At 36.9% G+C, this 115343-nt stretch carries 101 protein-coding genes, 2 tRNA genes and 2 other annotated features (2 of these 105 cut by a window edge); of the genes, 86 read left to right on the top strand and 17 right to left on the bottom strand.

Features of this window, described 5'->3' with window-relative positions; genetic code table 11:
• Positions 1-856: the 3' portion of a DHH family phosphoesterase gene (locus ACM26V_RS11120; RefSeq protein ID WP_416151487.1), read on the top strand. The gene continues 77 nt to the left of window position 1, outside the view; the window shows 856 of its 933 coding nt (coding positions 78-933); its start codon lies off the left edge, out of view; the stop codon is at positions 854-856.
• A 118-nt stretch (positions 857-974) separates the two neighbouring features.
• Here the strand turns inward: ACM26V_RS11120 and ACM26V_RS11115 are convergent, their stop codons facing one another.
• From ACM26V_RS11115 to ACM26V_RS11105, 3 genes are all read right to left on the bottom strand, one after another.
• On the bottom strand, positions 975-1157 hold the full coding sequence (locus ACM26V_RS11115) for a hypothetical protein (RefSeq protein ID WP_416151486.1): 183 nt from the start codon (positions 1155-1157) through the stop codon (positions 975-977).
• A gap of 245 nt (positions 1158-1402) precedes the next feature.
• Positions 1403-1906, bottom strand: a complete 504-nt coding sequence (ytrI, locus tag ACM26V_RS11110; RefSeq protein WP_416151485.1) for a sporulation membrane protein YtrI — start codon at positions 1904-1906, stop codon at positions 1403-1405.
• On the bottom strand, positions 1903-2235 hold the full coding sequence (locus ACM26V_RS11105; protein ID WP_110609776.1) for a YtrH family sporulation protein: 333 nt from the start codon (positions 2233-2235) through the stop codon (positions 1903-1905). Before ACM26V_RS11105 ends, ytrI begins: the two co-directional genes overlap by 4 nt.
• Before the next feature lie 189 nt (positions 2236-2424).
• Between ACM26V_RS11105 and dnaE the strand changes: the two genes are divergently transcribed.
• The 8 genes from dnaE to ACM26V_RS11065 all read left to right on the top strand — a co-directional run bounded on the left by dnaE (position 2425) and on the right by ACM26V_RS11065 (position 13629).
• Entirely contained in the window at positions 2425-5823 is a 3399-nt protein-coding gene (gene dnaE, locus ACM26V_RS11100; protein WP_416151484.1) for a DNA polymerase III subunit alpha, read from the top strand.
• Between the two features lie 112 nt (positions 5824-5935).
• The gene (locus tag ACM26V_RS11095; protein WP_416151850.1) at positions 5936-7138 is read left to right on the top strand and encodes an NAD(P)-dependent malic enzyme; all 1203 of its coding nucleotides are present in this window, start codon (positions 5936-5938) and stop codon (positions 7136-7138) included.
• A 100-nt stretch (positions 7139-7238) separates the two neighbouring features.
• Positions 7239-7901 carry a FadR/GntR family transcriptional regulator gene (locus ACM26V_RS11090; protein ID WP_416151483.1) on the top strand — a complete coding sequence of 221 codons (663 nt, stop codon included), beginning with the start codon at positions 7239-7241 and terminating at the stop codon, positions 7899-7901.
• 413 nt (positions 7902-8314) lie between these two features.
• Positions 8315-9184: an acetyl-CoA carboxylase, carboxyltransferase subunit beta gene (gene accD, locus ACM26V_RS11085; protein ID WP_416151482.1), complete on the top strand. Its 870-nt coding sequence runs from the start codon at positions 8315-8317 to the stop codon at positions 9182-9184.
• Between the two features lie 4 nt (positions 9185-9188).
• The gene (gene accA, locus ACM26V_RS11080; protein ID WP_416151481.1) at positions 9189-10166 is read left to right on the top strand and encodes an acetyl-CoA carboxylase carboxyl transferase subunit alpha; all 978 of its coding nucleotides are present in this window, start codon (positions 9189-9191) and stop codon (positions 10164-10166) included.
• Between the two features lie 130 nt (positions 10167-10296).
• A complete protein-coding gene (pfkA, locus tag ACM26V_RS11075; protein ID WP_416151480.1) occupies positions 10297-11256 on the top strand; it encodes a 6-phosphofructokinase in 960 nt (319 codons plus the stop codon).
• A gap of 128 nt (positions 11257-11384) precedes the next feature.
• Positions 11385-13139, top strand: a complete 1755-nt coding sequence (gene pyk / locus ACM26V_RS11070) for a pyruvate kinase (RefSeq protein ID WP_416151479.1) — start codon at positions 11385-11387, stop codon at positions 13137-13139.
• A gap of 76 nt (positions 13140-13215) precedes the next feature.
• A complete protein-coding gene (locus ACM26V_RS11065; RefSeq protein ID WP_416151478.1) occupies positions 13216-13629 on the top strand; it encodes an FxsA family protein in 414 nt (137 codons plus the stop codon).
• A gap of 284 nt (positions 13630-13913) precedes the next feature.
• On the opposite strand, the gene ytvI is transcribed toward ACM26V_RS11065, so the two are convergent.
• Positions 13914-15020 carry a sporulation integral membrane protein YtvI gene (gene ytvI / locus ACM26V_RS11060; RefSeq protein ID WP_416151477.1) on the bottom strand — a complete coding sequence of 369 codons (1107 nt, stop codon included), beginning with the start codon at positions 15018-15020 and terminating at the stop codon, positions 13914-13916.
• A 143-nt stretch (positions 15021-15163) separates the two neighbouring features.
• Between ytvI and ACM26V_RS11055 the strand changes: the two genes are divergently transcribed.
• From ACM26V_RS11055 to ACM26V_RS10950, 22 genes are all read left to right on the top strand, one after another.
• The gene (locus tag ACM26V_RS11055; RefSeq protein WP_416151476.1) at positions 15164-15634 is read left to right on the top strand and encodes a DUF441 domain-containing protein; all 471 of its coding nucleotides are present in this window, start codon (positions 15164-15166) and stop codon (positions 15632-15634) included.
• A 376-nt stretch (positions 15635-16010) separates the two neighbouring features.
• The gene (gene citZ / locus ACM26V_RS11050) at positions 16011-17126 is read left to right on the top strand and encodes a citrate synthase (protein ID WP_416151475.1); all 1116 of its coding nucleotides are present in this window, start codon (positions 16011-16013) and stop codon (positions 17124-17126) included.
• A 173-nt stretch (positions 17127-17299) separates the two neighbouring features.
• The gene (gene icd / locus ACM26V_RS11045; RefSeq protein ID WP_416151474.1) at positions 17300-18565 is read left to right on the top strand and encodes an NADP-dependent isocitrate dehydrogenase; all 1266 of its coding nucleotides are present in this window, start codon (positions 17300-17302) and stop codon (positions 18563-18565) included.
• Between the two features lie 233 nt (positions 18566-18798).
• Complete coding sequence (mdh, locus tag ACM26V_RS11040; protein WP_416151473.1) at positions 18799-19737, top strand: malate dehydrogenase; 939 nt, start codon at positions 18799-18801, stop codon at positions 19735-19737.
• Between the two features lie 207 nt (positions 19738-19944).
• A complete protein-coding gene (locus ACM26V_RS11035; protein WP_416151472.1) occupies positions 19945-20661 on the top strand; it encodes a response regulator transcription factor in 717 nt (238 codons plus the stop codon).
• Positions 20651-22450, top strand: a complete 1800-nt coding sequence (pnpS, locus tag ACM26V_RS11030) for a two-component system histidine kinase PnpS (protein ID WP_416151471.1) — start codon at positions 20651-20653, stop codon at positions 22448-22450. Before ACM26V_RS11035 ends, pnpS begins: the two co-directional genes overlap by 11 nt.
• A 193-nt stretch (positions 22451-22643) precedes the next feature.
• Positions 22644-25271, top strand: a complete 2628-nt coding sequence (gene polA, locus ACM26V_RS11025; protein ID WP_416151470.1) for a DNA polymerase I — start codon at positions 22644-22646, stop codon at positions 25269-25271.
• 74 nt (positions 25272-25345) lie between these two features.
• Positions 25346-26182, top strand: a complete 837-nt coding sequence (gene mutM / locus ACM26V_RS11020) for a DNA-formamidopyrimidine glycosylase (protein ID WP_416151469.1) — start codon at positions 25346-25348, stop codon at positions 26180-26182.
• A 103-nt stretch (positions 26183-26285) separates the two neighbouring features.
• Positions 26286-26924 (top strand): sporulation membrane protein YtaF, encoded by a 639-nt coding sequence (gene ytaF / locus ACM26V_RS11015; RefSeq protein ID WP_416151468.1) that lies wholly within the window; start codon positions 26286-26288, stop codon positions 26922-26924.
• 36 nt (positions 26925-26960) lie between these two features.
• The gene (gene coaE, locus ACM26V_RS11010) at positions 26961-27554 is read left to right on the top strand and encodes a dephospho-CoA kinase (RefSeq protein WP_416151467.1); all 594 of its coding nucleotides are present in this window, start codon (positions 26961-26963) and stop codon (positions 27552-27554) included.
• A gap of 340 nt (positions 27555-27894) precedes the next feature.
• Positions 27895-28299 (top strand): DUF1499 domain-containing protein, encoded by a 405-nt coding sequence (locus tag ACM26V_RS11005; protein ID WP_416151466.1) that lies wholly within the window; start codon positions 27895-27897, stop codon positions 28297-28299.
• Positions 28300-28342: 43 nt separating this feature from the next.
• Positions 28343-28807: a transcriptional regulator NrdR gene (gene nrdR / locus ACM26V_RS11000; protein ID WP_416151465.1), complete on the top strand. Its 465-nt coding sequence runs from the start codon at positions 28343-28345 to the stop codon at positions 28805-28807.
• Positions 28808-28912: 105 nt separating this feature from the next.
• A complete protein-coding gene (locus tag ACM26V_RS10995) occupies positions 28913-30331 on the top strand; it encodes a replication initiation and membrane attachment family protein (RefSeq protein ID WP_416151464.1) in 1419 nt (472 codons plus the stop codon).
• Complete coding sequence (dnaI, locus tag ACM26V_RS10990) at positions 30332-31273, top strand: primosomal protein DnaI (protein ID WP_416151463.1); 942 nt, start codon at positions 30332-30334, stop codon at positions 31271-31273.
• Between the two features lie 96 nt (positions 31274-31369).
• A complete protein-coding gene (mqnC, locus tag ACM26V_RS10985; protein ID WP_416151462.1) occupies positions 31370-32476 on the top strand; it encodes a cyclic dehypoxanthinyl futalosine synthase in 1107 nt (368 codons plus the stop codon).
• A gap of 203 nt (positions 32477-32679) precedes the next feature.
• Positions 32680-33564 (top strand): sporulation protein YtxC, encoded by an 885-nt coding sequence (gene ytxC, locus ACM26V_RS10980; RefSeq protein WP_416151461.1) that lies wholly within the window; start codon positions 32680-32682, stop codon positions 33562-33564.
• A 419-nt stretch (positions 33565-33983) separates the two neighbouring features.
• A complete protein-coding gene (gene thrS, locus ACM26V_RS10975) occupies positions 33984-35933 on the top strand; it encodes a threonine--tRNA ligase (protein WP_416151460.1) in 1950 nt (649 codons plus the stop codon).
• Between the two features lie 72 nt (positions 35934-36005).
• Positions 36006-36124: a sequence feature (ribosomal protein L20 leader region), on the top strand.
• A 101-nt stretch (positions 36125-36225) separates the two neighbouring features.
• Positions 36226-36729: a translation initiation factor IF-3 gene (infC, locus tag ACM26V_RS10970; RefSeq protein WP_416151459.1), complete on the top strand. Its 504-nt coding sequence runs from the start codon at positions 36226-36228 to the stop codon at positions 36727-36729.
• 108 nt (positions 36730-36837) lie between these two features.
• Positions 36838-37026: a 50S ribosomal protein L35 gene (rpmI, locus tag ACM26V_RS10965; protein ID WP_416151458.1), complete on the top strand. Its 189-nt coding sequence runs from the start codon at positions 36838-36840 to the stop codon at positions 37024-37026.
• Positions 37027-37111: 85 nt separating this feature from the next.
• Complete coding sequence (gene rplT, locus ACM26V_RS10960; RefSeq protein WP_416151457.1) at positions 37112-37468, top strand: 50S ribosomal protein L20; 357 nt, start codon at positions 37112-37114, stop codon at positions 37466-37468.
• Between the two features lie 143 nt (positions 37469-37611).
• Positions 37612-37887, top strand: a complete 276-nt coding sequence (locus ACM26V_RS10955; RefSeq protein WP_416151456.1) for a DUF1294 domain-containing protein — start codon at positions 37612-37614, stop codon at positions 37885-37887.
• Positions 37888-37963: 76 nt separating this feature from the next.
• Positions 37964-38542, top strand: coding sequence for a TVP38/TMEM64 family protein (locus ACM26V_RS10950; RefSeq protein WP_416151455.1), 579 nt, complete (start codon positions 37964-37966; stop codon positions 38540-38542).
• A gap of 226 nt (positions 38543-38768) precedes the next feature.
• Here the strand turns inward: ACM26V_RS10950 and ACM26V_RS10945 are convergent, their stop codons facing one another.
• Positions 38769-39173, bottom strand: a complete 405-nt coding sequence (locus ACM26V_RS10945) for a sigma-w pathway protein ysdB (protein WP_416151454.1) — start codon at positions 39171-39173, stop codon at positions 38769-38771.
• Between the two features lie 248 nt (positions 39174-39421).
• Here ACM26V_RS10945 and ACM26V_RS10940 point away from each other — a divergent pair, with 248 nt between their 5' ends.
• The 3 genes from ACM26V_RS10940 to ACM26V_RS10930 all read left to right on the top strand — a co-directional run bounded on the left by ACM26V_RS10940 (position 39422) and on the right by ACM26V_RS10930 (position 42313).
• Complete coding sequence (locus tag ACM26V_RS10940; protein WP_416151453.1) at positions 39422-39898, top strand: dUTP diphosphatase; 477 nt, start codon at positions 39422-39424, stop codon at positions 39896-39898.
• Positions 39899-40076: 178 nt separating this feature from the next.
• Positions 40077-41156, top strand: coding sequence for a M42 family metallopeptidase (locus ACM26V_RS10935; RefSeq protein WP_416151452.1), 1080 nt, complete (start codon positions 40077-40079; stop codon positions 41154-41156).
• Positions 41157-41494: 338 nt separating this feature from the next.
• On the top strand, positions 41495-42313 hold the full coding sequence (locus ACM26V_RS10930) for a YitT family protein (protein ID WP_416151451.1): 819 nt from the start codon (positions 41495-41497) through the stop codon (positions 42311-42313).
• Between the two features lie 64 nt (positions 42314-42377).
• Here ACM26V_RS10930 and sspI read toward each other — a convergent pair whose 3' ends face one another.
• On the bottom strand, positions 42378-42587 hold the full coding sequence (gene sspI, locus ACM26V_RS10925; protein WP_416151450.1) for a small acid-soluble spore protein SspI: 210 nt from the start codon (positions 42585-42587) through the stop codon (positions 42378-42380).
• Positions 42588-42785: 198 nt separating this feature from the next.
• Here sspI and ACM26V_RS10920 point away from each other — a divergent pair, with 198 nt between their 5' ends.
• The 3 genes from ACM26V_RS10920 to pheT all read left to right on the top strand — a co-directional run bounded on the left by ACM26V_RS10920 (position 42786) and on the right by pheT (position 47466).
• Complete coding sequence (locus ACM26V_RS10920) at positions 42786-43541, top strand: TrmH family RNA methyltransferase (protein WP_416151449.1); 756 nt, start codon at positions 42786-42788, stop codon at positions 43539-43541.
• Positions 43542-43650: 109 nt separating this feature from the next.
• Positions 43651-43877, top strand: a binding site (T-box leader).
• Positions 43878-43962: 85 nt separating this feature from the next.
• Positions 43963-44997: a phenylalanine--tRNA ligase subunit alpha gene (pheS, locus tag ACM26V_RS10915; RefSeq protein WP_416151448.1), complete on the top strand. Its 1035-nt coding sequence runs from the start codon at positions 43963-43965 to the stop codon at positions 44995-44997.
• Between the two features lie 48 nt (positions 44998-45045).
• Positions 45046-47466: a phenylalanine--tRNA ligase subunit beta gene (pheT, locus tag ACM26V_RS10910; RefSeq protein ID WP_416151447.1), complete on the top strand. Its 2421-nt coding sequence runs from the start codon at positions 45046-45048 to the stop codon at positions 47464-47466.
• 166 nt (positions 47467-47632) lie between these two features.
• On the opposite strand, the gene rnhC is transcribed toward pheT, so the two are convergent.
• A complete protein-coding gene (rnhC, locus tag ACM26V_RS10905; RefSeq protein ID WP_416151446.1) occupies positions 47633-48592 on the bottom strand; it encodes a ribonuclease HIII in 960 nt (319 codons plus the stop codon).
• A 166-nt stretch (positions 48593-48758) separates the two neighbouring features.
• On the opposite strand from rnhC, the gene zapA reads away from it, so the two are divergent.
• From zapA to ACM26V_RS10880, 5 genes are all read left to right on the top strand, one after another.
• Complete coding sequence (zapA, locus tag ACM26V_RS10900; protein WP_416151445.1) at positions 48759-49025, top strand: cell division protein ZapA; 267 nt, start codon at positions 48759-48761, stop codon at positions 49023-49025.
• On the top strand, positions 49018-49560 hold the full coding sequence (locus tag ACM26V_RS10895) for a CvpA family protein (RefSeq protein ID WP_416151444.1): 543 nt from the start codon (positions 49018-49020) through the stop codon (positions 49558-49560). Before zapA ends, ACM26V_RS10895 begins: the two co-directional genes overlap by 8 nt.
• A gap of 198 nt (positions 49561-49758) precedes the next feature.
• Positions 49759-51477, top strand: coding sequence for a DNA polymerase/3'-5' exonuclease PolX (gene polX, locus ACM26V_RS10890; RefSeq protein WP_416151443.1), 1719 nt, complete (start codon positions 49759-49761; stop codon positions 51475-51477).
• A 21-nt stretch (positions 51478-51498) separates the two neighbouring features.
• Positions 51499-53862 carry an endonuclease MutS2 gene (locus tag ACM26V_RS10885; RefSeq protein ID WP_416151442.1) on the top strand — a complete coding sequence of 788 codons (2364 nt, stop codon included), beginning with the start codon at positions 51499-51501 and terminating at the stop codon, positions 53860-53862.
• A 17-nt stretch (positions 53863-53879) separates the two neighbouring features.
• Positions 53880-54287, top strand: a complete 408-nt coding sequence (locus ACM26V_RS10880; RefSeq protein WP_416151441.1) for a DUF350 domain-containing protein — start codon at positions 53880-53882, stop codon at positions 54285-54287.
• A 225-nt stretch (positions 54288-54512) separates the two neighbouring features.
• On the opposite strand, the gene ACM26V_RS10875 is transcribed toward ACM26V_RS10880, so the two are convergent.
• From ACM26V_RS10875 to ACM26V_RS10845, 7 genes are all read right to left on the bottom strand, one after another.
• Entirely contained in the window at positions 54513-55085 is a 573-nt protein-coding gene (locus ACM26V_RS10875; RefSeq protein ID WP_416151440.1) for a hypothetical protein, read from the bottom strand.
• A 132-nt stretch (positions 55086-55217) separates the two neighbouring features.
• Positions 55218-55301 carry a hypothetical protein gene (locus ACM26V_RS10870; protein WP_416151849.1) on the bottom strand — a complete coding sequence of 28 codons (84 nt, stop codon included), beginning with the start codon at positions 55299-55301 and terminating at the stop codon, positions 55218-55220.
• Positions 55302-55519: 218 nt separating this feature from the next.
• Positions 55520-55738 (bottom strand): GrpB family protein, encoded by a 219-nt coding sequence (locus ACM26V_RS10865; protein WP_416151438.1) that lies wholly within the window; start codon positions 55736-55738, stop codon positions 55520-55522.
• Positions 55739-55832: 94 nt separating this feature from the next.
• Positions 55833-56243: a hypothetical protein gene (locus ACM26V_RS10860; protein ID WP_416151437.1), complete on the bottom strand. Its 411-nt coding sequence runs from the start codon at positions 56241-56243 to the stop codon at positions 55833-55835.
• Between the two features lie 235 nt (positions 56244-56478).
• Positions 56479-57846 (bottom strand): transposase, encoded by a 1368-nt coding sequence (locus ACM26V_RS10855; RefSeq protein WP_416151436.1) that lies wholly within the window; start codon positions 57844-57846, stop codon positions 56479-56481.
• 247 nt (positions 57847-58093) lie between these two features.
• A complete protein-coding gene (locus ACM26V_RS10850) occupies positions 58094-58348 on the bottom strand; it encodes a hypothetical protein (protein ID WP_416151435.1) in 255 nt (84 codons plus the stop codon).
• A gap of 194 nt (positions 58349-58542) precedes the next feature.
• Positions 58543-58851, bottom strand: coding sequence for a 3-isopropylmalate dehydrogenase (locus ACM26V_RS10845; RefSeq protein WP_416151434.1), 309 nt, complete (start codon positions 58849-58851; stop codon positions 58543-58545).
• 1059 nt (positions 58852-59910) lie between these two features.
• Between ACM26V_RS10845 and ACM26V_RS10840 the strand changes: the two genes are divergently transcribed.
• From ACM26V_RS10840 to ACM26V_RS10805, 8 genes are all read left to right on the top strand, one after another.
• On the top strand, positions 59911-61605 hold the full coding sequence (locus tag ACM26V_RS10840; RefSeq protein ID WP_416151433.1) for a long-chain-fatty-acid--CoA ligase: 1695 nt from the start codon (positions 59911-59913) through the stop codon (positions 61603-61605).
• 200 nt (positions 61606-61805) lie between these two features.
• The gene (locus ACM26V_RS10835) at positions 61806-63506 is read left to right on the top strand and encodes an AMP-binding protein (protein WP_416151432.1); all 1701 of its coding nucleotides are present in this window, start codon (positions 61806-61808) and stop codon (positions 63504-63506) included.
• A 265-nt stretch (positions 63507-63771) separates the two neighbouring features.
• Positions 63772-64368 carry a TetR/AcrR family transcriptional regulator gene (locus ACM26V_RS10830; protein WP_416151431.1) on the top strand — a complete coding sequence of 199 codons (597 nt, stop codon included), beginning with the start codon at positions 63772-63774 and terminating at the stop codon, positions 64366-64368.
• Positions 64369-64516: 148 nt separating this feature from the next.
• A complete protein-coding gene (locus ACM26V_RS10825; protein WP_416151430.1) occupies positions 64517-65287 on the top strand; it encodes an electron transfer flavoprotein subunit beta/FixA family protein in 771 nt (256 codons plus the stop codon).
• 19 nt (positions 65288-65306) lie between these two features.
• Positions 65307-66278 carry an electron transfer flavoprotein subunit alpha/FixB family protein gene (locus tag ACM26V_RS10820; RefSeq protein ID WP_416151429.1) on the top strand — a complete coding sequence of 324 codons (972 nt, stop codon included), beginning with the start codon at positions 65307-65309 and terminating at the stop codon, positions 66276-66278.
• A 389-nt stretch (positions 66279-66667) separates the two neighbouring features.
• Positions 66668-66982, top strand: a complete 315-nt coding sequence (gene trxA, locus ACM26V_RS10815; protein ID WP_416151428.1) for a thioredoxin — start codon at positions 66668-66670, stop codon at positions 66980-66982.
• Between the two features lie 137 nt (positions 66983-67119).
• On the top strand, positions 67120-68901 hold the full coding sequence (uvrC, locus tag ACM26V_RS10810; protein WP_416151427.1) for an excinuclease ABC subunit UvrC: 1782 nt from the start codon (positions 67120-67122) through the stop codon (positions 68899-68901).
• 535 nt (positions 68902-69436) lie between these two features.
• The gene (locus ACM26V_RS10805; RefSeq protein ID WP_416151426.1) at positions 69437-70690 is read left to right on the top strand and encodes an aspartate kinase; all 1254 of its coding nucleotides are present in this window, start codon (positions 69437-69439) and stop codon (positions 70688-70690) included.
• A 192-nt stretch (positions 70691-70882) separates the two neighbouring features.
• On the opposite strand, the gene ACM26V_RS10800 is transcribed toward ACM26V_RS10805, so the two are convergent.
• Positions 70883-71335, bottom strand: a complete 453-nt coding sequence (locus tag ACM26V_RS10800; protein WP_416151425.1) for a YslB family protein — start codon at positions 71333-71335, stop codon at positions 70883-70885.
• Between the two features lie 329 nt (positions 71336-71664).
• Here ACM26V_RS10800 and ACM26V_RS10795 point away from each other — a divergent pair, with 329 nt between their 5' ends.
• From ACM26V_RS10795 to yihA, 23 genes are all read left to right on the top strand, one after another.
• A complete protein-coding gene (locus ACM26V_RS10795) occupies positions 71665-73014 on the top strand; it encodes a TrkH family potassium uptake protein (protein WP_416151424.1) in 1350 nt (449 codons plus the stop codon).
• 366 nt (positions 73015-73380) lie between these two features.
• The gene (locus tag ACM26V_RS10790) at positions 73381-73992 is read left to right on the top strand and encodes a succinate dehydrogenase cytochrome b558 subunit (RefSeq protein ID WP_416151423.1); all 612 of its coding nucleotides are present in this window, start codon (positions 73381-73383) and stop codon (positions 73990-73992) included.
• A 22-nt stretch (positions 73993-74014) separates the two neighbouring features.
• Positions 74015-75787: a succinate dehydrogenase flavoprotein subunit gene (sdhA, locus tag ACM26V_RS10785; RefSeq protein WP_416151848.1), complete on the top strand. Its 1773-nt coding sequence runs from the start codon at positions 74015-74017 to the stop codon at positions 75785-75787.
• Positions 75784-76548, top strand: coding sequence for a succinate dehydrogenase iron-sulfur subunit (gene sdhB / locus ACM26V_RS10780; protein ID WP_416151422.1), 765 nt, complete (start codon positions 75784-75786; stop codon positions 76546-76548). The genes sdhA and sdhB overlap by 4 nt, the downstream gene beginning before the upstream one ends.
• Before the next feature lie 77 nt (positions 76549-76625).
• Complete coding sequence (locus ACM26V_RS10775) at positions 76626-77078, top strand: acyl-CoA thioesterase (protein ID WP_416151421.1); 453 nt, start codon at positions 76626-76628, stop codon at positions 77076-77078.
• 113 nt (positions 77079-77191) lie between these two features.
• On the top strand, positions 77192-77416 hold the full coding sequence (locus tag ACM26V_RS10770) for a helix-turn-helix domain-containing protein (protein ID WP_416151420.1): 225 nt from the start codon (positions 77192-77194) through the stop codon (positions 77414-77416).
• Between the two features lie 111 nt (positions 77417-77527).
• A complete protein-coding gene (locus tag ACM26V_RS10765) occupies positions 77528-78379 on the top strand; it encodes a PRD domain-containing protein (protein WP_416151418.1) in 852 nt (283 codons plus the stop codon).
• Positions 78380-78698: 319 nt separating this feature from the next.
• Positions 78699-78962 (top strand): phosphocarrier protein HPr, encoded by a 264-nt coding sequence (locus tag ACM26V_RS10760; protein ID WP_416151416.1) that lies wholly within the window; start codon positions 78699-78701, stop codon positions 78960-78962.
• Positions 78962-80683 carry a phosphoenolpyruvate--protein phosphotransferase gene (gene ptsP, locus ACM26V_RS10755; protein WP_416151415.1) on the top strand — a complete coding sequence of 574 codons (1722 nt, stop codon included), beginning with the start codon at positions 78962-78964 and terminating at the stop codon, positions 80681-80683. The genes ACM26V_RS10760 and ptsP overlap by 1 nt, the downstream gene beginning before the upstream one ends.
• Positions 80684-80956: 273 nt before the next feature.
• Positions 80957-81436 (top strand): MarR family winged helix-turn-helix transcriptional regulator, encoded by a 480-nt coding sequence (locus ACM26V_RS10750; RefSeq protein ID WP_416151414.1) that lies wholly within the window; start codon positions 80957-80959, stop codon positions 81434-81436.
• Between the two features lie 20 nt (positions 81437-81456).
• A complete protein-coding gene (gene racE / locus ACM26V_RS10745) occupies positions 81457-82305 on the top strand; it encodes a glutamate racemase (protein ID WP_416151413.1) in 849 nt (282 codons plus the stop codon).
• Positions 82306-82774: 469 nt separating this feature from the next.
• Positions 82775-83917, top strand: coding sequence for a GerMN domain-containing protein (locus ACM26V_RS10740; RefSeq protein WP_416151412.1), 1143 nt, complete (start codon positions 82775-82777; stop codon positions 83915-83917).
• Between the two features lie 260 nt (positions 83918-84177).
• Entirely contained in the window at positions 84178-84927 is a 750-nt protein-coding gene (rph, locus tag ACM26V_RS10735; protein ID WP_416151411.1) for a ribonuclease PH, read from the top strand.
• Between the two features lie 47 nt (positions 84928-84974).
• Entirely contained in the window at positions 84975-85577 is a 603-nt protein-coding gene (locus tag ACM26V_RS10730; protein ID WP_416151410.1) for an XTP/dITP diphosphatase, read from the top strand.
• 24 nt (positions 85578-85601) lie between these two features.
• The gene (locus ACM26V_RS10725; RefSeq protein ID WP_416151409.1) at positions 85602-86117 is read left to right on the top strand and encodes a metallophosphoesterase family protein; all 516 of its coding nucleotides are present in this window, start codon (positions 85602-85604) and stop codon (positions 86115-86117) included.
• Between the two features lie 241 nt (positions 86118-86358).
• Positions 86359-86432, top strand: a tRNA-Gly gene (locus ACM26V_RS10720).
• Positions 86433-86438: 6 nt separating this feature from the next.
• Positions 86439-86515: transfer RNA gene (locus ACM26V_RS10715), tRNA-Arg, on the top strand.
• Positions 86516-86926: 411 nt separating this feature from the next.
• The gene (locus ACM26V_RS10710; protein ID WP_416151408.1) at positions 86927-87982 is read left to right on the top strand and encodes a hypothetical protein; all 1056 of its coding nucleotides are present in this window, start codon (positions 86927-86929) and stop codon (positions 87980-87982) included.
• Positions 87983-88129: 147 nt separating this feature from the next.
• Complete coding sequence (gene tig, locus ACM26V_RS10705) at positions 88130-89422, top strand: trigger factor (protein WP_416151407.1); 1293 nt, start codon at positions 88130-88132, stop codon at positions 89420-89422.
• Positions 89423-89789: 367 nt separating this feature from the next.
• A complete protein-coding gene (clpX, locus tag ACM26V_RS10700) occupies positions 89790-91061 on the top strand; it encodes an ATP-dependent protease ATP-binding subunit ClpX (RefSeq protein ID WP_416151406.1) in 1272 nt (423 codons plus the stop codon).
• A gap of 195 nt (positions 91062-91256) precedes the next feature.
• Complete coding sequence (gene lonB / locus ACM26V_RS10695) at positions 91257-92942, top strand: ATP-dependent protease LonB (protein ID WP_416151405.1); 1686 nt, start codon at positions 91257-91259, stop codon at positions 92940-92942.
• Positions 92943-93133: 191 nt separating this feature from the next.
• The gene (gene lon, locus ACM26V_RS10690; RefSeq protein ID WP_416151404.1) at positions 93134-95455 is read left to right on the top strand and encodes an endopeptidase La; all 2322 of its coding nucleotides are present in this window, start codon (positions 93134-93136) and stop codon (positions 95453-95455) included.
• Positions 95455-96087: a ribosome biogenesis GTP-binding protein YihA/YsxC gene (gene yihA, locus ACM26V_RS10685; protein ID WP_416151403.1), complete on the top strand. Its 633-nt coding sequence runs from the start codon at positions 95455-95457 to the stop codon at positions 96085-96087. Before lon ends, yihA begins: the two co-directional genes overlap by 1 nt.
• Positions 96088-96664: 577 nt before the next feature.
• On the opposite strand, the gene ACM26V_RS10680 is transcribed toward yihA, so the two are convergent.
• Positions 96665-97150 carry a LiaI-LiaF-like domain-containing protein gene (locus ACM26V_RS10680; protein WP_416151402.1) on the bottom strand — a complete coding sequence of 162 codons (486 nt, stop codon included), beginning with the start codon at positions 97148-97150 and terminating at the stop codon, positions 96665-96667.
• Between the two features lie 267 nt (positions 97151-97417).
• Between ACM26V_RS10680 and hemA the strand changes: the two genes are divergently transcribed.
• The 7 genes from hemA (at position 97418) to ACM26V_RS10645 (ending at position 105876) form a co-directional block, all read left to right on the top strand.
• Positions 97418-98803 (top strand): glutamyl-tRNA reductase, encoded by a 1386-nt coding sequence (gene hemA / locus ACM26V_RS10675; protein ID WP_416151401.1) that lies wholly within the window; start codon positions 97418-97420, stop codon positions 98801-98803.
• Positions 98804-98819: 16 nt separating this feature from the next.
• Positions 98820-99641 (top strand): cytochrome C assembly family protein, encoded by an 822-nt coding sequence (locus tag ACM26V_RS10670; RefSeq protein WP_416151400.1) that lies wholly within the window; start codon positions 98820-98822, stop codon positions 99639-99641.
• 155 nt (positions 99642-99796) lie between these two features.
• On the top strand, positions 99797-100732 hold the full coding sequence (hemC, locus tag ACM26V_RS10665) for a hydroxymethylbilane synthase (protein WP_416151399.1): 936 nt from the start codon (positions 99797-99799) through the stop codon (positions 100730-100732).
• 15 nt (positions 100733-100747) lie between these two features.
• Entirely contained in the window at positions 100748-101521 is a 774-nt protein-coding gene (locus tag ACM26V_RS10660) for a uroporphyrinogen-III synthase (protein ID WP_416151398.1), read from the top strand.
• 24 nt (positions 101522-101545) lie between these two features.
• Positions 101546-102529 carry a porphobilinogen synthase gene (hemB, locus tag ACM26V_RS10655; protein WP_416151397.1) on the top strand — a complete coding sequence of 328 codons (984 nt, stop codon included), beginning with the start codon at positions 101546-101548 and terminating at the stop codon, positions 102527-102529.
• Positions 102530-102545: 16 nt separating this feature from the next.
• Positions 102546-103832: a glutamate-1-semialdehyde 2,1-aminomutase gene (gene hemL / locus ACM26V_RS10650; RefSeq protein ID WP_416151396.1), complete on the top strand. Its 1287-nt coding sequence runs from the start codon at positions 102546-102548 to the stop codon at positions 103830-103832.
• Positions 103833-104328: 496 nt separating this feature from the next.
• The gene (locus ACM26V_RS10645; RefSeq protein ID WP_416151395.1) at positions 104329-105876 is read left to right on the top strand and encodes a glycoside hydrolase family 43 protein; all 1548 of its coding nucleotides are present in this window, start codon (positions 104329-104331) and stop codon (positions 105874-105876) included.
• A gap of 196 nt (positions 105877-106072) precedes the next feature.
• On the opposite strand, the gene ACM26V_RS10640 is transcribed toward ACM26V_RS10645, so the two are convergent.
• The gene (locus ACM26V_RS10640; RefSeq protein WP_416151394.1) at positions 106073-107224 is read right to left on the bottom strand and encodes a glycosyl hydrolase family 8; all 1152 of its coding nucleotides are present in this window, start codon (positions 107222-107224) and stop codon (positions 106073-106075) included.
• Positions 107225-107720: 496 nt separating this feature from the next.
• On the opposite strand from ACM26V_RS10640, the gene ACM26V_RS10635 reads away from it, so the two are divergent.
• From ACM26V_RS10635 to ACM26V_RS10610, 6 genes are all read left to right on the top strand, one after another.
• Positions 107721-108263, top strand: a complete 543-nt coding sequence (locus ACM26V_RS10635) for a hypothetical protein (RefSeq protein ID WP_416151393.1) — start codon at positions 107721-107723, stop codon at positions 108261-108263.
• 131 nt (positions 108264-108394) lie between these two features.
• Positions 108395-109039 (top strand): YesL family protein, encoded by a 645-nt coding sequence (locus ACM26V_RS10630; RefSeq protein ID WP_416151392.1) that lies wholly within the window; start codon positions 108395-108397, stop codon positions 109037-109039.
• 411 nt (positions 109040-109450) lie between these two features.
• On the top strand, positions 109451-111037 hold the full coding sequence (locus tag ACM26V_RS10625; protein ID WP_416151391.1) for a response regulator transcription factor: 1587 nt from the start codon (positions 109451-109453) through the stop codon (positions 111035-111037).
• A 14-nt stretch (positions 111038-111051) separates the two neighbouring features.
• Positions 111052-112782 carry a sensor histidine kinase gene (locus ACM26V_RS10620; protein WP_416151390.1) on the top strand — a complete coding sequence of 577 codons (1731 nt, stop codon included), beginning with the start codon at positions 111052-111054 and terminating at the stop codon, positions 112780-112782.
• 366 nt (positions 112783-113148) lie between these two features.
• Positions 113149-114867 carry an ABC transporter substrate-binding protein gene (locus ACM26V_RS10615; protein ID WP_416151389.1) on the top strand — a complete coding sequence of 573 codons (1719 nt, stop codon included), beginning with the start codon at positions 113149-113151 and terminating at the stop codon, positions 114865-114867.
• 108 nt (positions 114868-114975) lie between these two features.
• Positions 114976-115343, top strand: the beginning of a protein-coding gene (locus tag ACM26V_RS10610; RefSeq protein ID WP_416151388.1) for an ABC transporter permease. Its footprint extends 613 nt past the window's final position; only the first 368 of its 981 coding nucleotides appear in the window; the start codon lies at positions 114976-114978; the stop codon falls past the right edge of the window.

The raw sequence follows: 115343 nt of genomic DNA, 5'->3' as shown, positions 1-115343 counted from the left end.
TGCAGTCGGTTCACAAGCAGGATTAAAAGCAATGATTCAAGATTTTTTCCCTGAAAAAACTATTCTTTTAGCAGGAGTGGAAGAGCCATCGCTAACGTTCATGGCTCACATGGACAAGATTACGGATGAACAGTTCAAACGATCTTTAGCGATTGTTTGTGATACAGCGAATACGGATCGTGTCGATGATCAGCGTTATAGTCAGGCTGCTGATTTAATAAAAATAGATCATCATCCTAATAATGATCCTTTTGGTGAGACAGTGTGGGTGAATACAGACGCAAGTTCAACGAGCGAGATGATTTTTGAATTATTTCTAGAAATGGAAAAAGACGGGGCTAAAATGAATGACAATATGGCTCGTTTGTTATATGCAGGGATTGTTGCAGATACAGGGCGTTTTCAATTTCCAAATACAACAGAAAAGACGTTTTATTATGCCGGCAGACTTGTAGAAGCAGACTTTTCTAGACCAGACCTGTATAATTACCTTTACGAAACGAGCTTACCAATTCTCAGATTAGAAGGGTATGTATTAAGCGAACTAAATATTTTACCTTCAGGTGCTGCATATGTGAATTTACCGAAAGATATATTGTCACGATTTAACGTAACTTCGAAAGAAGCTGCATCAATTGTGAATTGTTTTTCGACGTTAAAAGGTTTGAAAGCTTGGGTGTTTTTTGTAGAGGAAGAAGATATTATTCGTGTGAGACTGCGCTCCAAAGGTCCTGAAATTCACAAGTTAGCTGCACGTTTCAATGGTGGAGGACACCCTATGGCATCTGGGGCATCTGCGAAAGATTGGAGTGAAACAGATCAAGTAATTAAAGAATTAGATGAGCTTTGTAAATAGAATTGCAGAGAGACTTGAAGACGGACTTAGACGTATCGAAGGAAGTTTTCCTAGTCGGTTGGGGCATAAACAATGAATTTCTTATTTCTTTCACAAAAAAATGAGCGTAATATTACGCTCATTTTTGAGGAATAAACCATGACCCAAGTTCCGTTTTTTCTTCTATATATTTAATTTCTAAATAGTTGAGTTCCTGTTTGATCCGGTCAGATACTTCTTTCGTCTCAGTGAATGCGGTGTAACCAGATTGAATCGTTTTCACTTTTTCGTGCGCGATTTTTCTCCTGCTCATCACTTTCATTTCAGATAACCCCCCTTGACGTTTTAAGAATGTTTAACTTCGCTAAAGGATTATAGTGTAAGATAAACTAAGGCTTTTGACATGAAGGACTTGGCGAAAAGCCAAGTTTTTCTAAACTAGTCGATACTTTTTATGATTTAAGATTAGTGGATTTAGTCAACATACGTAGGAATAATTATAGTATATAATAGGTGTGTCAGGATGGGAACGAATTGACTGAATAATTCACAAAAAAGCTAAATTCGTCATTCAGCAGGAACGATCATGACATCCATTTTCAATGTTGTGAACAAAAATAACTGCTCAACTTTAAGTTGATACCTTTTATCATTAATAATAAATACTTTGTTTTCTACCGTTTTGTAGATGAAATTACTTGAGTTGGCAACGGTTTCGATATCTTTGTTGCGAACCTCTTCAAGTTCACTTTCAACAGCAGCTCTAAGGTCATGTAATGTTAACTCGCTCAATTTGATGTCTCCTTCATTGATGAAATCGATTCGAATATCTTGCACTGTTAACATTTTTTGATTTTCTTCATTTTGTTCATCTTGGTCTTCTCTTAAAATTTCAATTGTATTTTCGTGTTTCTCAATTTCTGTTTGCTGATCACCAATTTTTAGTACAAGTTTTTCATGAACGGTACCGAAATGATACAAAAAAAACATCCATCCAAATAATAAACCTATAAAAAAGCCGGCAAAAAAACGTTGCCAGCTCTTATCGCGGTAAAGCGTAGGAATTCTCATTTTACCCCCTCTTGCGTGATCCATTGAATAAGAACTGTACCACTATGCGCGCCTGATAATGCCGCAAAAATCATTACTAATGTTTTAAATATATCTGCGTGTGTCCCTTCGAAAATCCCTCTCTCTAGTGTTGAAATGGCATCAAATGTTCCTCCAATTGCTGCTACAAGAGCCCAAATCTTTAAACTAGAAGCTAAATCATACATAATAGATAAAGGGGGTTTGCCGATGAGGTACGCACCGATTCCCCCTACAATCGTCCCGCCGATTATTACTCCAAATGCTACGAAAAAATCAATGACGAGCGTGGCGATAAAATCCTTGTCCATAACGAGTCCTCCTTTAATAACAGGCTCATAATCATAAATATGGACATTGGTGGACGAGTATGACTGAAATTATTTTTTGTGTAACGAACATAAGTTCGTGATATACTAAATTAGAGAAAATGATGAGAATGTTGTTTGATTTTAAGCTGAAATAATATAGATAAAAACTAAAAAGAAAGGGGAAAAATAATGGGATTTGTTCATCTTCATGTACATAGTGAATTCAGTCTGTTACAAAGTGCAGTAAAAATAGAAAAACTTGTGAAGGAAGCGGTAAATAAAAACTTCAAAGCACTTGCAATAACTGATATAGATGCGATGCACGGTGTTATTCCATTTTATAAAGAATGTATAAAACATGGAATTAAACCATTGATCGGAGTTGAACTAGGAATTGCTAAATCGATTTTGACGGAGAGAGAAAAACCTGAACATCGATTGCTTTTCTTAGCGAAAAACAATCAAGGATATCGTGCGTTGTTAACCATGACGAGCAAAGCTCAAACGAGACAAAATACCCTGGAACCGTACTTAACATATGATGAGCTAAGTACGCATTTAACAGATGTAATTGTGATAAGTCCGTTTGAACAAGGTGAAATGCAACAGTTAGTTGAAAAAGGTTTCGAAGCGGATGCTGATAAATTATACAATCAATTGACTTCATATGCAGGAAAAGAAGATGTTTACTTAGAAATACAAAACCATTGGAGGAGGATCGAACGAGAACGACTTCTTGCGCTACGAGAATGGGTCAAGGTGAAACAAGTTCCTGTTGTTGCTAGTAATCACGTTCATTTTATAAAAAGAGAGCAAGTAGATGCTCATCGCGTTTTACATGCTATTCGATTAGGAGAACGTCTTTCTTTGATTCCAGAGACAATTACTTCTGAAGAATACACACTGAAAAGTGAAGCAGAAATGAAAGAAGTTTTCCCGACATGGGGATCAGCACTTGAAGAATCAGAACGAATCGCCGACCGCTGTCATGTGGAGATATCTTTAGGGAATCCTGTATTACCTCAGTTTCCGGTTCCTAATGGTGGCACTTCGCACACTTTTTTAAGAATGTTGTGTGAAAGAGGTCTTAAGGAAAGATACACTATTTTAACGACAGAAGTATCAGAGCGGTTGGAATATGAACTTAAGGTCATATCTGACATGAACTATGAGGACTACTTTTTAATCGTGGCTGATTTTATGAATTATGCGCACAAACAGCATATATTGACAGGTCCTGGCAGGGGATCTGCTGCAGGTTCACTCGTAGCATATGTTCTTAAAATTACTAATGTAGACCCTATTAAATATGGGTTATTATTTGAACGGTTTTTGAATCCAGAACGAGTGTCGATGCCTGATATTGATATTGATTTTTCAGATCAACAGCGTGACGAGGTTATTCAATATGTTGCCAAAAAATATGGTAAAAACCACGTTGCACAGATTGTCACTTTTGGAACACTGGCCGCAAAAGCGGCACTCAGAGATTCAGGAAGAGTACTGGATATTGATTCGAAAAAAATTGATCGTGTAGCAAAGCAAATACCTAGTCGCCCTAATATTCAATTGCGTGATGCGGTCCAAGAGAGTTCAGTATTGAGAGAAATCGTTGAAAAGGATCAAGAGCTAACGGAACTATTTCGAATTGCTCAGCATATCGAAGGATTACCAAGGCATACATCTATCCATGCCGCAGGAATAGTAATTAGTAAGGACCCTTTGACGAATGTTGTTCCACTTCAAAAAGGTCACGATGGATTGTATTTAACGCAGTTTCCTATGGGAGACTTAGAAAATATCGGGTTGCTGAAGATGGATTTTTTAGGGTTGAGAAATTTAAGTTTTATTGAACGAGTTCTTAAACTGATTTATAAATCGACTGGAAACGTCGTCGATATTAATGATCTACCACCTTCAGATGAACGCACATTTAAAATGTTAGGAGAGGGAGATACAAGCGGGATTTTTCAATTGGAATCTTCAGGAATGAAAAGTGTTCTTCGACGTTTGAAACCATCACATTTTGAAGACGTCGTCGCTGTTAACGCCTTGTATCGCCCTGGACCAATGGAAAATATCCCTTCATATATCGCTAGAAAGCATGGTACGGAAGCTATTTCCTATCCGCATGATGATTTGCAAGTGATTTTGAAACAAACTTACGGTGTGTTAATTTATCAGGAACAAATTATGCAAGTCGCATCAATAATGGCTGGGTTTAGTTTAGGTGAAGCTGATGTACTTAGAAGAGCTGTAGGTAAGAAAAAAAGAGAAACCCTTGAGAAAACTAGAATGCAATTTGTGCAAGGTTCTTTGAAGAAGGGATACTCATCAGAAGAAGCTGAAGGAGTGTATGATCTGATTGTGCGGTTTGCAGATTATGGATTCAACAGGAGTCATGCTGTTGCCTATAGTATGATTTCGTATCAACTAGCTTATTTAAAAGCTAATTATCCTCTTGAGTTTTCTTGTGGTCTTATGGATATGTCGATTCATCATCAAGATAAGATAGGAGAATATATTTCTGACGCTAGGAGAAAAAATATTTCCATAGAAGGTCCTTCCATTATGAACAGTGAGGCTTTGTTTACTGTAAAGGAGCAGGCAATTTGGATTGGTCTTGCGTCATTAAAGAATGTCGGTCTTCAAACGGTTCAACAACTAATTGAACAGAGAAACGAGTCTCCTTTTGAAAATTTATTTGATGTATGTGCGAAGGTTCCTAGTAAATTTTTGCCGAGAAAAGCTCTAGAAGCATTAGTATTTGCAGGCGCATTGGATGATTTCAATATTGATCGTGCAAGTTTATTAGCCTCTATAGATGAAGCGATGGAATACGGAGCGAAAGAACAGGAAAAGCGAGATCGTGGACAAGCTCCTTTGTTCTATGAAGAAGAATTAAATCCCCAATATACTGATGTAGCTCCAATGTCAGATAAAGATCGGTTGCGGTTTGAAAAAGAGGTTCTCGGCTTCTACGCTTCAGGGCACCCTATAGAAGGAGAGAGGCAATTATTACGTTCATTCGATCGTAAATTGATTGCGGAAGTGAATGAGTTAATTGTAGACCGCACATTGGTGCGAGTGGCTGGAATGATTGAAGCTCACCGAATTATCCAAACAAAAAAGAATGAACAAATGTCTTTTTTACGGTTATCAGACGAAACAGGTGAAATTGAAGTTACGGTATTCCCGAAACCCTTTCGCAAGTTTCAATCAAAGTTACAAAAAGAAGAATTAGTCTTTATTGAAGGAAGAGTACAAGAGCATAAAGGAGACAAAAAAATTCTTCTTGATCAATGTACAACAATTGATGCATTAAACAGAAAGCAAGAGGAACAAAACCAAACGATTTTATATTTATATATAACAACTCTACATGAACGTCAGGGGAAATTAGAAGAACTTAAGATGGTCCTGCAAAATACACCTGGGGAAGTGCCAGTCGTGCTTAAATACCAATCGAATCAACAAGCGATTCGATTGTCGGAAATGTGGAATGTTGCAGATGATGATGCATTTATTATAAAACTTAAAGGGATATTAGGTAATAAGAATGTCTATTTAAAAAAACGAAGGGTGTAACAGACTTCGTTTTTTGTTATAATAGTAAAGTCTATGGGGTGGTCAGACCACTCCGATTTTATAATTAGGGAGCGTGAGATAAGTGACGACTTTAAGAGAAGAAGCATTACATATGCATAGAATAAATAAAGGGAAAATTGAAACGAAATCAAAAGTAGCCGTTCGTAATGCGAATGATTTGTCCTTAGCTTATTCGCCTGGAGTTGCTGAACCTTGTAAGGAGATCTTTGAGGATCCACAAACTGTATATGATTATACAGTTAAGGGAAATATGGTCGGTGTAGTTACTGATGGTAGTGCGGTTTTAGGGTTGGGAAATATTGGACCTGAAGCTGCGATGCCAGTAATGGAAGGGAAAGCCGTTTTATTTAAATCTTTTGCTGGTGTAGACGCGTTTCCGATTTGTTTGGATACCAATGATGTAGATAAAATTGTTGAAACTGTAAAATTAATGGAACCAACATTCGGTGGGATAAATTTAGAGGATATCGCAGCGCCCCGTTGTTTTGAAATAGAAAAAAAATTGAAAAAAGAAATGAACATTCCTGTATTTCATGATGATCAGCATGGAACAGCGATTGTCACAGCCGCAGGCCTGCTTAATGCATTAAAGCTTTCAGGGAAATCAATGACTGAAATTAAAGTTGTTGTTAATGGTGCAGGAGCAGCAGGAATAGCAATTATGAAATTATTAATGAGTATGGGGTGTAAGCATTTTATTTTATGTGACTCTAAAGGCGCGATATATGAAGGACGCCCTTATGGAATGAATAATTTAAAGCATGAATTATCACTTTTGACTAATTTAGAGAAATTAGAAGGGTCGTTAAAAGAGGTAATTCAAGGAACGGACGTTTTTGTAGGCGTGTCGGTTGCAGGTGCCTTAACGAAAGAAATGGTAGAAAGTATGAATAGTGAACCGGTTATATTTGCTATGGCCAATCCAGTTCCAGAGATCATGCCAGATGATGCGAAAGCGGCTGGGGCAAGTGTGATAGGGACGGGTAGATCCGACTTTCCAAATCAAGTTAATAATGTTTTGGCATTTCCTGGTATTTTCAGAGGGGCATTAGATGTGAGAGCAACTCACATTAACGAAGAAATGAAAGTTGCTGCAGTAAAAGCAATTGCCGAGTTAGTAAGTGAGAGTGACCTACATTCGGATTATGTTATCCCGGCACCATTTGACCCAAGGGTAGCCCCAGCAGTAGCAAAAAGTGTCGCGATTGCCGCGATGGAAACAGGTGTAGCAAGGAAGCAAGTTAACCCAGAAGACATTGAAAGAAAAACAAGAGAATTAACTATTATTGATTAATAAAATGATTCCCTTGATTGTCTGCAGAGTTAAAATATTTAATAACTATGAAACGATTTTTCTTATGTGACACAATAGTTGAGGAGGTTTTATTGCTAGAATGGCTGAAGACGGGAAAGTTTATCTTAATGTCCTAAAAAAAATAGAAGAAATAATTCAAATTGATCAATTGTATGCTGGAGATAAACTACCGTCAGAACGTGACTTGGCCGAGCGACTTCAAGCAAGTAGATCTTCTGTAAGAGAGGCTTTGCGTGCGCTAGAATTACTGGACCTAATTGAAACAAGAAAAGGAGAAGGGACATTTATTCAGGAACCAGGCAGTTACCGGTTGGCTGAGATTTTAGCAAGTTTTTTCCTTAAAGATGAGCAAGCAAGACAAGATGTAACAGAGACTCGGAGAATCATTGAAATTGAGGCTGTTCGACTGGGCTGTAAGCGGGCATCTGAAGGACAACTTGCTTCGTTACGAAGGTTGATAATTGAATCTCGTACAAGCTGGTCTAAAGGAGTAGTCCCAGTTGAAGAAGATTATTTATTCCATAAAACACTAATGGAATGTAGTCATAACAATCTCATGTTGAATATTTGGAGACCATTGGTAGAGTATAGCAAAATCGTTTTAAGAGACTCCTTAGCAAGGGAAGGTAGGACAGATGATTCTATTATTGAACATCAAAAAATCTATGAAGCGATGTTAGCTAGGGATGAAGAAATGGTCATTCATACGTTAAAATGTCATCTGAAAAATAGTCAATTCTAAAGGTCTTATTTTAGTATTTTTCCAAAAACGATAAGTAACAATTGCTAATAGCAACCTTGAACTAGACGGTGGAAAAGTGTATGATAGAACAAATTTCTGCTTGTCAGTTAGTAGACTGTTTCTTTTAAGAAATCTGCCAAAATGGTTTATTTTAATTAGTTACTAATAACGAACTTTAACTTGAAGAAAGTATAACAGCGACTAAGGTTTACTTGCACAGGATGTGGTGACTTCGGTGTTTCCGCAGGACGCGGAGAACTTAGCCGAAGATCCTCTATTACTGGCGAAAAGCTAAGTCTTGTTTATACCTTTCCGAGTAAATTGGAAGAGAAAAGGAAGAAAGTATAACAGCGACTAAGGCTTTCGCCTTTCTGGGCGAAAAGCCAAGTCTTGTTTATAAACGAGGTGAGATTGTGATAAGAGATTTATTTTCAAAGAAGAGAAGAAAGTATGCAACTATCCCATCGGAACAAGCAAAACAAGAGGTTCCTGAAGGGTTAATGAGCAAATGTCCGTCTTGTAAATCAATAATCTATATTAAAGAATTAAGAAAAAATCAAATGGTCTGTGACCAATGTCAATTTCATCACCGCCTTTCGTCATCGGAAAGAATTGAATATACTTTAGATGAAGGCAGTTTTGAAGAATTCGATTCTAATATGATTGCAAAAGATCCATTAAATTTTCCTGATTATAAAGAAAAGTCAGAAAGTGATCGTAAGAAAACAGGATTAAATGAAGCGGTTGTGACTGGACGAGGGACAATTGACGACATAGGAGTCATTATTGGTGTAATGGATGCTAGGTTCAGAATGGGGAGTATGGGATCAGTCGTTGGTGAAAAAATGTCAAGAGCGATTCAACATGCGATTGACGAAGAAAAACCGTTTATTATGTTTGCTGCATCTGGTGGAGCAAGGATGCAAGAAGGTGTATTTAGTCTTATGCAGATGGCAAAAACTAGTACTGCGTTAAACAGACTTCATGAATCAGGTTTACTTTTCATTAGCATAATGACGCACCCAACAACCGGAGGGGTGTCAGCTAGCTTTGCTTCTCTTGGTGATATTAATTTAGCTGAACCAAACGCCTTGATTGGTTTTGCTGGAAGACGTATTATCGAACAAACGATAAGACAAAAATTGCCGGATGATTTTCAAACATCTGAATTTCTTCTAGACCACGGACAATTAGATCAAGTGGTCCACCGGAAAGAATTAAAGAAAACATTGGGAAATATCTTATCAATTCATCAACCTTATCCGGTGATAAAGGAGGACTAAATTTATGGCAGAACAGTTACTATTTGAAAAACCAATTATTGAACTTAGAAACAAAATATCTGAACTGAAAGCATTTACGATTGAAAAAGAAATTGATCTTTCTGGCGAAATCGAAAAATTAGAGGTTCGGTTAGAGCAATTAGAAGAAGATATATATGGAAATATGTCTGCTTGGGATCGAGTACAATTGGCTCGACATAGTCACCGTCCCACCACACTAGACTACATTGAGAAATTATTTACTAACTTCATGGAATTGTATGGCGACCGTTATTATGGAGATGATGCAGCAATTGTTGGTGGTATAGCTAAATTTGAAGGGGCACCTGTCACAGTTATTGGTCATCAACGTGGTAGAGATACAAAAGAAAATGTAAAAAGAAATTTTGGTATGCCTCACCCAGAAGGATTTAGAAAAGCTTTACGCTTAATGAAGCAAGCAGAAAAGTTTAAACGTCCTGTGATCTGCTTTATTGATACAAAAGGAGCTTATCCAGGAAAATCAGCGGAGGAAAGAGGACAGAGCGAAGCTATTGCTAGAAACTTAATCGAAATGGCTGGTCTTCGAGTACCGATAATATGCATCGTGATTGGTGAAGGTGGAAGTGGCGGAGCTCTTGCACTAGGTGTTGGGGACCGTATTTTTATGTTGGAAAACTCGACATATTCTGTTATTTCTCCTGAAGGTGCTGCTGCTTTATTATGGAAAGATTCTGCTGAAGCTAAAAGAGCAGCGGAAACCATGAAAATAACTGCAACAGATTTAAATGATTTGGCTTTAATTGATGATGTTATTCGCGAGGTTCGTGGAGGTGCTCATCGAAACGTGGAGGTTCAGGCTGATTATATTCGTCAAACTTTGAAATACGCGCTTGCAGAGTTAATGAAATATGACTTTAATGAACTTGTGAACAAACGTTACGAAAAATTTAACAAAATCGGAGAATACGACTGTGTAAACGATGTCATGGTTGGGGAATAAGACTTTATGCTTTTTCTTAAGTGAGAAAGCCTATTTGTCTGATGTCTGATCTCTATTGTGTTTCATAAATGAAAGTGTTATTTTTAACACATAATATAAAAAGAAATGAAAATTGAGGTGAAGAGATCGAATGAAACGTATTGGAGTTCTAACAAGTGGAGGAGATTCACCAGGTATGAATGCAGCAATTCGAGCAGTTGTTCGGAAAGCTATCTTTCATGATCTTGAAGTTTATGGAATTTATTCTGGTTTCGCAGGTTTAATTAACGGAGACATAGAAAAACTTGATATTGGTTCTGTAGGTGACATTATTCAACGCGGAGGTACGAAACTTTACACGGCTCGTTGTGAAGAGTTTAAAACGCTTGAAGGTCAAGAAAAGGGAATTGAACAATTAAAAAAATTCGGGATCGAAGGTTTAGTTGTTATCGGTGGAGATGGATCTTTCCGAGGTGCACAAAAACTTGTTGAACATGGTTACCCTACTATTGGCGTACCTGGAACAATAGATAATGATATTCCAGGGACCGATTTTACAATTGGTTTTGATACAGCGCTCAATACAATAATTGATGCAATTGATAAAATTCGTGATACCGCAACATCTCATGAACGTACATATGTTATTGAAGTTATGGGACGTAATGCTGGTGACTTAGCACTTTGGTCTGGTTTGGCTAATGGTGCTGAAACGATTATGGTGCCTGAAGTAAAAGATGACATGAAAGATATTGTTAGCCGTTTAAAACGCGGAACTGACCGTGGTAAGAAGCACAGTATTATTATTGTTGCTGAAGGTGTTGGATCTGGCGTAGAAATAGGAAAAGAGATTCAAGATAAAACGGATTTGGAAACAAGAGTAACTATACTCGGTCATATACAGCGTGGAGGATCTCCAACTGCACAAGATCGAGTTTTGGCTAGTAGATTGGGAGCCAAAGCTGTAGAAGTACTTCTTGCAGGAGATGCCGGTAAGATGGTAGGGATTGAAAATAATCAACTCGTAGTACACGATATTGATGACGCTTTATCAAGAAAGCATAGTTTAGATGAAAAGATGTACAACCTATCTAAAGAGTTGTCCATATAAAAGGCAAGATTTACCTAGTTACGCCGATAGATAAGTGCTAGGACAAAATGTTTGTCCTAGTTTTCTTGTGGGGAAGATTGAGATATTATATTTATGTCATTGTTTTACTATTTTAAGGAGGATGAAGAATGAGAAAAACAAAGATTGTATGTACAATAGGACCAGTAAGTGAATCAAAAGAGACTTTAACAAGTATTATTGAAGCAGGAATGAATGTCGCTCGGTTGAATTTTTCACACGGTGATTTTGCGGAACATGGAGCACGAATTAAAAATATTCGAGAGGCTTCAGCTGAAACTGGAAAAAATGTTGCAATTCTTCTTGATACAAAAGGACCAGAAATTCGTACTCAAACATTAGAAGGTGGCGAAGTAGCATTAGAGCGAGGTGGTACAGTACGAGTGTCAATGACTGAAGTTGTCGGGAACAAAGAGTTGATTTCTGTATCTTACCCTGGATTAATTAATGATGTACATGTTGGCTCGACGTTACTTCTTGACGATGGACTTATTGAGTTAAGGGTAACGGAAATTAAAGATGGTGAACTAGTTACAGAAGTAGTTAATAGTGGCGTCTTGAAAAATAAAAAAGGTGTTAATGTTCCTAATGTCAGTGTAAACCTTCCAGGTATTACAGAGAAAGATGCGAAAGATATTGAGTTCGGAATCGAGCAAGATGTTGATTTTGTCGCAGCTTCTTTTGTTCGCCGCGCTTCTGACGTACTTGATATTCGAAAACTATTAGAAAAGCATGGTGCAGGTCACATTCAAATTATTCCTAAGATTGAGAATCAAGAAGGTGTGGATAACATCGATGAAATTCTTGAAGTGTCAGATGGATTAATGGTTGCTCGCGGAGACTTAGGTGTGGAAATACCTCCAGAAGATGTTCCTCTTGTCCAAAAGGAATTAATAAAGAAATGTAATAAAATGGGTAAGCCTGTTATTACTGCTACTCAAATGCTTGATTCCATGCAGCGTAACCCTCGTCCAACACGCGCAGAAGCAAGTGACGTAGCTAACGCTATCTTTGATGGAACGGATGCGATCATGCTTTCAGGTGAAACGGCAGCCGGAACATATCCTGTAGAGTCGGTTGAAACAATGAGAAATATCGCTCTTAAAACAGAAACTGCTTTAAAGTATGAAGATATTCTTCGTAAACGTTCGAAAGAGAGTGAACATAGTGTGACAAATGCGATTAGTCAATCGGTAACTCATACAGCCCAAAATCTACGAGCAGCTGCAATACTAACATCTACTGAAAGTGGTCATACTGCAAGAATGATTTCCAAGTATCGTCCTAAATCACCAATTGTAGCGATTACTAGTAATGAGCGTGTTTCTAGAGCACTATCGCTTGTTTGGGGAGTATATCCTCAAGTTGGACCGAAAGCAGATTCTACCGATGAAATGCTTCAGTCAGCTGTTGATGAATCGTTGAAAACTAATTTAGTTAAAAAAGGCGACCTCGTTGTAATTACAGCCGGAGTTCCTATTGGTGAAAAAGGAACAACAAACTTGATGAAGGTTCATGTTATTGGTGAAATTGCTGCAAAAGGTCAAGGCATTGGGCGCAAATCTGCCACTGGTGAAGTTGTCGTTGCCAAGAATGCTAGTGAAGCAATATCTAAAACAAAACAGGGTGACATTCTTGTCATCACTAATACAGACCGCGATATGATGGAAGCTTTTGAAAAAGCTTCTGCAGTGATAACAGAAGAAGGTGGACTTACTTCACATGCTGCTGTCGTAGGTTTAAATTTAGCTATTCCAGTAGTCGTTGGAGTGGAAGATGCTACGTCCATATTTAGTGATGGTGACGAAGTAACTGTCGATAGCCAACACGGAAAGATTTACAAAGGTCAAGCTAGTATAATATAATAGATGGAGAAAATGAGAAGGGACTTGGTCCCTTCTTTTTTTCTCAACTTGATTGAAAATGAGAGGAAGATAGTGTATGGGAAAGATATTGTTGTTATTGCTAATTGTTGTCCCAGCATTAGAAGTGTGGGTGTTAATATTGTCTGGGGGCTGGATTGGCTTTCCTGTAACGATTTTATTAATAATTTTAACAGGAGTATTGGGGGCGGCCCTCGCTAAAAAAGAAGGTTTAAATGCGATCAGGACTGCACAAATGCAAACGTCGCAAGGACAAGTGCCTGGAGGGATTTTGTTAGATGGCATTTGTATTTTAGTTGGAGGAGTTGTTTTGTTAACTCCTGGTTTTATTACAGATGCATTAGGATTCTTTTTATTGATTCCTCAGACGAGAGCTATTTTTAAGGGATTTCTTCAGAAAATTCTACAAAATGCTGTTAAATCAGGAAATTTTGTTTACGTATCAAATAATCCAGGTAATCGAAAACGATAATAATAAACGGAATTGCTGGAAAAGCGATTCCGCTTTTTTCATTTAGGAAATGATAAATTTTTGAGTTGTGGGTATCATGCATAAAAAGGGAGGGAGCGAACACACTGCGAATTTAGTCGGAATGTGTTTTGTGTCGGAACGGTTGATTTATATGTGCGAATTGGCTGTCTATATGTAGCAATGTAACGTTTATCTGTCGGAATCAAAAAAACTAGCATTATGAAACGTGACAGATGAATCCACCTGCTTTCGCAGGTGGTCGTTTAACAAGGCTTTATCCTTTTCTATTTTAAAAATGCTTTAATTTCATCAACAATACCTGCTCGAGCAAAAGATTGCGTTAAGATTAGAATTAAAGGTCCGAAAAGAACGCCAATAAATCCGAAAAATTGATAGCAAGCAAAAATAGTGAATAATAAAACTATCGTGGGTGCACCAATATGGTGAGCAACGATTCTAGGTTCTGATATTTGACGCTGAAGGACGACTACGCTATACAATACCGCTAATCCAATAGTCATGAACCAGTTGCTGTTAAAAATTGAATAGATAATCCATGGCATGAAAATAGCACCTGTACCTAAATAAGGTAAAATATCAACTGCAGCGATAAGAAGTGCAGCAGTAAATGCGTAATCTACTTGCAGGATAAGTAGCCCAATAAAGACTATCACTCCTGTGATGCATACCAATGTTAATTGAGCTTTTAAATAATTCCCGAGAGCGGATTTCCATTCTGTGATAATTCGACTCACCAATTGGAATAACCTGACGGGGATGTATTTGTTAAACCAGTACATGATTAAAGGCCAATCTTTCGTAATGAAAAAAGATGCAAGCAACGAGAAAAAAATCATCGTCATTGCGTGAGGGATCCCCATTAAAAAATCACGTAACTGATTTAATACAAGTTGCAACCAATGTATTAGCTGAGTTCCTACTTGGCTTAACAGTTGATCAATTGTCTGATCTATATTTAAGTTTGATTCATGATCTAACCCCGAAGTATAATTGGTAATGTTATTTATAAATGGGAAGAAAGTGTTGTCGAGTAGAATTTGAAAATTGTATAAAATATCATCAATATAATTAGGCAATACTCTTACTAAGTAGGATAGACCTTGGACAAGTTCAGCAATGATAAAAGTAACGAGGGTTAGTAGTAAAATAACAAACGTTCCACATGTGAATAAGGTTGCCAATGTTCGATTCCAATTCCAATGATTTTCTAAAAAATTTACAAAAGGTAAAAACATAAGCGAAAATAAAAATGCGAGTATAAAAGGGTAAAAATAAACAAAAGACACAATAGAAAAAAATATTACTGCAAGTATTATAAGTGATAATAGTAACACCTGTTGCCAAGTTGTTGATGAATGATTCATTTTCATAGGCTTTCATCTCCTAGAAGGTAACCTATAAATAATCTATGCATGTCCAATAAATTTATGAAAAGAGAAAAATTATAGGCATAGAAATGGGAGAATATTCTCAGCTATGCTAAAATACATTTATCGGATAGAAAGGAAAACACATGAGTCAAGCAACCATATTTATGCTAATTCTATTAGGGGTTGGAATTTTCGCGAAGAACCAATCATTAATCATTGCGGTAGCATTTTTACTAATTGTTAAATGGTCGGGATTCGGCGATAAAATCTTGCCGATAGCACAACAAAAAGGTATTAATATCGGTGTAACGATTATAACAATTGCTGTATTAGTCCCTATTGTTACAGGTGAAATTGGTTTCAAAGATCTTCAACACGCATTAAAGTCTTATTACGCTTGGATTGCACTAGCTTCCGGTATTTTAGTTGCAATTATTGCAGCTAATGGAATTGAATTGTTAGAAACAGATCCTCATATTACGGTGGCACTTGTTTTTGGTACGATATTGGCAGTAGCAGTCTTCAATGGTGTGGCTGTTGGACCTTTAATTGGAGCTGGAATTGCCTATATGGCAATGAAGATTGCGGAATTTTTTTCTACTATAGGGGGTTAATATGAAATACAAATACTCTATAATAATCTGATAAATTAGAATTCAAAGGCAAGTCTGAATATTGGTTTGTTTTAAAATTTTACGTTCACAAAAATGTTAAAAATGGTATAATAGAAAATGAATGATACCAAATACATACTTAATTTGTTTGGTTCCCATTACTGAGGGTCACGTAACCGCTTACCAGTATTTAGACTGTTTTCACTTGTTAAACAGGGAATAAGTTTAGAAAAAAGTATTTTAGGAAAATAAAATAAGGGGACTATTTTTTGAGGAATCCTCATTTGATCTTAAAGCGGTTATAATCATTATCAGAATCCCTGGTGATAAGGTGTAATAAAAAGAAGACCCATATTTTTATAAAAGGAGAGGTAGCATGAGTACAACTAAAGGATTAGAAGGTGTTGTTGCGACAACATCAGGTGTCAGTTCAATTATTGATGGTGTGTTAACGTATCACGGCTATGGTATTGATGACTTGGCTGATTATGCTAGCTTTGAAGAAGTAGTTTATTTACTTTGGAATCATAAGCTTCCAAATAAAGAGGAACTTTCGACTTTCAATAAGCAACTTGCTTCAGCTGCAAAAGTGCCAGACGAAGTACTTGACCAAATGAAAATGTATCCAATCGATAAGGTACATCCTATGGCAGCATTAAGAACTGCTGTGTCTGCATTAGCGCTTTATGATGAGGATGCTGATGAGCAAGATGAAACAGCTAATTACCAAAAGGCATTGAAACTTCAAGCACAACTACCAACAATCGTAACCTCGTTTTCAAGAATTAGGCAAGGAAAAGATCCAATTGCGCCTAAAGAAGACCTCAGTTTTGCTGCTAACTTTCTTTATATGCTAAACGGTGAAATTCCGGATGAAGTATCTGAAAAAGCAATAAATAAAGCATTGGTTTTGCATGCAGATCACGAATTAAATGCTTCAACTTTTACAGCAAGAGTGTGTGTTGCAACGTTATCTGATATGTATTCAGGGGTAACAGCGGCAATTGGAGCATTAAAAGGCCCTCTTCACGGGGGAGCAAATGAGCGAGTTATGGCAATGCTCTCAGAAATTGGCCAAGTTGAAAAGGCTGAATCATATATCAAAGATGCGTTAGAGCGAAAAGTAAAAATTATGGGCTTTGGCCATCGAGTTTATAAAGATGGAGATCCACGAGCGAAACATTTGAGAGAAATGTCAAGACAATTAACAAATATAACTGGAGAGACAAAATGGTATGACATGAGTGTGAAGATTGATGAAATTGTTACAAATGAAAAAGGTCTTCTTCCGAACGTTGATTTTTACTCTGCGTCTGTCTATCATAGCTTAGGAATCGAACATGATTTATTCACACCACTTTTTGCGGTGAGTCGCGTTTCAGGTTGGATTGCTCATATTCTTGAACAGTTTGAAAACAATCGTCTGATTCGTCCACGAGCAGAATATACAGGTCCAGATCACCAAAATTGGGTCCCAATGGAAAAAAGATAATAAATATAAATGTTCAAAAGAAGAAGAAAGTAAGTAATGGCCTTTCTTCTTCTTAAAATGAACAGTTAATTAGATTGCTGTTTATTTTGCATTGAGGTATTTCTAAGGTACAATTAATAATGGAAAACGCATAGCGTTTTTCTTATTACATAGAATTTATAGGAGGTTTTTTTATGTCAGCAGAAAAAATTAGTGTTAATAACGGAGTACTTAATGTACCAAATGAGCCAGTCATCCCTTATATTGAAGGAGATGGAATAGGACCAGATATCTGGAAGGCAGCATCGAAAGTAATTGAGGCAGCAGTTGATAAAGCATACAGTGGAGAGAAAAAAATTCATTGGAAAGAAGTTTATGCTGGTGGGAAAGCTCATGAAAAAACAGGTGAGTGGTTACCAGAAGAAACATTGGATACAATTCGTGAATACATGATTGCAATCAAAGGTCCTTTAATGACACCAATTGGTGGAGGATTCCGTTCATTAAATGTGGCGCTTCGACAAGAACTTGATCTTTATACTTGTCTCCGTCCGGTTAGATGGTTCGAAGGTGTTCCTTCACCAGTTAAACGGCCGCAAGATACGGATATGGTTATCTTCCGTGAAAATACAGAGGATATTTATGCAGGGATTGAGTATCAAGAAGGTACACCTGAAGTGAAAAAACTCATCACCTTCTTACAAGATGAAATGGGAGTTAAGAACATCCGTTTCCCTGAAACATCAGGTATTGGTATTAAACCTGTATCTGAAGAAGGTACAACTCGTTTAGTACGAGCAGCTATTCAATATGCACTTGATGAAGGACGAAAAAGTGTCACGCTTGTACACAAAGGTAATATTATGAAATTTACTGAAGGTGCATTTAAAAACTGGGGTTACCAAGTAGCTGAAAAAGAGTTTGGTGACAAAGTATTTACATGGGCAGAGTATGATCGAATTGAAGAAGCTAATGGTAAAGACGCAGCTAATGAAGCACAGTCAAAAGCAGAAGCTGAAGGAAAAATTATCGTGAAAGACTCTATTGCAGATATTTTCTTGCAACAGATCTTAACTCGTCCAAAAGAGTTTGATGTTGTAGCAACAATGAACTTGAATGGTGATTATTGCTCCGATGCTTTGGCGGCACAAGTTGGAGGAATTGGTATTGCACCTGGTGCGAACATTAACTACGACAGTGGGCATGCGATCTTTGAAGCAACTCATGGTACTGCACCAAAATATGCTGGATTAGACAAAGTAAACCCATCATCTGTTCTTCTTTCAGGTGTGTTGATGCTTCGCCATTTAGGCTGGGTAGAAGCGGCAGATATGATTGAAAATTCTATGGATAAGACAATCGGTAGCAAAACGGTAACGTATGATTTTGCTCGATTAATGGATGGTGCAACAGAAGTGAAATGTTCTGAATTTGGAGATGCGCTAATTAAAAACTTGTAAAATATCACCCCTTTTCATATTGCTGTTAAAGCTCCATGTTGATTTTGAAGAATCTATACCTTTTCGACAGGCGAACCAGGAGGCCTCTTTGAGCTTTGCTCTGAGGTGTCTCGTCTGGTTCTTCTTTCGGAAAAGTGTCACCGATTTTCAAATATGCATCATATCAACAAAGAAGTATAACAAAACCTTCATATTTTAGGAAATGTACTAAAAATAGAGGAGTGCGATAGAAAATGGCAATAAAAAGAAGAAAGATCAGTGTCATCGGTGGTGGTTTCACAGGAACAACAACAGCGTTAATGGTTGCACAGAAAGAACTTGGTGATGTCGTTTTAGTTGATATTCCACAAGCGGAAGGTCCGACTAAAGGGAAAGCTCTTGACATGTTGGAAGCAAGTCCCGTTCAAGGATTCGATGCTAAGATTGTTGGCACATCTGATTACAAGGACACAGAAGAATCTGATATTGTGGTCATCACAGCGGGAATTCCTAGAAAGCCGGGGATGAGTCGGGATGATCTGGTAAGTACGAATGCTGGAATTATGGAAAGCGTCACAAAAGAAGTTGTGAAGTATTCTCCGGATTGTTTCATTGTTGTGTTAACAAATCCAGTTGATGCGATGACATATTCTGTATTCAAACAATCAGGATTCCCAAAAAATCGTGTAATTGGTCAATCAGGTGTGTTAGATACAGCTCGTTTCAACACGTTTATTGCAGAAGAATTAAATGTTTCCGTTGAAGATGTCACTGGATTTGTTCTAGGTGGACATGGGGATGATATGGTTCCTATGCTTCGCTATAGTTTCGTCGGTGGCATACCAGTGGAGAAACTTATCTCAAAAGAACGGTTAGATGAAATTGTAAATCGAACTCGCAAAGGTGGGGGAGAAATCGTTAATCTATTAGGCACAGGAAGCGCATATTATGCTCCAGCAGCTGCTATTGTTCAAATGGTAGAAGCAATTATTAAGGATAAAAAACGTGTCCTACCTTCAATTGCTTATCTTGAAGGAGAGTATGGATATAACGACATCTATCTTGGGGTACCTACTATTCTTGGCGGAAATGGAATCGAAAAAATCTTTGAATTAGACTTAAATGATGAGGAAAAAGCTGGGCTTGATAAATCAGTTGCATCAGTTAAAGAAGTAATGAAAATATTGAAATAAACGTCAGAGGGGGCCCTAATAGGGTTCCCCTTTTTTAATGATTGAAAAGACTTCTTTTAAAAAAGAGAATTTGTTCATGAAGTAAATACTTTCTTTGTTAAAAAATAAAAATGTAGTAAGATAAAACTAGACAGTCACAAAATTAAAGAATGATAGCTTTGATTAGTTATAGCTCAGGGGATCAAAGCGGATCAGGGGGAAAAACAGATGTCGCAAAAGGTATTAATTGTCGATGATGAAGAATCTATTCTAACATTGCTTCAATTTAATTTGGAAAAATCAGGATTCCTTGTTACCACGGCAATGGATGGGAAAACAGGATTGGAAAAAGGATTAAATGGAGAATTTGATATGATTGTTCTTGACTTAATGTTACCTGAAATGGAAGGGCTAGAAGTCTGTAAAGAATTGAGACAAAATAAAGTTCTTACTCCAATTCTTATGTTAACAGCCAAAGACGATGAATTTGATAAGGTACTTGGTTTAGAGCTTGGAGCGGATGATTACTTAACGAAGCCGTTCAGTCCGAGAGAAGTTGTAGCTCGGGTGCGAGCAATTTTAAGAAGATCTCAAGTGTTAAATCAAACTGAAAAAGTTGATAAAAAGATCGATTCAATAAGCTTTGGAGACGTTGAAATTTTCCCGGATAATTATGAAGTATATCTTCGAGGTGAAGCGTTGGAATTAACTCCAAAAGAATTTGAGTTACTTGTATATTTGACTAGAAATCGAGGCAGAGTTTTGACGAGAGATCAGCTCTTAAATGCCGTTTGGAATTATGAATTTGTCGGTGATACTCGTATTGTTGATGTGCACATCAGTCATCTGAGAGAGAAAATTGAACCGAATACGAAGAAGCCTATGTATATTAAAACAATTCGAGGATTAGGTTATAAAATGGAAACTATTAAAAATGATGAGTAGTTATCGATTTCGATTAATTTTTCCCTTGTCGCTTATTGTTTTGCTTGTTTTGGCTAGTTTAGGAGCGATCTTAGGACCATTTTTTAAAGAATTTTACCTAGAACGAATGAGTGACCGGATTGAAAAAGAGTCTGCAGCTGTGGTCTACCATCTTCAAGATATCAACCTGAATGACGAGGAATTTTTGCAAAATACAATTGTGGAATTGGCAGATAGATTAGATGTAAGGATTACGATTATTGCTGGAAACGGAGAGGTTTTGGCTGAATCGACAACTGATCCCAAAGAATTAGATAATCATATAAACCGAAGTGAGATACAATCAGTTATTCATGGAGAAAACGAAAATGGTAGGGAAACCCGTTATAGTGCGACAGTAGGCAAAGAATTGTTGTACTTCGCAATTCCTCTAGAAAATGAAGAGGGAGATGGAGGATTTCTTCGATTAGGTTTGGAAATGGAAGAATTAAATTCCATTTACCAAAATATTTGGACGTTGTTATTTGTTTCTTTTTTTATCGCATTTTTGATTATTTTAATCTTGGCATCGAAACTGACCAATCAAATGGTTAAACCAATTGAAGATGCAAGAAGAGTGGCTACGGAATTAGCGAAGGGCAATTTTAATGCAAGAACATTTGAAGGCGCGAACTTGGAAACAGGAGAGTTAAATCGATCAATAAATGTCCTTGCAGAAAACTTGGAGCAAATTACTCAAACATATGAAAATCAGCAAGAACGTCTCGAAACTTTAATTGAAAATATGGGCAGTGGTCTTATTTTAATCAATACAAAAGGAGACATCACGCTTGTAAATCGCAAGTGTAATGATATTTTTGAAGAAGATACGGAAGAGTGGAAAAACAAACTTTACTATAAAGTTATTAAACATAAAAAAATCATAAAATTTATCCAAGAATTATTCTTAACTGAGAAACCTACGAGGAAACAACTAAAACTAGATGTTGGCATTCATTTTAGACACTTTGATGTTCATGGTGCTCCTATCATTGGTTATGATGAAAAGTTAAAGGGAATTGTTATCGTTTTTCTAAATATTACGGAGTTGAAGAAACTTGAACAGGCAAGGAAAGATTTTGTTGCCAATGTATCTCACGAGTTAAAAACACCCGTTACATCGCTTAAAGGGTTTACAGAAACGTTGTTAGACGGAGCGATGGATGATGAGAAGTTAAGAAAACAATTTTTAACGATTATCGCAAATGAGTCTGAACGTTTAGAAGGCCTAATTTACGATTTATTAGAGCTATCGAAAATTGAAGGTGCTCATTTTCAACTTGATTGGCAAAATATAAGTTTGGACTCTATCGTTGATGAAGTGTTTTTTATGTTAAATGACAAAGCTAAAGTAAAAAACATGAAACTATCTAAAAAAGTTGTCGGTTCAACAAATATCGTTGGAGATCCACACAGAATAAAACAAATCATTATAAACTTAATAAATAATGCAATTGCTTATACGCCTGAAGACGGCAGTATTACTGTTAGGATTAAGGAACAGAACGAAGCAGTATTATTTGAAGTGGAAGATACTGGAATTGGTATGAGCAAAAAAGAAATACCTAGAGTGTTTGAAAGGTTTTATCGTGTTGATCGAGCACGTAGTAGGAATTCAGGGGGAACAGGTCTAGGTTTAGCGATTGTAAAACACTTGGCAGAAGCACATCACGCCAAACTATCTGTAGACAGTATTGTAGGGAAAGGGACGACATTTCGATTAATGTTCTATAAACAACAACGAGAAGCAGGAAATGACAAGGAAGGATAACTTTAGAATAATTTTACATATCCTTCATATTTGATTAATAGTTGTCTTGTAAAGTGAGGATGTGAACTGTTGTATTTCACAAGGTTTTTATCCTTATTTGGAACGGAAACTCCCCCTGAGTTTCCGTTCTTTTTCGTAATTAGGGTGATTCATGATAAACTAACGATATCATAATAATAATGAGGTGCTGAGTATGAAGAAACTTGTTTTAGTAGATGGAAATAGTATTGCTTACCGTGCATTTTTTGCTTTACCCTTACTAAATAACGATAAAGGGGTTTACACAAATGCCGTGTACGGATTCACAACGATGATATTAAAAATATTAGAGGACGATGCCCCGACACATATGCTTGTCGCTTTTGATGCGGGTAAAACAACGTTTCGACATGATACGTATAAAGAGTATAAAGGTAAACGGGAGAAGACGCCTCCGGAACTCGCAGAGCAACTTCCATTGATGAGGGATTTACTAAAAGCTTTTAACATCCCATATTTTGAAGTGGAAAACTATGAAGCAGATGACATTATTGGAACCCTCTCAGAAAAAGTAGCTAATAAAGAAGAATATGATGTTAAAGTTTATACGGGTGATAAAGATTTATTACAATTGGTAACGAAAAACGTCAAAGTTGCTCTTACGAGAAAGGGAATATCCAATGTAGATACATATGATTTAGCCACGGTTGATGAGAAATATGGTATAACTCCGATACAAATCATTGATATGAAAGGTCTAATGGGTGATAGTTCTGATAATATCCCCGGAGTTCCTGGTGTAGGTGAAAAAACAGCACTCAAATTATTGAAACAATATGGAACTGTTGAAGGTGTATTTGAAGCCATTGATGATATCTCTGGTAAATTGAAGGAAAAGCTTGAAGCAAATCATCAGCAAGCATTAATGAGTAAGCAATTGGCGACAATTATGCTTGATGCTCCTGTTGCTTTGACTTTAGAGGACTTGACGCTTGGTGAACCTCATCAGGAAGAATTAACGGGATTATTTCGTGAACTAGAATTTGCTTCTTTATTGGAGCGAATAGGAACAGATGAAGAATCAATAGAAGAGGAAATAGAAGACCTTGATATTCATATAGCGGATGAAGTAACCGAATCTATGCTCGAGACTCCAGCAGCACTTGTTGTTGAAGCGATAGATGAAAATTATCATCAAGCAGAAATAGTTGGATTATCTATTGCAAATAGCAACGGTCTTTTTTTTATCCCTACTGAAGTCGCGGTAAAGAGTGATATGTTTAAACAATGGGCAGCAGATACATCGAAACAGAAATATATTTTCAATGCAAAAAGAGCTGTAGTGTCTTTAGGATGGCAAGATGTGATTCTCGATGGGGTTTCATTTGATATCCAAATTGCCTCTTACTTAATTGATCCAGCAGCAAATTCGCACGAAATGGCAGATATCGCCAAACGGAAACTTAGTCTCAAGGTACAAGCTGATGAGGTTATGTACGGAAAAGGAAAGAAACGGCATATACCAGAGGAACATGTGTTAGCTCAGCATATAGCTAGAAAAGCTGCAGCTATTTTAGATTTAAAAGATGAATTAGACAAAGAATTAACAGAGAATCGCCAACAGGAATTATTTGAAAATCTAGAAATGCCTCTGTCTATTATTCTTGGACGTATGGAGATGAATGGTGTATCGATTGATCAAGCTGAATTGAAAGATATGGGTGAAAGTTTAGTACAACGCTTGGAAGAAATGGAACAAAAAATACATGACCTTGCAGGAATTGAGTTTAATATCAATTCCCCGAAACAACTAGGGGAAGTACTGTTTGAAAAATTGCATTTACCTGTGATTAAAAAAACTAAAACAGGCTATTCGACCTCTGCTGATATATTAGAAAAACTGAAAGATGAACACGAAATGATCCCAATGATATTGCATTATCGACAACTTGGGAAGTTAAATTCGACTTATATTGAAGGACTTCTAAAAGTTGTTCATAAAAAAACTGGTAAAATCCATACAATATTTAATCAAGCACTTACGCAAACAGGAAGATTAAGTTCAACGGAACCTAATTTGCAAAATATCCCAATAAGACTTGAGGAAGGGCGTAAAATTCGCCATGCTTTTAGAGCAGAGGAAAAAAATTCTGTCATTTTTGCAGCTGATTATTCACAAATTGAATTAAGAGTTTTGGCTCATATTTCTCAAGATGATAATTTGAAACAAGCGTTTATTGATGATATGGATGTTCATAAAAAAACGGCGATGGATGTTTTTGGTGTGGAAGAGGATGATGTCACAGATCAAATGAGAAGAACGGCTAAGGCGGTTAACTTTGGGATTGTTTATGGAATTAGTGATTACGGATTGTCGCAAAACCTAGGGATTTCTCGTAAAAAAGCGAAAACGTTTATTGAAAGGTACTTTGAAAGTTACCCTGGAGTAAAAGATTACATGGAAAATGTTGTGGATGAAGCCCGGGAAAAAGGCTATGTAACGACGATGTTGAATCGCAGACGCTATTTACCCGAATTAACAAGTAGGAATTTCAATCTGAGAAGTTTCGCAGAACGTACGGCAATGAATACACCAATTCAAGGAAGTGCGGCAGATATTATCAAAAAAGCAATGGTTGATATGGCAACTGCTCTAGAGACAGAAAAAATGGATTCTAAGTTAATACTCCAAGTACACGATGAATTAATTTTAGAAGTTCCTGAAAATGAACTCGAAAAGATCAAAGAATTAGTACCGAGAGTGATGCAAGATGCCGTTAAGCTAGATGTCCCTCTCATTGCAGATGCGGCATTCGGGGATACTTGGTATGATGCAAAATAATATTTAGCACTAGTGTAATTCATTAGATACGCTTAAATTTCTAATAAAATGACGAAAACAAAAAGGTGAAGATAATGCCAGAATTACCAGAAGTTGAAACGGTTAGAACGACCCTTTCGAAATTAATTATTGGTGAAAAAATTGAGCGTGTGATCGTTACTTGGCCGAAAATGATTAAATACCCAGACGATGTTGACCAGTTTACTTATGCTCTTGAAGGTCAAACGTTTCGTTCCGTGTCGAGAAGAGGGAAATTCCTGATTTTTTATCTTGACGATTATGCTCTTATTTCTCATTTGCGGATGGAAGGGCGCTATGGTGTTTCTCATAAGGAAGTCGAGGAGCATCCGCATATCCATGTTCGCTTCAGGTTTGAGAGTGCTCAGGAGCTTAGATATGGTGATGTGCGTAAATTTGGAACGATGCACTTATTTCCAATAGGAGAAGAATTGACGAGGCTACCACTTTCCCAACTTGGTCCAGAACCATTAGATAATAGTTTTCGAGTAGAAGAGTTAGCACAGAGACTGAAACGAACAACGCGAGCTGTAAAAGGAGCATTATTAGACCAGACAGTGATCGTCGGACTAGGGAATATTTACGTAGATGAGGCGTTATTTAAAGCAAAGATTCATCCTGAAAAACCAGCAAATTTGTTGAAGGATGAAGAAGTCGTAAAATTATTTGATGCGATTATAAAAACACTGAGTGAAGCGGTAAAACTCGGTGGGTCTTCTGTAAAATCTTACGTGAACGGACAAGGTGAGATGGGGATGTTCCAGCAACAGCTGAACGTATATGGGCGTAAAGGACAGTCTTGCCATACTTGTGGAATGGAAATACAAAGAACTGTGGTTAGTGGAAGAGGAACGCACACGTGTCCTTCATGTCAACCAATTTTCGCTCCGTGAATAGTAGTTTATTGATTTTTAAAAAATTTTAACAGATTTATACGTACATTGGATGGGCTCCTACCATATACTACCGTAGCAGAAAGAAAGGAGTTCATTCCCAATGACTGATTATCTTTCTTTATTTGTGTTGGCCTTTGCAGTTAGCTTAGACAGTTTTGGAGTGGGAGTTACTTACGGTTTACGCAAGATGAGGATGCCGTTACTGTCGATTGCGTTTATTATGAGTTGTTCTGCTGTGGCTATTTTAATGTCAATGTGGATAGGCGGAGGAATAAGCGAATGGATGCCGCCAGGAACAGCAGAATCAATCGGTGGAATTATTTTAATTAGTATTGGAGCATTTGCCCTCATACAAGTGTACCGAGAGCCTAAAAAAACACATAACGGACTGATCCAAGAACGCATGTTAATGAATGTTGAATTGAAACGTCTTGGGATTGTTGTTCATGTATTAAAAAAGCCAATGGAAGCCGATTTAGATGATTCTGGCTCAATTAACGGAAGTGAGGCACTTCTTTTAGGTATTGCTTTATCATTAGATGCATTTGGAGCGGGAATGGGCGCAGCTTTTTTAGGAGTATCAGCTTGGTTGTTGGCAGTTAGTGTCGCTATCATGTGTGGTTTGTTTTTAACATTAGGAAAAATAAGTGGAGAAAAATTATTACGTTCTGAAAAATTTAAGAAATTGTCATTTTTACCGGGCATGCTTTTAATTTTGATTGGTTTATTTCAACTTTAGCCTTTAAGAATAGTTATTGGAAGGGGGTCACTTAAGTTGATTATAGGTTTAACAGGCGGTATAGCCACAGGTAAAAGTACTGTTTCAGACATTCTTAAAAAAGAAGGTATTCCGGTTATTGATGCAGATATTGTTGCCAGGGAAGTAGTAGAGCCAGGGGAAGGACCTTACCATCAAATTATTGATCATTTTGGATTGAAAATCCTTCTTCCAAATGGAGAGATCGACAGAGAAAAGTTGGGAACGATCGTTTTTGGCGATGAGACAGAAAGATTGAAATTAAACGAGATTGTTCACCCTGCTGTTCGTAAGGAGATGGTTCGACAAAGTCATAGTTGGCAGACGAAAGGCCATCAGTTAGTTGTCATGGATATTCCACTTTTAATTGAGAGCGATTTGCTCCACATGGTCGATGAGGTCGTTCTTGTCTATGTACCGGAAGCGATTCAACTAGATAGGTTATCGAAAAGAAATAAATTTTCATTGGAAGAAGCGAAAAAACGAATAAATTCGCAATTGCCAATAGATGAGAAAAAGCAGTATGCCTCATACATTATTGATAATGCTGGAACACGAGATGAAACGAGACATCAAGTAATGCAGTTGTTAAACAACTGGAAAAAAAAGTGAGTGCTTTTAAATATAAGCGCTCACTTTTTTATACTTTAAGAATGTTTAACTTCGCTAAAGCGTTAAAGTGTATTATAATTAAATCTACGATCTCCGCAAACCTTCATCTGTAAGAGATGTTTACATCAAAAAACAATTGCAATAACATAGCAAACAAAGTATACTTTGTGACGGTTATCAATCAGAGAGACCAAGTCTATTTGTATTGTAGCAAGTTAAATGATGGAAGTATATACCAACTGATTGAAGAAAACGTTTTACACCTTATTCTCGAAGCGTTTTTCAATTGAACAATTTATCATTTATTGCTATCATTAGAATAGACGAGGTGGGATAATATATGGGAATAAAACAAACATTAAAAAAAATCTTTAGTACTAGTACCGAATCAAGTGAAAACCATTATGAGGAACAATTACAAACACATTATTACAAAGTGATGAAAGATAAAGCTCTTCAAGAAGTAGAAGCTATGCTAAAAAACCGCCAAGGCTATAAGGTTGTTTCTATTTCAGAAGCGCATGGAGAGATTATTGTAAATGTAAAAAAAGGAAAGAAAGCTTTTCTAGTTGCAACAGTGATAATGATTCGTCCGCTCCGTACTGCAGTTGATTTTTCAGTTTCAACTGATACGATTTTTTTCAGTGACTTTGGACACAGTAAAAAAATAGTCGAAGGATTGTATAAAGAGTTAGATTCGAGGCTTCAATTTGTTGGTACTGGATTAGGCAACGAATTATCTTAGTAACCTGCAAAAAACGGCAACCTGAGAATGGAGTGAATTCCGAATGATATGTCCTAGTTGTCAACATAATGGAACGAAAGTATTAGATTCCAGACCAAGTGACGAAGGTCGTTCAATTAGGCGGAGGCGTGAATGTGAAGCCTGTGGGTACCGTTATACAACCTTTGAGCGGATAGAAAAAACTCCGTTAGTTGTTGTTAAAAAAGATGGAAATCGTGAAGAGTTTAGTCGTGAAAAATTACTTAGAGGTTTAATTCGTGCCTGCGAAAAGCGGCCTGTGCCATTAGAAAAACTGGAAAACATAACCGAAGATGTCGAAAAAGACATTCGTAATCAAGGTCTGTCAGAAGTTAGTAGCGACCAAATTGGAGAAAAAGTAATGGAGTTTCTCGTTTTAGTGGATGATGTTGCTTATGTAAGATTTGCGTCTGTTTACAGACAATTCAAAGACTTAAATGTATTTGTTGATGAATTAAAAGAATTACTAGAGCGTGAAAATAAAAAATAATGAATGAAGGAATGGGGCCTAAGGTGCTCCATTTTTCTCTTAATTTTATAAATTTTTTGCGTAGCACAAGGAGATACAACGCAAAGAAAGCTCAGGTGAAATAATATGCATTGGAAAGAAGTGTTGCCATCTAATCGATACATTGCTTATATGGATGACTATGCAAGTGCTTCCGATAGTGATGTGTTGACGATGCTTTATCAACCTTTAATAGGTGCATTAGCTTACAGTTTGTATATGACGCTATGTACCGATGTACAGAAGCAGTCAACAAAGAGAATTGAGCGCACTCATAAGGCGTTAATGACATTGACTGGTCAACATTTGGATGATATTTTTTCTGAACGAAAAAAACTGGAAGCAATAGGATTATTGTCTGTCTATCGAAAAAAAGAAGATGAAGAGTATATATACTACTATCATCTTCAATCACCTCTTAGCGCAGCTGATTTTTTTCGAGACGACTTATTAAGCGTTTTCCTCTATAACAAATTGGGGAGTAAAGACCATTATCGTGAACTGCGCCAGTCATTTACTATTGGAAAAATTGAAACAGGAGATTTAGAAAATGTGACTCAGGGGTTTAATCAGGTGTTTACATCTATTCACCCATCAGAACTAAAAAGTACCAATCCTGATTTACTTGAAATGCTTTCTTCTTCCGCCCCAATGGTTGGTCGTTCTCAGTCAAATACTCAATATAAAATGGAAGAGGTAGAATTTGATGTGCAACAATTAATAGCTTATCTACCCTCATTCATTCCAAAAGATGAAATTGAAAACTCAAAAAATCAACGTCTTATTTACCAGCTTGCTTTTATTTACAAATTGAATGCTGAGGAAATGGCCAATGTGATCCAGGATGCAATGCTTCATGAGGATAAACTCGATCTGGATCAATTGAGATTACAAGCGAAAAGGCGTTACAGGATGAATGAAAAAGATCAACCGCCTAGATTAGGACTTCGCAAACAACCAGATGATTTGAAAACGATAACGACAACACCAAAAACAAATGAAGAAAAAACGATTCATTATTTTGAAACAACAGCACCAATTGAATATTTGGAAGAACTTAGTGACGGAGCAAAAGTTTACGAAGGAGATATGGACATTATTGAACGACTCATCTTTGAGTACAAGCTTCCTCCAGGTGTTGTTAATGTTCTACTTGATTATATTTTTATGGTCAATGATAATAAACTGGCAAAAGGTTTAGCTTATAAGATTGCCGGTCACTGGAAAAGAAATAAAATAGCAACTGTAAAAGAAGCAATGGCATTGGCAAAGAAGGAAAATCAAAAGAGCCAAGAGTTTAAAGCTACTAATAATCAAACAACGTCCAAAAATACTAGACCATACTCAGGTGCTGTAAAAAAAGAACCACTTCCTAAATGGATGACTGATGATAAGTGGCAAAAAGATAAAGGTAGCGAAGAAGAGCTTGAAAAAGCAAAGAAAGAAGCCGCGAAATACAGAGAAATGTTAAGGAAAAAGAAGCAAGACCAAAAAGGGGGATCATAAATGGATTCCATCAAGCAATCGTTAAACCAGTTTTCAAATGACGGATTTAATAAACGATTTGAGGAACTAAAACAGAATACACTAGAGGATGAGAGAATTCGAAAGTTTATACTAAACCATCCAGAGTTGTCAGAAAAACAATTGGATAACGGCATAAATGAATTCTATCAATATAAACAACAGTGGGAAAATTGTGATAAATGTCCTGGACTTGATAATTGTCCGAACTTAATGAAAGGATTTCAGCCTAAATTAAAAATGTACCGAAATGAAATCCATCTTGAATACCAACCTTGTTCATTGAAGAGAAAAGACGATGAACGAAAGAGACAAGCGTCGTTTGTGCAAAGCCTTTATATTCCGAAAGAAATGACAGCAGTCAACTTTGAAGATTTCCATGAAGATAATCCTTCACGAATGAAAGCTTACACAAAGGCGATGGCTTTTTGTGCAGATGTGAAACCAGGCGAAGACGGGCAAGGTCTTTATATACATGGACCTTTTGGTGTTGGGAAAACCTTTCTAGTCGGAGCAATTGCAAACTATCTAGCTGATGGAGAAACGTCGACAATGATTGTTTATGCACCAGATTTCTTCAGAGAATTAAAAAATGGCATATCAGATGGTTCCTATCAAGGGAAAATGGACATGGTAAAGAAAGCTCCTGTCCTCATTTTGGATGATATTGGAGCAGAAACAATGTCAAATTGGATTCGTGATGACATATTAGGTGGATTGCTTCAGTTTCGCATGATGGAAAAGCTCCCGACTATTTTCACTTCTAATTTTGACTTAAACGAATTAGAAATTCACCTCTCATCTACGCAGCGTGGCGGCGTGGAAAGAATCGACCAACTAAAAGCAAAACGTATTTTAGAAAGAATAAAATATCTAAATGAAGTGATTGATATGAAGGGTGAAAATAAACGAGGAAAGTCTTAACTAATGACTTATCGGTTTAATAACAAGCGAAAAGTTTGGTATATATGTTAGTATAATAGGTAGAGATTACAAGCTTTTGAGAATGGGGGAGACATAATGAGTATTGATCATATTCTCGATCGTGCCCGAAATGGAGAACGCATCTCGGTCGACGATGCAATGGAACTGTATAAAAGTGACGAAGTAGAAAAAATGGGTGAGGTGGCCAACGAAAAAATGTTGAAATGGCACCCAGAGCCTAAAACTACTTTTGTCATTGGACGGAATGTCAACTACACAAACTTATGTGACACATTTTGCCGCTTCTGTGCCTTTTACCGTCCGCCGAATTCGAAGGATGGTTATGTGTTAGAGAACGAAGAAATTTTTGAAAAAATACAAAAGACCAAAGATGTAGACGGTACGGAAATTCTAATGCAGGGTGGAACAAATCCGAATCTACCATTCAGTTACTATACAGACTTGCTAAAAGAGATTAAGAAGCGTTTTGATATTACGATGCACTCTTTTTCTCCGGCAGAAATTTATAAAATGGTTGATGTGTCCGGTCTATCATTAGAAGAAGTGTTGATAGAGCTACGCGATGCTGGATTGGATTCCGTTCCAGGTGGTGGTGCAGAGATTCTTGATAACCGGACTCGCAGACGAATTAGTCGTCTAAAAGGTACGTGGGAAGAATGGATCGAATGCATGAAGATGGTTAAAAAAGTTGGTATGCACGGAACGGCAACAATGGTGATCGGTTTTGGCGAGACTTACGAAGAGCGTGCTTTACACCTTCAGCGAGTGCGAGATGCTCAGGATGAAGCTGATTGCTTCCTAGCTTTTATTTCTTGGACATTCCAACCTGAAAACACGAATATGAAAGGTGAAAAAGTCACTCCTAGAGATTATCTTAAAAACTTAGCTATTTCTCGTATTTTCTTAGATAACGTTGCTAATTTTCAATCTTCTTGGGTCACGATGGGTCCTGAAGTAGGAAAGAAATCTCTTTCATACGGTTGTAACGACTTTGGCAGCACGATGATGGAGGAAAATGTGGTATCGGCAGCAGGTGCAACGTATAAAGTTGATACGAAATTAATTATTCGTTTGATTCGTGAAGCTGGTAAAATACCTGTGCAACGTGATACGAAATACAACACGGTACGTGAATTTTCCGAGGGCGAGACTGTGGAAAAAGATTTTGTTATGGAAAATTAAAATTGTTAAAGAAACCGCGTTCTCCTTGTATAAGGGGACGCGGTTTTTTCATGTATTTTATAATTTTCTCGCTTGTTTGGAAACTTCGATTCATAATTCAAGAGCCTATCCATATATATGTATTAGCGCAAAGAGTTGAAAATCAGCTTGGAAATTGACGCCAAGACCCTCAACTCGAAATGGACGATTGGGAGGGGCTGCTGTTGTTAACGATCGAATTTAAGGATTCATTTCTAGGTGAAACCTTTTACGAACAACTTCGACATTCATTATCTATATTAACAGGGCAAAAATGTGATCATATTCAGTTTAGTGTCGCTAAAACAGAAAAGAGATTTTTTTTATCGATTGATGTTTTTTCTCAAGGAGGTCAAGATAAAGAGCAAGCTATTATAACAGTGCTTACGAATACAACGGCAAGAATTTTTTTTGTTAGGTGGGTGGAAGAATATTTGAGAAAGACTTTCCACTATGAAGATGATCATGAAATTCAAGCAATCATGGAAACGGCAAAAATGTTATTTTTCCCTACTTCATCAGAAAAGCAACAGATCATCTCGATGAGTTTTATCGAGTGGCAACAAGAGGTTTATAATCAGCTAGCTCCTTTTGTCAATGAAAGGATCTCGTTCTCATTTGACTCATTCATCTCATTTAGATTACAGTCATGCAAAGAAAAGCTTCTGGAACTTGTGGAAAAAGCGATTGATGAGTATCGAATGGAAATGGACTATCAAATGATGTTGCAAAAGTGTCGAGACTTTTTAGAGCAAAATCCACCGAAAGTCGAAACTGTTTATGTGTACATGAAAAATGGTATTAAATTTTATGATGGAAAAAAAAGAGAAATCACATTTGAACAAGTGTGTAAATGGCTTGAAACAGTCACACCGTTCGAAAAATTTTTACCTTTACATGAAAGAATGATTGGACCGTTAGTTAGCATGGCACCAAAGAAAATTGTGATTAAATCAGAGGAATGTGATGATGATTTATTTCATACACTCAAAAACATCTTTGAGGAACGAATTGTCCTAGATGAAGACGAAAAAGAGGTTCAATATCGCAGTGTTCGATACGGAATCTAATTTCTGTCTTGATTTTTTTGCAAGAGGTGATTATAATACTATCCATAGATGGTTATCAATGTAATAGAAGATCCAGGTACAATGTAAGTGAATTTTTTAGTTAAATATGATTAGCGTAGACGAGGATATGAATCATTTAAGTTGTCATTTTAGAGAAGGAAACCAAGGCTGGAAGTTTCTTATGTATAACGGATGATTTACCACCTCTGAGCTTCAATGTGGAACGGGCGGTCCCCTAGTATATATTGACGAATTTCCTCGATACGGAACGAATGAAGCTAAATTCTTTGAAAGAAAAAGTATTTAGAAAAAAGGGTGGAACCACGTTCTCACACTCGTCCCTTGTTATAGGGACGGGTGTTTTTTGTCTATATAAAAGTGTGGATAGGAAGCAAATGAATATTTGAGGAGTGTTTCGGATGACAGAAGAAGTGAAAAGTAACGTTTTATTAACGTTTCCAGATGGAGCGAAAAAGGAGTTTGACAAAGGCATCACGATAGAAGAAGTTGCTACTTCTATTTCACCAGGGTTGAAGAAAAATGCCTTGGCAGGGAAATTGAATGGCGAACATATTGATTTGAGAGAGCCTATCGAAGTAGATGGAGAAATCGCCATCTTAACTTATGATTCTGACGATGGATTAGATATTCTTCGTCATAGTACAGCTCATTTAATGGGACAAGCGGTGAAACGTCTTTATAAGGACGTGAAATTAGGAGTTGGACCTGTCATCGAAGAAGGTTTTTATTACGATATTGATATGCCTGAAACATTGACACCAGAAGATCTTCCGAAAATCGAAAAAGAAATGAAACGTATTATTGAAGAAAATCTGGAAGTTAATCGCGTTGAAGTAACGCGAGAAGAAGCAATAAGTCGCTTTAAAGAAATTGGTGACGATTTGAAATTAGAACTTCTAGAAGACATACCAGAAGGGGATAAGATTAGCATCTATGAACAAGGGGAGTTTTTCGATCTTTGCAGAGGTGTTCACGTTCCACAAACTAGTAAATTAAAGAAATTCAAACTCTTAACGATTAATGGTGCGTATTGGCGTGGGGATAGTGATAATAAAATGCTCCAACGGATTTATGGGACGGCATTTCCGAAACAATCTCAAGTGGATGATTATCTAGTTCTATTGGAAGAAAGAAAAGAGCGTGATCATCGGAAATTAGGGAAAGAGCTAGGCATTTTCACAGTTAATCAAAAAGTAGGACAAGGCCTTCCACTTTGGCTGCCTAAAGGAGCTACGATCCGACGCACAGTGGAGCGTTACATTGTTGATATTGAAGAACGTCTTGGTTATGACCATGTTTACACACCTGTATTAGGTAGTGTCGATCTTTATAAAACGTCAGGTCATTGGGATCACTATCAAGATGACATGTTTCCTGTCATGAAAATGGATAATGAAGACTTGGTTCTCCGACCGATGAATTGTCCGCACCATATGATGATTTATAAAAATGACAAGCATAGCTATCGAAACTTACCGCTTAGAATTGCTGAGTTAGGGACAATGCACCGTCATGAAATGTCAGGAGCATTAGCAGGTTTGCAACGAGTTCGTGCGATGACTTTAAACGATGCCCATATTTTCTGTCGGCCTGATCAATTAAAAGATGAATTTATTCGTGTCGTCGAACTTGTTCAAGCTGTATACAAAGATTTCGGTATTAACGATTACTACTTCCGCTTATCTTATCGAGATCCTGAAGATACAGAGAAGTATGTTGACAACGATGAAATGTGGGATAAGGCACAGGCGATGCTGAAAGAAGCCGTAGACGACATGGGAGTCGACTATGTGGAAGCGGACGGAGAAGCTGCTTTTTACGGTCCTAAGCTAGATGTCCAAGTGAAAACAGCTCTTGGGAAAGATGAAACGCTCTCTACTGTTCAGTTGGACTTCCATTTACCGGATCGTTTTGATCTCACGTATGTTGGAGAAGATGGCAAAGATCATCGTCCAGTCGTTATTCATCGAGGCGTCGTTTCTACAATGGAGCGGTTCGTTGCTTTCTTAATTGAAGAATACAAAGGAGCTTTTCCGACTTGGCTTGCACCTGTTCAAGTACAGGCGATCCCTGTTAGTGATGTTCACATGGATTACGTAAAAAAGGTAGAAGATGAATTGAAGAAAGCAGGAATCCGTGTGCATGTCGATGTTCGTAGCGAAAAGCTAGGTTATAAAATTCGCGAAGCGCAAATGCAAAAAATTCCTTATCTCCTTGTATTAGGTGATAAAGAAATTGAAGCAAACGGTGTGAACGTTCGTCGATACGGACAGAAAGATACGGAAGAAGTGAGTCTTGAACAATTTATTGCCAATATAAAAAAAGATATTCAAGAGTTCTCTAGGTAAAGATCTTATGAAATAGAGTTGACATGCTTATCTCAGTATGGTAAATTAGTTCAAGTGAACAATAACTGGAAACAAAGCAAGAAGGAGCGCCCGCTTCTCACCTGATTGACGATGTAGTTGACAGGTTACGATTTTACTAACACTTATTTAGAAGTGTGGGCGCAAACTTGCACCCACACTTTTTTCTGTGTGTCATCATCCCTTATATTATGAACTTATAGGTGATTGATGTAGAGGAACATCTTGCTTTGATCCGCAATTATCATGGAGGTGGCTCAATATTAGTAAGGACATGTTCGTAAACGAAAACATTCGCGCTCGCGAAGTACGTTTAATCGGCGCAAATGGAGACCAAATTGGTGTAAAGTCAAAACAAGAAGCTCTTGAAATGGCAAGAACCGCTGATTTAGATTTAGTGATGGTCGCGCCAAATGCAAAACCGCCAGTGTGTCGCGTTATGGATTACGGGAAACATCGTTTCGAGCTACAAAAGAAAGAAAAAGAAGCTCGTAAAAAGCAAAAAATCATTAACTTGAAAGAAGTGCGTTTAAGCCCAAATATTGATGAGCATGACTTCAATACGAAGCTTCGCAATGCTCGCAAGTTTTTGACTAAGGGTGATAAAGTCAAAGCAGCGATCCGTTTTCGTGGACGTGCGATTACTCATTCAGAGCTAGGAAGAAATGTTCTTGTAAAGCTAGCAAAAGAATGTGAAGATATTTCAACGATAGAATCGAGACCTAAAATGGAAGGCCGGAGTATGTTTCTCATATTAGCTCCAACGGCTGAAAAATAGATCGAAATTATCTTTGATACGATTCGTTAAGCAAAACAACAACCGACTGAAGGTTCACCCACCGACAACAACAACGAACAACGAATACTCGGACAGGAGGAATTTAGAATGCCAAAAATGAAGACCCATAGTGGTGCTGCCAAACGATTTAAGAAGACAGGTACTGGTAAACTTAAACGTGGACATGCGTACACAAGTCATTTAGCTGCAAACAAATCTCAGAAGCAAAAGCGAAAGCTACGTAAATCAGGACTTGTTAGTAAAGGTGACCAAAGACGCATCGGAGAAATGATATAGTATCTAGTTCAATGAAATAATTGAGCGAAATTTTTACCTTTCGTATTACAACTACGAATAATTTGACTTAAAAGGAGGGATTACGATGGCTAGAGTAAAAGGCGGGTATGTTGCCCGTCGTCGTCGTAAAAAAGTTTTAAAGCTTGCAAAAGGGTATGTAGGTTCTAAGCATAGATTATTTAAGACAGCACAAGGACAGGTAATGAAGTCATTCCTATACGCTTACCGTGACCGTCGCCAAAAGAAGCGCGACTTCCGTAAGTTATGGATAGCTCGAATCAATGCAGCTGCTCGTATTAATGGTCTTTCATATAGCCGTTTCATGCACGGTCTTAAGCAATCAGGTATTGAAATGAATCGTAAAATGCTTGCTGACTTAGCTGTTCATGATGAAAAAGCTTTTTCGGATCTTGCTGAAAAAGCAAAATCAAGCTTAAAGTAATTAAATTGTAACCGGGTGGCGCAAAGGGATTTATTCTTTTGATGCCACCCTTTTATCTTGAAAAAAGAAATGGGTTTGTGGTCAGTTAAGGTAACGAGTTTCTCAGATTTCTTATTGGTATAATTTGAAGGAGACAAGGATTCATGGATTTATTCGTAATAATTGGACTTATAAGCTATTTTTTTATTATAAACCTTGTTGGCGCAATACTGATGGCTTCAGATAAACGGAAATCTCAAAAGCGGAGAACGTGGCGCATTTCTGAAAATACACTAATGATGACTGCTTTACTTGGTGGCGCTACAAGTATGTTTGTTGCTTCGAAATCTCTTCGACATAAAACAAAAAAGTGGAAATTTCGACTAGGCTTACCTTTATTCATGGCATGCCATCTTCTATTCGTGTTATATTGGATTTAAGGTGGAGGCTTGTTTATCAAAGCATGACAACCTATTTTTTTTCATAGATTATAAGTGAGAGGAGGATGACTACAACATGGAATCATTCAACGAAGCCATTCCTCGATTCATTGAAGAAGCAGGCTGGCTTGCACCAGTCTTGTTTATAATATTACATTTGATTAGGCCGTTATTATTTATACCTGTGATTGTTGTTTGTATTGCTGGTGGATTTTTGTTTGGATTTGTTTATGGAACGATCTATTCAATTATAGGATTGTCACTAATGAGTTTATATTTCTATAAACTTGTAGATATCTTTCCGAAGTTTCGAGAAAGAGTTCTCAAGCTAAAGAAAAAAGTGTTTAAAGATCGAGTGATTTCTGTCGGTCAAGTGATGATTTTACGAATGATGCCGTTTGTTCACTTTCATTTATTATCACTATATTTAATGGAAATGACGTCATCTTTCAAGGAATACATGCGTTACTCCGTTGTTGGTGTTATATTACCAGCAATGTTATATACGGCTTTTGGTCAGGCAATCACTGAAATGCCTTGGTACTTATCGATTATATTCTTCGGAAGTCTTGCCATAGTATTTTCATATCTAGGCAAACGAGGTACAGCTGTTTACAAATGGGATCGTTTTTTTCCCAAGAAAGCAATAGAATGAAGGCTAATAAAAAAACCTGTACTTCAGATTAATGAGTACAGGTTTTTATACTTTAAGAATGCTTAACTTCGCTAAAGGGTTAAAGTATAAGATAAACTAAGGCTTTCGTCATGAAGGACTTGGCGACAAAAAGTTGTTCTGATAATTTTAAAAGGTGGACTTATTGACAGTAGATAGAAAAAAACTCGTAACTGTGATAAATATTCGTTACGAGTTAGTATATGAACTATTTTTTTTGTCTTTCTAATCTTTTAAGCAATTCGTGAATAGGGCTTCTCCATTCAATTTCTGCTTTTGGATAGCGCAACAACAATTCTTTTTCAATAAATTGAAAGTCACGTCTACTTAATCCTTGTAATTGATCACTCTCTTCTGTCCAAACCATAATTGATGTAACTTCAAATGTGTCGTCAGAGGCACCAAGGAATTTTTCGCCTTCAAACATAGCGCTGCGAAATGTGAACACAACATTCTTACGAATATTATCGGGCTCGTCTAATAAATAGAAATTACCTTGTTGATGGGCACTTTCCAGTTTTCGACGCGGGTCTAACAAATACTTGGCGATACTAAATAAAATGATTCCAACAGCAAGTAGAAGGAATACTCGAAACAAGATCACGGTTATCATGATCATCTCTCCTTCATCAGGGAAGCTTATAAAGAATCCCGATTTATTTGGGCTAAATAATAATTCATTTCTAATTAAAGATGCCTTGATATATGCTACGATTGACGACGGGATAAGTTTCAAAAATATAGTAACTTTTATTTATTGTTTGTTTGAAAATAATTATCTTCTAGTTTAAAGTATAATGAATGAATGTAGGATAAATCAAGGGGAAGGTGTTTAAAATGAATTTTTCTAAGCTATTTAACATGCAAAAGGATTTGGACAAATATATTGAGACTAAGCAACAGCTTAAAGGAGAGCCTTTATTAGAAAGGAAGTTATTGGCATTTCAAGTTGAATTAGCAGAATTAGCTAATGAAACGAGGTGTTTTAAGTTTTGGAGTGAAAAAGAGCCATCTGCCTGTGAAGTTATTCTTGAGGAATATGTGGACGGAATTCATTTTCTTCTTTCAGTAGGAATTGAATTTGGGTTTGATAATCAGCCTGTAATTGTTTATCCAATTCCAGCTGAAGCAACAAAAAATGAACTTGTTGAAACATTTTTTAATTCGATGGAAGCGATTGTTCACTTGCGCGAAGAAAAAACACGGCTTAGCTATGAAAATCTATTCCGAGTCTATCTTTCCTTGGGCGCTAAATTAGGATTTTCATCAGATGATGTTGAGGAAGCGTACTTGAAAAAAAATGAAGTTAACCATCAAAGACAAGATCAAGGGTATTAATTCATTTAATATTTCGGTTATCGAAAAGAATTGAGAAATTACTTTGAAATCGTTATAATAAGGGGAGTACATAATTATTTTTCTTTAGAAAAGTTTAACTTCGCTAAAGGAAAAGCGTGATAATAATTTAGTTGAAAAAATACTGACGTTTTATTTAAACCAAAGGAGGCTTTAATTCATGGAAGACATGTTAAAAATGCTTAAAGAATTAACTGATGCAAACGGAATTCCTGGAAATGAGAGAGAACCGCGCGAAGTGATGAAAAAGTATATTTCACCTTTTGCGGAATCGGTAGAAACCGATCACTTGGGAAGCTTGATCGCTAAAAAAACGGGTTCTGTTCAGGACGGACCGAAAATAATGGTGGCAGGCCACCTCGATGAAATTGGTTTTATGATTACAAACATTGATGACCGTGGATTTTTAAAGTTCCAATGTGTCGGTGGATGGTGGGAGCAAGTAATGCTTGCTCAGCGAGTGACTGTGATGACTCGTAATGGAAATATACCTGGAGTAATTGGTTCTAAACCGCCACATATCTTAGCTCCAGATGCTCGAAAAAAATCGGTCGATAAAAAGGAAATGTTTATTGATGTTGGGGCAACAAGCAAAGAAGAAGCAGCTGAATTTGGTATTCGCCCAGGCGATTCAGTAGTTCCTGTTTGTGACTTTACCGTGATGAAAAATGAAAAAATGTTAATGGCTAAAGCATGGGATAATCGAATCGGTTGTGCTATTGCGATTGAAGTCCTTCGTCGTCTAAAGGATGAAGATCATCCAAATACGGTTTACGGAGTTGGGACGGTTCAAGAAGAAGTTGGTCTTCGCGGCGCGAGAACTTCGGCGCATCATATCCAACCAGACATTGGTTTTGGCGTCGATGTAGGTATTGCAGGAGACACACCAGGCATTACTGAGAAGGATGCTTTGGCTAAGATGGGAAAAGGGCCGCAAGTGATTATGTTTGATGCGTCAATGGTCTCTCATAAAGGCTTACGCGACTTTGTAACAGTTACTGCGGATGAGAAGAAGATTCCATACCAATTTGATGCTGTTCCTGGTGGTGGGACGGATTCAGGTGCGATCCACTTAACAGCAAACGGTGTTCCAGCGCTATCAATTACAATTGCGACTCGTTACATTCACACACATGCGGCGATCCTCCACCGTGATGATTTTGATAATGCTGTTCAATTAATTGTAGAAGTGATCAAGAAAATGGATCGAAAAACTGTCGATCAAATAACGTTTAATTAATTTTTTGAAAAAGCCTGTCCCAAAGTATTGGTGACAGCCTTTTTTGTATTTATCGGAGTTTTTTTGGCAAAGAATTGTTCAAGTGGAGGGGGACTTGAGCAGTTAGTGAGATGGATAGGGCAAAAATACAGTTGAAGGGCATTTGATAAACTGTTACTCTTTTTTATTTTCAACCGATCAAGAAGATTTTAATTGCCAAAATTTAAGCAATAAATCAAAATGACTCGAACAATATTAGTCTGGTTTTTTAAATTGTCGAATTAGCTCTTGACGGACACAACGACTATTATTATACTTCATTAAGTGATTTTCGAATTGATTTAGATTGGAGTGTCCATATGCAGAAAGTATTTAGTGTTCTTATTATTTTTATCTCGTCCGTCGTATTAGCTTTTGCATTTAATCTATTTTTGTTGCCACATGAAGTATTAACAGGAGGGGTAACTGGTCTTGCAATGGTGTTTGGTTTGTTAACACCAATTAATGCAGGTTACTGGATGGCGCTACTTAACGTTCCTATATTCATTTTAGGATGGATGAAATTAGGAAAGCAATTTATTGTGAATAGTCTCTTCTCTGTATTAGTTACATCTGTGGCTATGATATACATTCCGATTGTACAAGTGACGGATGACGCCTTACTCTCATCTGTATTTGGTGGCGTTATTGCGGGTGCCACGATTGGTATAATTATTCGTTTTTATAGTTCTACAGGAGGTTTTGATATTGTTAGTTTAGTACTAATTAAGAAGTGGGATGTGCCTCTTGGTGGACTTTTTTTTGCATTAAATAGCATTGTAGTAGTTATTTCAGGCTTCTTCTTTGCTTGGGATCTTGCGATGTATACAATGCTCTCGATATACATAACTGGAATAGTGATTGATCGTATTCATACGCGTCATATTAAATTAAGTCTGATGGTTGTCACAAGTAAAGGCGATGATCTGAAGAAAGAACTTCTGGCGAATTTAGTAAGAGGAATTACAGTTATTGAAGGTCAAGGTGCTTATTCAGGCGAAAATAAAAAAGTATTGTATACCGTAATCACACGTTATGAATTGGCGGTTCTTAAACCAATCATAAAAGAAATTGATCCGACCGCTTTTGTTAGTGTAAGTGAAAGTATGGAAGTGATGGGCAATTTCAGGAGAGATTAAAAGAGAGCTTGAAAAATGAGGTTTATCCTTATTTTTCAAGCTACACATCTTTAATCATTCAACTTTACTGAAGTTCTTTTGAAATGCTTTCTGTGAGAGATTGCTTTTCTTCTTCACTGGCTTGGTTCCAAAAAATTTCCATTAATACACCTAAACCTGGGAGCATTTTTTCTTCACCGCTTTGAATCGCGTCAACAATCGTTGCTTCGACATCATCTTGAGTACTGCCGGACACATTTTCTAAAATGGCCCCACGTAAATTAAAACCACTCATGTTTTCCACCCTTTCTTTAAGTCACTCAACTTATTTTGAATATTTTAATGAACAAACCTAAACATAAAGATTAGAATCGTTTTACTTTGATAATTCTGTTATAGTATGGATAAAACTGTTTATAATTATGTAAAATTTATAGTTAGAGGGCCGTTATTGTGATAAGTATTGTCAAAAAATTTACGTATAGGAGAGACTATGGAAACGATTGAATCTATCCAAAATACAAAGATTAAAGCATGGAAAAAACTTCACACGAAAAAAGAACGTGATCAATCAGGGCTCTTTTTTATTGAGGGTATGCATTTAATAGAAGAGGCGTTAAAATCTTCAATAATAATTAAACATTTGGTAATTGTAGAAGGGAAAGAGATCCCAAAGGAGTGGGATGTCAAAGAGCTGTCTAGTGTCTATGTAACGGAGCGAGTGATGAAGGAGTTATCTGAAACCGAGGCACCTCAAGGTATTGCAGCAATTTGTGAAAAGCCATTGAATGTAAATCTTCCTTTGGAGAACGGGAGGTACTTATTTATCGATGGCGTTCAAGATCCAGGTAATTTAGGAGCGATGATTCGGACGGCTGATGCGGCGGGGATGTCAGGAGTGGTCTTAAGTGACCTTACAGCAGATCCCTATAATGGCAAAGTGATCCGTTCAACACAAGGTTCACTGTTCCATTTGCCTATTCAAAAAATGGATCTCGAAGAAGCGGTTGAGCTATGCAAGGAAAGTAATGTTCCTGTATTTGGATCAAGTCTTCAAGGAAGTACATTTACAGCTATTGAGCCACAGAAGAATTTTGCGCTTATCGTAGGAAATGAAGGGAATGGTGTGAAAGAACGACTGTTGAAAATGAGTGATCAAAATCTGTACATTCCTATTTTTGGAGAAGCGGAATCACTAAATGTCGCGATTGCTACAGGCATTCTTCTTTATCACTTAAGAGGAGCGTAGCATAGCTTAGTTATTAAAAGATAAAAAAGAAAAGTTTATTTGACTAAACGATTTGCGAAATCTTCGTAAAACTTATATAATATTCAACAGAAATAGACAAACAGAATGATTTATGACGAAGAAGGAAAATAGTACGCTGATACGTTCCTATTCAGGGAGGAAATGCCTTAGACTGAAAGCATTTCTATGTGGGACCCAGCCGAATTCACTCTGGAGTCGATCCAAGGAAAATAATTTTTCCTGATGATCCGGCAGGAAGACCGTTATCTTCTTCATTGAGTGAATACGAGTAGTATCGTATTAACAAGGGTGGTACCGCGAGTCTTCGTCCCTTCATAGGGATGAGGGCTTTTTCTGTATTATTTTAGTTTCAATAGTGGATGGGTCATTCTTAGGAGTTGACAAAAAAGGAGGAACTTTCATGTTAGATCGTTTACAAGAGCTTCACGATGAAGCGATGAAAAAAGTTGCAAATGCATCAAATTTGCAAGATTTAAAAGAAGTTCGAATCGCGTATTTAGGAAAAAAAGGTCCAATTACTGAAGTAATGAAAGGAATGGGAAAACTATCCGCTGAAGAGCGACCAAAAGTAGGTCAAAAAGCGAATGAGGTTCGCCAATCCGTCGCGAGTTACATTGAAGAAAAGGAACAAGCTTTTGAAGAAACAGCGTTACGTGAAAAGTTAGCAAAGGAAAGCATTGATGTGACATTGCCAGGCCGCCCCGCCCGAAAAGGTGGACGTCATCCATTAACATCGGTGGTAGAAACGATTGAAGACGTATTTATTGGAATGGGCTTTAACGTAGCTGAAGGACCAGAAGTAGAGACAGACTATTATAATTTTGAATCATTGAACTTACCGAAACATCATCCAGCTCGCGATATGCAAGACACATTTTTCGTTACATCAGATTTACTATTGCGAACACAAACATCTCCAGTACAAACGAGAACGATGGAAAAGCATCAAGGAAAAGGTCCAGTTAAAATTATCTGTCCAGGAAAAGTATACCGCCGTGATGAAGACGACGCGACTCACTCTCACCAGTTCATGCAAATAGAAGGGTTAGTCGTGGATGAAGGAATAAGAATGAGTGATTTAAAAGGAATATTCGAGCAATTTGTCAAACGCTATTTTGGTGAAGAACGAGAAATTCGTTTACGTCCTAGTTATTTCCCATTCACAGAGCCATCAGCTGAATTAGATGTTAGCTGTGCGATGTGTCATGGCAAAGGGTGTCGTACGTGTAAACAAACTGGTTGGATTGAAGTGTTAGGCTCAGGAATGGTCCATCCGAACGTCCTACGTATGAGTGGTTTTGATCCCGAGAAATATTCAGGTTTTGCATTCGGAATGGGAGTTGAACGTTTTGCGATGCTAAAATATGGCATTGATGATATCCGTCATTTCTACACAAATGATACACGCTTTTTATCACAGTTTACTCATGTTTAATAGCGTTGTATCAAGAATGAATCTAGCGAAATTTAAGGAGGAACAATTGTGTTAATCTCATATAAATGGCTAAAAGAATATATCAACCTTGCTGATTTAACAGCAGAACAAGTGGCGGAAAAATTGACGCGAAGTGGTGTGGAAGTAGAAGCAGTTACAGCTTTGAATACAGGCATCACAAAGCTTGTTGTTGGAAAGGTATTATCATGTGTGAAGCATCCAGAGGCGGATAAATTAAACATTTGTCAAGTAGATGTAGGAGAAGAAGAACCCGTTCAAATTGTCTGTGGTGCGAAAAATGTGGCAGCAGAACAGTTTGTCGCAGTAGCGAAAGTTGGCGCACGTCTTCCTGGTGGAATGAAAATTAAGCGAGCGAAACTTCGTGGAGAAAAATCGGAAGGCATGATTTGTTCCTTACAAGAACTTGGTATGGAAGCGAAGACGGTTCCGAAAAAATATAGTGAAGGAATTTTTCATTTTCCTCAAGAAATGACTGTAGGAGAAGATGCACTCGCGCCACTTGGTTTAGATGACACAATTTTAGAATTGGATTTAACGCCGAATAGAGCTGATTGTCTTAGCATGCTTGGAGTTGCTTATGAAGTTGCAGCAATTCTCAATCGTGACGTGATAGTTCCTGAACCTGCGATCGTTTCTGTTAAGGAAAAGGCAAGTGATGCAGTGTCAGTAAAAGTGGAGGCGTCGGGTGATAATCCTTATTACGGAGCTTCAATCATTAAAGGAGTCAACATTGGCGAATCTCCATTATGGTTGCAAACTATCTTGATGGCTTCTGGTGTTAGACCAGTTAACAATGTGGTGGATGTGACGAATTACGTTCTTCTTGAGTACGGGCAACCACTTCACGCCTTTGACTTTGATCGTTTCGGATCAACGGAAGTATTAGTCCGTCGTGCGACAGAAAACGAAACAATTACTACGTTAGATGAAACTGAACGGACTCTTTCTGGTGAACACCTTGTGATTACAAATGGAACAAATCCTGTTGCGATTGCTGGTGTTATGGGAGGTGCTACTTCTGAAGTAGAAAATGATACGGTCAATATTTTACTAGAAGCAGCTTTCTTCAGCTCTGAACCAATTAGAAAAGCTTCAAAAGACTTAGGCTTACGCAGTGACTCTAGCATTCGTTTTGAAAAAGGAGTAGATCCTAATCGTGTTGCTGAAGCTGGAGCGAGAGCAACTTCTCTTATTGTACAACTTGCTGGTGGTCAGGTTTTAGAAGGACCAGTTGCATTTGATCAATTAAATCGAGAGTCTGTAGAAGTGGCGATTAGCTTAGATAAGATTAACCGAACATTGGGAACAGAACTTGAGGTAGATCAAGTAAGAGAAATATTTGCTCAGCTTCAGTTTCCATATGATGAAAAAGACTTGACTTTTACTGTTGCCGTTCCAACACGGCGTCAAGATATCTCAATTGAAGCGGATCTTGTGGAGGAAATAGCTCGGTTGTACGGGTATGATCACATTCCGACAACATTACCTAATACACCAACAACTCCAGGTGGTTTGACAGATTCACAAAAGAAGAAGCGAAAAGTTCGACGTTTTCTTGAAGGCACAGGTGTTCACGAGGCTGTAAGTTACTCGCTGACGACGCAAGAAAAAGAAGCTCATTTTAGGGAAACATCTGAAGGCCAAGTGAAAATAACCTTGCCGATGAGTGAGGAACGGAGTGCGTTAAGAACGACACTGATTCCCCACCTCCTAGATGCATTAAGTTATAATAAAAATCGAAATTCCTACAATGTTCATCTGTATGAAATGGGTACGGTTTTTCACACGGATGAAGATCCGATAACTGTTCAACCAGAAGAAAAAACATATTTGTCTGGTGCATTTATGGGGCTATGGCATGAACATGGTTGGCAAGGGGAGAAGAAACCGGCTGATTTTTATGTTGTTAAAGGAATCGTCGACGGAATATTGTCAGAATTACATGTGACTAGTGACGTTCGCTACGTAGCAACTGAAAAACACGGGCTTCATCCAGGTAGAACGGCACAGGTAGAAATCGATGGCCGGCAAGTAGGCTATCTAGGACAACTTCACCCCACAGTAGCGAAGGAATGGTCCCTTCCTGCTACGTATGTCTTTGAATTAGATCTATTGGCACTAATGGCTCTTTCGACTGCTGACCTACGATATCAAGCGATTCCAAAGTATCCAGCAATGGAACGCGACATAGCTCTAGTTGTGGACGAAAATGTTAATGCAGAAGATTTAGAGCGGATTATCCTTGATCATGGTGGGAAATTGTTAAAGAAAGTGGCTGTATTCGATTTATATCAAGGTGAAAACATGGCTCCAGGTAAAAAATCACTTGCGTTTTCATTACGATATTTGGACGCTGAAAAAACATTAACGGAAGAAGAAGTTACAAACGTTCATGAGAAAGTATTACAAGGTTTAGAAGAAAAAGCGGGAGCGACTCTTCGTTCCTAATTACCTGCTCTGTACAATTCCTTTCAGAAGGGAGTGTACAGAGCTTTTGTATGTTTGATTAATAGTAAATCAGAATGAAGCTAACGAAATATGAATAAGGATGTTACATGACACCTCCTATGAATTGCAAAGAAAAAAGACCCCTTAATTGGAGGTCTTATCTGAACTAATTAGTAACTCTTGTTGTGTTAGAGAAATGCCATTTGGTAATGTGATATAAGGAATCTTTTCCTTTTAATGCAAAGATTTTTTTTGCGGCTTTATCAACGTTTGGTCCTGCACCTTTAGGAATCGGTAATCCTAATTTTTGTTCGAGTTTATCCATTTCTTGCAAGAAAGAATAACGTGCTAAAATGGAAGCGGCGGCCACTGAAGGATGGAGACCTTCTGCTTTAGTAGCGAAATAAAGCGGTTTTTCAGATGACCATTTTTTATTATTGGAAGAAAGGTATTTGAAGTACCCAGATGGAGTGACAAATTGATCAATTAATGTACCGTCAAAATCAAGACCATTTTCGCTACATTTTTCCATCACGTTTGTGATTGCTTGGTGATGAAGTAGAGCTTTCATTTGTCCTTGGTTCATGCCTTTTTCCTGGAGCGAGTTGTATTTTTTATTGTCTAAAATGAGTAGGCTGAAAGTACATTCATGAATTAACTTCGGTGCGAGTGCCCGAATGGTATCATCTTTGATCGTTTTAGAGTCGCGAACACCCCAGCTGTCAATCGTATTCATCTGCTCTTTTGTTAAGTGAACGCAGGCTACAGTCATCGGACCGAAATAGTCGCCAGTTCCTGTTTCGTCACTTCCTAATAAAATTTTTTCTTCAGTTTTATCAGGAGGGTAATAAGCATGATTATCAACTGAAGCAGCTGGAGAAGATCCTAATTTTTTGGTTTTATTCCCTGAAGAAATCCCTTGTTTTTGTTGCCATTTTCCAGCTTCACTGTCTGCGCCTTTCCCTTGAAAAAGAACTTTACCTGATTGGTAGGCGGTAATGCTGCATTGACTTGTTTTCGCGGCAAAGACAGCACCTTGTGGAAATTTGTCCTTCAAAGAAGAGTGATAATATTTTTTAAGTTCTAACAGTTGTTGTTTTGGAACATTTAATACTTGATGACTCATGTATCCAACCGCCTTTCTAAAACTGTGACTGATGACTCTTTCAAAGTATAGACAAAAACAGATAATATTTCATCGGTTTTCATCTATTTAATAGATTATATTTTCATTGCTGTTTTGACATGTTATGATATATGATAGGATTTCTTTGGCGAATGGAGGGTTATTGGTGGGAGATGAAAGTGAAAAAAGTCGAACAAGTGTGACGATATATAACCAACAATATACCATCATCGGTAAAGAAAGCTCAGATCAAGTAAATGCTGTAGCTGAGTTGATAGATAAAAAAATGAAGGAATTGAAAGAGCACAATCCATATCTTGATTCAACAAAATTAGCAGTTCTTGCTGCTGTAAATATCGGAAATGATTATTTAGCTTTATTAAAACAAGTAGAAGATGAAAAGAGAAAGATGAGGACTAAATACGATGCTTAGTTTTATTTTATTTTTTATTTTGATCATTAGTTTTTTTGTCGGTTTTAGAAGAGGACTTATTCTTCAAGTTGTTCATTTAGTTGGCCTTTTTGTTTCGTTAGCTGTAGCCTATTTATATTATCAGGAAGTAGCTCATTACATAAGATTATGGGTCCCGTTCCCACAACTCTCGGAAGATTCAAGTTTTCAGTTACTTGTAGAGTCGTTTAATGTTGAAGCAGTATATTATAATGGTATTGCTTTTGTTGCATTGTTTTTTATATCTAAAATTCTGTTGCAAATTGTTGGCTCTCTATTTGATTTTCTTGCTCACCTACCAATTCTTCATTTTTTAAACGGATGGTTTGGTGGAATATTAGGCTTTTTAGAGGGGTTGGTCGTGGTAACTGTTCTTCTGCATTTAGCCGCAGTTATTCAAATTGACTTGGTGCAAGCTACGCTTCAAGGGTCTTCATTTGCACAGATGATCTTTGACTATACGCCGATTATTTCTGATGAGTTAAAAGAGATTTGGAGTAAGGGATGGAATGATTAGCTTCTCGTAAATGGCGAGAAGCTTTCTTTTATTGTGATCACAATAAAAGAAAGCTAGCTAACGACGAAGAAATTTATTCGTGATCAAATTGGCGTTATCTGATTAATTACTTGCAGGTTATCCTATCAATTAGCTATGATAAGGAAGAATGAATGGAATAAGTGATATTATGGGACGAGGTGAAAAGAAGTGACAGTGATGAATAAAAAAGATGTATTAACTGCCTTGGAACGAATTGCGGTTTATTTAGAAATAAAAGGTGCAAATGCTTTTCGTGTTTCTGCTTACCGCAAAGCGGCACAAGCATTAGAAAGAGATGAGCGAACTCTAGCAGAGATTGATGATCCAGCGAAACTTACTGGTATCGGCAAAGGAACTGCAGGCGTTATTAACGATCTTATCCAAAACGGAGAGACACCTTTGCTAAAAGAACTGGAAGAGGAACTGCCTAATGGTTTACTTCCTTTATTAAAGCTTCCGGGACTTGGTGGGAAAAAAATCGGAAAGTTATATCAAGAATTACAGGTCACTGACGTTGAATCACTTCGGACTGTTTGTGAAGAGAAAAAAGTGCAAAATCTAGCTGGATTTGGTAAAAAAACCGAAGAAAAAATTCTCGCAGCGCTTGATGATCTCGGGAAACGTCCAGAGCGATTAACGATTGCGCAAATTCTTCCAGCAGCAGAGGACATTAAAGACCGATTAACAAATATAAATGAAATTACCCGATTCGAGCTTGCGGGCAGTTTCCGTAGGGGAAGAGAGACAGTTAAAGATTTGGACTTTATCCTCTCCACAGAAGATCCTCAATCAGTTGGTGATGTGCTAGTTTCGATGGAGCACGTAAAAGATATTATAGGTCATGGAGAAACAAAAGTGAGTGTTGAGTTCGAATATGGGGATCTTATTGTTCCGGTAGATTTTCGGATGATCAAAGATGAATCCTTTGCAACGACACTTCATCATTTTACTGGATCCAAGGATCATAATGTGATGCTTCGCCAATTGGCGAAAGAGCGAGGCGAAAAAATTAGCGAATATGGCATTGAAATAGAATCTACTGGGGAAGTGAAGCACTTTAAGACGGAGGAAGCGTTTTTTGAGCATTTTAACCTACCTTTTATTCCGCCTGAGATTCGTGAAGGTATGAATGAACTAGAGGCGTTTGACAAAGATTACGAAATAATTGATGCTTCTCATATAAGGTCTGATATGCATATGCATACAACATGGAGTGATGGCGCACAGTCTGTTTCCGAGATGGTACAAGCTTGCAAAGATAAAGGTTACGACTATATTGCCATCACAGATCATTCAAGATATTTGAAAGTTGCGAATGGCTTAACGATTGAGCGATTGAAACGTCAACATGAAGAGGTTCGTAAGCTTAATGAGACGATGAATGATTTCACAGTGTTTACAGGAATTGAAATGGACATTTTGCCAGATGGAAGTTTGGATTATCCTGATGATGTCCTCGAAGAAGTTGATTTCGTAATTGCTTCGATTCATTCCTCGTTTCAGCAAGATGAAAAAATAATTATGAAACGATTGGAAAATGCATGTAGGAATCCTCATGTAGCGATGATTGCTCACCCAACAGGAAGATTAATTGGGCGGCGCGACGGTTATCCGGTCAATATGGAACGTCTGTTTGAATTAGCTGTAGAAACAGACACAATTCTTGAACTAAATGCAAATCCAAATCGGCTCGATCTATCAGAAAAGTGGGTAAGAAAAGCCCAAGAAGCCGGTGTAAAACTAGCGATAAATACGGACGCTCATCGGTTTGAAATGCTAGATCATATGCCAACAGGTGTGAAAACAGCAAGGAGAGGTTGGCTAAAAAAGTCAACGATTGTTAATACATGGACGGCTAAAGAAATGGCAGCGTTTCTTTGGAAAAATAGAAGATAGTCAAAGTTGGAGGTGACCCTTGTGATCGAAAGGGTTTGTCGCATATTAGAATATAGCAAGATGAAGGAAAAGCTGATTTCATTTGCCAGTTCCTCATTAGGGAAACAGCGAGTGAAAGAGTTAATGCCATCGTTTGATATCAATCAAATAAAGGATGCACAAGAACGGACATTTGAAGGCGCTAAAGTCATTAGATTAAAAGGCAGGGCTCCTTTAGGTGGCTTACGCGATATTCGCCCGGCAATCAAACGAGCGGAAATAGGCGGTATTTTAAATGAAATGGAGTTGTTAGATATTTCATCGACGCTTCATGGGAGTCGCCGCTTCAAATCGTTTGTTGAAAGAATGGTTGAGGATGAGATTGAATTAACTATTCTTCCAGACTTAACAAGTCAGATGGTTTCTTTGCAGAGTTTAGAGGAAGAAATCAACCAGGCGATTGATGAAAATGGTGGCGTATTAGATTCAGCGAGCAGTGAGCTAAGGTCAATTCGCCAGCAAATTCGTTCACACGAATCGGGGATTCGTTCTAAACTTGAGAATATCACCCGTTCGTCAAGTGGAAGTAAAATGCTCTCAGATGCCATTATTACGATACGAAATGATCGTTATGTCATTCCGGTTAAGGCTGAGTATCGCGGGCAGTTTGGCGGAATGGTTCATGATCAATCTGCTTCTGGTGCGACTTTGTTTATAGAACCAGAAGCTGTGGTTCAAATAAATAATCAATTACGAGAAGCAAAGGTACAAGAAAAACAGGAAATTCAGCGCATTTTGCAGGAGTTATCAGCGCTTGTTAGCGTTGAGGTTGAAGAATTAGCAATCATTATTGAAATTATGACAGAGGTCGACTTTATTTTTGCCAAGGCTCTTTACAGTCAAGCGATCCGCGGATCTCAACCTAATCTCAATGAAGAGGGCTTAATCAAAATGAAAAAAGCACGACATCCATTGATTCCTGAAGAGGAAATTGTACCGATTGATGTAGAGCTTGGCGGAGAGTTCTCTTCTCTCGTCATCACAGGTCCGAACACTGGTGGGAAAACAGTTACCCTAAAAACGGTAGGATTATTGACGCTCATGACACAATCAGGATTACATATTCCATGTGAAGAAGGATCAACAGCGGCTGTCTTTCAAAAAATCTTTGCAGATATCGGCGACGAACAGTCGATTGAGCAAAGCTTAAGTACCTTTTCTTCCCATATGACAAATATTGTTCAGATTATGGAAGAAGTAGACTTCCAGTCGCTCGTGTTGTTTGATGAGCTTGGTGCAGGGACAGACCCTACAGAGGGTGCTGCGTTAGCGATTTCAATTCTTGATCATGTTTACCATGTAGGGGCGAGAGTGATCGCTACGACTCACTATAGCGAGCTTAAAGGCTTTGCATATAACCGGGAAGGTGTTATCAATGCGAGTGTAGAATTCGATGTGGAAACGTTGCGACCAACTTATCGACTACTAATGGGGATACCTGGTCGAAGTAATGCCTTTGCGATAAGTCGTCGTCTCGGTTTAAGCGATCGCATTATTGAAGAAGCCAAAAGCCATGTCACTGAAGATTCAAATAAGATGGAAAAAATGATCACATCTCTAGAAGATAGCCGGAAAAAAGCTGAAGAAGACTTGGCTGACACCGATGCGCTTCGAAAAGAAGCAGAGCAAATCCATCAAGAATTAGTTAAAGAAATGGAAAACCTAGAGAAAGAAAAGCAAAAGGTATTGCAGTCTGCCGAAGATCGCGCAGCTCAATCTGTGAAAAAAGCGACAGCTGAAGCAGAAAAGATTATTGCTGAATTACGCGAGATCCAAAAAAATAACCCTGCTGTTAAAGATCATGAGCTGATCGATGCGAAAAAAAGGTTGGAACAATCGCAACCGTCTCTCGCAACAGGGAAAAAGAAATCATCTCCTAGATTATCTAAGCCTAACGTAGATAAGCTAATACCAGGAGATGAAGTGAAAGTGATTAGTTTCGATCAAAAGGGTCATATTGTGGATAAAATTAGTGACAAAGAGTATTATGTGCAACTTGGTATGATGAAGATGAAAGTAAGTAAGAACGATCTTCTGTACATTAATAGACCGAAAGCTATTACAGAAAAACCTCTTACAACGGTTCGTGGCAGAGATGCTCACGTGAAAACGGAATTAGATCTTCGTGGGGAAAGATATGAAAGTGCGATGATGGATGTGGAGAAATATTTAGATGATGCTGTCTTAGCAGGTTATCACCAAGTGTCGATTATTCATGGAAAAGGAACGGGTGCATTAAGAAAAGGTGTTCAAGAATTGTTGAAAAAGCATAGCAACGTCCAAGAAACTCGAGTGGGAACCCAAGGAGAAGGTGGGTCCGGCGTTACAATTGTTTCGCTTAAATAAATCAGGGGGACTTTTATATGGAAGCTTTTTTCAGTCATGAATATGTCTACACAGCTGGTGTGTATAGCATTGTTGTCATAAGCATCATCATTGCTTTAGCTATTTTCGAATGGGTCACCAAATACGGGACATGGAACGAAATAGAAAAGGGTAACATAGCAGTAGCGTTGGCAACAGCCGGTAAAATTTTCGGGGTTGCCAATGTTTTCCGCCATTCAATTATGGTAAATGACTCTGTCTTAGCGATGCTTGGCTGGGGTGCATATGGATTTGTATTGCTATTATTTGTCTATTTCATTTTTGAATTTCTCACACCAAGGTTTAAGGTGGACGAAGAATTAATGAAAAATAACAAAGCGGTAGGTCTGCTGTCTTTTGTATTATCAGTAGCCTTATCTTATGTTATTGGAGCAAGTATTGGATAAAGGGGTTATCGAGTGATGGAGACACTTTGGAAAGTACTTATTGTATTGTGCGGCGTATTTATGGTCGCTGGAGTCGTCTATTTAGTTTTCTTTACATGATGAAATACAAAACTGCCTTTCTAATGAGGGGCAGTTTTTTTGTTGGTGGGGATGGAGGGGAGGGAGACGGCAAGAGTGTTCAACTAAGCATCCTGTTAGTTTGAATATCAAATAATATTAGCTTAACTAATCTGTAAGAACATCATAATTTTTTACTGTTTCGTTGCCGTCAAATTCAATTACTAACCATTCACTATCAATAGAGATAATCCCTCTTTCATTTCCAAGATAATAAACAATATTATTTTCACTTTTAAAATATTCTGTTTCAGTTGGAGGTCCTAATAGAGTCACTATTTCACTTTGGGACTTTTCTTTTAGGTCATACGTATTTAATAAATTATCAACTATGTGCACTCTTTCAGACGTATTATTAATCCACTTTTCAGTCGTGAAATTCGTCTTATATTCATTTACACTTAGTAAAATCATACATATTAAAACAGGGATAGCACCAATAGCAGGTAAGAATTTGAGTTTTTTTCTCGCACTTCTTTTATTTCTAATATGTGGAATTTTCCTTAAAACTAACATTATTAATAGTAATAAAATAAAAGGTAATAAAATAGCAGAAATACTTACTACACTATATGTAGAATAAGCATAATTAATAATAAGGATGTAACCAAGATACAGAAGTCCATACAATAAAACGCAAAAATAAAAAAAGAAACCAAATATCCTTTTATCTATTTCCATAAATATACCTCCATAAGAAATCTAAAATTTTTTCTTATTATTTTAATATAATTATCCAAAAGTCTATTTCAATTTTGAGCTAACTCTGCGTATTTAGTCTAAGAAGCGATTATTTTTACTAAAGAAGAATCTCTATAAATTACTTAGTACCTCATCAACAAACTTCTTTTTTTCATCTGTATATAAACGTTCTTCATTAGGATATTTTAATGCCAACCTCTTTTTTAATGCTTCATATTCTCTTGCTTTTTACGATTCTCATTCAGATAATCTCTAAAAAAACATGCTCTTTCCACCAAATACCGTTATGTTCAACTATGTGCATGATATGTGTCTTAGTTTGGTTTTCTAAGTGAGAGAATTTAGCAAAAACTACTTTTCCTTCAAGACGTACTTTCGATAAATGATAATATCCATTTTCTTTCAATCTCTTTTTATCGAATATCAACTTTATCTAAAGAATCCACTCCAACGAGCATGTCGATGATAGGTTTTGCATTAATTTCTTCAATAGTTGTACTTCCAAAATGTTGAATATCCTTTATGTTTTCTCCAAGGATGGATTGTAACATTTCTTTCTCTTCGGCAAATAGTTCATCCCATTTTGGCGAATGAGTTACCAATTTAACTTCTCCTTTATTTACTCCTAACATTAAACCCCCTCCTTAATAATTTTGTGAACTAAAAAAGTACTATTGCTCTGTTTCAGTAATGATCTCCGTTAATGAAAAAATTCTTATTTTATATTTACTTATTCTGTCGTTTTTTAAAACGTACTAAAATGAAAATGACTATTCCTATTAAAATAAAAATGGGTAGGATTTTTGTGAATATGTCCATCCAATGAAAAGGTGCCTGATGGACATATACAGCTTTTTGCCATTCGTTGTCTCCAACTTCAACAGATATTGCATTTTCAGTTGATATATTATTTATTTCAAAATACTTCGTACCTTTAGGATAAGCATTTGAAGCATTTCCGTAATAATCTCCAGTCATATCATTGGGTTTTGTTTTTACTTCACCTATTTCCTTTCCAATATCACTTTCTAATACTTTTTCTTCTTTAACTTCATAAACATTCCCATTCCAGACAACAAATGAATAAGCCCAACTTAGTGCTTGAACAGACGTGGTAACTGTAAATATGAATAACATGAGTCAATTTCATAATGCATTTTCTGAATAAAGTCAGAAGCGCAGAATATCAAAAGTACTCTTTTAAAAAATCGTCACTTTAAAAGCTAGTGTTGATAGTTGAAAACTTGCTCGCTTGCCGCAGGCAATGCTTCAGCTAATCGGGGGAAACCGCCCCGATGGATCTTCAGCTATTGCTTTTCCTGCAGGCGTCTCACAGATTTTCAACATCAACGATCAAAAATTTTGTATACCTTTAAGCAGCTTTCTGTCCTTGGCTTCTCTTTGTTTTCAGTCGTAATCCTGCGAGTTTCATGGCATTGTAAACAAGTGTAGTAAAGTCAAAATGAACTTTCGCTCTTTCTCCTGTTCGGTATCGTATATTGTTTAGTTGAAATTGTTCTTTTAGATACGCAATCACTCGTTCAGAGGAACTTCGTTCTTTATAGATCGTCTTCCATGATTCAGTACCTCTTGCTGGAGCACTATATTTCCGCAAGTCTGTATCCATTTTTATCTTAAAGACCTTTTGACATAGCGAGTCATGAGCGAGTGGACACTCTCCACATTCTTTTGGTTGGGTAAATTTTAATGTTTGGTACTTCTTATCAAAGCTGTCATATCGGTAAGAATGTTCTCTCACACAGGTTGGGGCAAAGTGTTTATCAAAGCCAAGTGGCTCCGGTTCATTCCGCTTATTATAAGCTATAATCGAATAGCCTTTCATCCGATGAACCTGTTCATAGATAGCTGGATAATCATAGCCAGCATCCATCGTCACGTGTTTCATCTGAAAATGAGGAAAATGCGTTTGAATGCCCTTTAATAACGGAATCGCAGCTTTACCATCATTTAAGTTACCGCTAGACATGAGAGATTCGAGAATAAATTGACTCTTTGTTTCAACGGCGATATGACCCTTGAAGCCATACCAAAAAACATTTTTACCGTCACTGTTCTTTTTGATGCCCCATTCTGGACCGAGAGGGATCTCATCTTCAAGGTTCTCAAAAGGTATGTCCAATTGATCTTCGATTTTCTTTTTATAAACCGGAAGAGAAGCTTCAAATTCTTCTTTTTCTTTGAGCCATGCCGATTGTTCTTCCTTGTTTTTACGGCCGCGTTTTTTCGGCTCGGGTTTCGGTGTATCATCTTTCTTTTCTTTGGAAGGGGCTTTATCTTTCGCTTCGATATGTGTCGCATCAATGGCCACATTGAAGTCCGAAATATACCCATCATCTATAGCTTCATGGACGAGTTGATGGTTGATATCTTTCAGTACAGAAGAAGCTTTAATCTCACTTACCATGCGGGAGTAAGAAGCTTCCGAAGGAATTGCGTCTGCCACACCAAATCCGCAATCTCTTTTAAACTGAATGTCATCTTTCAGGCGTTTAACTAAGAGTTTTACTTCACTAATTCTTTCCACATAACGAATGATCAACGATTGGATCATCGCTGGATAATTCAGCTTTACAGGGCGACCCAAACGTGATTTTTTGAGCACCATGAGTACAATAGGACCGGTGGTCAGTGTTGAAAATAACTCATCGTAACGTTGGGTAGGTTCTAAATCGTATAAAACATCTATACTTAGTAGGCTCTCTTGTCGTAAAATGGACATAGGAGTCTTCCCTCCAGTCAAATTAGTTTGTTCGCTACTTACTAAATTCGACAGTTGGGGAGGTACTCCTTTTTTTGTTTCTTAAATCTCTTGGGCCACAAGGGCTCTGAATTATGAAATTGACTCACATAAAAAACAATATAATTCTTTTCAAATGTTCCTCCCCCTTTGAACTTTTAATAGTAATTAATATGTCTTGTTAAACTAAAGGAGAGCTTAGCTTAAGTACAATTATTCACAAAATTAATTACATCATTACAGCGGCAATATAAACGTAAAGGAAGTATGCAACTGGTATGAGAGTAATAATTAATCCTATTACCCTAGTTTTTAGTTTGAATTGTAAAAATAAACCGATTATCCAAATAAACAACCAAATAAGGATTGTGAGGTCATTGGTGGAACCTTCCCCAATCCCACTAAAGCCATATCCAAGAACACTAGAAATTGTAACAAATAGTCCAGTAATCACATTTACGACAATTAACATTGTTTTGTTCAATATTCTAACCCCCTTCTTATTAAAGAATTGCGCCTGATTGTTTAAGATATAATCGATAGGAATTAGGTACTAACAGGCACCTAGCTTCTTCAAATAAGCTCCTCTTTAGTTCCGCAACAGCACCAAAGGCTTCTTCAAATATTGCCCCCCTTTAGCACCATAAGAGAAGACCGTCAATTTCACTGTCGTGATTTCTACCATTGCTCTGGCTCCTGAAAGAACTTTTTGATTTTTTTAATTGTCGACACTACAATGGCGAAAAGTAAGACGAACATACTGTTATAAAATAAAAAGAGAGCAAGGTTTAAACCTGAAATTGCCGCCCAGGCATCTTTCGAAATCGATAAAACCACAATAGACGTAATTAGTCCAAATACTCCAGCTAGCACCAAGATAGCCAATGCTGCTAAGTATAGGTTTTTACTCTTTTTGAAAACGAGAAACCCGATAAGGTTTGCCGTAACAACAAAAACGACAAGAAGTATCTTGAAAAAAATAATCAATTAATCACCTCCGCTTATTACTATTATCTGTTTGTGAATCAACTGTTCAATTAGGTCTAGATTTATATATGAAAACTCTTATTCAACTAAAGGTGCTTTAGTTGAAGTGATATATTTCACATACTCTTATATTTTGTAGTATCATGTTAACATAAATTTTCCAATTACCACTTTTATTTGTAGTGATTTTTTGATTAAAAATTACTGTAATCTGCAATAATCTACCCCGTTTGTGGAGGGCTGATCATATTGAAAATCAATCAAATTTGTAGAATAAATTTTCGACCCAAAAACTATGCTTTTATATCATTGACTATCCAGAAGGTATGAAGTGATAAACAGTCTGTAATTCATTGAATGCAGTTAACTATCAGTAAAATACAAAATAAGAAACTTTGACAAACAATTTGTCGCACAGTAAAAGGGCTACTCTACTTTCCTTAGACAGTGCAACTTCGTTAGTCCGCTACCACCATTGACTTAACTTACAATTTACGTATTTCATGAACCTCTTATCAAAGGGAATTTGAAGACGTCATCAATAAAATTAATATTACAGTTCGGTCAATGTATTTGGGGGAAGAATTCAGCAACCTTTGGTTGGGCTCAGTATAGCTACAAGTACGGGTCTTTTTTTATGTCTAAACAAATCATTAAACAGGATTTTTACGAATGCATTTTGTTTATTCGACATACTCGAGATGAGAAAGGCGGCGACTCCTGCGGGAAAAGCAACAGCTGAAGACCAAGACCCCCTAGGGTGGGTTTCCCGAGGAGGCTGAAGCGTTGCCCGCGGAAAGCGTCCGCCTGTAGCGGGTTCGAGTACCACAATATGACCATCTCGTACCGTAAATAATCCAAATTTACAATTCTAAATAAAATAATTCGAAAAATTGTCACAAAACAGTATTAATTTGTATGCGTTTTCATTACAATGGTATTAAGAGAAGAGAATGCCCGTTGATGAAAAGGATAACGGAATTGAACTTTTGTTCAGATCACTTTTCATTGGCCAACATCTATTAGAAGGAGAGGATATAATAAATTGGAGGTTTTGCAATGACAACACTAACAGAAAAGCCATGGTTTCAGCATTATCCAGAAGAGATCCCCACATCGATAGACTATGAGGAGACAACACTTCAAAGTTATTTGAAAAGAGCATCTGAACGTTATCCAGAGAAAGTTGCTTTTCATTTTATGGGAAAAGAAATGACGTATCAGGAAGTTTATGATTCTTCGTTGAAGTTGGCAAATCAGTTAAAGGCTCTTGGGATTAAACAAGGAGACCGTGTAGCAATCATGCTAGCTAATACACCGCAAGCTGTTATTTCATATTACGGTGCATTGATGGCAGGAGCAATTGTTGTTCAGACTAATCCTCTTTATGTTGAACGGGAGATTGAGCATCAGATGAATGACTCAGGTGCGAAAGTGATGATCTGTCTGGATTTAGTGTATCGGCGAGTTGCTAGTGTGAAGGCTCGTACGGAGTTAAAGCATATTATTGTGACGGGAATAAAAGATTATTTACCTTTCCCAAAAAACCTGATTTATCCTTTCATTCAAAAAAAGAACACCGGTATTAAAGTAGATATTAGTTATAATGATCAAGTGCATTCGTTCGTTGATACTCTAAACAATGGTTCAACGAAGGAAATTCCGTTAGAAATTGATCCTAAAAATGATCTAGCACTGTTGCAATACACAGGTGGAACAACAGGTCCAGCTAAAGGAGTCATGTTGACGCATTATAACTTAGTAGTGAATACGCAGCAATGTGAAGAGTGGATGTACAAGATGGTCCCTGGGGAAGAGGTGATTATTGCGGCATTACCATTCTTTCATGTGTACGGAATGACAACGGTGATGAACTTAGCGATTCGAATGGGATTCAAAATGATTATTATTCCAAAATTTGATCCAACAGCAATATTAAAAGCGATTGAGAAGCAAAAAGCGACGCTATACCCTGGCGCTCCTACGATGTATATTGGTCTATTGAATCATCCAGATATAAAAAAATATGACTTATCTTCCATTAAAGCATGTATTAGTGGATCAGCAGCACTACCAGCTGAAGTACAAACAAATTTTGAAGAAGCAACAAATGGTAGTTTGGTCGAAGGGTATGGGTTAACGGAAACTTCTCCGGTAGCTGTTGCAAATATGATATGGGGGAAACGTAAGCAAGGATCCATCGGTTTGCCTTGGCCGGATACAGATGTTTCTGTATTATCTGCTGAAACAGGTGAAAAAGCAAAACCGAAGGAAGTGGGGGAAATTATTATAAAGGGCCCACAAGTCATGAAGGGATACTGGAACCAACCAGAAGCAACACTAGCATCTTTTAGAGATGGTTGGTTTTTGTCTGGTGACATGGGTTACATGGATGAAGAAGGATTCTTCTACATTGTTGACCGAAAAAAAGACATGATTATTGCTGGTGGATTCAATATATATCCTAGAGAAATCGAAGAAATTCTTTTTGAGCATGAAAATGTTCAGGAAGCGTGTGTGATAGGTGTTCCTGATCCTTATCGTGGGGAGACGGTAAAAGCGTTTATCGTGCCAAAAGAAGGGAAAACGATTTCTGAAGAAGATTTAGATGAGTTCACTCGTAAGCATTTAGCACCATTTAAAATTCCAAAATTCTACGAGTTTAGAGAAGAACTACCAAAAACGATGGTGGGGAAAGTTTTACGAAGAGTTCTTGTGGAAGAAGAAAAGCAAAAAACAGCTAACAATGAATAAAGAATGATAGAAGCAGCATCTATTTTTTTAAATAGATGCTGTTTCTATGATTTAAGCTTTCAACATTTTTCAGCGTTGCACTAATACTTTGTCACTAAATTTTCACAAACTCTTCACATTTGTAACCGATTTCATTATAATGAAAGGTAAGAGAAGAAAGAATGTCTTATCTGAGAGGAGAATTAAAGGAGGACTTACACATGGATGCAGAATTGCAACGACCATGGCTTACTCATTATCCAGAGGACATTCCTAAACATATTGAATATGATGAAAAATCGCTTCAAGATTACTTGCGTGAAGGCTCGGAGGAAGAACCAACGAAGACTTTGCTTCATTTCATGGGGAAAGAAATGACCTTTAAGGAAGTCTATCAATCTTCGCTTCGTTTTGCGAATGCGCTTCGCAATCTTGGTGTTAAAAAAGGTGATCGTGTAGCGATAATGCTCGCGAATACACCGCAATCAGTTATAAGTTACTACGGTATACTCATGGCTGGTGGTGTCGTTGTGCAAACGAACCCACTTTATGTAGAACGGGAATTAGAACATCAAATGGTCGATTCAGGAGCAAAAATTATGATTTGTCTTGATCTAGTCTATCCACGTGTTATGAATGTAAAAGGAAAGACAGAGATAGAGCACGTTATTGTTACCAAAATCAAAGATTACTTACCATTTCCGAAAAATGTGATTTATCCATATATTCAAAAGAAAAACACAGGGCTAACAGTAGATATTAACTATGGAAACAAAACACACTCTTTCCTAGAGTTGCTTAAATCATCATCAATCGATGAAATTGTAAAGGATGTAAATGTGAAAGAAGATTTAGCTTTGCTGCAATATACAGGAGGCACAACTGGAGTTGCAAAAGGAGTCATGCTAACGCATTTTAATTTAGTTGCCAATACGACGCAGTGTATTAAATGGATGCATAAAATTGATCATGGTAATGAAGTGATCTTGTGTGCGTTACCTTTTTTTCATGTCTATGGAATGACAGTTGGTATGAATTTTTCGGTAATGGATCGTTCAAAAATGGTGATATTACCTAAATTTGATACGAAACAAACACTACAAGCGATTGAAAAACAGAAAGTGACGATCTTTCCTGGTGCACCGACAATGTATATCGGATTAATTAATGATCCGAATGTAAAAAAATACAATCTATCGTCAATTGAAGTATGTATTAGTGGGTCTGCACCATTACCAGTAGAAGTGCAGCAACGTTTCGAGGAATTAACTGGAGGAAAGTTATCCGAAGGGTTTGGATTAACAGAAGCATCTCCTGTCACTCATTTTAATTTGATGTGGGGGAAACGTCCATCAGGCAGTATTGGTTTACCTTGGCCAGATACTGATGTAGCAATCTTATCTGCTGAAACAGGAGAACCGACAATCCCAGGGGAAGTTGGAGAATTAATGATTCGTGGACCGCAAGTCATGAAAGGTTACTGGAATCGTCCAGAAGAAACGGGTGCTATTTTCCATGACGGTTGGCTTCTTACTGGAGATATGGGGTACATGGACAAAGAAGGTTTCTTCTATATTGTTGACCGTAAAAAAGATATGATCATTGCAGGAGGATTTAATATTTATCCTAGAGAAATTGAAGAAATCTTATACGAGCATGACGCCATTCAAGAAGTTGTTGCATTAGGTGTACCAGATCCATATAGAGGCGAAACTGTAAAAGCGTTTATTGTATTAAAAGAAGCCAAAAATGTAACAGAGAAAGAACTGGATCAGTTCTGTCGAAAACACTTATCGTCCTATAAAGTACCACGTTTTTATGAGTTCCGTGAAGAGTTGCCAAAAACGATGGTAGGGAAAGTCCTAAGAAGAGCATTGTTAGATGAAGAAAGAGGGAAGCAAAAAGAGAAAATATCAAGTTAATAAAAACAAATCACAAGTATAACTATTAAGAACTTGACTGTATTCATTACAGTCAAGTTCTTTTTTGATCGGGTTAGGAAGTGTAGCGGTCGAAAGTAGTTGCTTAAGGTTTGATTTTGGAATAATATAGTAGAAGACTAATCAGCTTTTAAGGAAAGTGATGTTTGGCAATTGACATACGATGAATAATCAACTAGAATGAAATTATGAATGAATGGTCATTCATTAAAGCTTGTAGTTAGGAAATGATTGAGGACGTGATTGAATGGGAAAAAAAAGAGGGCAGAAGTACGAACAAATTATCGATGCAGCAGTGAAGGTTATTGCAGAAAATGGGTATCACAATTCCCAAGTGTCTAAGATTGCAAAAGAAGCAGGAGTAGCGGATGGAACAATCTATTTATACTTCAAAAATAAAGAGGATATTCTTATTTCTTTGTTTGAAGAAAAGATGGGCAATTTTGTAGAAATAATCAAAGATAAATTGACTGATGAACGATCAACTGAAAGAAAATTATTGATTTTAATTGAAATGCATTTCAAGCAATTAGAAATGGATCATGATCTAGCAATCGTCACTCAGCTTGAGCTCCGTCAATCAAATATATCTCTTCGTCACAAAGTGAATGAAGTATTAAAAGGATATTTAAGTTTAATTGATTCGGTTTTGAAGGAAGGTATTGAGACTGGAATATTTGCTGAAGACTTAGATCTTCGTATGGCTCGGCAAATCATTTTTGGAGCAATTGATGAAGTGGTCACTAATTGGGTTATGAAAGATCACCGTTACGAATTAGCGCCTCTTGCTGAATCGATACATCGTATGTTGTTCAAAGGACTCGCGGGAAGTAATCAAGTTTAGCTGAGTTTTCAGAAAAAGATATAAACCCGGGGACTATATAGTAACCGGGTATCATCATTAAAAAACTACGAAAATGTCGAATTATTTAAGTTTATGAAAGCGCTCTATAAGTTTTCGTATAATGAAATTATTATTAGGAGGGACATACATGAATATTTATGTGATCATGAAACGAACATTTGATACGGAAGAAAAGATTCAGATTGAAAATGGAGAGATTGTTAAAGATGGAGCCGAATTCATTATTAACCCATACGACGAGTATGCGATTGAAGAAGCGATTAAATTGCGCGATGAACATGGTGGCGAAGTAACACTCGTTTCTGTAGGAGATGAGGATGCCGAAAAGCAAATACGTACAGGGTTAGCAATGGGTGCTGACAAGGCAGTTCTTATTGAAGATGAAGAGGTAGAAAATAGTGATCCTTATTCGATAGAGGCACTTTTAGCTGCCTATTTCAAAGGCCAAGAAGTAGATATTATTCTAGGTGGAAACATTGCGGTTGATGGTGGTTCAGGTCAGGTTGGTCCAAGATTAGCTGAGCAACTAGGTATTAGTCATGTAACCTCAATCGTTAAGATTGAAATTGAAGATGGAAAAGCGAAGATTGAACGTGATGTTGAAGGGGATCAGGAACATATTGAAGTTTCCTTACCAGTATTGGTTACAGCTCAGCAAGGCTTAAACGAGCCAAGATACCCTTCATTACCAGGTATTATGAAAGCGAAAAAGAAGCCATTGGATACTTTGGATTTAGATGATCTTGATTTAGAGGAAGAAGACGTAGAGGGAAAAACGAAAACAGTTGAGCGCTATTTGCCGCCTGAAAAAGCAGCTGGAAAGATACTAGAAGGTGACCTCGATAGTCAAGTAACAGAATTGATTTCTTTATTGAAAAATGACGCGAAAGTGATATAACAGAAGGGGGATGATCAATATGTCTAAAAAAGTACTTGTCGTAAGCGAGATTAGAGATGGCGAATATAGAAACATATCTTTCGAAGCTATTGCAGCAGCAAAACAAATGGCTGATGGTGGAGAAATTGTTGGCGTATTACTTGGTAAATCTGTTAGTGAACATGCGAAGGAAATGGTGCATTTTGGAGCTGATCGTGTGATAACGGTTGAACATGATCATTTATCACACTATACACCTGAAGGATATACACAAGCCCTTCATTCCGTTGTTGAACAAGAAAAACCTGACGGATTGCTAATGGGTCATACATCGATTGGTCGTGATTTGGCACCTAAACTTGCGAGTCGATTGAAATCTGGATTAGTATCTGATGTTGTTTCTTTGGAGGTTGCTGGTGAAGAAGTAATTTTCACTAGACCTATATACTCCGGCAAGGCGTTTGAGAAAGTGGTTGTAAGTGATGGATTGCTTTTTGCGACATTACGACCGAATAATATTGCTGCTTTGGAAAAAGACGAATCACTTTCCAGCACAGTTGAAAGTCTAGATGTAGAAATAAAAGATTTACAAACAATTATTAAAGAAGTTGTTAAAAATACCGCTTCTGGTGTTGATTTATCTGAAGCTTCCGTGATAGTTGCAGGAGGAAGAGGGATGAAAGGGGAAGAAAATTTCAAAATTCTTGATGAACTTGCGGAAGTTCTAAACGGGGCCGTTGGGGCGTCTCGGGGAGCTTGTGATGCGGAATATTGTGATTATGCGCTGCAAATTGGTCAGACAGGTAAAGTTGTGACACCTGATTTGTATATTGCTGTCGGCTTAAGCGGAGCGATTCAACACGTAGCAGGAATGTCGAATTCAAAAGTAATCGTCGCAATTAACAAGGATCCTGAAGCTGAAATTTTTCAAATTGCCGATTATGGGATTGTAGGCGACCTGTTTGATGTGATTCCAAAATTGACAGCAGAATTTAAAAAAGTACTCGTTTAAATATTTAGATAGAGGTTTTGGGAGGAGTAGTATTTCTTCCATAACCTCGATTTTTGTGTTTTATGCTGAAAAATGTGCGTTGTTTGCACAAAAGTCGGAATTTTATGCTGAAATCACAGAAGTTTATGCACAATTTATCTCCTTCTATGCTGATATTAGAATTATTATCGACAAGCTATCAGGAAAATACTCGAAGTAATCGTTGCATAAGCATTTACTTTGCGTAGTTTTTATAATTTAGTTATGATGTGATTAGTGAAAGAGAATTTGGTTAGCCTATGAGGTATTAAGCATAAGATTTCCTTTTCTTTAAAAGAGCTAGTATAATACCTGATAGGGTAACTGAAGAAAAATTAAATGCGTTCAAAGATAATGAGGAGGAATTAATAATGGCAATTGTAAATGTAACTGACCAAAGCTTTTCAACTGAAACTACTGAAGGGGTCGTTCTTGCAGACTTTTGGGCACCATGGTGTGGACCTTGTAAAATGATTGCACCTGTTCTTGAAGAGTTAGATGGGGACATGGGAGATAAAATGAAAATTGTTAAACTTGATGTAGATGAAAATCAGGAAACTGCAAGCAAGTATGGAGTAATGAGTATTCCAACACTTCTAGTTTTCAAAGATGGCGAAGTTGTTGATCAAATCGTTGGATTCCAACCAAAAGAAGCACTAGCAGAAACTATTAATAAGCACCTTTAAGCATAAAGTAAGATAAAACTGACTACCTCATTGGTAGTCAGTTTTTTTCGATTTAGAAATTTTATGCTTCTCACTGGAAACGATGAAAAATACCATGCTATTATGGAAGTATCAGTTTTAAAGGAGCAGGAACTAATATGGAAGAACTTAAAGAAAAAATTCAACTCGTACCTGCACAACCAGGTTGTTATTTAATGAAAAACAAGCATGGTACAGTCATTTATACTGGCAAAGCAAAACTGCTTAGAAACAGAGTTAGGTCTTATTTTACTGGATCTCATGATAAAAAAACACAACGACTTGTTAGTGAGATAGTTGATTTCGAATATATTGTCACATCATCAAATTTGGAAGCTCTCTTACTAGAACAAAATCTAATCAAGAAATATGAACCTCGGTATAACGTTTTATTAAAGGACGATAAAACATATCCGTTTTTAAAAATAACAAAAGAAGAACACCCACGATTAATTTCAACAAGAAAAGTTAAAAAAGATGGAGCCAAGTATTTTGGGCCTTACCCAAATGCACAGGCAGCGAATGAAACAAAAAAATTGCTTGATCGGTTATATCCGTTACGCAAATGTCGTACGTTACCCGATCGAGTTTGTTTATATTATCATATCGGGCAATGTTTAGCACCGTGTGAATTTCCAGTCTCAAAAGAGACGAATGAAGAGTTGGTTTCTGAAATAGCAAAATTTTTAAACGGTGGTCATAAAGAAGTAAAGAAAAATCTTACCGAAAAAATGTTTAAAGCTTCAGATGATCTTAATTTTGAACGTGCAAAAGAATTGCGTGACCAAGTGGCTCATATTGAAGCAGTGATGGAAAAACAAAAGATGACGCTCACAGATCAAGTTAACCGTGATGTGTTCTCATACTTTGTTGATAAAGGCTGGATGTGTGTACAAGTATTTTTTGTGAGACAAGGAAAGGTTATTGAAAGAGACGTTTCGTTGTTTCCAACGTACAAAGATCCTGAGGATGACTTTTACACGTTCTTAGGTCAGTTTTATTTAGAAGAACAACATAAAAAACCGTCTGAAATTTTTCTACCAGAAGGAATTGATCCTGAGCTTGTTTCTCAGTTTCTAGAAGTGAAAGCTGTGCAACCTAAACGTGGACAAAAGAAAGAGTTGATTAAATTAGCAACCAAAAATGCAGAGTTAGCATTGAAAGAAAAATTTGATCTTATTGAAAGAAATGAGCAGAAAACGATCCATGCGATTGAAAGACTTGGCCAGGCGATGAATATTGATACACCTTATCGGATCGAAGCTTTTGATAACTCAAATATTCAAGGGGTTGACCCGGTCTCAGCGATGGTTTCGTTTGTAGATGGTAAACCCGACAAAAATAATTATCGAAAATATAAAATAAAAACGGTTTATGGTCCGGATGATTATGAATCAATGAGAGAAGTTGTTCGTCGCCGTTACCTTAGACTTTTAAAAGAGGAATTACCTTTACCTGATTTGATTGTCATTGATGGTGGAAAAGGGCAGATTTCAGCGACGCAAAGTGTATTAGAGGACGAATTAAATTTAACAATTCCGGTTTGTGGATTGGTTAAGGACGAGAAACATAAAACTTCTCAATTAATGAAAGGAGATCCAGCACAAGTAATCGGTCTTTCAAAAACTAGTCAGGAATTTTACTTATTACAAAGAATTCAAGATGAAGTGCATCGATTTGCGATCACTTTTCATCGTAATGTTCGTAAGAAGACGATGTTTACATCTATTTTAGACAAAGTAGATGGAATTGGAGAGAAACGCAAACGCTTGCTATTAAAGGAATTTGGATCACTTAAACGATTAAAAGAGGCGTCAGTAGAAGAAATTCAGCGTGTGGGAGTACCTCAGTCGGTTGCTGAAAGCTTAAGAAGTATCATCGACGAAGAAGAGAAGAAATGAGGCTAGATGCTTGTTGCGGTCAAGTTCATCCTTTGTTAACCTAATGGATGAGTTTTAAAAATCGATTCGATGATTCAGCTTATGAGGTTGGTGGAAGCCGCGATAAACATAAGTAAGAGGAAAGATAAACAAGAATGAAGTCTGTGTTTAGTGTTAGAAGATGATTTTGCTGCTAGGGCGAATTTATCGCAACAGTGGTGACTAGTTATCTATAAATAACTAGAAATCGTATTCTGCTGGAAAAATAGATCTTCTATTGTTTTTTTGTGCTGTGAAACTATTGTTATTTTTATGACGAAGGCAAAGATAAGCAAAGCAATTATCCCCGGATTGAAAAAATAAGTGAAGTGAGTTTGAAACTTAAGTAATGTTTCAGTTTATTATTAATTGTAATTTGGTTTAAATCTGTGAATGATTTTTCCATTGAAGACTTGAAGATAAGCTTTTTAGAATTTGAAGGTCTTCTCCCAGTAAATGAATTAAAGAAGATGTATTCGGAAAAAATTGATGTATAAAGAATGAGGAGGCGTTCATATTGACAACGGTTGTTCAGAAATTTGGTGGAACATCTGTAGGTGATGTGACAAAGATCAAGCTAGTTGCTGAAAAGATTAAGCGCAAAATGGATAATGGCCAAAAGGTTGTTACTGTTGTTTCAGCAATGGGAAAATCAACTGATAAATTGGTGGAACTAGCCAATGATATCACGGATAACCCAGATCCGAGAGAAATGGATATGTTATTAACTACAGGGGAGCAAGTTACCATTTCGCTTGTAGTAATGGCTCTGAAAGAATTAGGTGTTGATGCTGTCTCATTAACAGGATGGCAAGCGGGTATTGAGACGGAAGACGTTCACCAAGATGCGCGTATTACTGATATAAAAACAGAAACGTTACAAGAGCATTTAAATGATGGGAAGGCTGTCCTTGTTGCAGGTTTCCAAGGGGTAAGTGAAACGGGAGATATTACAACACTTGGACGTGGAGGATCGGATACAACGGCTGTTGCCTTAGCGGCAGCTTTAAAGGCTGACTCATGTTCGATTTATACGGATGTGACAGGAGTTTATACAGCTGATCCACGATATGTAAAGAAGGCTCGTCAATTAGAAAGTATTTCTTATGATGAAATGCTTGAACTAGCTAATTTAGGTGCTGGCGTTTTACACCCAAGAGCAGTAGAATTCGCTAAAAACTATCAAGTTTCCCTTATTGTTCGTTCGAGTACGCAGGATGTAGAAGGGACCATTGTTGAGGAGGAAGCATCTATGGAACAGAATTTAATCGTAAGAGGACTTGCATTCGAGGACGGGTTAACGAAAATTTCGATTGAACGTTTACCTAATCAGTATGATACAATGTCTACTCTTTTTTCATTATTAGCAGAAGCAGGAATTAATGTTGATATTATTATTCAACAAATGACATCAGACCACGCTTTAAATGTGTCATGTACAATTAATACCTCAGAGCTTGGTAAGGCTAGTGATATGTTACGTAAGAATAAGGCTAAATTATGTTATAGTACGATTCGTCACGAAAGTTCATTAGCTAAGGTGTCCATCGTTGGGTCTGGAATGGTGTCAAATCCAGGTGTAGCAGCGGACATGTTCAAAGTACTTGGTAACGAAGAAATTGAACTGAAAATGGTGAGTACATCTGAGATTGCGGTTTCGGCAGTTGTACCAGATGTAGATATGGTTAAAGCAGCAGAGTCTCTTCACTCTTACTTTGGTTTAGATGCTGCTGAAAAAGCTAAAATTGAAGCTGTGAAAGAAAAAGTTTAATAACTTTCTGTAAAGTAAAAGATGTATGGAGCATTGCTCTATACATCTTTTTTTGTTGCATAGTCAAATCTCGTTAGGCTGAACTAAAAGGTCCAAAAGTAGAGTTTATAGTTCATTCTTCTGTTTTAGTACTGCATGTATTTTGATCTGACAAAAGCACTTACATTTTCGTAAGTGCTTTTGTGGATCTAATTATTCTTCTACTAATCGACTGTTCGTTCGATCTTTATTATCCCATCTAACCGTAATAGAATACGTTAATGGTTTTTTCTTTTTTATAGCATACGATGCTTCCGAAACAACGCCTTTTTCTAATTCCACCATTTGAGCAATAAAGCCAGATTCTAATGAGACGGGTCGGTCTTTTATTTGATGGGGTGAAACTAATTCATAGATTCGCTCATGACGTTTTTCTTTTACAAGAGATAATGTCCCAAAGTTTGCTTTCATAAAGAAATCAGCAGTATTTATCGATTCTAGTTGTTTCATTTTTTTTCTTGCCAGAGTTTTACCAGCCCAATATAAAATCATCGTTTCATCTTCGCCTAAAAGCTCAGGTAATAATTCATGTCTTAATAAATCATAAGCATAATCAGTTACCTTGGAGTTGTCTAACTCTTCTTCTGAGTGAATGTTATTTGTCATAATCTCATCCTTCATCGTTGTCTTTACGTTTATATTGTTAATTTTTGAAATGCAAAATGTTATTCATAGTGTCTAGCTCGATGGTCACTATGAGATTAGCTATTAATTCGACGATAGTCTTTCATTAATTATATTTTATCACAAACGGGAAAAAGGATGGTTAAATAGAAAAAATATTTTATCCTATTATTGCGATTAAGTATAAATGATATATTTATACTTAATCAATCGAAGATTTTATTTAATTAACAAAATCTTTCATTTCTACATGGAAACCTTTAGGTGTCCATGGTATACTAAATTCCGAATTTGTTTGGAGGTAAATACATATGCAAATGAAGATGTCAAAACTATTAAGTCCTTTTAAAATTATTGTTATTTCCTATATTTTAGCTATGTTTGTTTTTAGTGTGTTTCTTTATTTGCCTATGTCGTCACAAGAGGGTGTAAATGTTTCTTACTCTGAAGCCCTTTTTACTTCTGTTAGTGCGGTTAGTGTCACAGGTTTAACAGTTGTAAATGTGTCAGATACGTATAGTTCAATAGGTGTGTTCTTTTTAGCAATGGCGATTCAACTTGGTGGAATTGGCGTGATGACTTTAGGGACATTTGTTTGGATGGTGCTAGGTAGAAAAATCCCACTCTCGCAAAGAATGCTTATAATGGTCGACCAAAATCAAATATCCTTTGCTGGTTTAGTTAAACTTATGAGAGGGATAATAATGGTAGCGCTTGGTATTGAAATTATTGGTGCATTTATACTAGGAACGTACTATTTAAACTATTTTGATACAACCCTTGAAGCTTTTTATCAAGGAGCATTTGGTGCTTTATCAGCCTTTACTAATGCAGGATTTGATGTTACAGGAGAATCATTAGTTCCATTTGCTGATGATTATTTTGTTCAACTAGTAAATATTCTGCTTATTTTTGCTGGAGCAATTGGATTTCCTGTGTTAATGGAACTTAAAGAATATTTTTCTTCAAGGAATCCAAATTTTCGGTTCAGTTTATTTACTAAAATTACGACATCCACGTATTTTATTGTCTTTTTTCTTGGGGTGATTGGACTTTGGCTTATTGAGTTAAATGCATATTATGATGGAATGTCTTGGCATCAACAATTGTTTTTTTCTATGTTTAATTCAGCTACTGCTAGAAGTGGTGGTCTTTCTACGATGGAAGTATCGAACTTAACTTTGGCTAGCCTACTACTCATTTCCGGATTAATGATTATTGGTGCAAGTCCGTCTAGTGTAGGTGGCGGAATTCGAACGACTACGTTGGCTGTCATGTTTTTGACAATCCGCAGTTTTGCATTAGGTAGAAGTGATGTCAAAGTGTTTGGCAGAGAGATTCATAAAGATGATCGTCAAAAGGCTTTTATTGTCTTATCCGTATTTGTTGTTGGATTATTTGCTTCAATTATCATGATAGCGGCTTTTGAACAGAGTAACGAGCTTGAATTGATGGCGATTATATTTGAAGCTAGTTCAGCTTTTGGAACGACTGGGTTGTCGATGGGGATTACCCCTGATTTGACAATTCCTAGTCAGATGACGTTGATGCTGCTTATGCTCATCGGGCGAGTTGGGCTTGTTGCATTTTTATTCTCAATTAGAGCCAAAGAGAAAAAGTCACATTACAAATTTCCGACAGAGAGGATCATCATTGGATAACGGTAAAAGTATTGTGAAAAAACACCATACCGTTATCTAGCTAGCTTATTACAGGAGAATAAAATTCTCTTTGAAAGGTCTTTTCTATACTATGAGTGTCTTTATAAGCTGTTTCAGAATTTTTTATCACTCAGTTCTACAGTGATTTAACTATTCTAAATACTTTGTTGTAATCATATTTGATGTTGTCGCTTTCTTGACGAAGGCAGTCGATAGGAGTAAAATGAAATTGTCATTTATTATTCAAATAATGGTCGTTTCACTTATTGACATTTTTATTTGATAAGTTATGAAAAGGAGGTTACTTTACTTTTAGTCTATGTTTACTAGTATCTCCAGAATACTATATTACAGGGGGAGAGAAAGATGTCTACGAATCGAGAATTTTTTTACAGAAAACTTCATTCTTTACTAGGTGTCATACCAGTAGGGGCTTTTTTGATTGTTCATTTAGGTGTGAACTATTTTGCTGTTAGGGGTCCTGAAGCTTATAATCAAGCGACGCACTTTATGGAAAATCTTCCATTTAGATATTTTATGGAAATAACGCTTATATTCTTGCCGTTAATTTTCCATGCGATTTATGGACTTTATATCGCTTTTCAAGCCAAACACAATACATCTACATATAGTCATTTTAGGAACTGGATGTTTAGGTTACAGCGCGTCACCGGAGTAATTGTTTTGATATTTGTTACTTGGCATGTGTGGGAAACGAGAATTGCCGCTGCTCTTGGAGCGGAAGTGAATTTTAACATGATGGCAGAAATAGTAGAAAATCCACTGGCGTTAATTCTTTACATTATTGGTATTACGGGAACAACTTTCCACTTTGCTAATGGGTTATGGTCGTTTGCTATTAGTTGGGGAATTACAGTTTCACCAAGGTCACAGCAAATTTCCACCTATGTTACGATGGCAATTTTTGTGGCATTGACCTATGTGGGGATTCATTCCATTTTAGCGTTTGTCTTATAGCCAAAAAGAAGGAGTGTTAATGATGAGCAAAGGAAAAACAATCGTTGTTGGCGGAGGTCTTGCTGGTCTTATGGCAACGATCAAAGCAGCGGAAGCGGGTATTTCAGTAGATTTATTTTCTGTCGTACCTGTTAAACGGTCACATTCCGTCTGTGCTCAAGGCGGAATTAATGGAGCTTTAAATACAAAAGGTGAAGGTGACTCCACTTGGGAGCATTTTGACGACTCAGTATATGGTGGAGATTTCTTAGCAAATCAACCACCAGTTAAGGCGATGTGTGATGCAGCACCTGGAATCATTCATTTATTAGATCGGATGGGTGTAATGTTTAATCGGACAGCTGAAGGTTTGTTAGCTCTTCGCCGTTTCGGAGGTACACAACATCACAGAACGGCTTATGCCGGAGCGACAACTGGTCAACAGTTGCTTTATGCTTTGGATGAGCAAGTACGTCGTCACGAAGTGAGTGGCCTTGTTACAAAATATGAAGGCTGGGAATTTTTACATGCTGTTATTGATGATGATGGTGTGTGTAGAGGGATGACAGCTCAAAACTTGAATTCATCTGAAATTCAATCTTTCCGTGGTGACGCAGTTATTCTTGCTACAGGTGGACCAGGAATTATTTTTGGAAAATCAACAAATTCAATGATTAACACTGGTTATGCAGCAGGTGCTGTCTATGAACAGGGAGCCTATTATGCGAATGGTGAATTTATTCAAATTCATCCAACGGCGATTCCAGGTGACGATAAACTTAGATTAATGAGTGAGTCTGCTCGTGGAGAAGGCGGACGTGTGTGGACGTATGATGAGGATGGAAAACCTTGGTACTTCCTAGAGGAAAAGTATCCCGCTTACGGAAATTTAGTCCCACGTGATATCGCTACTCGTGAAATCTTCCATGTCTGCGTAGATTTAAAGCGCGGTATTAATGGTGAAAACATGGTCTATTTAGACCTTTCTCATAAAGACCCAAAAGAATTGGATCTTAAATTGGGCGGGATTATGGAAATCTATGAAAAATTCATGGGAGACGACCCGCGTAAAGTACCAATGAAGATTTTCCCGGCTGTTCACTATTCAATGGGTGGTCTGTGGGTAGACTACGATCAAATGACAAATATTCCTGGATTATTTGCTGCAGGTGAAGTTGATTATTCTATTCATGGTGCGAATCGCTTAGGTGCAAATTCTCTACTTTCTTCTATTTATGGTGGAATGGTTGCGGGACCTAAAGCAGCTGAATATATTGATGGACTTGAAAAAACCGCAGAGGAAATGGACAGCAGTTTGTTTGAAAAACAAGTTAAAAAAGATCAAGCTGAACTAGAAGAAATTCTTAATATGACAGGCGACGAGAATGCGTTTAAACTTCATCAAGAGCTAGGTCAATTGATGACTGAAAACGTGACGGTCGTTCGAGAAAACGACAGACTAAAAGCAACTAATGAAAAAATTGGTGAGCTACTTGAAAGATATAAAAACATTAATATTGATGATACTTCCAAGTGGACAAATCAAAGTGCGGCGTTTATCCGACAACTTCGTGCGATGATGAACCTTGCTAGAGTGATTACATTGGGCGCACTTAATCGTGATGAGAGCCGTGGAGCACATTATAAGCCAGAATTTCCGGATCGTAACGATGAGAAGTTTTTGAAGACGACAAAAGCGAAGTACAATCCAGAAACGAATGCTCCAGATATAGAGTATGATGATGTTGATGTTTCATTAATTGAACCTCGTAAGCGAGACTATACTTCAAAGAAAAAGGCTGGTGGAAAAGCATGAGTGAAAAATTCATTGAACTTGTGATTAAGCGTCAAGCCGATCAGAATAGTGAGCCATATGAGGAAAAGTTTGAAATTCCTTACCGTACAAACATGAATGTCATTTCCGCACTCATGGAAATACGTCGAAATCCACAGAATGCAAATGGACAAGATACAACTGCAGTCGCTTGGGATGCAAGCTGTCTTGAGGAAGTTTGTGGAGCTTGCTCCATGATTATTAATGGGAAGCCAAGGCAATCCTGTACGGCACTTATTGATCAGTTAGAACAACCAATTAAACTGGAACCGATGAATACTTTCCCAGTATTACGAGATTTAACGGTTGATCGAAGTCGGATGTTTGATTCCTTGAAGCGAGTAAAAGCTTGGATACCGATTGATGGCACGTATGATTTAGGACCTGGACCAAGAATGCCAGAAGCAAAACGTCAATGGGCATATGAATTATCAAAATGTATGACTTGCGGTGTTTGTTTAGAAGCCTGTCCAAATGTGAACAGCAAATCTGAATTTATTGGACCTGCTGCTCTATCTCAAGTTCGCTTATTTAATTCTCATCCAACAGGAGAGATGCATAAAGCTGAGCGTCTTGAAACATTGATGGATGGAGAGGGTGGACTATCAAATTGTGGTAACTCACAGAACTGTGTCCAAGCTTGTCCGAAGGGAATTCCTCTTACAACGTCAATTGCAGCTTTAAATCGCGAAACATCATTGCAATCGTTTAAGAATTTCTTTGGAACGGATCATACAGCTTAAGTGATAAAAAAGGGCGTTCAGCCCTTTTTTTTAACAATAAAATGAATGATCATTCATTCTTTGGTAGGAGGAGTACTATGGCATTACCAAGTTATATTGAGGATATGAAAGAGTGGAAAAAATCCTTTCAATTCTTTTTTCCAGTGACGGTCCGTTTTTCTGAGACAGATGCTTTTGGACATTTAAATAATACGGTAGCTTTTGTCTATTTTGAGCACGCAAGAATTCAATTTTTGAAGGAATCGGGTCTAATGCAACAGTGGATGAATCAGAATGGTGCAAAAATTCCTGTCACAGCCGATTTACACTGTGACTACATGAACCAAGTATTCTTTGATGAAGTATTACAAATCGGCGTGAAAGTAAGTGATGTTGGTCGTTCATCTGTAGAACTACAATATATAGTCTTGAACCAATCTAACATCGTTTGTATGACAGGACGAGGACGAATGGTGCAAATATCGAAAAAAACAGGGAAAGCAATCCCGTGGGATGAAAAGGAACTAGGGATGTTGAGAAAACGGTCTTAAAATTGACTTCCCCTTTGTTGTCACGGGCTAGAAAGCTTTCACATAAGATATTGATGACTAAATAATCGCCAAATTTTTTAGAAAGATCAGCCCATGCAAGGAAGGGTGAATGTATGAAAGGCCATGATATGATGCCAAAGCCACTATTGACCAAGCGTGAACGAGAAGTGTTTGAGCTGCTTGTGCAAGATCAAACGACGAAAGAGATTGCTGCAAAACTTTTCATAAGTGAAAAGACAGTTCGTAATCATATTTCCAACACAATGCAAAAGCTAGGAGTAAAGGGGCGTTCCCAAGCTGTGATTGAGTTGATTAGATTAGGAGAACTGAAAATCTGATGCAGACCGGCTTCTTTGTGGGAGCCGGTTTGCTGCTTATTTTGGTTGATAATACTGATAAATATCTATATGATGTAGTTAAGAAGTTGACTAAATGAAGAAGGTGTCATAATGATTCGAGGAACCTTTAGTGTTCAGAAAGCTTTGAATAATAACGTTGTTATTGCAGAGTCTAATAATAAAAATGAAGTTATTTTTATTGGGAAAGGAATAGGATTCGGTAAAAAAAACGGAGATTTTTTTGAGGCAAAGGCATATGATAAAGTGTATTCTCTTGTAGACGAACAGGAGAAAGAAAAATACATAAGATTAGTAACAAAAGAGACCGAAGAAACGATGTTAATAATTCATGAAGCGATAGAAATAATTCATGAAGCAATCGGTTTTAAGTTAGAGGATCGAATCCATTTTGCACTTACGCAACACTTAGCTTTGGCACTTCAGCGAACTCGAGATCAAACTGGGATTCAGAATCCATTTTTAACAGAAACAAAATGGCTTTATTATGAAACGTATGAAATTGCTGATCGAGCAGTTGATTTTATTTTTAATAAAACAGGTTTGAGGTTGCCAGATGCAGAAGTTGGCTTTATTACGCTGCACATCCAAAGTGCGATTCGAGATAGTCATTCTTCTTTGAATAAAGAATCGGACTTGCTAACGCGTTGTATAAGCTATATTGAAGAGAAAAGCGGTGTGACATTTGAACGAGATGATCCATCTTTCAGACGATTGGTGCACTTTCTAAAGCTAATTTATCAAGATGAAGTTCATGAAAAAGACTCAGATTTGAATAAACAACTTATATTATTCTTGAAGGAAAATCATCCTGTATGCTATAATATGACATGGAACTTAGTTCGAATGATCGTAAAGGCAACAGGAGTTTCTGTAGCTCATTCAGAAGTAATTCATTTGTTGATTTATATTCGAAGCACTATAGAAGCACATAATAAAACATAACTCGTTTACGTGTTACTGATATGATCTTATCAGGCATGAGTAAAGAGGTGTGTGTATGATAAAGGATGTTGCGAAATTTCGTAGCTATTCTGCAGGGGTCTCCCTAATTTCATAGACAACCCTTACTCATGCTTTTTATTTTATCCTATACGCCATGACTTCCTCATAAAGATTCTATTAAAATCTAGATTTTTAGCGTGAGAAAGTTGAAATATGGGTATGAATAGTAAGTAAGCGTGTATATGTTTCCTATTGACTCGTTCGATCAACCGAACTGTTATCTAAACTAATTTTCTAAAAAAAGAAGGAGTGTCTTATCATGGCAGAAAAACAATTTAAAATTACCGCAGAAACAGGAATTCACGCACGACCAGCAACACAACTTGTAAACAAAGCAGGTCAGTATGAATCAGAAATTACTCTTGAGTACAAGGGCAAATCAGTAAACCTTAAATCAATTATGGGAGTTATGTCTCTAGGTGTTGGACAAGGATCTGAAGTAACAATCAAAGCTGAAGGATCAGATTCAGAAGAAGCGATTAAAGGCCTTGATGAAGTTATGAAGCAGGGGCTTGCTGAATAATGTCTATAAAGCTAACTGGCATAGGTGCATCAGCTGGAATTGCTATTTCCAAAGCATTTCGACTTGAAACACCTGATTTGACTGTTGAAAAAATGACAGTTGAAAATGTTGATAATGAGATTCAAGTGTTTGATGCAGCCCTTGATAAATCAAAAGCAGAGTTGGAAGTAATAAAACAAAAAACAAAAAACGATATTGGTGATGAGCATGCAGAAATTTTCTCTGCTCACCTCCTAGTTTTAAGTGATCCTGAGCTAGTAGATACAATTCGACAAAAAGTGAAAGATGAAAAAGTTAATGCTGCTTTTGCATTGAAGGAAGTGTCGGATCAATTTATAACAATGTTTGAGACGATGGATAATGAATATATGAAGGAACGAGCAGCAGATATTCGTGATGTGTCAACTCGTTTATTGTCCCACATATTAGGTAAACCAATTGTCTCATTAGCTGAGATGAATGAGGAAGTAATCTTAATTGCTGATGATTTGACACCATCAGATACTGCTCAGTTAAATAAGGCATTTGTTAAAGGATTTGTTACTGATATTGGTGGGAGAACTTCTCATTCAGCAATCATGGCGCGTTCAATGGAAATCCCTGCTGTTGTTGGAACGAAATCAATTACTGAACATGGAGAGCAAGGTGTACAAATCATTGTTGACGGCCTTGAAGGAAATGTAATTATTGACCCGTCAGAAGCAGAACTTTCTGAGTATCGTCAAAAACTTGCGGACCATGAAGAGAAAAAGAAAGAATGGGCGAAGCTTGTCCATGAACCTTCAAAGTCTAAAGATGGCGAGCAAGTCGAATTAGTTGCAAATATTGGAACTCCTAATGATTTAGAAGGAGTTATCAATAACGGAGCTGAAGGCGTTGGTCTCTACCGTACTGAATTTCTTTATATGGGTAGAAATGAACTTCCGACGGAAGAAGAGCAATTTGAAGCTTATAAAAAAGTAGTTGGAGATCTTGATGGGAAACCAGTTGTTATTCGCACATTGGATATCGGTGGTGACAAGGAACTCCCTTATCTTGACTTACCAAAAGAAATGAATCCATTTTTAGGGTTTCGTGCGATTCGTTTATGCTTAGAAAAAGATGATATTTTCCGAGTGCAACTTCGCGCATTACTAAGAGCGAGTGTATTTGGAAATTTAAAGATCATGTTCCCGATGATTGCAACGTTAGACGAGTTTAGGCAGGCGAAAGCCCTTCTTGAAGAAGAAAAGCAAAAGCTTGTAGATGCAGGGACAGAAGTAAGTGACAGCATCGAAGTCGGAATTATGGTAGAAATTCCATCTACTGCTGTTATGGCACCGCAATTTGCAAAAGAGGTTGATTTCTTTAGTATTGGTACAAATGATTTAATTCAATATACCTTTGCTGCTGATCGTATGAATGAGAGTGTTTCTTATTTGTATCAACCATACAACCCAGCAATTCTACGTTTAGTGAAAATGGTTATTGACGCTTCGCATGCCGAAGGGAAATGGACAGGTATGTGCGGTGAAATGGCTGGTGATGAGATAGCGATTCCTCTCTTGTTTGGACTTGGTTTAGATGAGTTCAGTATGAGTGCTACTTCTGTTCTTCCAGCGCGTAGTCAGCTTAGTCAGTTGACAAAATCGCAAGCAAAAGAAGTATCTGAGAAAGCTTTAGACTTAAATACTGCTGATGAAGTCAAAGAATTGGTTGAAAAGACGTTCCTATCACATTGATACTTAATATGAATACGCTGATTTATGGTATGTAATTTACTGTGAATTAGCGTTTTTTATTAGAGTATCCGTCTGTATGAATAGGCTTGTTTTAGAATAGTTTTATTAGATCAATTGCAGATTAACATGGATACCAAATAAAATATAATAATGGAAAATTCATTGTTTTGCTGATTCTTCTAAAAGTCTTGAAATTATCGTGAAAAACATGGAGAATAAAAGTAAAGTGAAAGTCTTTTTGTTTTTGATAGGGAAACTTGAAAGGAGAAGACAATGCCTGAACTACCAAAAGAGGATGTTGTAGATTTATCGCAAGTAGCAGATATTGAAAAATCATTACGAATGATTGCGGACATTGTTAAACAAAAAGGAAGAGAAATTTTAAATGAATTTCCAATTACTCCTCCACAGTTTGTAGCGCTTCAATGGTTGCATGAATATGGTGATATGACCATCGGAGAGTTGTCATCGAAAATGTATTTAGCATGTAGTACAACAACAGATCTTGTCGATCGTATGGAGAACAATGGGTTAGTTGAACGAATAAAAGATGAAAAAGATAGAAGAGTAGTAAGAATTCATTTACTTGACAAAGGTGCGAAAATTATTCGCGAAGTGATTAATCAAAGACAAGTATATTTACAAAATATTTTGGATACTTTTTCCAATGAAAATGTAAACTTCTTGGATAATAGTTTAACTTTTCTTCTTGATGAAATGAAACGAGATGCTAAAACCTGGAAGTCATTTTAACTATAGAAAGAGGCCGTTTGATGTTAAATAAATCTATTGGTGTTATTGATTCAGGGGTTGGTGGTTTGACTGTCGTTTCTGAAATGATGCGTCAATTACCTAAGGAAGAAATTATATATATTGGTGATACGGCTCGTTGTCCATATGGACCTAGATCTGAGGAAGAAGTAAGAAGGTTTACTTGGGAGATGATTCGTCATCTTGTGTCAAAAGATATAAAGCTTTTAGTAATTGCTTGTAATACAGCAACTGCGGTAGTGTTGGAAGAAGCGAAGGAGAGGCTGTCGATCCCGGTGATAGGAGTGATTCACCCTGGAGCCATAGCTGCACTAAAAACGACGAAGAATTACCAAGTTGGAGTGATAGGGACGGAAGGAACTATCTCTAGTGGAGCGTATTATCGAGAATTGACTTTAATAAACAATAAGGTAAAGGTTGTTAGCCTAGCTTGTCCTACGCTTGTTCCTCTTGTTGAAAGTGGGAACTTTACAGGAGACGCTGCGAAAGGAATTATTGAGGATGCTCTTTCTCCTATTTTAGATTATGAAATAGATAATCTTATATTAGGATGTACACATTATCCTTTAATCGCGCCACTTATACAGGAGGTGGCAGGGGACAAAGTTGAGGTCATCAGTTCTGGTGACGAAACAGCGCGGGAAGTGAGTTCATTGTTGTATCATGAAAATTTACTTTACACAGGTGAAAATGCTCCAAGGCATATCTTTTATACAACTGGGTCTAGCAAAACGTTTGAAATAGTTGCTCAAAATTGGTTAGGGCATGATGCGTTCGAAGTGAGAGAAATGGATTTAAACCCAATTATTATAAAACGGAAAAAAAGTTCTGCTATTAATAATTATAATTAATGCATACACAGTGTGGTTCTACTGCGCTGTGTTTTTTGGTGAAAAGAAATAGTTCAAGTAGTAATTAGGGGCTACTGAATAACTAAAAATACTTATTGTCAAGAGGTTTGCCGCCTATTTTATAGGAGTTACGTGCAAAGGAATAGTCGTAAAAAGAACCAAAAACTTTGCCCCTTTTCAAGTGCGTTCATCATTAAGATTGGGACATTGTCCTCGATTAAGAAAGAGTAAACATTAATGGGCATTCCACTCTGATAAAAACAGTATCGTCTTTGCAAAAACTTGAGTTATTCAGTAGTACCTAATTAAACGGGAAGCACATTTTCATTTAGTGAAGTTATTTCAAAAAGGATAAATCGATAGGTTTGTTATCAAAAATGCAGCATTTTATCTTAAGAGTAGATTATTGGTATAAATAAAGCTGATAGCTCGTATATATCATAGTACAAACAGTCAAGGAGGGAATGCGATGCAACGCGGTCGGAAACAAACACGATTAGCAATCATGCTTTTAGGAGCCGTAGTGATTGTCTTTACTGCATGTGGATCACCGAACAGTGACGATGTACTTGAAGAAATTGACCCACCACAATTGGATTATATTGATGATGAAGAAAAGTTGGACTTAGAAGTGATGGAAGAAGAAATTGAACAAGATCAGCTAAGTTCAATAACTGAAGAAGATATGGAGGAATCCATAGATGAGGAAGGTCCTGAAGAAAAAGGGGGACCTGAAACAATAGAAGTTGATTCACATGAATTATATTTACTTGACCAAAATGGTAAGGTTGCTCCACAAACTATGAATATTGAAGAAGAAGAAATTGAGAAAACTCTTGTTGAATACCTCGTTCAAGAAGGGCCGGTAACAGAAGACCTTCCTAATGGGTTTCAGGCTGTTTTACCAGCTGGTACAGAAATATTAGATGTTAGTGTAAATAATGCAGGGGTGGCTGTAGTCGATTTCAATGAAGCATTCACAGACTATCATCCTTCGCAGGAGCTCCAAGTTCTCCAGTCGCTCACTTGGACATTAACACAGTTAGAAAATGTTGATCGGGTGAAGTTAAGTATGAATGGGGAAGAGCTAACCGAAATGCCTCATAATAAAACGTCTGTTGGAAACGGGTATACAAGGGGGCATGGAATTAATTTAGAAATGAACGATCAGACTGACTTAGTTTCCACGACTCCAGTCATTGTGTACTTTCTTTCTCAAACAGATGATCAAACCTATTATGTACCGGTAACAAGAAGGGTCAATCAAGATGAAGAAACGTATCAGGCGGTCATAAATGAATTGTTAGAGGGTCCTTCTTACATGTCAAATTTATTAACAGATTTCCGCCAAGAAGTTGAATTAATTGAAGAACCTAGTTTCGAAAATGGCACCGTTACTGTTAACTTTAATGAAGCTTTGTTAAGTCAAATGGAAGGGACAGCGATTTCAGAAGATGTATTAAACATGCTCGTCTTATCATTAACAGAGCAAGAAGAAATCGAAAGTGTCTCATTACAAGTAGATTCTGAATCGACAATTATGGTTAATAACGGTGAATCATTGACAGACCCAGTAGTTCGACCGAATCAAGTGAATATTGGTCAATTTTAATATATTTGAATTTACGAAGTGAAACTATTATGATAAAAGAAGAAGCGATTCTTACTAGCTTCTTCTTTTTTGTACTTTAAGAATGTTACTAAGGCTTTAGCTATGAAGGACTTGGCGACAAGGCAAGTTTTTCTAAATTTATGAAAACTCTAGCTTCGCAATTTGATAAAGTGAATAGGATTACTTCGTCGAGAGTAAGAAGATGTGTAACAATACATAATAATTGAAGGTAATAGTAATACATTGAGGAGTGATATGTCATGCGCCACGACAACCGAACAGGTAATGAATTAAGACAAGTAGAGATTATTAAAGATTATATTAAACACCCTGAAGGATCAGTGTTAATCGCATTTGGTGATACAAAGGTAATATGTTCAGCAAGTGTAGAGGACCGTGTCCCGCCATTTATGAGAGGTAAAGGCAAAGGCTGGGTGACAGCAGAGTATTCGATGTTACCGAGAGCAACGGAACAGAGAAATATAAGAGAATCATCAAAAGGGAAAATAACAGGGAGAACGATGGAGATTCAACGGTTAATTGGTCGCTCATTGCGCTCAATTGTCGATCTAAACCTGATTGGTGAACGGACGGTTTGGATTGATTGTGATGTTATTCAAGCAGATGGTGGGACGAGAACGGCTTCTATAACTGGAGCATATGTTGCGATGGGGCTAGCATTTGATCAATTAATAAAAGATAAGAAATTGAAATCGAATCCGCTTAAAGGGTATTTAGCAGCTATCTCAGTCGGTGTGAATAATCAAGAGGAGTCTATTTTAGATTTAGATTATATTGAGGATTCTAAAGCAAATGTTGATATGAACGTGATAATGACAAGCGAAGGAAAACTAGTTGAAGTTCAAGGGACAGGTGAAGAAGCAACCTTTTCAAGGGCTCAATTAAATGAAATGCTAGATCTAGCTGAAAAAGGAATAAAAGAGATTTTTTATATGCAAAAAGAAGCGTTAGGAGAGTTTTCAGAAAAAATACCAGGATTTGATAAATAATAACATAAATTCCTTTGTTTGGTATAAGATGAGGTGGGGAAAGAGATATGGAGAAAGAAATATTTATTGCATCAAAAAATAAAGGTAAAATCAGTGAATTTGAATCATTTTTCAAATCAAAAGGGTTGTCAGTTAAATCTCTATTAGATTTACCTGAAGAGGTGGATGTGCTAGAAGATGGGAACACTTTCGAGGAAAATGCGATAAAGAAAGCAGAAACAATTGGCAAAAAAATAGGGAAACCTGTATTGGCGGATGATTCAGGTTTAGAGGTAGATGCGCTTAATGGTGAACCAGGGATTTTCTCAGCTCGTTATGCAGGCATTGAAAAAAGTGATGATGCTAATAATGAAAAGTTGCTAAATGAGCTCACTGGAATTGAAAGAGAGCGAAGAACTGCGAGATTTGTTTGCTCATTGGCGATCTATTTTCCAACTGGAGAAGTAAAGACAGTTCGTGGAACATGTGAAGGAATGATTGCTGAAACTCTTCAAGGAGAGCATGGTTTTGGTTACGATCCTTTATTTTATCTTCCAGATGTCGGTATGTCGATGGCGCAGTTGGAGCAGGAAGAGAAAAATAGACGTAGTCACCGTGCAAATGCTTTGATGAAATTGGCTGAGCATTGGCAAGAATGGACGACGGAATAAACAATTTGAAAAGGTGATTTTATAATGAAAGCATTAGTAATGAGCGATAGTCATGGATGGGATAATGAAGTGAAAAAGATTGTTGATAGACACCGTAATGACGTAGATGCGATTTTTCATTGTGGTGATTCAGAATTGTCGGGAGATGCATCAGCGTTAGATGGCGTTCGTACTGTTAAAGGAAACTGTGATTTCGGATCAGATTTCCCGGAAGAATATGTGGAAAGTGTTAAAGATACAACAGTATTTGTAGCTCATGGGCATTTATTAAATGTTAAAATGACAGAAATGAATTTAATTTACAAAGGTGAAGAAACAGAAGCACAAGTCGTTTGCTATGGTCATACGCATATTCCGGCGGCAGTGCAAGAACATAATATAGTCATTTTAAATCCAGGAAGCATGAGGCTCCCTAGGGATTATCCTGTTGGTACATATGTTATCGTAGAAACGACTGAAAAAGATATTTATGTAGATTTTTATAACCTTAAGGGCGAAAAAATGACAGATATCAGTAAAAAATTCCACAAAAACTATTGACTTATAAGGCGAAATTGTTTATATTAATTATTGTCGCTATTGTCGATTGATTAATTTAGATCGCATAGACGATTTCGTCTTTTTATAAAATGCGGGTGTAGTTTAGTGGTAAAACCTCAGCCACGAGCAGAAACATCACGAATAAGCTACGAGTTGTCTCGACGGATGCAGCTTCGAAGGTATTGCTAGAAGAGGAAGAGACATTGCAGTACATTGTAGCAAAGGAAGAACATTATAAAATGCGGGTGTAGTTTAGTGGTAAAACCTCAGCCTTCCAAGCTGATGATGTGGGTTCGATTCCCATCACCCGCTCCATATGTTGTCTCAGTAGCTCAGCTGGATAGAGCAACGCCCTTCTAAGGCGTCGGTCGCAGGTTCGAATCCTGCCTGGGACACCATACTATTAATTCAATTAACTTAATAAAGATATTGAAACCTTGAAATGCTGTAAATCAGTGTTTCAAGGTTTTTTGTATAGTCAATAATGTCCAAAAACTGAGGGACTCCTATAGAAAAGCAATTACTGAAGATCCAACCCAGTGACAATCGGTACTTCTGATTCTCATGAGGGGTGAGCACGAGCTGAAACAGCTGACCGTGGATGGTTTAGAGCAAGTCATTCACCTAGAACTATAAGTCAAATTTTACTAACGTATACAATGGGGTATACGGTCTAAAAATAGAAAGATGCAATGTTGGTAGGTTTAAATATTTTTAAAAATTTTGACAAATGTATTTAAATAGATTTGTCTTTACAAATTTTAATTGATAAACTAATAAAAGGAGCATCTAAAAGGGGGTTAGCAAACATGGGGAAACAAGTGAACGGGCAAGATGACAATGTCATCCTTTTTCCAGGGCTCGTGCCAAAGCTTGTAGAAAAAGGAATGTCATCATTAAAAGAAAAGAAGTACTACGATGCACTGACTTACTTCAAACAATCTACAGAATTAGAACCTAAACATTCACAAGCACGTTATGGATTGGTTATTACAAACATTGAGTTACATAAGTTAGAAGAAGCGAAAAAACACTGCGAATCAATGCTTCATGAGGGGATAGGTGATTATTACGATGTGCTGCAAGTTTACGTATCCTTGTTAGTACAATTAGGTGATTACGAAGAAGTAGTTGAAATTTTAGAAGTCGTAATTGCAGAAGATAAATTACCTCCAAAAATGGCAGAGTCTTTATTTCATTTGTTGGAATTTGCAAGGCATATGACAGACGGATTTGAAGAAGTCGACGAATTATTAGATATAGAAGATCGATCTCTAGAAATTGTTCCATCACGTGAAGAATTGATTCACATTTTAGAAAAAGGGAATCCAGATCAACAGTGGGGAGCAATACAGAAATTAAGTCACTTTGAATCGAATGATGTAAAAGAGGCGTACAGCGCATTTTTGAAAGGGGAAAATAATCAACCTGTTCTAAAAAGTTACTTACTGCAAACATTAAAAGAAATGAATATTGAAGGTGAATTCGAAGTACATAAATTTGGTGAAAGCTACCAGGTTAAGATTCAAGATTTAGAGAATGTTTTTCATGAAAAATTTGGTACTACTGTATTAAGAAGGTTAGAACAGGTACTCGGACAAGAGAACCCATCATTATTTGAGATGATGCAACAAGTGTGGTGGCACTTCTTATTTGCGATATATCCAAAAACGCCAAAACCTTTAGATGCTGAAGTTTGGGCGTGTGCAATTCATTATACAGGATTAAATATGTTGGAAGATGGGAATCATTTCGAAGATACGGTACATAAGTATGATACTAAGGGCGCGGAAGTCATGCAGTCTGTAAAAGATCTCAAAGAAATTGAGTCGATATTGTTCTCAATCGATGATAGTCTTACATAAACTAGAGTGGATACATAATGAAACAGTTGGACTGATTTTAATTAAGTGATAAAAGATTGAAATGCAAGTTACGTATGTTATAATATAAGGGTTGTAAATCAGACTTGATGAAAAAACGATTTTTTTAATGTTGGAGGGAACGTATATATGACTGCAAAATGGGAAAAAAAAGAAGGCAATTCGGGTGTTCTAACTGTTGAGGTAAACAGTGAACGCGTCGATGATGCATTAGATCAAGCGTTTAAAAAAGTAGTGAAGACTGTAAATATTCCAGGATTTCGAAAAGGGAAGGTGCCACGTCCGCTTTTTGAACAAAAATTTGGTGTAGAATCTCTTTATCAAGATGCTCTTGATATTCTTTTACCAGAAGCATATTCAGAAGCTGTTGAGGAAGCATCAATTGAACCAGTAGATCGTCCGGATATTGATGTGGATGAAATGGGTAAAGGTAAGACACTTGTTTTCACAGCTACTGTAACAGTGAAACCAGAAGTGAAGCTAGGAGAATACAAAGGCTTAGAAGTTGAAGTACTTCCTGTAGAAGTGACTGATGAAGATGTTGATAAAGAAATTTCTCAATTACAAGAAAAAAATGCAGACCTTATCGCTGTGGAAGATGGCGAAGTTGAAAATGGTGACACTGTCGTAATGGATTTTGATGGTTTTGTCGATGGAGAGCAGTTTGAAGGTGGAAAAGCTGAAAACTATTCTCTAGAAATAGGATCTGGCCAATTCATTCCTGGATTTGAAGAACAATTGGTTGGCGCTAAATCTGGAGCAGATGTTGAAGTGAATGTCGAATTTCCGGAAGACTATCAGGCTGAAGAACTAGCGGGTAAATCTGCTAAGTTCCAAGTGAAGGTCCATGATATTAAACGAAAAGACCTTCCAGAACTAGATGATGAGTTTGCAAAAGACGTAAACGAAGAGCATGAATCTTTCGAAGATTTGAAGAATGATGTTCGAGAAAAATTAGAAGCTGATAAAAAGCAAGAGTCTGAAACAACGTTAAAGAATACATTAGTTGAAAAAGCAACAGATAATGTAGAAGTCGAAATTCCTGAATCGATGGTTAATACTGAAGTTGACCGTATGTTGGAAGAGTTTGGACAACGATTGCAAGGACAAGGCATGACAATGGATATGTATTATCAATTTGCTCAAACAGATGAAGAAGGTATGAAAGCTCAGTTCAAAACGGATGCGGAAAAACGGGTTCGTATGAACTTAACGCTAGAAGCCATTTCTATTGAAGAAAATTTAGAAGCTTCTGACGAAGAAGTAGATCAAGAAATCGAAAAAATGGCTGAAATGTATCAACGTTCAGCTGAAGAGATTAAACAAATTCTTGCAATGCAAGGCGGTACAGACACTTTGAAAGCTGATTTAAAAGTACGCAAAGCGATTGATTTTCTTGTCGAAGAAAGCAATCAGTTATAATTTATCAATACACGAATGAAGGCAAGGCGCGATAAATTTCGTGCCTTGCTTTATACATAAAAGAACAAACGTAATACTTGACAATGGAAAATAACTTCCTTTATTCTTGATTCAACATATTGTTCAAAAATGGGTGTAAACATAAGTATGTGTTTCTTTATCATCTTCAATTGAATTGTGGTACAATTTGTGGAGTGGGATGATAGAGAATTGAGTTAAGAGAAATACTCTTCGTTTGAAATCATTCGCGACATCGTGATTAAAATCAGATATGCAGACGTACAATGTAAACATAGAATTTTTAAAGAATGACGCGTAACAAATTTAAAAATATTAAGTTTCAATTTTATCGTAAGGGGTGAAGAGGATGTTTAAATTTAACGAAGAAAAAGGACAGTTAAAATGTTCTTTTTGTGGTAAAACACAAGATCAAGTCAGAAAGTTAGTTGCCGGCCCAGGCGTGTATATATGCGATGAGTGTATTGAACTTTGTACAGAAATTGTTGAAGAAGAACTGGGAACTGATGAAGAAGTGGAAATGGAAGACATTCCAAAACCACAAGAAATACGTGAGATACTCAATGACTACGTCATCGGTCAGGACCAAGCAAAGAAGACCCTCTCCGTTGCTGTATACAATCATTATAAACGCGTAAATTCAAGTTCTAAGAATGATGAAGTTGAATTGGCTAAAAGTAATATTTGCCTCATTGGCCCTACAGGAAGCGGAAAAACACTTCTAGCTCAAACATTAGCTAGAATCTTAAATGTTCCGTTTGCGATCGCTGATGCGACATCTTTAACCGAAGCGGGTTATGTAGGTGAAGATGTAGAAAATATTTTATTGAAATTGATCCAGTCTGCAGATTATGATGTAGAAAAAGCGGAGCGAGGAATTATCTACATTGACGAAATTGATAAAGTGGCACGAAAATCAGAAAATCCATCAATAACAAGAGATGTCTCTGGTGAAGGTGTGCAACAAGCATTGCTTAAAATTCTTGAAGGCACAACAGCTAGTGTTCCGCCGCAGGGAGGACGGAAACATCCGCATCAAGAATTTATTCAAATTGATACAACAAACGTACTATTCATTGTTGGTGGTGCCTTTGACGGAATAGATCAAATTATTAAAAGACGTCTAGGAAAGAAAGTCATCGGATTTGGATCTGACATGAACCAAGACGAAATGAAAGAAGATCAATATTTGACTAAAATCTTACCTGAAGACTTATTGCGTTATGGTCTAATTCCAGAATTTATTGGTCGTTTACCAGTTATCGCAAGCCTAGAGCATTTAGATGAAAAGGCCTTGGTAGAAATCCTTACTGAACCTAAAAATGCTTTAATTAAACAGTACAAAAAGCTTCTTGAACTTGATGAAGTTGAACTTGAATTTACGGATGATGCTCTTCGTGAAGTTGCAAATCAGGCAATTGAACGAAAAACGGGAGCTCGTGGTTTAAGATCAATAATTGAGTCGATGATGCTAGATGTGATGTATGAACTACCTTCTCGTGATGATATCGCAAAGTGTATCATTACTGATGAGACAGTGAAGGATAAAAAATATCCGAAACTTCTCGCTGAGAATGGTGAGGAAATAAAAGGTCAACAAAAGCCAAGAGAAAGTGCATAAATAGAAGAGTCCCCCATTTCATTAAGATGGGGGGGCTTTTTTTATATTGGAGATTAATTAACTTATCAGTATTCAGTATCTTCCCGAGTTAGGATTTATTTTAACGATGCTAATTTCTACCTCCTCGAAAAAAAGAGATTAACTAAATGGTGTTCGGAAACACTATATGAACAAACGAGTACAGGAGGTTGTAAGATGACACTGACAGGCATCGCTTTTCTTATCCAACTATTTTTCGGAGTAGTGATCGGTCTATATTTTTGGAACTTATTAAAAAATCAACGTTCACAACGTGCATCTGTAAACAAGGAATCAAAAAAAGAGATGGAGCAACTAAATCGATTAAGGAAAATTAAACTAACTGAACCAATATCAGAAAAAATTCGCCCAAAAAAATTTGAAGATATCGTAGGGCAAGAATTCGGTATCCGCTCATTACAGGCAGCCATATGTGGGCCAAACCCTCAGCATGTGATCATTTATGGTCCGCCAGGTGTAGGGAAAACAGCAGCAGCTAGACTAGTTTTAGAAGAAGCGAAACAAAACGTTCACTCACCTTTTCGACCGAATGCGAAGTTTGTTGAGTTAGATGGGGCGACTGCCAGATTTGATGAACGAGGAATTGCTGATCCTTTGATTGGTTCTGTTCATGACCCTATTTATCAAGGGGCAGGTGCCATGGGGCATGCAGGGATTCCGCAACCGAAACAAGGCGCAGTGACAAAAGCTCATGGTGGAGTGTTGTTTATTGATGAAATTGGCGAACTTCATTCCATCCAAATCAATAAATTATTAAAAGTATTAGAAGAAAGAAAAGTACTTTTAGAAAGTGTATACTATCATGAAGAAAACGAACAGATACCGGAGCACGTTCATGATATTTTTCAACGTGGCCTCCCAGCAGATTTTCGCTTAATCGCTGCAACGACTAGAAGTCCAGAAGAAATTCCACCAGCAATACGGTCACGATGTGTAGAAGTATATTTCCGAGCTTTAACGCCTGACGAAGTAAAAAGTGTTGCTGTAAAATCAGTGGATCAACTAGGTATAGATACAGAAGAGGAAGTCTATGATTGGATCGGCAAATATGCAACTAACGGTAGAGAAGCTGTCAATATGGTTCAATTGGCTACAGGAATTGCGTTAAACGAGAGAAGAGACCTTCTACGTGCGGTAGATATAGAATGGGTTATTTATGCGAGTCAGCAATCTCCAAGAATGGAAAAGAAAATAATACCATTTGATAAAATCGGTGTCGTAAATGGATTAGCTGTTATGGGGCCAGGTTCCGGGGTAGTGTTGGATCTAGAAGTAACGGCTAGAAAAAGGGTAAATGAAGGTTCGTTAACGGTCACGGGTATTGCAGATGAAGAAAGTTCTGGTAACCAATCCAGGAGTATGAAAAGAAAAAGCATGGCGAAAAGCTCAGTAGAAAATGTTATTACGGTACTTAGCTATATTGGTATTGAAGCAAAAGATTATCAACTACATGTTAATTTTCCAGGGGGCATCCCGATAGATGGTCCATCTGCAGGTATTGCGATTGCAACTGCCATCTATTCTGCTATCCATCGGATTCCGATTCCTTATACCATTGCAATGACTGGGGAACTAGGGATTCACGGGGATGTCAAGCCAGTTGGTGGAGTTGTATCCAAAGTTGAAGCAGCAAAACAAGCTGGGATCAAAGAAGTGATTATTCCGAAAGATAACTGCCAAACTATCCTAACTGAAATGGAAGGAATCTCCGTATACCCAGTCGATCACATAAAACAAGTTTTCGACAAGACTTTAAAGGTAAAAGATATCCATAAGGAGAATAGGAAAGACCTTATTCTTTCATCTGCTGCATTGTTAGACAAAGAAGGCACAATAGGATAAAATTGAACAAGATTCAGGTTAGCCCATAAGACGTGATCCAATGGGATGACGTCCTATTCATCTAATTTGGGGTTTTTAACACCTGTTTACTAGTAAGAAGCGATTACTACAAAGGGCTTTCGTTAAATTTTTATTGGCGACAAGTCCTATACTCGATTTAGAGTACGAGATATATGGAGGTGTTTATACATATGAGTGAACCAAATTTAAAGAAAATTCCTCTGCTTCCATTAAGAGGATTACTCGTTTATCCAACGATGGTTCTTCATTTAGATGTAGGTAGAAAAAAATCTGTTCAAGCGCTTGAGAAAGCAATGGTAGAGGACAATGAAATTTTCTTAACTACTCAAAGGGAAATTTCTACAGATGAACCGGAAGAGAAAGATATATATACAATTGGCACATTGGCGAAAGTAAACCAAATGTTAAAACTGCCAAATGGAACGATTCGAGTTCTTGTAGAAGGATTACAAAGAGGATACATTGAGAATTATATTGATCATGATGACTTATCACAAGTTGAAGTGGAACTCATTGATGAGCGACAAGAAGCTACTGTAGAAGAGCAAGCATTAATGCGAAATCTTCTCGAACAATTTGAGCAATACATTCAACTTTCAAAGAAAATATCTCAAGAAACATTTGCTTCCGTTGCAGATATTATCGAACCAGGGAGATTGGCAGATATTATAGCTTCGCATTTACCTTTAAAAATGGTTCAAAAACAGGAAATATTAGAGACGATTTCTGTTGGGGATCGTCTGGGACAAATCATAGACGTATTAAATAATGAAAAAGAAGTTCTTGGCCTTGAGAAAAAAATTGGACAACGTGTCAAAAAGTCGATGGAAAAAACGCAAAAAGAATACTATTTACGTGAACAAATGAAAGCTATTCAAAAAGAACTTGGCGATCGAGAAGGCAAAGAAGGTGAATTGGAAGAGCTGACTGAAAAAATTGAGAACGCTGATATGCCTGAATCTGTGAAGGAAAAAGCATATAAAGAATTAAAACGATACGAAAAGATGCCATCTAGTTCTGCTGAAAGTTCAGTCATACGAAACTACATTGAATGGCTCGCAGTTATTCCATGGACGTATGAAACGGTTGATTTGTTGGATATCCACCGTTCAGAGGTCATTCTTGATGAAGATCATTATGGACTCGAAAAAGTGAAGGAACGAGTATTAGAATATTTAGCTGTTCAACAACTTACTGAACAGTTGAAAGGTCCAATTTTATGTTTAGCTGGCCCTCCAGGTGTCGGTAAAACATCTTTAGCACGATCTATTGCCAGATCCTTGGACCGTAAATTTGTCCGCATGTCACTGGGTGGTGTACGTGATGAAGCCGAAATTAGAGGGCACCGTAGGACGTATGTTGGTTCGATGCCAGGTCGAATCGTACAAGGGATGAAGAAAGCAGGAAGTATTAATCCAGTCTTTTTGTTAGATGAAATCGACAAAATGGCCAACGATTTTAGAGGAGACCCGTCTTCTGCATTGTTAGAAGTGCTTGATCCTGAACAAAATAATACGTTTAGTGATCATTTCATTGAAGAAGCGTATGACCTGTCAAAAGTGATGTTTGTTACGACTGCCAACAATATCGGTGCTATTCCTGCGCCTTTGAGGGATCGAATGGAAGTTATTCACATCCCAGGTTATACAGAAATTGAGAAGATGGAAATTGCTAAAGGATATCTGCTACCAAAACAAGTGAAAGAACATGGTCTAACAAAAGGTAAAATCCAAGTAAAAGACGAGGCAATATTAAGTGTGATTCGTTATTATACACGAGAAGCTGGTGTACGAAACTTAGAGAGACAAATGGCAAAGATATGTAGAAAAGCTGCCAAAATGATTGTTTCAAAAGAACGGAAACGCGTGGTAATAACAGATAAAACGATTGAAACCATCCTTGGAAAACCTCAATTTAGGTACGGTAGAGCAGAGTCTGAAAATCAAATTGGAGCAGCGACAGGATTAGCGTACACAACTGCAGGTGGGGACACGTTAACAATTGAAGTGTCGATAGCACCAGGGAAAGGAAAATTAACTTTAACTGGTAAATTGGGCGATGTCATGAAAGAGTCTGCACAGGCTGCATTTAGTTATATACGTTCAAAATCAAAAGAGTTATCGATTGATCCAGCTTTCAATGAAAAAAATGATATTCATATCCACGTTCCTGAAGGTGCAGTTCCAAAAGATGGACCATCAGCCGGAATTACGATGGCAACTGCGTTAATTTCAGCATTAACAGATCGCGCAGTTCGCCGTGAAGTAGGAATGACCGGAGAGATTACTCTTAGAGGTCGTGTTCTCCCTATAGGAGGACTAAAAGAAAAATCTATGAGTGCACATCGTGCAGGTTTGACACACATTATCATGCCAAAAGATAATGAAAAAGATTTGGAAGACATCCCGGACAGTGTGAAAAATGATCTGACTTTTATTCCCGTGTCTCATTTAGATGAAGTACTTAAACATGCATTGGTAGGAGAAAAATAATGAAAATAAAAACCGCAGAATTAATTATTAGCGCAGCAAAAGATCACCAATTTCCTGGAGGGCCATTTCCTGAAGTGGCTCTCTCAGGACGTTCGAATGTTGGAAAGTCTTCCTTTATAAATACTATTTTAACTCGAAAGGGACTAGCAAGAACTTCACAACGACCTGGAAAAACACGGACTCTAAATTTTTATTTTATTAATGATCGGTTTCATTTTGTTGATGTGCCTGGATACGGATATGCTAAAGTTTCAAAGAAAGAACGAGAAGCATGGGGAAGAGTCCTAGAGGGGTACTTTGAGAAGCGAGAGCAACTAAAAGGTGTTGTGCAATTGATCGATAGTCGTCATCTCCCTACAGAAGATGATAAGACAATGTATAGCTGGTTGAAGCATCATGACTTACCTGTTTTAATCGTTGCAACCAAAGCTGATAAAATCTCTAAAGGTAAATGGGATAAACATATTAAACAAATCAAAGAAGGTCTTCAAATGAAAAGCGAAGATACGATTATTATGTTCTCTGCAGAAACTGCTCAAGGAAAAGATCAAGCATGGAAGGAAATAACGCAACTGTTATTTTCAAAGGAAGTACGATATATTGAGAAAGATAACGATGAAGATGAATTGTAAGTGCTGGGATTAAATATTAGATTACTAACGTTTATAAATGAGTAAAAGGAATGTGGCCCACCTCTGTGAGCCACATTCCTTTTACATACAGTTATTTTACTTTAATAATGTTGAACTTCACTAGAGGATTAAAGTATAAGAAAAATTAAGGATTTCGCCATGAAGGACTTAGCTTAAGCCTCAGTTTTTCTAATGGTGAGCATTATCACATACAAACGATATAATATAAGTTATCCTATTAGTTAGGTACTACTGTATAATTCAAGTTATTGCAAAGATGATACTGTTTTTATCAGAGTGGAATGCCTCTTTTATGGCTTCGTTTTCCGCGGTGAAGTCGTCAAGCCTCTTCGGGAAAATGCCCCGCAGGGTTTTTGCCAGGACTTCCAATACCGCAGGAAAGAGCGGTACATCACGAATACGCTTCGAATTGCTTCGACACAGCAAACAACAGAGCGAAACTAGCAGAGAAAGAAGCAGTCTCGCCATGAAAGAGTCATCCTTAGTGTGTATATTTAGAAAGACTCTTAATGTTTAATGTCTCTTATTATTATTATTATTTTCAGTTTGAAGTAAATCACTTTTTACGGAAAACTAATAAATAAATCCCGATCAAAATTAAAATGATCGGCCAAAAGGAATCTAAACCTGAGTGGATAGAATTTATCCACCCTGTAATTGATGTGAAAAAGAGTGCTATGATTGAAATGACAAAAAGAACTAAACCTGGAGTCGCTCCGTCTCGTTTGTTCACGAAATATTTTAAGAAAAAAGCAAATGAAATAATTAATGTAAAATAAGGCCATTGATAAGTCCAGTATTGAAATGTATGTATTCCGTGAAATAATGCACCAAAACCTAGTAAAATCACACCAGAAAACATTTTATGTTCATCGCGGTTGGAGAAACCTTGCCAAGATAAGACAAGTCCGACTAAAAGCAAGATTGTTGGCCACTTTAATAGTATGTCTGAGTACGGAAGAGTAAAGTCAAATTGCTGTGATAGAAAGTAAATTCCAATAATGACTAATATGACCCCTGGAAGTGTTTGATTTGATTTCATGACTGTGTACCTCTCCTTTATGATTAAAAAATATCGCTTTGGGAAAAATGTTGTTATTCCGTTAATAATATTATATTGAGGAATACATTGTTAAAATTGTCACAAAAGATTCACATTTAATCAGAGCATATCAATTATTAAATTTAGATTAAAAATGTTATAATGTAAGAGAAGTTATCATTTAAGCTTAATTACTATATTAAATAGTTGTCATATTACGTTTTTTGCGGTAAAATTAATGTCGGTTTGAGTCAGGGGGACGATGGTTTGCACATTTTAGCTGTTAGTTTGAATTATAAAACAACACCAGTAGAAATACGAGAGAAATTTCAATTTCAAGACGATCTTGGACAGGCATTAACAACGCTACGAAAATCTAAAAGTGTTTTAGAATGTGTTGTTGTGTCAACCTGCAATCGTACAGAGATATATATTGTTGCAGATCAATTGCATACAGGTCGTTACTATACGAAAGTCTTTCTTTCAGAATGGTTCGGGGTACCGAAAGACGAGTTTAGTCATTATTTACAAATTAGAGAAGATGAACATGCAATTGAACATCTTTTCCGTGTAAGCTGTGGTCTTGATTCAATGATTTTAGGAGAAACTCAAATTCTCGGTCAAGTCCGAACAAGCTTTTTAGAAGCACAAAGTCAGAAAACAACAGGAACGATCTTTAATCATCTATTTAAGCAAGCAATTACACTTGCGAAACGGTCACATTCTGAAACAGCCATTGGTGAAAATGCTGTATCAGTTAGTTATGCAGCTGTTGAACTTGGTAAGAAGATTTTTGGGAACTTTAAAGATAAAAAAGTATTGATCATGGGTGCTGGAAAGATGAGTGAGTTGACAGCAAAACACTTGTCTTCTAATGGTGTCAATGATATTACTGTGATAAATCGTACGAAAGAAAAGGCAGAGGAATTAGCGACGAAATTTCTAGGGAAAGCGCAAGACATGAAAGATCTTGATGATTCCCTTGAGTCTACAGATATTTTAATTAGTTCAACAGGTTCCAAAGGTTATGTGATTAATAAAAATGAAGTATTACAATTAATCAAAAAACGAAAAGGAAAACCGTTGTTTTTAGTAGATATAGCGGTGCCGAGAGATTTAGATCCTGAATTGGCAGATCTTGATAATGTATACTTGTATGATATTGATGACTTACAAGGAATCGTTGCTGCAAATTTAGAAGAACGAAAGCAGGAAGCTGAGAAAATTGAAATTATGATTGAGCAGGAACTAGTTGATTTCAGTCATTGGCTTGATACGTTGGGGGTTGTCCCAGTGATTACCGCTCTTCGTCAAAAAGCTACAACGATTCAATCAGAGACAATGGAAAGTCTTGAAAGAAAGCTTTCTAGCTTATCTGATCGAGAAATAAAAGTAATTCGAAAACATATGAAGAGCGTGATTAATCAAATTCTTCGTGATCCAATTACTGCTCTTAAAGAAGTACCAGAAGAAGATAATTCTGATGAACTGCTTGCCTACATGACTCGCGTGTTTGCATTAGATGACGAGCTTAAGCAACAAGAAAATGTTTTGGCATGCAACATTCAAATTAACAAGATTGAGCGAGAGTGGAGTATTGAAAAACGTAAATCAAAACTAGCTGCGCAAAATGATATTGCCCGCTCTTTGTAGAGAGGGGAAATGAAGCATGATTGGTCTGAATCTGCTATACATCCTCATTATTATCTTTTATTGTCTGAGTGTACTTGGATATTTCATTGACTTTATTCAAAACAACCAGAAGGTGAATCGTCTTGCCTTCTGGTTGCTTTCTATTGTTTGGGTTTTACAACTTCTCTTTTTATCTTTGAGAGCGTTCGAATATAGTCGTTTACCGATAATGACGATTTTTGAAGGAATGTTCTTTTACGCGTGGGTTCTTGTTACTTTCTCACTTATCATAAATAAGTTGTACCGTATGGACTTCTTAGTATTTATCGTTAATTTAGTTGGATTTTCGATTTTGACGGTGAGCCTGTTTGCACAAGCTGGTGATGTGTCACCTGAGTTGTCTGATTTACTTATATCAGAACTTCTTATCATTCATATCGTAGTTTTATTGATATCTTATGCAATGTTTACGCTCTCTTTTTCTTTTTCGATGCTCTACTTTTTTCAGCATCAAATGTTGAAGCAAAAACGTTGGGGAGAAAAGATGCAGCGAACGGGGAACTTATCCAATTTAGAGAGGTTTTCCTTTTTATTCGCATTAATTGGTGTACCACTAATGATGATAGGATTGATATTAGGTGTTATTTGGGCATGGGTAAAATTTGAAACATTCCCATGGTATGATTTAAAAGTAATCAGCTCATTTATCTTGTTGATTGTATATGGTTGTTACCTTTTTCAATATCAGTTTAAGAAAAGACGAGGGTATAGTTTAGCTTTATTAAATATAGCTGCGTTTTTAGTGTTACTGATAAATTATTTTCTATCGAGTTCCTTTTCGGAATTTCATATATGGTAATAGAATAACAAATATAAAATTAATCTGAAATGGTTTATCAGCCCGGGTTATTAGGGCATGTTAGAAGATAATCCTTTTTAGTTTCTAGCACCCAAGAGTAATTGATTATGAAACTCATTTACAGATAGAAATCAACGTTACACGGAGGTAAGATTATGAGAAAAGTGGTTATTGGTTCAAGAAAAAGTAATTTAGCAATGACACAGACGAGATGGGTGATCGATCAGTTAAATCAATTGAACCTTCCCTTTGAGTTTGAAATAAAAGAGATCGTTACGAAAGGAGATAAAATCCTTGATGTAACATTATCGAAAGTAGGCGGAAAAGGCCTTTTTGTAAAAGAGATTGAAAAAGCGATGTATGATGGTGAAATTGATATGGCTGTTCATAGTATGAAGGATTTACCTTCAGAAATGGCAGAGGGTCTAGCGATTGGTGCTGTCCCAGACAGAGCTGATCCGAGAGATGCGTTTATTTCTAATAGTGGGAAAAAACTTATGGAATTGCCAGCAGGTGCAACTGTTGGAACTAGTAGTTTACGTCGCAGTGCGCAAGTATTAGCTCAACGTCCAGATTTAAAAATTCATTGGATTCGTGGCAACATTGACACACGATTAAGAAAATGCAGAGAAGAAGGGATTTTTGATGCGATCGTTTTAGCAGCAGCGGGGCTTGAGCGTGTTGGTTGGTCTGATGATATCGTCACAGAATTCTTAGATCCTAAGGTTTGTTTACCAGCAGTTGGCCAAGGCGCGCTCGGAATCGAGTGTCGTGAAGATGATAAAGAACTATTGGAATTGTTGGATAACATTAATGATGCTAAAACTGCGAGAACTGTAGCTGCAGAGCGTTCTTTTCTCCACACGGTTGAAGGTGGATGTCAAGTTCCAATTGCTGGATATGCTCAATTAGAAAGTGATGGACAAGTGACCTTAACGGCTTTGGTTGCATCACCAGACGGGAAGATAATTTTTAAAGAAACAATCACTGGAAATGACCCTGTAGCAATCGGAAAGCAAGTAGCTAATAAGATGTTGAATGAAGGGGCTAAAGAAGTTCTAGATAAAGTGAAAGCAGAGTTAGATCAATAATTGGGGAGATTAACGATGAACTCACTTCACGGAAGACGAATTTTAAATACAAGGGCGGGTCATCAGGCTAGCTCTTTATCATATGCGATTGAACAACGAGGGGGAATTTCTATTGAAATTCCCCTGATTTCCATGCAGTCTCCAAATAATAAATTGGAAAGAGTTGAAAAACTTGATGATCTCTTACATAGTGACTGGATTATTTTCACTAGTGTAAATAGTGTTTATTTTACATATGAAGTATTGGTTGAAGAAGGATTTTATCCAGAGAAAGTGATTGGAACAAAGAAACTTGCTGCTGTTGGAGAAAAAACGAAAGAACTTATTGAACAGAAAGGATTTATAGTTGACCTTTGTCCTGATAAGCATTTTGATGCAGAGCACTTAGCGAAGTTACTTATTGAGTCGACTACCATAGAAGATATCTTCTTTTATCCCAGAAGCAGCCAATCTAGAAAAGTAATTGTGGAAGCATTAACTAAGACTGGGCGAGTAATTCACGAAATGGTCGTTTATGAAACGGTGTATTGTGACAAGTATGCAGATAAACTTAATCAGCTACTTAAAAAAAAACAAGTTGATATAGTGATCTGTACAAGTCCGTCAACGGTGAACTCATTTTTCGAGCAATTGGAGAAAAATTTGTTGCCTTATGTAAGATCAGAGCTTATGTTTGCCGTGATTGGACGTGTGACAGCTGATGCACTTTCACGTTATGATGTAGAAAAGGTTTTAGTACCAGAAAAGTTTACGATTGATGAAGTGTTATTTATGCTTGAAGGACTTTGAAATCGTTGGAGGAGGAAATCGTATATGTCTAATTTGCAATTCCGTCGGCACCGCCGATTAAGAAGAACGGAGGGGATTCGTTCGCTTGTTAGAGAAAACTATGTTCGAAAGGAAGACTTGATTTTTCCGCTTTTTGTGTTGGAAGGCAAAAATATTGAAAATGAAGTGAAATCAATGCCAGGTGTATTTCAGAGATCTTTGGATCTTATTAATGACGAAGTAGATGAAATCGTAAAGTTGGGGATAAAATCACTCATTCTGTTTGGAATACCCGCTCATAAAGATGAGGTTGGTTCTTGTGCCTATGATCATAATGGCATCGTGCAAGCTGCTACTCGTCAAATTAAGCAGCGCCATCCTCAACTCACTGTGATTGCAGATACTTGTTTATGTCAGTTTACAGACCATGGTCACTGTGGTGTTGTCGAAGGTGGAGAAATTATTAACGACGAATCGTTAAATCTTTTAGCGAAGACGGCGGTATCTCAAGCTGAAGCAGGCGCTGATATTATTGCACCTTCGAATATGATGGATGGTTTTGTTGCAGCGATTAGACAAGGACTTGATGACGCTGGTTATTATGATATTCCTATTATGAGTTATGGCGTGAAATATGCCTCTGCCTTTTATGGACCTTTCCGTGATGCGGCACATAGTTCACCTCAATCAGGAGATCGAAAGACTTATCAGATGGATCCAGCAAATCGTCTTGAAGCGTTTCGGGAAGCGCAATCGGACGTGGATGAGGGGGCTGACTTTCTGATAATAAAGCCAGCTTTATCATACTTAGATATTATTCGTGATGTACGCGATCGTCATGATATACCGATTGTTGCATACAACGTAAGTGGTGAATACGCGATGGTCAAAGCAGCTGCTCAAAATGGATGGATTGATGAAAAAGCGATTGTTATGGAAAAAATGACAAGTATGAAACGAGCAGGTGCCGATTTAATTTTAACGTATCATGCCAAAGATGTAGCCAATTGGTTAACTTATAACGAATAGGAAGGTGAAGATGCACATGAATTGGGAAAAATCAACTCAAGCATTTAATAAAGCAAAGCCACTTATGCCAGGCGGTGTAAACAGCCCAGTCCGAGCATTTAAATCCGTCGATATGGATCCGGTTTATATGGATCACGGAAAAGGATCTCATATTTGGGATATTGACGGAAATGAATACATTGACTACGTCCTTTCATGGGGGCCATTGGTTCATGGCCATGCAGATAATCAAGTGGTTGAGGCATTAAAAACAACTGCAGAAAAAGGGACAAGCTTTGGTGCTCCTCACGAGATGGAAACAAAACTTGCTGAACTAGTTATCGAAAGGGTGCCATCGATTGAAGTTGTGCGAATGGTTAATTCAGGTACAGAAGCAACAATGAGTGCTTTGCGTCTTGCTCGCGGTCATACTGGTCGAGACAAAATTTTGAAATTTGAGGGATGCTACCATGGTCATGGAGATTCTCTGTTGATCAAAGCAGGTTCAGGTGTTGCAACACTAGGTTTACCTGATAGCCCTGGTGTTCCAGCTTCAGTAGCAAGTAATACATTAACTGTTCCATACAATGATCTTGAAAGCTTAAAAGTAGCATTTGAGAACTTCGGTGAGGAGATTGCTGCTGTAATACTAGAGCCGGTAGCAGGGAACATGGGAGTCGTTCGACCGGAACCGGGTTTTCTTGAAGGAGTAAGATCTATTACAGAAGAAAACGGGTCTCTGATGATCTTTGATGAAGTGATGACAGGTTTTAGAGTTGGATATCATTGTGCGCAAGGTGAATTAGGTGTGACGCCAGATTTAACTTGTCTTGGTAAAGTGATTGGTGGAGGTCTACCAGTTGGAGCTTTCGGAGGTAAGCGAGATATTATGGAGCGAATTGCTCCGGCAGGTGATATCTATCAAGCTGGGACATTGTCTGGTAATCCATTAGCGATGACAGCGGGATATGAAACAATTCGACAATTAAGTGCGGATAGTTATAAACATTTTGATCGCATTGGTGATCGATTAACAGCAGGCTTAGCGGCTGCAGCGAAGAAGTATGATATTCCACATTATCTTACACGGGCAGGTTCGATGGTTGGGTTTTTCTTGACTAATGAGAAGGTTGTTAACTTTGAATCGGCCTCGTCTTCAGATCTTGACATGTTCAAGCAGTATTTCCAGTTAATGCTTGAAAACGGGGTATCTCTTCCACCTTCTCAATTTGAAGGGATGTTCCTCTCAACAAAGCATACCGAAGAGGATATTGATCGAACGATTGCAGCAGCTGAAAAAGCTTTTGCAACGATAAAACGATAACGTAACACGAAGCCTTCATACAGCACCTCACGTGTGAAGGCTTTCGTTTAGTTTGCAGGAATTGATTCGAGAGTTTTTTTTGTAATTTTGTAAGGAAACGAAGCAAGGAAGGAGGATTCGATAAAATGTATCAAAATAGAACTCTTATGATTATATTTTTAATTTTTTGGATTTATGTACTTAGGCTTTTCTTTTTTGAAGAGGAGCGCTCAATCGTACATTTTTTGTTAGGGAGTGCCATAGCACTTGTAATGATATTCCGATATAAAATCCTTTTATCAGCTAAAAAAAAGGGTCAAGCTAATATCACTTTGTTTGTAATTCTTATAATTCTAGTTGCTATTTATTTATGGTATGTGCAGCCATTATTCTTTTGATATTCCTATAATTATTACGATTAGTCATAAACATTTTACAGTGACTTCAGATGCAGCTAAGAGGTATAGTTATTGTTAACGTTTACATAAATGATAACTAATAAGGAGTTTTTCTAATCATGATTAATATAACGACTTATAATAACCCAATTATACTTGGCTACCACCCGGATCCTAGTATTGTAAGAGTTGGAGAAGATGACTATTATATCATTACAAGTTCTTTTGAATATTTTCCAGCAGTACCAATTTTTCATAGTAATGATTTAGTAAACTGGAAACAAATTGGTCATGTATTAACTCGTGAAAGTCAAGTGAACTTAGCAAATCGAGAGAGCTCTAGAGGAATATTTGCTTCAACAATAAGATATCATGACGGTGTTTTTTATATGATTACTACTGATGTTATGGGGATTGGTAATTTTTATGTCACAGCTACCAAACCTGAAGGTCCTTGGTCAGATCCAATAAAAATTCCTTATGGAAACATTGACCCGTCTTTAATGTTCGATGATGACGGGACTGTCTACGTGACTGCTCAGAATGGTGAGGCAGAAAACTCACATATTATTCAATATGAAATTGATATCACAACTGGAAAAGCATTAACTGAACCAGTTGTTGTATTTCAAGGAGATGGTGGTTCTTGGACGGAGGGCCCGCACCTCTACAAAATTAGAGGAATGTATTTTATTTTAACTGCATCTGGCGGGACTGGGATTGAACACCGTTCGATTATTGCAAGAAGTCATCATCCTTATGGCCCTTACGAACTTTATGAGAACTCAATATTAACGCACAATCAAATGCCGGACCATCCAATTCAAAATCTAGGCCATGCGGATTTTGTCGAGGATAAAGTTGGGAATTTTTGGGCTGTATTTTTAGGTGTTAGACCAACGGATGGAAAATATAGTGTCTTAGGAAGAGAAACATTTTTAGCTCCTGTATCGTGGACGGAAGATGGATGGCCAACGATCGATAATAATGATGGAACTCTTGAATTAACAATGAAGACGGACCGTCTACCAGTAGGCACGGAACAAAAGCAAATAAGTAGCTTTAGAGATGATTTTAATTCGCCAAATTTAGAGGATTCATGGACATTTCTGCGAACAAACATTGGTAATAAGTATTCATTAACGGAAGCAAAGGAGAGGCTTAAATTACTTGGAAATTCGCTTACTTTAAGTGATGTTGGTCCTTCTGTTTTTATCAATAAATCACAGCAACATGTCCAGATGGAAATAAGCACATCTATGGAGTTTATCCCGGACTCTAACGGTGAAGAAGCAGGCCTCGCAGCTAGATATAATGAGGAAGCTCATTATGTAATAGGAGTGAGACAAATCGGTGGGGAGAAGTATGTGGTTGCTCACACTACTATTAAAGGTGAAAACAAGGAATTAGGTAAAGTTCTATTAGATTCAGATTTTGTACAATTAGCGATTCGGTCGGATAAAGAAAAGTATTTTTTCTTATATACCAATGCAAATATGGAATGGATGAGCTTAGGGGAAGCGCCTGCTTCGTCGGTTTCTCCCGAAATAAATGGTGGTTTTACAGGGGTATGTCTTGGTTTATATGCGACTGGGAACGGAAAGGATAGTAGGACACCTGCTTATTTTGATTGGGTCAATTATGAAGAAATAGTAGATAAAGACTAATATAGTGAAAGGAAGATGAATTAGTCGGGAAATTAAATATATTGTAGGGTATCTTAAAAGTAATTACTTTTAAGATACCCTTTCTTTTGATAAATCAGCAAGCGCATAGGGCAGAAGTTGTTATCACTTGTACCCTTTCGATTGAAAAGCCAAAAAGAAAAGGGAACAAGTTGCTTCCACTTGTACCCCTTCGAATTTACTTTTCTTTTGGAAACCATATTTTGAAATTACCGCTTAAGGCTAACAGGGCAAATAAATAGAGACAATTGTCATAATAGCGCCTCTCACCTGATCGCAACGGTGTGTTCCAGAAAAGCTCAACATTTTCTTTTGCATGAGGACCATCTGCGGCGAGCGAAGCCATAGCATTAGTTGCTAGTAATCCAGTCGGATGTAAAGATTTTTCTTCAAAAGGTTCACCAGCAATTGTATACCGACGATAATCCTCAGGTTCCTTGTCAGAAAAGAATGCTTGGATTTTATTAGCATTTTCAATTTCCCACTCACTACCTCTGAACCATTCATAATCAAGACCAATGTTAGCTGCAACTCGGTAGGAATCACTGAAGAAGTGACCAAACCCCCTAATATGGTTTGGTGTGCCATCATAATGAGCATATTCAGGTGCCAGACCAGTTTCAGGGTGACATGCAATTTTTAAATACTCACGACTAGCATGTGCCGCTTCTTTCCAAAATGCACTATCCTCTGGATAACACCACAGGCTAAAGAGTTCATAGAAGTGTGGCAAGTGGTAGGAAGGATCGGAAAACTCACAATTAGCAACAAATTTTATTAGTTTATTTTCAGGATTCCACATTGGATAACCATCATCTTTTTCCCCTTTATGGATGACAGTGTGTAATAAATCTTTTGCTTGTTTACTATAATTAAATGGTTCTTCTGTTCCATCACCCCAACGGTTTGATGCAAATAATAGTGCTAAAGCAAAATACTCTTCGCCATCTGGAGCTGGACCGTATGCATTTTTTGAACCATCCAAGCCACAAGACCAGGCGAAGTAACCGGCGTTTTCTCCTTCGGTCATGTACATATACTTCATCGTCCACTTCCAGAGACGATCAAATACCTCTTTTTTATCAAGTTGTACAGCCATCATCATTCCGTAGGACATTCCTTCGGTTCGAACGTCTATGTTTCCTGTGTCGACCATGTAGCCAAGGTCGCCCCCAACCTCGCTATAAATTCTCATCTCATCGTCACCATGGAACATTCGATTCCATGTATTTTCTATTTTTGCTGTTATATCATCTTCAGAATAGCCATTTTCTTTAAATAAATTTCGGTATATCCCTGTGTAAAAAGCACCTTTGTTTTCGGTAGTCAAAATTGTATCCTCCTCTATTGTTTGGGCAGTAATTAGCACCCTATGAATATATTGTGATATTAGGGTAAGGCTGATAAATAGTAAAGAACTTATCAGTTTCCAATGCAAAAAAATAAATTTTAAAGTGTGTGATTCTCTAGTGTTGTATATGTATGTCTCATAAAGAATCGATAGATAGCGCTTTCATTTATTATTTTAATAGACCCCTCCCTTATATTAGAAATGATATCAAATTACCTTGAAAGATGTAATGAACAAAAATAAAGTTTTCACTTCAATAATTAAAGGATTTAGCGGTATAGCAAATTGTCTCTATCATATCTTGGTTATAAGATCACCTAATAATATATATTAATTAGGGGTTTATCTATAGTTTTTCCGCTTTCGAAATCGTTCAGATTCGTGTAAAATTAGTACTATTACACGTTAGATTATAAAATTTAAGCGTTCTCATTTTATACTTTATATTGAGAATGATAAGAGGTTTTGATATATAATGAAAAAATGGATGTTGTTATTTATATTTATAGGATTGTTACTACTTACTTCTTGTTTTAGTGATAGTAATCATGATAGCAAAATGTTAAACGTTATGATATTGTCAGAGATTCCTTTGAGCTATCAATCTGATTTCGGACCATATATTGCGGATCTAATTAGTGAAGTGAACGAAGATAATTTAGAAATAAATGTAGAATTATCACAAGTATCTCATGATAAACTTACGATTGAGATTGTAGCAAGTGAAGTGGATGTGTTTGTTCTGGACGAATCTCTGAAACATGTTATGTTAGATCCATACGGTTTACATCCTTTGGATTCCTTAATTGATTCATTTCCAGAGAACGCGTCTTATGACGAGTATATTATGAGTGATGAAAACGAAGAAAATGAACACCTTTATGCAGTTCCGCTAGATAATGATTCAACATTAGTACAAGATTTGGGACTTTTGCTACCATCTAATCTATTAGCTGTGGTTGTTAAAACAAGTCCACACAAGGAGATCGGTGTAAAATTGTTAGAAGAGTTTTTGTAAAGAATTATAGAGTTCAACGTTTTAAATAACTCCCTTCACGAAAAGGGAAGATATCTAAAAAATGAAATTAAATTAATGCTAATTAAAAAAGCCAACTAAGAGATGACAGATTATAAAGAAGGGTGATTTAAATGCAAGTAAGTTGGATGTCTAGTGGGTTTTACAGAACATGTGAATGGATTTGGCGATTAGCTTATGTTAATTTACTTTGGTTATTATTCAGTTTATTAGGATTGGTTATTTTTGGAGTTGCACCCGCAACCTTCGCTATGTTTACCGTGATGCGTAAATGGTTTTTGGGAGAACCTGATATTCCAATTTACCGAACATTTATTGATTCAATAAAGAAAGATTTCTTGAAAGCAAATATAATAGTACTCATCTTTGCAGCACTAGGATATATCCTTTATTTTAACTATCAATATTTAGGAACAATAGAGGGATCTATGCTTACGATACAAACAATTGGCTGGTATATTACTATGGTTCTTTTTTTAATTACATTACTTTTCATTATTCCAGTTTATGTACATTTTGATATGAAGTTACTTCAATCAATAAAAACTGCCTTTATAATAGGGATCATTAATCCGTTAGCGCTAATAACATTAGTAATCAGCTTTGTTTTAGCATTCTACTTGTTTTACTACTTACCAGGTTTAATACCATTCTTTGGTGTAAGTCTTTTGGGTTGGATCGTTATGTGGTGTGCTCATATGTCATTTGGTCGAATTGAAAGAAAGCAGGAAAAGCTCAAGGCTTCAAGCGCAGTGTAATTTCAGTTTAGCAGTGAAATTGAAACGACGTTATATTTTGGATTGGGACATTATTGTAAAACAATATCAATAGATATTTAAGTTGATCGATAAGAAAGAGAATTATGGAACAATTATTGATTCATAAACACATTTATAAGTCTTTTATCTTCCTAATAATTAAAAAGTTTTCAACATAACCTAATCAAATCATGAAAACATTCTATCAACGAGACAATAGGGGTTATTGCCTACGAGATAAAGACGATTTAATAATAAAACTGTTCATATCTACGTACAAACGTGTTAATAAATAATTTAATAAATTTGTTATCGTAAAACGATTTTGGAAGCGTTTAATTTGTTGTATAATAGTAGAATAGTTATTTGAAAATATTATTAAAGCGAACATCTAAGACGAGGAGTGAGAATGTGTACAAAGTATTGTTAGTTGATGATGAAGTCTATGTTCGTAAAGGTCTCAAAAAATTTGTTGATTGGGCTGGATGTGGTTTTGAAGTTGTATCAGAAGTGGGCAATGGAGAAGATGCTTATAATATTATAGAAGATGTAGAACCAGATCTTGTAATTACTGATATAAAAATGCCAGTTGTCGATGGGTTGGAATTAATAGAAAATGTTAATGATAGGTTAGAGAAAAAAACGAACTTTATCATCATTAGTGGTTTTAATGATTTTACTTATGCTCAAAAAGCAGTAAGGTTTGGTGTTTTTGATTTTGTATTGAAACCGATTGATCAAGGTGAAATGGAAACGACACTTCACAAACTTTCAGAGAAGCTTGATGAAGAGGAAATTGAGAATACTAGTAAACAGAACTTCTTGCTTGAGCAAATGTTTGAAAAGTCAATTAACGGTAATGTTAAAGAATCGGATGCTCCTAAATGGTCGAAAGCATTAGGAATTGATCAGAGCGAATATCTCTATTATTTAATTTTAGAGTTGAATCATACAATGGATTCCGATAACAAAACTTTTGATGATGATAAGTCATTAGAAACTGTGGTCAAAAAGACAATTGCGAAGTTAGGGGGAGGAACAGAAAATATTGTCTTGTATAAACATCAAGGACAAGGGAAAGTCTTGGGAATAATGATTACATCTGACCATCTAAAATATTATAACGGGGATATTGAAGCATTTAGTTCTCAATTGGCTAAAGATGTTTCAAGAAAAGCGAGCAAAAAAATTACAGTATTTACAGGGTCAAAAGTATCTAACTTGATTTCACTTCATAAATCTTTTGAAACAGCTAATAGTATTCGAGGCTACAAGTATCTATTATGCGATGCAGATGCAATTAGCTATGATAAAGCAACTGACATTCCTATTCATTATAATAAACTGAATAACAAACTATATGTTTCTTTAATGGAACAAATAGAAGAGAATAATATATCTGGAATAGAGAAATCTATTGAGCTTACTTTTAAAGAATTCCAAGAAAAGAATTTTGCTCCCCGCGCTGTTGAGACAACGATTAATCATTGTGTGTACGGGATCATAGAACGAATTAATAATATGAATGGTGATGAAAGGAAAATAGAAAGTCTTGAACAAATGATAGAATGGGAGAACTATAATTTAACTCTAATTGAATTAAAAAAAATGTTTCAAACATTTATTATTGAAGGATCTTTTCTTATTCATGAATTACGGAAAGAAAATAGACAGGGAGATATTTATAAAATTAAGGCCTATGTAGAAAAAAATTACCATGAGAATATAAGCTTGAAAAGCATAGCAGGAAAATTTTTTATGAACCCGGTTTATATGGGGCAGCTATTTAAAAAGACTTTTGGGGTGTTTTTTAAAGATTATCTACTAGAACTAAGAATTGAAGAGGCAAAAAAATTACTTAGGCAAACAAATATGCGTGTCTATGAAATTGCAGATGAAATAGGATTCGGAAGTACGGATTATTTTGTTACGCGTTTTGAAAAAATTAATAAAATGACACCGACAGAATACAGGAATAATCTTCTAAAAAATAATTGAGAAGGATTTTGTCAATGAGACCTTCTATTAAAGGGTTTAATAATATTAAATTGAGAAACAAGCTAATTATTATGTATATTTTTTGTGTATTCGTGCCTATCATTTTAACAAATGTTATTTTTTACAATGTAACAATTGATAATATAAAAAATCAGAAAGAGCATGATATGGATTTAGTGTTAGAGCAAATAACAGGAGAATTTATTTCAGCTGTAGACCAAGCAATTGGAATTTCTGCAGCTTTTTATACAGATACGAGATTTTATGATTTCTTTGAAACAGACTATGATACTGTTATTGAGTATATTGAGAACTATGAAATTTATATGAGAGATTATAATAATTACACCCCATTATACTACTCTATACAAGGAATCACTTTTTATACGGATAATCCATCTGTTATTTACGCTGGAGGGATTAGTCCAATTACAGAAGACACGCGCGAGTATGAATGGTATAAGGAGTTAGCGGAAGTTAGTCACCCTATTCTCGTTAATGAGAATGAAGTCTTCAGTGTAATAAGAGAGTTAGATTATTATACAAATAGAGACGATATGGATATAATTGTTCAAATTAAGTTAAACCCAGTTCACCTTCGACAAATTTTTAATAATGTAACTTTTCAAGGGCATGTGTATTTATTGAATGATGATAAAGAGATAGAATACTCTAATAATGATACGGTCAATTGGCAAGAAGACCTAATTAAATTTGATGAAATAGAGAAGGGTACAGATACTATCTTTTTAGAAGAAAAACAACTCCCCCATAATTATCTAGAGAATTGGAAGGTTGTGGGAACTGTTTCAGAGGCGGAAATCTATGAAGAATTATATCATTCAAGAAGATTCATTATTACATTAGCTAGTATTAATTTCTTATTTCCTACATTAATAATAATATTTATTTCAAGATCTTTACACGTTCGCATAGCACGTATTCTAAGACACATGAAAAAGATGAAAAAACAAAATTTTGAAACTATCGATTATTATGGTGATAAGGACGAAATTGGCGAATTAACAAATGAATTTAATAAAATGGCTAATACAATCAAAACATTAATTAATGAAGTCTATGTTGCTAATATTCAAAAGAAGGATCTCGAATTAAAGGAGAAACAAGCCCAATTAAGTGCGCTATTAAGTCAAATTAATCCGCATTTTCTATTTAACGCTCTAGAGACTATTCGTGTGCGAAGTTTAATGAAAGATGAAACAGAAACTGCAAAGATTATTCAGAATATGGCTAAAATATTCAGGAATTCTCTTACATGGGACAAAGAATGGGTTACTGTCCGTGAAGAATTAAATTTAATTATATGTTTTCTTGAAATTCAAAAATATCGTTTTGGTGACAAATTAGAATATGAATTTGACATTGATGATGCAGCATATGATTGTTTAATTCCTAATATGGCGTTTTTACCTTTTGTAGAAAATGCAAGCGTACATGGGATAGAGTCAGTAAAAGAAAAGGGAAACATTCATATCAAAATACAGTGTACCGATGATGAAATTCTATTTACAATTCGTGATAATGGTGGAGGAATGTCAAAAGACAAGTTAGATGATATTATGGAAAGCTTGAAAAATGAAGAGAGTATGGGAGAAAATGTTGGGATAAAGAATGTCTATTATCGCCTCCAGCTTTACTATAAAACTGAGTTTGATTTTAACATCGAGAGTTCTCTTGGTAATGGAACTAAAGTAGAAATAAAACTTAAGTCTCAAAGAAAGTGATGAGTTGATGGAAATAGCCTTCTAGATAAAATTTGCTTGGCGTTATTATTCGCCAAGCAAATTTTTTGCTGATAAGTTTGTCTATAAATTTAGTTCACAAGGTGGTCACACACAGCGAAGCAAAATTATTTAAACTTAAGAAAGTGAAGTTTTCATTTACTGAGAAATTACGTCAAAAAACTTATCAATTCTATCTAAACTAACAATTTAAATAATTTTGTCTTAAAACAACTCATATAACTATATTTTCCGAAGTATGAACTATAGTTTAGAGGGTCAATAAAGTTGAATTTAAGAGTTACAATGAAAGGGCTTTCAATATATGAGAGCGTTTTAAAAAAGCAGATGAGAGGGGTTTGAAGAGAAATGAAAAAAAGCTATTTGTTACTTATGGGACTGGTATTGCTTATGATTTTCGCTGCATGTTCAAGCGATAATGACAATGCTAGCACAAACAACAATGATCAAAATGAATCGAATGAATCGAATGATTCAAATGATTCGAATGAGGAGGCTGGTGATTCAGGGTACACACTTGAACCAGAGATGACGTATCACTACTTCAATGCTGCGGCACCAGGTAGAGATATTAATACCAATGAGACAACGCTAGGTGCCTTGTTTGAAGAGCAAACTGGTGTTAACTTTAGACTTGAGCACATCGTAGGTGACATGGATCAAAAAGTTGGCGTAATGGTAGCCAGCGGAGATTATCCAGATGTTATCGTACCAGATGCTGCGGTTGACACATTGTTAGATGCTGAAGCGTTTATTGATTTAAGCGACCTTTTAGAAGAGCATGGACAGAATATTCTTGAACAGTATGATGAGTATGTCGATCGTTTTACAGATGACGACGGAAATATTTTTATCATTCCGTTTGGAGCTACAATTAATGAGCATATTCCTAATCCAAATGTTGACCAAGGTGCATTCTGGATGCAACGTGCCGTTTTGAAAGATGCTGGTTATCCAGAAGTCACTACATTAGATGAGTATTTTGATATTATTACTGCTTACGCGGAGGAAAACCCAGAAATTGATGGGATGACTACTATTCCATTTACTGGATTAACGTATGATTGGAGATTCTTTGCTTTCGCGAATGCACCCAACCACTTAGCTGGTTATCCAAATGATGGCGGTGTTCAGGTTGATATGGAAACACATGATGTTTCTGTTTATGCAAATTCAGATGATACAAAGAGGTATTTACAAAAGTTAAATGACCTTAATGCAGATGGTTATCTTGACCAAGAATTGTTTGTTATGAACTATGATGAATATTTAGCGAAGTTATCTTCTGGACGTGTTCTAGGGTTCTTCGATTATGGTTGGCAGTTTGGTGATGCAGAAGTCGCACTAGATGAAGCTGGAGATACTGATAAGGAATTCATCGCTTTACCAATCGTATTTGATGAAGATATTGAAGACCAATACCTAGATGCACCAGCATTTACACAAAACCGAGGTATCGGTATTACTACAGCAGCAGAAAATCCTGAAAGAATTATCCAATATTGGGATAACATGGTTAGAGAAGAAAATCAAAAATTAATTATGTGGGGCGAAGAAGGCGTACATTACGAAGTTGACGAAGATGGTTCATTCTATCGTACTGATGAACAGTTAGTATTGGCAAGTTCAACAGATGAAAGAGATGCAACAGGTATGAATATCTTTGATTGGGAATGGCCGCGTATTAATGGTACTTTCGATGACGGGAATGCCGTTGAACCAAGGCGTCAACCTGCAGTTGCACAAGCTGATTACAGTGAGGCTGATAGGGAAGTTTTAGATGCTTATGGTGTTGAAACATATGCAGAAATGTTCGCACAACCTCAGGATCGTCCGTGGTTCCCTGCTTGGAGTGCAAACATTGAACAAGGATCTGATGTACAAATCTTTGAACAACGCAGTGAAGAGTTGACGAAAAGACACTATCCTCGGATTGTGTTAGCTGATCCTGAAGATTTCGAAGATGAGTGGAATGATTTTCAAGAAGAATACTCACAACTTGACGTAGACACATATGAAGCCTTTTTTGAAGATGTAGTACAATCACGCTTACAAGGTGAATGGTAGGATAAATTACTGATTTATGGTAATGAAAGGGCTGTGGCATACCGATAACGTGGTTGCCACGCCTTTCTTTTTACCGTCCTAAAGTAATATACAACAGGAGGGAGATCTATGTCATTACAACAATCACCAACACCTATTTCACCTGATCAAATTGAAATTAGCAAACGAAAACGTGGAATGAGGTATTTTCTTAAAAAATGTAAAGAACAAAAAACATTAATTTATATGAGTATGCCATTTGTTATTTGGCTAATTATCTTTAGATATGTTCCGTTAGCTGGGTGGACAATGGCATTTCAAGATTTTAAACCTGCAAGACCACTTACAGATCAAGCGTGGGTAGGGTTTGATCAGTTTATATTTTTATTTTCAGATGCAAGATTTATGGAAGTGTTACGAAACACTATAGCGATGAGCCTTATAAATTTAGTGCTCGGTTTTGTTACGGCAATTTCTTTAGCTATTCTTTTAAACGA

The sequence above is a fragment of the Salipaludibacillus sp. HK11 genome (genome assembly GCF_047795645.1).
Lineage (GTDB): Bacteria > Bacillota > Bacilli > Bacillales > Salisediminibacteriaceae > Salipaludibacillus.
This window is presented reverse-complemented; position numbering and strand designations above follow the sequence as displayed.

Excerpts from the sequence above, each read along its gene's own strand:
- ACM26V_RS11115 (WP_416151486.1), bottom strand. The coding sequence starts at position 1,157 with ATGAAAGTGATGAGCAGGAGAAAAATCGCGCACGAAAAAGTGAAAACG.
- ytrI (WP_416151485.1), bottom strand. The coding sequence starts at position 1,906 with ATGAGAATTCCTACGCTTTACCGCGATAAGAGCTGGCAACGTTTTTTT.
- ACM26V_RS11105 (WP_110609776.1), bottom strand. The coding sequence starts at position 2,235 with ATGGACAAGGATTTTATCGCCACGCTCGTCATTGATTTTTTCGTAGCA.
- dnaE (WP_416151484.1), top strand. The coding sequence starts at position 2,425 with ATGGGATTTGTTCATCTTCATGTACATAGTGAATTCAGTCTGTTACAA.
- ACM26V_RS11095 (WP_416151850.1), top strand. The coding sequence starts at position 5,936 with ATGCATAGAATAAATAAAGGGAAAATTGAAACGAAATCAAAAGTAGCC.
- ACM26V_RS11090 (WP_416151483.1), top strand. The coding sequence starts at position 7,239 with ATGGCTGAAGACGGGAAAGTTTATCTTAATGTCCTAAAAAAAATAGAA.
- accA (WP_416151481.1), top strand. The coding sequence starts at position 9,189 with ATGGCAGAACAGTTACTATTTGAAAAACCAATTATTGAACTTAGAAAC.
- pfkA (WP_416151480.1), top strand. The coding sequence starts at position 10,297 with ATGAAACGTATTGGAGTTCTAACAAGTGGAGGAGATTCACCAGGTATG.
- pyk (WP_416151479.1), top strand. The coding sequence starts at position 11,385 with ATGAGAAAAACAAAGATTGTATGTACAATAGGACCAGTAAGTGAATCA.
- ACM26V_RS11065 (WP_416151478.1), top strand. The coding sequence starts at position 13,216 with ATGGGAAAGATATTGTTGTTATTGCTAATTGTTGTCCCAGCATTAGAA.
- ytvI (WP_416151477.1), bottom strand. The coding sequence starts at position 15,020 with ATGAAAATGAATCATTCATCAACAACTTGGCAACAGGTGTTACTATTA.
- ACM26V_RS11055 (WP_416151476.1), top strand. The coding sequence starts at position 15,164 with ATGAGTCAAGCAACCATATTTATGCTAATTCTATTAGGGGTTGGAATT.
- citZ (WP_416151475.1), top strand. The coding sequence starts at position 16,011 with ATGAGTACAACTAAAGGATTAGAAGGTGTTGTTGCGACAACATCAGGT.
- icd (WP_416151474.1), top strand. The coding sequence starts at position 17,300 with ATGTCAGCAGAAAAAATTAGTGTTAATAACGGAGTACTTAATGTACCA.
- mdh (WP_416151473.1), top strand. The coding sequence starts at position 18,799 with ATGGCAATAAAAAGAAGAAAGATCAGTGTCATCGGTGGTGGTTTCACA.
- ACM26V_RS11035 (WP_416151472.1), top strand. The coding sequence starts at position 19,945 with ATGTCGCAAAAGGTATTAATTGTCGATGATGAAGAATCTATTCTAACA.
- pnpS (WP_416151471.1), top strand. The coding sequence starts at position 20,651 with ATGATGAGTAGTTATCGATTTCGATTAATTTTTCCCTTGTCGCTTATT.
- polA (WP_416151470.1), top strand. The coding sequence starts at position 22,644 with ATGAAGAAACTTGTTTTAGTAGATGGAAATAGTATTGCTTACCGTGCA.
- mutM (WP_416151469.1), top strand. The coding sequence starts at position 25,346 with ATGCCAGAATTACCAGAAGTTGAAACGGTTAGAACGACCCTTTCGAAA.
- ytaF (WP_416151468.1), top strand. The coding sequence starts at position 26,286 with ATGACTGATTATCTTTCTTTATTTGTGTTGGCCTTTGCAGTTAGCTTA.
- ACM26V_RS11005 (WP_416151466.1), top strand. The coding sequence starts at position 27,895 with ATGGGAATAAAACAAACATTAAAAAAAATCTTTAGTACTAGTACCGAA.
- nrdR (WP_416151465.1), top strand. The coding sequence starts at position 28,343 with ATGATATGTCCTAGTTGTCAACATAATGGAACGAAAGTATTAGATTCC.
- ACM26V_RS10995 (WP_416151464.1), top strand. The coding sequence starts at position 28,913 with ATGCATTGGAAAGAAGTGTTGCCATCTAATCGATACATTGCTTATATG.
- dnaI (WP_416151463.1), top strand. The coding sequence starts at position 30,332 with ATGGATTCCATCAAGCAATCGTTAAACCAGTTTTCAAATGACGGATTT.
- mqnC (WP_416151462.1), top strand. The coding sequence starts at position 31,370 with ATGAGTATTGATCATATTCTCGATCGTGCCCGAAATGGAGAACGCATC.
- thrS (WP_416151460.1), top strand. The coding sequence starts at position 33,984 with ATGACAGAAGAAGTGAAAAGTAACGTTTTATTAACGTTTCCAGATGGA.
- infC (WP_416151459.1), top strand. The coding sequence starts at position 36,226 with ATGTTCGTAAACGAAAACATTCGCGCTCGCGAAGTACGTTTAATCGGC.
- rpmI (WP_416151458.1), top strand. The coding sequence starts at position 36,838 with ATGCCAAAAATGAAGACCCATAGTGGTGCTGCCAAACGATTTAAGAAG.
- rplT (WP_416151457.1), top strand. The coding sequence starts at position 37,112 with ATGGCTAGAGTAAAAGGCGGGTATGTTGCCCGTCGTCGTCGTAAAAAA.
- ACM26V_RS10955 (WP_416151456.1), top strand. The coding sequence starts at position 37,612 with ATGGATTTATTCGTAATAATTGGACTTATAAGCTATTTTTTTATTATA.
- ACM26V_RS10950 (WP_416151455.1), top strand. The coding sequence starts at position 37,964 with ATGGAATCATTCAACGAAGCCATTCCTCGATTCATTGAAGAAGCAGGC.
- ACM26V_RS10945 (WP_416151454.1), bottom strand. The coding sequence starts at position 39,173 with ATGATAACCGTGATCTTGTTTCGAGTATTCCTTCTACTTGCTGTTGGA.
- ACM26V_RS10940 (WP_416151453.1), top strand. The coding sequence starts at position 39,422 with ATGCAAAAGGATTTGGACAAATATATTGAGACTAAGCAACAGCTTAAA.
- ACM26V_RS10935 (WP_416151452.1), top strand. The coding sequence starts at position 40,077 with ATGGAAGACATGTTAAAAATGCTTAAAGAATTAACTGATGCAAACGGA.
- ACM26V_RS10930 (WP_416151451.1), top strand. The coding sequence starts at position 41,495 with ATGCAGAAAGTATTTAGTGTTCTTATTATTTTTATCTCGTCCGTCGTA.
- sspI (WP_416151450.1), bottom strand. The coding sequence starts at position 42,587 with ATGAGTGGTTTTAATTTACGTGGGGCCATTTTAGAAAATGTGTCCGGC.
- ACM26V_RS10920 (WP_416151449.1), top strand. The coding sequence starts at position 42,786 with ATGGAAACGATTGAATCTATCCAAAATACAAAGATTAAAGCATGGAAA.
- pheS (WP_416151448.1), top strand. The coding sequence starts at position 43,963 with ATGTTAGATCGTTTACAAGAGCTTCACGATGAAGCGATGAAAAAAGTT.
- rnhC (WP_416151446.1), bottom strand. The coding sequence starts at position 48,592 with ATGAGTCATCAAGTATTAAATGTTCCAAAACAACAACTGTTAGAACTT.
- ACM26V_RS10895 (WP_416151444.1), top strand. The coding sequence starts at position 49,018 with ATGCTTAGTTTTATTTTATTTTTTATTTTGATCATTAGTTTTTTTGTC.
- polX (WP_416151443.1), top strand. The coding sequence starts at position 49,759 with ATGAATAAAAAAGATGTATTAACTGCCTTGGAACGAATTGCGGTTTAT.
- ACM26V_RS10880 (WP_416151441.1), top strand. The coding sequence starts at position 53,880 with ATGGAAGCTTTTTTCAGTCATGAATATGTCTACACAGCTGGTGTGTAT.
- ACM26V_RS10875 (WP_416151440.1), bottom strand. The coding sequence starts at position 55,085 with ATGGAAATAGATAAAAGGATATTTGGTTTCTTTTTTTATTTTTGCGTT.
- ACM26V_RS10865 (WP_416151438.1), bottom strand. The coding sequence starts at position 55,738 with ATGTTAGGAGTAAATAAAGGAGAAGTTAAATTGGTAACTCATTCGCCA.
- ACM26V_RS10860 (WP_416151437.1), bottom strand. The coding sequence starts at position 56,243 with ATGTTATTCATATTTACAGTTACCACGTCTGTTCAAGCACTAAGTTGG.
- ACM26V_RS10855 (WP_416151436.1), bottom strand. The coding sequence starts at position 57,846 with ATGTCCATTTTACGACAAGAGAGCCTACTAAGTATAGATGTTTTATAC.
- ACM26V_RS10840 (WP_416151433.1), top strand. The coding sequence starts at position 59,911 with ATGACAACACTAACAGAAAAGCCATGGTTTCAGCATTATCCAGAAGAG.
- ACM26V_RS10835 (WP_416151432.1), top strand. The coding sequence starts at position 61,806 with ATGGATGCAGAATTGCAACGACCATGGCTTACTCATTATCCAGAGGAC.
- ACM26V_RS10830 (WP_416151431.1), top strand. The coding sequence starts at position 63,772 with ATGGGAAAAAAAAGAGGGCAGAAGTACGAACAAATTATCGATGCAGCA.
- ACM26V_RS10825 (WP_416151430.1), top strand. The coding sequence starts at position 64,517 with ATGAATATTTATGTGATCATGAAACGAACATTTGATACGGAAGAAAAG.
- ACM26V_RS10820 (WP_416151429.1), top strand. The coding sequence starts at position 65,307 with ATGTCTAAAAAAGTACTTGTCGTAAGCGAGATTAGAGATGGCGAATAT.
- trxA (WP_416151428.1), top strand. The coding sequence starts at position 66,668 with ATGGCAATTGTAAATGTAACTGACCAAAGCTTTTCAACTGAAACTACT.
- uvrC (WP_416151427.1), top strand. The coding sequence starts at position 67,120 with ATGGAAGAACTTAAAGAAAAAATTCAACTCGTACCTGCACAACCAGGT.
- ACM26V_RS10800 (WP_416151425.1), bottom strand. The coding sequence starts at position 71,335 with ATGACAAATAACATTCACTCAGAAGAAGAGTTAGACAACTCCAAGGTA.
- ACM26V_RS10795 (WP_416151424.1), top strand. The coding sequence starts at position 71,665 with ATGCAAATGAAGATGTCAAAACTATTAAGTCCTTTTAAAATTATTGTT.
- ACM26V_RS10790 (WP_416151423.1), top strand. The coding sequence starts at position 73,381 with ATGTCTACGAATCGAGAATTTTTTTACAGAAAACTTCATTCTTTACTA.
- sdhA (WP_416151848.1), top strand. The coding sequence starts at position 74,015 with ATGAGCAAAGGAAAAACAATCGTTGTTGGCGGAGGTCTTGCTGGTCTT.
- sdhB (WP_416151422.1), top strand. The coding sequence starts at position 75,784 with ATGAGTGAAAAATTCATTGAACTTGTGATTAAGCGTCAAGCCGATCAG.
- ACM26V_RS10775 (WP_416151421.1), top strand. The coding sequence starts at position 76,626 with ATGGCATTACCAAGTTATATTGAGGATATGAAAGAGTGGAAAAAATCC.
- ACM26V_RS10770 (WP_416151420.1), top strand. The coding sequence starts at position 77,192 with ATGAAAGGCCATGATATGATGCCAAAGCCACTATTGACCAAGCGTGAA.
- ACM26V_RS10765 (WP_416151418.1), top strand. The coding sequence starts at position 77,528 with ATGATTCGAGGAACCTTTAGTGTTCAGAAAGCTTTGAATAATAACGTT.
- ACM26V_RS10760 (WP_416151416.1), top strand. The coding sequence starts at position 78,699 with ATGGCAGAAAAACAATTTAAAATTACCGCAGAAACAGGAATTCACGCA.
- ptsP (WP_416151415.1), top strand. The coding sequence starts at position 78,962 with ATGTCTATAAAGCTAACTGGCATAGGTGCATCAGCTGGAATTGCTATT.
- ACM26V_RS10750 (WP_416151414.1), top strand. The coding sequence starts at position 80,957 with ATGCCTGAACTACCAAAAGAGGATGTTGTAGATTTATCGCAAGTAGCA.
- racE (WP_416151413.1), top strand. The coding sequence starts at position 81,457 with ATGTTAAATAAATCTATTGGTGTTATTGATTCAGGGGTTGGTGGTTTG.
- ACM26V_RS10740 (WP_416151412.1), top strand. The coding sequence starts at position 82,775 with ATGCAACGCGGTCGGAAACAAACACGATTAGCAATCATGCTTTTAGGA.
- rph (WP_416151411.1), top strand. The coding sequence starts at position 84,178 with ATGCGCCACGACAACCGAACAGGTAATGAATTAAGACAAGTAGAGATT.
- ACM26V_RS10730 (WP_416151410.1), top strand. The coding sequence starts at position 84,975 with ATGGAGAAAGAAATATTTATTGCATCAAAAAATAAAGGTAAAATCAGT.
- ACM26V_RS10725 (WP_416151409.1), top strand. The coding sequence starts at position 85,602 with ATGAAAGCATTAGTAATGAGCGATAGTCATGGATGGGATAATGAAGTG.
- ACM26V_RS10710 (WP_416151408.1), top strand. The coding sequence starts at position 86,927 with ATGGGGAAACAAGTGAACGGGCAAGATGACAATGTCATCCTTTTTCCA.
- tig (WP_416151407.1), top strand. The coding sequence starts at position 88,130 with ATGACTGCAAAATGGGAAAAAAAAGAAGGCAATTCGGGTGTTCTAACT.
- clpX (WP_416151406.1), top strand. The coding sequence starts at position 89,790 with ATGTTTAAATTTAACGAAGAAAAAGGACAGTTAAAATGTTCTTTTTGT.
- lonB (WP_416151405.1), top strand. The coding sequence starts at position 91,257 with ATGACACTGACAGGCATCGCTTTTCTTATCCAACTATTTTTCGGAGTA.
- lon (WP_416151404.1), top strand. The coding sequence starts at position 93,134 with ATGAGTGAACCAAATTTAAAGAAAATTCCTCTGCTTCCATTAAGAGGA.
- yihA (WP_416151403.1), top strand. The coding sequence starts at position 95,455 with ATGAAAATAAAAACCGCAGAATTAATTATTAGCGCAGCAAAAGATCAC.
- ACM26V_RS10680 (WP_416151402.1), bottom strand. The coding sequence starts at position 97,150 with ATGAAATCAAATCAAACACTTCCAGGGGTCATATTAGTCATTATTGGA.
- ACM26V_RS10670 (WP_416151400.1), top strand. The coding sequence starts at position 98,820 with ATGATTGGTCTGAATCTGCTATACATCCTCATTATTATCTTTTATTGT.
- hemC (WP_416151399.1), top strand. The coding sequence starts at position 99,797 with ATGAGAAAAGTGGTTATTGGTTCAAGAAAAAGTAATTTAGCAATGACA.
- ACM26V_RS10660 (WP_416151398.1), top strand. The coding sequence starts at position 100,748 with ATGAACTCACTTCACGGAAGACGAATTTTAAATACAAGGGCGGGTCAT.
- hemB (WP_416151397.1), top strand. The coding sequence starts at position 101,546 with ATGTCTAATTTGCAATTCCGTCGGCACCGCCGATTAAGAAGAACGGAG.
- hemL (WP_416151396.1), top strand. The coding sequence starts at position 102,546 with ATGAATTGGGAAAAATCAACTCAAGCATTTAATAAAGCAAAGCCACTT.
- ACM26V_RS10645 (WP_416151395.1), top strand. The coding sequence starts at position 104,329 with ATGATTAATATAACGACTTATAATAACCCAATTATACTTGGCTACCAC.
- ACM26V_RS10635 (WP_416151393.1), top strand. The coding sequence starts at position 107,721 with ATGAAAAAATGGATGTTGTTATTTATATTTATAGGATTGTTACTACTT.
- ACM26V_RS10630 (WP_416151392.1), top strand. The coding sequence starts at position 108,395 with ATGCAAGTAAGTTGGATGTCTAGTGGGTTTTACAGAACATGTGAATGG.
- ACM26V_RS10620 (WP_416151390.1), top strand. The coding sequence starts at position 111,052 with ATGAGACCTTCTATTAAAGGGTTTAATAATATTAAATTGAGAAACAAG.
- ACM26V_RS10615 (WP_416151389.1), top strand. The coding sequence starts at position 113,149 with ATGAAAAAAAGCTATTTGTTACTTATGGGACTGGTATTGCTTATGATT.